The organism is Acidovorax delafieldii (genome assembly GCF_007993815.1).
Classification (GTDB): Bacteria; Pseudomonadota; Gammaproteobacteria; order Burkholderiales; family Burkholderiaceae_C; genus Acidovorax; species Acidovorax delafieldii.
The window spans coordinates 1068652-1180783 of record NZ_VJWE01000011.1 but is presented as its reverse complement, the minus strand read 5'-3'; the positions used below and the strand labels follow the sequence as shown (position 1 = coordinate 1180783).

Sequence of the window (112132 nt, the reverse complement as noted above, 5' to 3'; positions counted from 1 at the left end):
CGCCGGGGGCGGCAACGACGGCATGGCACGCGTGGTGGCCATCAAGCTCTCCACCCTGCTGGGCCAGCAGGTCATCGTGGAGAACAAGGCGGGGGCCAATGGCGCCATTGCGGCCGAATACGTGGCCCGTGCGGCACCCGACGGGCACACCATCTTGTTCGGCTACATCGGCACCCACGGCATGAGCCCCGCGCTGCAGAAGCTGCGCTACGACCCCATCACGCAGTTCGAGCCCATCGGTATGGTGAGCTATTCGCCCACGCTGATGGTGGTGAATCCCAAGGTGCCCGCCAAGACCGTGAGCGAGCTGGTGGCGCTGAGCAAGGCCAAGCCCCACGACTTCAACTACGCATCGGCCGGCAACGGCACGGCCCCACACTTCTCGGCGGAAATCTTCAAGCTCGAAAGTGGCGCCCAGATGGCCCATGTGCCCTACCGGGGCGCAGCACCCGCCATGAACGACACCATGGCCGGGCAGACGCAGGTGATGTTTCCCAGCCTGTTCTCAGCCTACCCGCACGTGAAGGGCGGCAAGCTGCGCGCCCTGGCGCTGGCCGGGCCCAAGCGCTCGTCGCTGCTGCCCGATGTGCCCACGCTGGAGGAGGCAGGCATCAAGGGTGTGGAGATCACCCAGTGGTACGCCCTGTTCGCGCCCGGCAAGACGCCCCGCCCGGTGATCGACCTGCTCAACAAGACCTTGAACACCGCACTGGCCGACAAGGACGTGGTGCGCCGCATCGAGGAGCAAGGCGCGGTGGTGGACACCAGCACGCCCGAGCAACTGGCCCTGACGGTGAAGCAGGAACTCGCCAAGTGGAAGGGTGTGGTGGTCAAGGCCCAGCTCACACCCGATTGAGCCCCTGCGAAGAAGGCTCTGGGAAATAGAGGGAGAGGGGCGCCACCGCCCCTCAGCGGCACACATGCCCGCATTTCAACAAGAGGAGACAACCATGAAAACGAAGATGGCAGCGGCATGCGCTGCATTGGTCGGCCACTGCGCGATGGCACAAGGCACTGATGTGACGCTGTACGGCGTGGTGGACCTGGGCCTGCGCAACGGCAGCGGCCTCACCGCATCCAACGCGCCCACGGCCGGCTCCAGTCGCAGCCTGGGCAGTGGCATCCACACCACCAGCCGATGGGGCCTGCGGGGCAGTGAAGACCTGGGCGGCGGCGCCAAGGCACTGTTCAACCTGGAGAGCGGCCTCAACGCCGACACGGGTGCCCCGGCCAACGCCACCAAATACTTCGACCGCGCATCCTGGGTGGGCCTGCAGGGCAGCTGGGGCACGCTGGCCCTGGGCCGCCAGACCACGACGCTGGCCGATGCCATCTCGCCCGTGGATCCGCTGGCCATGCGCTTTGCCAGCTTCAACCCCAACATCGGCGTGACGGCGCTGAGCCAGCATGGACTGGGCATCGAGTACGGCAGCGCAGGCGCCAATTCGGGCTCGTACCGGCTGGACAATTCACTGAAGTACACGGGCCGTTTCGGCGGCTTCACCGCACGTGCCATGTGGGGCATTGGCGAAGTCGCATCGCAGGCCTCGGCTCTGTCGTCACGCGGTGTGGGACTGGCGTGGGCTGCGGACGGCTTGGTGGTGTCCAGCGCTTATCAGAGCTTCAACGACACCAACAAGCGATCACTCGACGGCACCACCGTGGGCGCCGCGTACCAATGGGGCAGCGTGCGCCTGGCTGCCAACGCCGGCCGCAACAAGGCCGAGACAGCTGCAGGCCGCTTCACCGTGCAGCGCGTGTTGTCCGCCGGCGGCACCTGGGCGGCCACGCCGTGGGTGGACCTGACAGCGGCCTACTACAAGGTGGACCGCTCGCGCACCGCCGCCGCCGACGATGGCTACGGCCGCCTGGTGGCGTTTGCCGAATACAAGCTCTCGCGCCGCACCAAGGTGTATGCCGAGCTGGACAACACCCGCTGGCGCAACGGCTTCCAGGGTGCGGCGAACAAGGCCACGGCCACCGGCATCTCGGCCGGTGTGGTGCACACGTTCTGAGCCCTGTAGGCCGATACGGCGGGCGCTGGGCACAGGTCTCTCGGAGGCTTGTGCCCCGAAGCCCCCGGTGGCGCGGAGCACACCCGCCGCAGGGGGCGGGAAGGGAGACTCTGTCGACCCGCTATCGCACCACCATGGACGTGAAGGGCCACACATAAGCCTGCAGGCTCACCAACAGCCCCACCAGGCAGGCCAGCGCTATCGAGTGGAAGAAGACGAAGCGCAGGATGTCCCCTTCATGGTTGAACCAGCGGGTGGCGGTAGAGGCCACAACAATCGACTGCGCATCGATCATCTTGCCCATCACGCCGCCCGAGCTGTTGGCGGCGCCCATGAGGTTGGGCGAAAGGCCCAGCTGTTCGGCCGCCACCTTCTGCATGCCCCCGAACAGCACGTTGGAGGCCGTGTCCGAGCCGGTCAGCGCCACACCCAGCCACCCCATGAGGGTGCCAAAGAAGGGGTACAGCACACCGGTGTTGGCAAACGCCAGACCCAGGGTGGTGTCCGTGCCCGAGTAGCGGGTGAGCGTGCCCAGTGCCAGCATGAGCACGATGGTCAGCAGCGAATAGCGCACCAGCCAGACGGTGCGGAAGAACGTACCAACGATAGCGACGGGGCTGTAGCGCATGAGCAGGGCGCTGACCAGCGCAGACAGCAAGATGCCCGTGCCGGTGGCCGACAGCAGGTTCAGCGTGTAGACCGCGCCTTCCTTGGTGGGCTTGGGCACCACAGGCGGCATCTTCTCGATGAGGTTGTGCAGCCCGTCCATTGGGAAGGCTGGCGAGAAAATGCCATTGAGCCATGCCTTGACCGATGGCAGCCCCCAGACAAACACACACACCGACAGGATCACCCAGGGCATCCAGGCATTGATCAGCTGGGCGCGTGAATAGCGCACCGGGGCCTGGGCGGGCTTGGTTTCGCCGGCACTGGGGTCGTGGCCGCGCATCGAAGGCGAGGTCCAGATCTTCTTGGGCTGCCACACGCGCAGGAACGCGATCAGACTCGCCATGGAGATGATGGCTGCAATGATGTCCACCAGCTCAGGGCCGATGTAGTTGGAGACCAGGAACTGCGGAATGGCAAACGACACACCGGCCACCAGAATGGCAGGCCAGATCTCCCACATGGCCTTGCGCCCGGCAAACGCCCAGATCAGCCAGAACGGCACCAGCACCGAGAAGAAGGGCAGCTGGCGGCCGATCATGGCCGTCACCTCCATCAGGTCGTAGCCGTGCACCTTGGCCAGCGTGATCACTGGCGTGCCCAGTGCACCAAACGCCACGGGGGCGGTATTGGCGATCAACGACAGCCCCGAGGCAGCGAGTGGCGAGAACCCCAGCCCGATCAGGATCGCGGCAGTGACTGCCACGGGCGTGCCAAAACCGGCGGCCCCTTCAAAGAATGCGCCAAAGCAAAATGCGATCAGCAGCAGCTGGATGCGGCGGTCTTCCGTGATGTTGGACAGCGAGTCCTGCAGCACCTTGAAGCTACCGTTCTGCTCAGTCAGCTGGTGCAGGAAAATGATGTTCAGCACGATCCAGCCGATTGGCAGCAGCCCCACAAAACCGCCATACAAGGCAGCGCGACCCGCCATCTCGGCGGGCATGCCATAAGCGAATATGGCCACCACCAGCGCTGCGATGAGCCCCATGCCGGCAGCGATGTGGGCCTTGATGTGAAAGAACCCCAGGGCGGCCAGCATGATGATCACCGGGATCGCGGCCAGCGCGGTGGACGCAACCATATTGCCCGCCGGGTTGTAGATTTGTTGCCAGATCATGGCCTGTCTCCGTTCGGAAAGGGTTGAAGTGAAAAAATGCTGGCGCAGCAGTCGCCGGTGCCAGGTTCGCCAGCGGATTCTTCGGGAAAGCGCCTGTGTCTCTCTTGAAATGCGATCCACCGGCGGTGTAATTAATTTCAAGTCCCCAGCCTCCCTAGGGAATTGACGGGTCACCGGGGCTCGGACTGCGCGTTTACCCGGAGCAACGGCGTCAGCCTGTTGCAAGTGGCGCGTTGCGCGCTCCGCACGCAGTCGCCAACAAGTCAGGGCGGCGCGGCAGCACCGGTGTATTCGCGCCCCCGGGAGGGGCAATAGACGCTCCGGGGTACAGTTCCGCATGGCAAAAAGGGCGCTATGGAACTGAGACAACTGCGCTATTTCGTGCGCGTGGTGGAGCAAGGCTCCATGAGCCGCGCCGCGCTGGACCTCGACGTGGTGCAGTCCGCACTCAGCCAGCAGATCACGCGGCTGGAGAGCGAGCTGTCCACGCGCCTGCTGCAGCGCACGCCGCGCGGCGTGACCCCCACCGAGGCAGGGCTGGCGTTCTTTCGCGAGGCGCAGCTCACCCTGCGCCATGCCGACCAGGCTGTGCGCGCGGCGCAGCAGGCGCGGCTGTCGGGCACCGTCACCGTGGGCCTGGCGCCCACCACGTCGGGCGTGCTGGGCCTGCCGCTGATGCAGGCCATGCGCACGCGCTACCCCGACGTGCGGCTGCACATGGTGGAGAGCATGTCGGGCCACCTCACAGCCATGCTGCATGCGCGCGAGCTGGACCTGGCCGTGCTGTTCGACACCCGCCTGCACCAGGCGCAGCAGGCCACCGGCACGCGCCGCTGGGACATGGCGCCGCTGCTGGAGGAAGACCTGTTCCTCATCTGTGCCCGCAGCGGTCCCGGCAACCCCTGTGGCCGGCAGCTGCCGGAAACCATCACCGTCGCCGAGCTGGGGCAAGAGCCGCTGATCCTGCCCACCGGCCCACACGGCCTGCGCAGCACCCTGGACACGGCCTTTGCCCGCGACCGCGTGGTGCCGCATGTGGTGCTGGAGGTGGACTCGCTCGCCATGGTGATGGCCGCCGTGGATGCAGGTCTGGGCTCAACCGTGCAGCCCTGGGCCGCCATGGGCCGCTACCCCGATGCGGCCGAGCGCTTTCAGTGCGCACGCCTCACCGACGCGCCCGCGCGCCGCGTCAACCTGCTGTGCAGCCTGCCCGACGAGGAGCTCTCGCCCGCTGCACTGGCCGCGCGGGTGGTGCTGGCGGACTGCGTGCGCGAACTGGTGACGACTGGCCAGTGGTTCGGTACGACGTGGATCGGCGAACAAGGCACCAGCACCAACGCCTGAGCGGCCACCCCGCAGCCATCACGATCCGTGATACCCCCATGACCTGAACCCGCTGCACGGCGGGCCTGCGTCTCCCTACAGTCGCCATCACCCCGATGAACGACACGGCGACCACGCCAGGAGACACCCCATGGGCCCCACACCCCCTTCTTCTTTCCCCCGCTCGCAGCACACCGCCGGGAGCCACCAGCCATGAGCGGCGATGCTGTGGTCGATGTGCTGGTCATCGGTGGCGGCAACGCTGCACTGTGCGCCGCCCTGATGGCGCGCGAGGCCGGCGCCAGCGTGCTGTTGCTGGAATCCGCCCCGCGCGCCTGGCGCGGCGGCAACTCGGCCCACACGCGCAACCTGCGCTGCATGCACGATGCGCCGCAGGATGTGCTGGTCGATGCCTACCCCGAGGAAGAGTTCTGGCAAGACCTGCTCAAGGTGACAGGCGGGCTGACCAACGAACACCTGGCGCGCTTGGTGATCCGCGAGTCGAGCACCTGCCGGCCCTGGATGCGCCGCCACGGCGTGCACTTCCAGCCCGCGCTGGCGGGCACGCTGCATGTGGCGCGCACCAACGCGTTCTTCATGGGCGGCGGCAAGGCGCTGGTCAATGCCTACTACCGCAGCGCGGAGCAGCTGGGCGTGCAGATCCGCTACGAAGCGCCCGTGGAGCGCATCGAGATGGAGGGCCCCCGCTTCGTCGCAGCCCACCTGGCCAACGGCGAGCGCATTGCCGCCAAGAGCTGCGTGCTGGCCGCGGGCGGCTTTGAATCGAACCGCGAATGGCTGCGCGAAGCCTGGGGCCAGAACGAGCGCGGCGAGTGGCCGGCCGACAACTTCCTGATCCGCGGCACGGCCTACAACAAGGGCGTGCTGCTCAAGCACCTGCTCGACGACCACGGCGCCGACCGCATCGGCGACCCCACGCAGGCGCACATGGTGGCCATCGACGCGCGCGCGCCGCTGTACGACGGCGGCATCTGCACGCGCATCGACTGCGTGTCGCTGGGCGTGGTGGTCAACCGCGCGGGCGAACGCTTCTACGACGAGGGCGAGGACTTCTGGCCCAAGCGCTATGCCATCTGGGGCCGCCTGGTGGCGCAGCAGCCGGGGCAGATCGGCTACTCCATCATCGACAGCAAGGCCATTGGCCGCTTCATGCCGCCCGTGTTCCCGGGCGTAAAGGCCGACACGCTGCCCGAGCTGGCGCAAAAGCTCGGCCTGCCCGTGGACACCTTCACCCGCACGCTCGATACCTACAACGCCGCCTGCCGCGTGGGCCAGTTCGACCACACCACGCTGGACGACTGCCATACCGAAGGCGTGGCACCCGCCAAGACACACTGGGCCCGGCCCATCGACACCGGCCCGTTCTACGGCTATGCGCTCAAGCCTGGCGTCACCTTTACCTACCTGGGTCTGCACACCGACGACACGGCTGCGGTGCGCTTTAACAACCAGCCCAGCCCCAACCTGTTTGTGGCCGGCGAAATGATGGCCGGCAACGTGCTGGGCAAAGGCTACACCGCCGGCGTGGGCATGAGCATTGGCACTGCGTTTGGCCGCATTGCGGGCACGCAGGCAGCTTTGGCCTCCAAACGCCCGGTAGCGCTAGTCGAACATGCCTCAAACGCTACAAAACAAGGAGCAAACCATGCAAACGCTTGAGGCCCTGACGCGCGACGCCCGGGCGCTGGCAAATGGCGACATCGTGCTGTCTGCGCCCGAGACCGAGGTGGCGCGCCAGCTGCAGATCTGCAATGCCTGCCGCTACTGCGAAGGCTTTTGCGCGGTGTTTCCGGCCATGACGCGGCGGCTGGAGTTTGGCAAGGCCGACATCCACTTCCTTGCGAACCTGTGCCACAACTGCGGCGCCTGCCTGCACGCCTGCCAGTACGCGCCGCCGCACGAGTTTGCGGTGAACATTCCGCAGGCCATGGCCCAGGTGCGCGGCCAGACCTATGCCGACTACGCCTGGCCACCCGCGCTGGGCCAGCTGTACCAGCGCAACGGCCTGACCCTGGCCCTGGCACTGGTGGCCGGGCTCACGCTGTTCCTGCTGCTGGCCGTGGTGCTGCATGGCCAGGGCATCGCCGCGCTGTGGCAGGCCCCTGTGGGCGGCTTCTACGGCATCTTCCCGCACAACCTGCTGGTGGGCCTGTTTGCGCCCGTGTTCCTGTTCGCCGTGCTGGCGCTGGGCCTCGGCGTGCGCCGCTTCTGGCGCGACGTGACGCCCGCTACCAGCGGCGCGCCGCTGAGCGCGCCCGCCACGGCCGAGGCCACCGATGCCGTGCTGCGCCTCAAGTACCTGGACGGCGGCCATGGCGATGGCTGCCACAACGAGGACGATGCCTACACCCTGTCGCGCAGGCGGTTTCACCACCTCACGTTCTACGGCTTCATGCTGTGTTTTGCCGCCACCAGCGTGGCGACGCTGTACCACTACCTGCTGGGCGCACCCGCACCGTACGACCTGCCCAGCCTGCCCAAGCTGCTGGGCGGCATTGGCGGTGTCAGCCTGGCCGTTGGCACGGCCGGCCTGTGGCGGCTGAACCTGCGCCGCCACCCGCAACACGGCGATGCCGCACAAAAGCCCATGGACCGCGCCTTCATCGCCCTGCTGTTCCTCACCGCCACCAGCGGCCTGGCGCTGTGGGCGGTGCGTGGCACCGCAGGCCTGCCGCTGCTGCTGTGCCTGCACCTGGGCGCGGTGATGGCGCTGTTCGCCACCATGCCCTACGGCAAGTTTGCGCACGGCATCTTCCGCACCGCGTCGCTGCTGCGCCATGCCGTGGAGAAGCGACAGCCCAACCCCATCGGCCTGGGCGCCGACTGATCCCCAGCCCCCCAACAACCCACAATGAAGGAGACCCCCATGAACCCCAAAAGAACCCTGCTGCGTTGCGCCTTGGCGCTGGCCACCCTGCCTCTCGCCTTGGGCGCTGCGGCGCAAGACTTTCCGCCCAAGAAGCCCGTCACGCTGGTCGTGGGCTTTGCCGCAGGCGGCGCGGCCGATGCGGCGGCACGGCTCATCGCCAAGAAGCTGGGCGAGAACATCGGCCAGTCGGTGGTGGTGGACAACAAGGGTGGCGCAGGCGGCAACATCGCGCACCAGTTTGTGGTCAATGCGCCCGCCGATGGCTCGGTGCTGCTGCTCGGGTCGGTGGGACCGCTCACCATTGCGCCCCACCTGATGAAGGTGGCCTACGACCCCTTCAAGGACCTGGCCGCCGTGTCGGGCGGGGTGAACTTTCCGAACGTGCTGGTGGTGCACAAGGGCGCGGGCGTGAAGACGCTGGCCGAGTTTGTGCAGCTGTCCAAGAAGAAGCCCGGCAGCGTGGACTTTGCCTCCACCGGCGCGGGCTCGGCATCGCACCTGGCGGGTGAACTGTTCAACCAGCGAGCCGGCATCGACATGACCCATGTGCCCTACAAGGGCGGCGCCCCGGCGTTGCAAGACCTGCTGGGGGAGCGCGTCACCTCGTACTTTGCCGCGCCGCCCACCGCGCTGCCGCACATCGAGGCCGGCAAGCTCATCCCCCTGGCCACCACCGGGCTCACACGGCCCTCGTACATGCCCAACATCCCCACCGTGGCCGAGGCGGGCTACCCGGGGTTTGAAGCGCTCAACTGGTACGCCTTTGTGGCCCCCGGCAAAACGCCTGCGCCGCTGCTGGACCGCTGGAACCAGGAGATCGTGAAGGTGCTGAACGACCCGGGCGTGAAGGAGGCACTGAACAAACACGGCCTCACGCCACAACCCACCACACGCGCCGAGCTGACGGCCTTCATGAAGAAGGAATCGACCCAGTGGGCCACCATCATCAAGGAACGCAAGCTGACCGCGGACTGAGGTCACAAGACCTCGCGTCACCCAGCCCGCGCAGAGCTATTGCGCAGCGGGCTCGGTGACCGAAATATCGGTGTGCACCAGCGTCAGCGGAAAACGCTGGCCCGCCAGGTAGTCCTCCAGGCAGCGCAGCAGCAGCGGGCTGCGGTGGCGCTCGGGGCAGGCGCGGATCTCGTCGGGCGTGAGCCACAGCGTGCGCACGATGCCGGTGTCGAGCGTGCGCCAGTCGTGGTGCGTGCCCAGCGTGCCTGCAAATGCAAAACGCAGGTAGGTGGTGTCGTCGCCCGTGCGCGTCTTGGTGAAGCGGTTGAGGTACACGCCGATCAGCGCCGTGGGCTCGAAGTCGTGGGCGGTTTCTTCCAGCACCTCGCGCGCGCAGGCCTGGATGGGCGACTCGCCCGGGTCCAGGTGGCCGGCGGGGTTGTTGAGCTTGAGGCCGTCGGTGGTTTCTTCCTCGACCAGCAGAAAGCGGCCATCGCGCTCGATGAGGGCGGCCACGGTGACGTTGGGTTTCCAGCGGTGGGGCATGGCGGGCATTATGACGAGGGCCGGTGACAGCGCGCCTACAAGGTCTACAGCGCTCGCGCCATGTACACGGCGCCTTCGCCGTAGCTGGCCAGGCGGGCCTGCTGGGCGGCGTCCTGCAAGGGGTGCAGTGCATAGCCCTGCCGCTGCCAGTAGGCCTGCGAGCCCTGCACCGAGACCAGCGCACTGTGCCGCAGCCCTTCTGCGCGGGCCTGCGCCCACAGGGGCTGCAGCAATGCATGGGCCAGGCCTTGCCCTGCATGGGCGGGCAGCACGGCCATGTCGTGCAGGTACAGCGTGTCGGGCTGGGCTGTGGCTTCAAAATCGCCGTGCAGCGGGGTGACCTTGCCACGCACGCTGCGGTAAGCCGCCAGGTAGGCACACACCGCGCCGCCTTGCTCCAGCACCAGCGAGCAATTGGCGGGGCTGGCGAGGCGGCGGGCAAACACCTCACCACTCTCCACAAACCCTTCGCCATAACAGGCCAGTTGCACGGCCAGCAGGTCGGCCAGATCGCTCAGCGCCAGCGGGCGCACCACCACGGACATGGGAGAGCTTCGCTGGGTCAGTGCGGCAGGACGGGCGCCTGCACAAAGTCGTCCAGCGACAGGCCCTTTTCCTTCAACAACGCCTCCAGCACGGGCTGCAGGCGGCCCAGGCTCTCTTGCACCGCCTCGCGCACCGTGTCCACCACCACCTGCGTGCTGCGCTCGATCTCGATGTTCAGGCGGTCACCCACCTTCTTGTGCTCAAACACCGTGGCGCGGCGGGTCTCGGGGATCATCCAGATCTCGAACCAGCCCTCTTGCCGGTTCACCTCGGCCACCGTGAGGCTGGCGCCGTGGATGGCGATGTAGCCCTTGGCAAAGATGTAGCGGCGAAACGCCTCGGGCACGGCCACGCGCCAGACCAGGTTGTTGTCGAACTCGCGGCGCTCGATGAGCGTGCCAGTGAAGTCCACATGGCCCGACAGCGGGTGGCCGCCGATCTCGGCGCCGTCCTTGGCAGCGCGCTCCACGTTCACACGGTCGCCCTGCGCGTAGCTGCCCAGCGTGGTGATGTTCAGGCTCTGCAGCATCACGTCGAAGTTGGCCTGCGTGGGCGACAGGATCTCGGTCACCGTGAGGCACACGCCATCGGTGGCCACGCTGGCGCCAATGGCCAGGTCCTGGCAGAAGCCCTCGGGGAAATCGAGCGTGAAGGTGCGCAGCCCTGCGCGGTCGTGGATGGCGGCAATGCCTGCCGTGGCTTGGACGATGCCTGTGAACATGGTGGCGCGGCTTCCGGGTACGTTGGAACGGGAACCGGGAATTTTGCCACCCGGCCCCCACCGCGCGCTGGCGCCGGGTTACTTGGCTTGCAGTAGCCCGCCCACCTCCAGCAGCACCAGCTCGTTGTCATCCGCCTTGTTGGGGTCGCGGCTGCTGCTGAAGGGCAGGTTGTTGTCGTTGCCCACCACGATGTGCGTGCTGTCCACGATGTCCACGTTCTCGATGGTGAAGAACGGGAAGGTGAGCACGCCGCTGTTCAGCGGCTTGCGCGCCAGGCGCTGAGGGTCCTGGATGTTCATGAGATCGATGTAGCCCACCTTGCGGATCTCGCCGCCCACGTTGGCGTCGCTCATCTCCACCTTGTAGACGCGCTTGAACTTGGCGAGGTCGTGGAAGCAGTCCGTGCGCTTGGTGCCTTCGGGGCAGGCCTTGTCGGCCGTGCCTTCGCCGTTGTCGCGCTCGATGATCAAACCGGTGGTGCCGTCGATCATGTTGAAGTCGCCAATCGCGTGGTGGTTGGCCTCCAGCACGTACTTCCAGTGGCGACCCGTCCACTGCTCGGTCTTCACGTCAAATTCGAGCACACGCAGGTACTGCTTGCCGCCCACGTTTTCATAGGACTTGGTGCTGTCGTTCCACAGCGCGCCTTCGAGCAGCGCGTAGAGCTTGCTGCCGTCCTTGCTGGAGGCCATGCCTTCGTAGCCCTTGGAGCGCTTGACTTCAAAGGGCGTGGGCTTGGCATCGGGGGCGCCGGGCATGAGCACGCCGGGCGCATCGGGCGAGCGCACGACCTTGCCGTCCACCTGCGTCTCGAACACGGCCAGCACCTTGCCGTTCAGGTCGGCCTTGATGAGGAAGGGGCCGAATTCTTCGCCGATCCACAGCGCGCCACCGGCGAACTGGAAGCTCTCGGGGTCGAAGTCGGCGCCGGTCAGGTAGCGCTTGTCGGTGCCTTCGTGGGTGATGCGGAAGGGGATCTTCTTGTCGGGGTCGTGCAGGAAGATGGTCTTGAGGCGGTTGAACTGGCCCGACTTGAAGTCCACGGTGTAGTGGCTCAGGTGCAGCATGAAGTCGGGCGAGTTGGCTTTGGAACCGGCGCCGTTGTCGGTGAGGATCCAGAACGACCCGTCGGCCATGCGCTTGATGCCCGAGTGGCCCTGAAGGGGTTGGCCCTGGAAGGGCAGCGACACGCCTGTGTCACGGCCGCCCGACTGGCCCATCACGCTGCCCACGGCGTCCACACGGCGGGGGGTGGTGAACTTGCCGGCCACCTGCAGGTCTTGCGGCGCATCCTTGGGCGCGGCAACCACGGTGAGGGCGGGCAGCACGGCGTGGCCAGCCAGGGTGGCGGGGTAGGCCTGCTGGGCGATGGCGGGGGTGGCGCACAGCAGCGCGGCGCAGGCGGCAATCAGGGACAGTCGGGACATGGTGGTCAAGGTGAAAAGAGCCAAAACCGTGGACGATGCCGCCGCCCTGTGACACCGCCATGAAAGGCCGTTCTCCAACGCCCCCACCAGGCAACGCCGGATCGGGCACACACCAGGGACCTGGCCAGGGACCTTTTATCGCCGGCAGGAGTCACACCCACCTCACCCCACCCGCACAGCCTGCACACCCCGCCATGGAAACCCTCTCTGCACTGCAATCCCTCGGCCTGGAGCTGCCCAGCCCCGCCTACATCGTGGGGGCCATCCTGTTTGGCCTGATCGGCATGGCGGCGTACTGGCACGGCAAGCGTGCGCAGCAGCCGCGCACCCGCTGGTGGGGCGTGGCGTTGATGTTTTATCCCTACGTGGTCTCGGCCACCTGGCTGCTGTATGCCGTGGGCGTTGCGCTGTGCCTGGGGATGTGGTGGGACGGGCAGCGCGGTTAGTGGCCCTCTGAACCAATCGTCGCGGGCCTCAGCCGGCGGCGGCCACCAGCCCCGCACCGTGCCCGCGCGTGAAGGCCTCTTCAAACACCGAATACCCCGACCAGTCGGCATGCGCAAACGCCAGCCGTGCGGTGGTGGGCGTGGGCAGCCAGGCGGAACGCTCACCATTTGATAGCGCCTTGGGCATGAAAGACCTGCGCTCCAGGCCGATTTGACTCAAAAACTGCTGCAAACCCGGTGTGGGGATGGACATGGCGTGCCCGTAGCGGGTGATGTCCACGCGCGTGGCGCGCTGGCGCAGGTCGGGGTGGGGCACGGCCAAGGCGGCCAGGGCGGCGTCGGCCCAGTGCTGCCAGGGCTGGGTGGCCAGTTGCTGGCGGCCGTCCGCCCGGTCGCCCAGCGCCTGGTAGTAGGTGAGCACGGTGGGGCCGGCCAGCGTGGCGCGGGTGTCCAGGCGCTGGTGGCCGGCGTTCACATAGCCCAGGCCCCCCGCCGTGGGGTCGGCATACAGGACGTTGTCCCAGGCCGGCGCAGCGCCGGGGCGGTCGGTGAGAGGGCTGTGGATGTGGATGTTGGCCACCAGCCAGGGCGCCCACGACAGACGCTGGGCCGCCCCGGTGAGGAAGGCAGGCGGGTTCTGCACCACGCGCGCCGCCACGAAGACGGGCAGCGCCACGATGCAGCGTGGCGCCTGCCAGCGCTTCACGCTGTCGGTGGCGTGATTGAACGCATCCACCTCCACGCCGTGGCGGCCTTCGGTAATGCGCAGCACGCTGGTGCCGGTGCGCAGCTGGCCGCCGCCGTGGGACGTGTTGGCCAGCGGCTCGGCCAGGCGCCGGGTGATCCAGCCATTGCCCTCGGGCCAGGTGAGCACGCTTTCGCGGGCTTCGTCCACGGCCTCGCCGGGCGCATGAAAGCCATGGCGGCTGGCAAAGTAGTGGATGCCCGCCCAGGCCGAGACACGGTCGGCCCCGGCGCCGTAGTCGTCGCGGCAACAGTAGTCCAGGTACCAGCGCAGGTGGGCATCGTCCAGCCCTTCCTGCGCCAGCCAGGCGGCAAACGTCATGGCGTCCAGCGCCTGCTGGCTGGGCGCCAGCGGGCGCTTGGCGGTCCACAGCTTGAGTGCGGGCATGGCAAACCGCGCGGCCTTCGACTCACGCTCCACCGCCTGCGCAAAGCGGCGGTACTGCGCCAGCGTGGCCTCGCCCACGCCTTGCACGGGCAGCAGGCCCTCCTGCCACTCGCCCTCGAAGTACAGGCGCTCCTGCGGGCTGTGGCACAGGTGGCGTTCGTCGTACTGCCAGCGCCCGGCCACGCGCTGGCGCAGGCCCAGTTCTTCCAGCAGGTCCTGCACCTCGCGCGCGTCGTCGCCGGGCACGGGCAGGTAGTGCGCGCCCTGCGGGCAGGCCAGGCCGTTGACGGCGGTGCCTCGGCTGTTGCCGCCTGCAGTGTCTTCCAGCTCCAGCAGCGCAAAGTCCTGCACGCCCGCCAGGCGCAGCGCGCGCGCGGCGGCGAGCCCCGCCACACCACCGCCCGCGATGATGACTTGTGCGCGCCGCACCACGGCGGGCTCGGGCCAGGTACCGCGTGCCAGCCACTCGCGCAGCTGGTGGCCGCGCGCCATGTCGATGCCGGTGAAGCCGCCTTCCAGCGGCGGCACGGCGCGGTCGCATCCGCCCAGCGCGGCTGTGGCCAGGGCGGCGGCGCCCGCCACAAACTGGCGGCGCTGCAGGGTCCAGGGGGTCATGCGGTCACGCCTCAATCGGCCCAGCGTGCGCGGATCTCAAGCAGCTGCGGCACCAGCGGGGCAAACAGCGCCACCAGGGCGGGGTCAAAGTGTTTGCCCGCCTGCGCTGCAATGTGGTCCAGCGCATCCTGCACGGGCCAGGGTTCCTTGTAGGGGCGGCGGGTGGTGAGCGCATCGAACACATCGGCCACGGCCACGATGCGCGCCGACACCGGGATGGCCTCGCCCGCCAGGCCGCGCGGGTAGCCGCTGCCGTCCCACTTTTCGTGGTGGGCCAGCGCAATCTCACGGGCCAGCTGCAGCACGCCGGACGGGTGCTCGCCGATGATCTCCGCGCCAATCTCGGGGTGGCGGCGCATGGTGTCCCACTCAGCGGCGTCCAGCGGGCCGGGCTTGCGCAGCACGGCGTCGGGGATGCCGATCTTGCCCACGTCGTGCATGGGCGCGGCGTTGAGCAGGTCTTCGGCCCAGGCCGGGCTGTGGCCTGCGGCCAGCGCCAGCAGCTGGGCAAAGTGGCTCATGCGGATCACATGCATGCCGGTTTCGTTGTCCTTGTACTCGGCAGCACGGCCCAGGCGCTGCACGATCTGCAGGCGGGTTTCGCGCAGCTCGTCCATGCGCACCAGCGACAGGTGGGTGCGCACCCGCGCTCGCACCACGGGCGGGCTGACGGGCTTGGTGATGTAGTCCACCGCGCCCGCGTCAAACCCGGCAGTTTCGTCCTGGCTGTCGGTGAGGGCGGTGATGAAGATCACCGGGATGGAGGCCGTGGCGGCATCGGCCTTGAGCGCGCGGCACACGGCATAGCCGTCCAGGTTCGGCATCATGATGTCGAGCAGCACCAGGTCGGGCCGCTGCTCGCGCGCCACCTGCAGCGCACGTTCACCGTCGGTGGCAAACAGCAGGCGGTAGTCGGACTGCAGGATGTGGCGCAGCACCTGCAGGTTGGTGGGCTCGTCGTCCACCAGCAACAGGCGGGGCCGCTGGTCAGGGGCCGGTGTCATGCGGGGTTCTCCAGGGGTTCGTCCAGCCAGTGCGTGCGCAGCTGCTGCAACTGCACCCCGGCCTGGTCAAAGTCAAAGCGGTCGATGGCCTCTTGCAGGCGCTCGGTGGCATCTGCAGGCAGCATCTGCACCAGCAGGTCCAGCGGCGGCTGGGCCAGCTCGGACTGTGCCAGGGCCTGCTGCAGCGCCTGCGCGGCGTCCCGGGCCTGCTGGCGTTGGTCGGCGGTCAGCGGTGCGTGCTGGCCCACGCCGGGGGCGGGCGCTGCGGCGGCCACGGCCTCGTGGGCCAGGGCCTGCTCCACGGCCTGCAACGCGGCGGGCAGGGCGGCCACCAGCGGCTGCAGAGCCGTGCGGTCCAGGCTGTGGGCGGCTTCCTCGATGCGCTGCGCCAGCGTTTGCAGCGGCCCCAGCGCCAGGTTGCCTGCCGCACCACGCAGGCGGTGGGCCAGCGCACGGGCAGCGTCCATGTCGGGCTGCGCCACCAGGGCCTGCAAGGTGGCGGGGGTGGCGGCATGGTCGGTCAGCAGGCGCGCCACGGCATCGCGCAGCAGCGCACGCTGGCCCCAGAGGCGGGTGCCACGCTCCCAGTCCACCGCGGCGACGGTGGCGTGGGGGACCGGTGGCAAGTCGGTGGCGCGCGTCAAGGTCTGCAGACTGCTCCACCCCGATGTGGAGGTGTCGGGCTGCAGGTGCAGCACGCGGGCGATCTCGCGGAACAGGCGGGCGGGCTCCAGCGGCTTGCTTGCAAAACCGTCCATGCCCGCAGCGCGTGCGTTGCGCCGGTCCTGCTCCAGCACGCTGGCCGACAGGGCGATCACCGGCACCGGCTTGCGCCGTTGCGCCTGCTCGAACGCGCGGATGCGGCGCGTGGCCTCCAGGCCGTCCATGCCGGGCATCTGCAAGTCCATCAGCACCACATCGAAGCGCCCGGCCTCGTAGGCGGCGACAGCGCTTTCGCCATCCCGCGCCACGGTCACCTGGTGGCGCCCCCGGTCCAGGTGGATCTGCAGCAGCTCGATGTTGGCCGGCACATCGTCCACCACCAGCATGCGCAGCGGCGGCAACTGCACCGCATGGCTCACGGTGGCCACTGCCGCCGTCGCCTGGCCCACCGGCAAAGGTACACACACGGTGAACGTGGTGCCCACACCCAGGGTGCTGCGCACGCTGATGCTGCCACCCATCAGCTCCACCAGCTGGCGCGAGATGGTGGTGCCCAGGCCGGTGCCGCCGAACTGCCGGGTGGTGGATGCGTCGGCCTGCGCAAAGGGGTCGAAGATGCGCTCAAGGTGCTGCGCCGCGATGCCGATGCCCGTGTCCTCCACCTCCATCACCAGCGTGCCGTCGTGGTAGTCCAGCCGCAGCAGCACATGGCCGCGCTCGGTGAACTTGAGCGCGTTGCCCAGCAGGTTGAGCAGCACCTGCTGCAGGCGCAGCGCATCGCCCCGCAGGTAAGGCGGCACCCGGTCGTCCGTCAGGCACTGCAGCGCGAGCCCCTTCTTGCCCGCATGGATGCGCAGCGAGGCAAGGATCTGGTCGCACACCTCTTGCAGCGAGAAGTCCGCAATCTCCAGTTCCACCGCGCCTTTTTCCAGCTTGGCAGTGTCCAGGATGTCATTGAGCAAGCGCAGCATGGAGCGCGCCGCATGCTGCACCGTGCCCAGGTGGCGGCGCTGCTGCGCGTCCATGGGGGTGTCGAGCAGGGCCTCGGTGAAGCCGATGATGGCGTTCATGGGCGTGCGGATCTCGTGGCTCATGTTGGCCAGGAAGGTGCTGCGCGCGGCGGCGGCTTGCTCGGCACGCTCCTTGGCGGCGCGCAGCTCTTGCTCCATGGCACGGCGCTGGGTGAGGTCGGTCGCAAACTTGACGACCTTGAACGGCTGGCCTTGCGCGTCGAAGATGGGGTTGTAGGTGGCCTGGATCCAGATGCGCCGCCCGTCCTTGCCCAGTCGCTGATATTCACCGCCATCGAGCTGGCCAGCTCGCAGTTGCGCCCAGAACTGCGCGTACGCCTCGGTCTGCGCGTAGGCGGGCTCGCAGAACATGCGGTGGTGCTGGCCCACGATCTCTTCCAGCCGGTAGCCCATGAGTTCTCGAAAGTTGGCGTTGGCGTTGAGCACATGGCCCTGCATGTCGAACTCCACCACCGAGAGCGCACGGTTGATGGCACGCACCGTGCTCTCGAACTCGGCGTTGCGCTCGCGAAAGACGGTCATGTCCATGATGACGCCGTCGATCCACAGCACCTGGCCGTCATCGCCGACCACGGGGCGGCCGCTTTCCGACACCCAGCGCAGGCGCCCATCACGGTCCCGCAGGCCAAACTCCACGTGGTAGGGCCGGTGCTCCTGGATGGCCATGGAGACTTCCGCCCACAGGCGGTCCACCTCTTCGGGCAGCGTGAGCTGGGTGAAGTTGATACGGCCGTCCAGAAAGTCCTGCGGCAACCAGCCCGTGAGTGCGGTCACCGCATCGCTGATGAACAGCATGGTCCAGTCGGCATCGTGCCGGCATCGGAAAGTGACGCCCGGAATGTTGGCCATGAGCGAGCGCAGGCGCTGCTCGCTGGCCTGCAGCTCCTGCTCCATGGCGCGGCGCTGTGTCAGGTCGCTGATGAAGCCCACGAACACCGGCGCGCCATCCAGCGGCACGCGGCCTATGGAGATGCGAATGGGCACGGTACTGCCATCCGGCCGCAAAGCCAGCACCTCGCGGCTGTTGGCGCCGACCACGCCACCGCCCTGGCCTTGCAGGTAGCGCTGCAGGTAGGTGTCGTGGCGCGAGCGGTCGGGCTCGGGCATGAGCATGGACACGTTCTGGCCCACCACTTCGTCGGGACGCCAGCCCAGGATGCGCTCGGCCGCTGCGTTGAAGGACTGCACACGGCCCTGCGCATCGATCATCACCATGCCGTCCACGGCGGTGTCGGCAATGGCGCGCAAGCGGGACTCGCTCTGGCGCATCTGCAGGAACATCTGCCGGTAACGCAAGCCCGCGTTGATGGCGATCACCAGCAGCCCGATACCCGACGCCACTGCAGCAACGGCCAGTGCCAGGGGCGCGCCATCGGCCGCAGTCAGCAGTTCCAGCTCGTTGGGGGCGTCAATGAAACGCAAGGCCGCCATGCCGGTGTAGTGCATGCCCGCAATCGCCAGCCCCATGACCACACCGGCCACCGCATTGAGCCACCGGGCGCGCCAACGCACCACGCGCTCCAGCCCAAACCGCACCCACAGGGCCACGATGGCCAGCAACACGGCCACCAGCACCGAGGCGGCAAACCCCCAAGGGTCGTACCGCATGACAGGCGCCCACTGCGATGCTGCCATGCCGATGTAGTGCATGGCGCCAATGCCAGCGCCCACCAGCACCCCACCCACCACCAGGGCGGAGCGGCTGATCTCGCGGCGCATCAGCAAGCCCAGCGCCACCCACGACGCGCCCACGCTGGGCAGCAGGGACAGCACGGTGGTCCACGCATCAAACTGGCCCCGCGCGCACACCGTGAAAGCCAGCATGCCGATGAAGTGCATGGACCAGATGCCGCCGCCCAGCGCCATCGCCCCGGACCCCCGCGCCATCTGGCGCATGAACCGGGTGTCGGCGCGGCGGGCCAGACCCGCCATCTGCAGCGCCAGCACGGAGGCCAGCACCGCCATGCCCACCGACAGCGTCACCAGCCAGGGATCGTGCTGCGCCCAAAGCAGCGGATAGGGCTGTGCGTCAGAAAGGAAAAAAAGGTCCAGCATCGGGGGCGCCCACGGCGATCAGGTCTTGACAGCTTTGTAGCCGATTGTGCTGCCCATGCCAGCGGGCAGAACCCCTGCAAATTGCTCGGCGAATGCCTGTTGGGGCCCTGGCAAACGGCGACTCAATGCGCCACCACCTTGCCCCATTCGCGCTCGTAGCTGTGCACCAGCGCCTGGTTGGACAGGCGGTTCACGTCGGCCGGCACCCGCGCCATGTCGAGCGGAAAGTCGAACAGCAGGGGCAGCGACGGGGCGCTCAGGAACCGGAGCCCGGGTGGCAGGGCGTCGGGCAGGCGCCACGGCCTGCGGCTGGCGATGACATAGCCCCATTCGCCAAAGCTGGGCACATGGGCGTGGTACGGCGCTGTCGAGAGGCCCACGGATTCGATGGTCTGCACCACCGTCCAGAAGCTCTGGCGCGCCACCAGCGGCGAGGTGGTCTGCACCACGGCGTAGCCACTGGCCGCCAGCCGCTTGTCCAGCAACGCATAAAAGCTGTTGGTGTATAGCTTGCCGATGGAGAAGTTGGTGGGATCGGGGAAGTCCACCACGATCACGTCAAAAAGGTCCGTCCCCTGCTGCAGCCACCCAAAGGCATCGGTGTTGACGATGGTCACCTTGGGGTTTTGCAGCGCGTGGCCGTTGAGCTTTGCCAGCGTGGGGTTCTCGCTGAAGATGCGCGTCATGGCCGGGTCCAGCTCGACCAGGGTGACGGACTCGACCGAGGGGTACTTGAGGATCTCGCGCACCGCCATGCCGTCGCCGCCGCCCAGCACCGCCACCCGCTTGGGCGCCCCATGCGCGGCCATGGCGGGGTGCACCAGAGCCTCGTGGTAGCGGTATTCGTCGGACTCGGAGAACTGCAGGTTGCCGTTGAGGTACAGCCGGTGGCCATAGCGGCCCTGCGTGACCACAATGCGCTGGTAGGGCGTGGCCGTGGTGAAGATGATGCGGTCCTGGTAGAACTTGTCTTCGGCAAAGCTCGTGATCTGCTCAGACCCCGCCAGTCCCGCCAGCAGCAGGCCCACCACCATCAGGCAGGCGAACAAATGGGCTTGGAGGCGCCGCAGCTCATGCCGGAACAGCCACACCGCCCACAGCGCCACTGCGGCATTCATCAGCCCGAACAACAACCCCGTGCGGATGAGCCCCAGGTGCGGCACCAGCAGCAGCGGAAACGCCAGCGACACCGCCAGCGCGCCCAGGTAGTCGAACGTGAGCACCTGCGAGACAAGGTCCTTGAGCACCACGTTGCGTTTGAGGATGCGCATGACCAGCGGAATCTCCAACCCCACCAGCGTGCCCACCATCAGCACCATGCCGTACAGCAGGAACCGGAACGCACCCGGCGCATACGCATTGGCGAGGAACAGCGTGGCTGGCAGCGCGCCGCCGATCAGCGCCACCAGCAGCTCGATGCGCAGGAAGTGCGCGGGCAGCTGCCGCTCGAAGTAACGCGACAGCCACGACCCCAGGCCCATGGCAAACAGGTAGGTGCCGATGATGGTGCTGAACTGCAGCACCGAGTCGCCCAGCACATAGGAGGCCAGCGCCCCGGCGGCCAGCTCGTACAGCAGGCCGCAGGCTGCCACCACAAACACGCTGATGAGCAGCGCGATGTCGATGGGGCGGGGGCCAGAGGATGGGGGCGGCACCGCAGGCGCGGGCGCGACGGGAGACGGGGTGGGAGACGACAAGGCAGCGGTCAGCGCACCCTGCCGGGTGCGCCGCTTCGTTCATTCAGGCGGTAGGGGCTCGAAAACGCGTCAATGCGTCAATGGATGGCAGCCGCCACGATGATGCTGATGCCCAGGCACATCGCGGCCACCACCAGGCCCAGGGCCTGGTTCTGCTTTTCGACGATCTCGCGCCACAGGTCATAGGGCGTGATCTTGTCCACGATGACAAAGGCCAGCCAGAAGATGATGACGCCAATGATGGCGTAGAGGATGGACCCGAGAAATGCCGCGGGTTTGAGCCATTCGAATCCCATCATGGTGTGATCTCCTTGAAACGTGGTGTCGGTGAGTGTGGCTGGCGGATGAACAGAAGCAAGCGCCGCACTACTTGTGGCTGCCGCCCGACGAATATCCGCCGTACGAGCCCCCCGAGCTTCGGTAGCTGGAGGACGAGGAACAGTTTTCGACCCGGGGATCGCAGCTGGAGCAACGGCTGAGCAAGATGAGCAGGATCAGGATCACCACGGCGATGATGATGATGGTGCCGCAGCCCAGGCCGGATTTGGCCACGAACGGGCCAGGGTCGTCGCGCTGGAGCACATCTTTCTTGTCGTCCAGCTTGAACGCCTTGGCCACCGTGTCGCTGGACAGCTTGTCCCCCGCAGACCAGGTGATCTCGTTCGGGCTCTGCTCCATCGACAGCAGGCCCTTGGCGCTCGCAAAGTCGCGGTTGGTGGTCTTCTGGCCGCGCGTGACCTGCCAGTAGAACTCGCCCAGCACATAGGTGGTCTCGGCCTCGTAGGTGTACTTGAGGTCGTACTTGGTGCCCATGTACGTGGCGGAGCGACCCGTGGCTGCCATCTGCGGCGCGCCGGTGGTGGGGCGCACCATGCTCCAGCCTTCTTCGGAATCGACCAGGAACACGAAGCCACGCTTCTGGTTGTAGAGAAGGTATTCGCTCCAGCCAAAGTGCTCGTCATCGCCGGGCTCCACGCCCATCCGGTGCTGAAAGCCCACCACCTGCCAGTGCACGCCCTGCAGCTGCCCCTTGCTGCCCAGCGGGATCAGGGGCTGGACGGGTTCGTCCTGCTCCGCCGAGCGCAACTCTCCGCCCACGCCACTGTCCAGGCTGATGATGCTGGCGCACGAGCCGCAGGTGATGCTCTTGGAGGTGGACAGCTGTACCTGCACCGGCGCACCGCAGTGCGGGCAGTTGAACTGGCGGCCTTTTTCGTCCTTGGCCGATTCGTCCTTCAGACCCTGCAGCTGCAGGTCTTCCAGGAGCACTGCCTTGCCACGCTCCACATTGGGCGGGGTGTGGCCGTAGTCGATGCTGACCACTTCGCCGTCGGCACTGCGCAACTCGACCATGCCGAAGGGCTGGCCCAGCGGCGGTAGTTTGGGCAGCTCGCCCTGGGCCGAGATCAGCTGTGCCTGGCCGGTGTAGGCCACGCTGTAGGGTTTGCCGTTGATGGCCGTGGTGGTGCCGATGCGAAAGCGCTCGGGCGCAGGCATCTCGCGGCCGGGGTCGATGGGCCGGGTGAAGACATAGGCACCGTTGTCTTCGCCCAGCGTGGCCAGCGTGCCGTCATTCAGGAAGGCCGCCCATTCGGTCCACACGCCCGCGTCGCCCTTGTATTGCAGGCGGCCGATGAGGGTAAAGGGAACGTCCTTGCCGTCGAGCTGGATGCGCCCGCTGGCCATGAGCTGCAGCGGGCTGTGGTCGTCGAACAGCTCGGCCATCTTGCCCAGGCGCGTGAGCACATCGCCACTGCGCACGACGGTGCTCTGGCAGTAGCCGCAGACGGCATGGGTGGACTGCGCGCTCTTGAACTCCACCGGCGCGCCACAGCCGGGGCAGGGCGCGCGGTAATAGCGCTGGGTGGGGTCGGTGGCCATCGTGTGGAGTGTTCTGCCCGCGCCGCGCTAAACGGCTTTGAAGCCCTATTGGCCTCTAGCGCCTATCCCTCCAGCGCAAGCAGCTATCTTTATGATAGCAATCGATCCGATCGATCAGACGAGCTTCTTGAGCAGTTCGGCCTTCTTGGCGTCGAACTCTTCCTGCGTGAGGATGCCCTTGGACTTGAGCTCGCCCAGCTTCTCCAGCGTGGCCATCACGTCTTCAGGCTTGACGCCCACTGCAGCGGCCGCCGCTGCGGGCGCTGCCTGGGCAGCTGCGCCGCCGCCTTGCAGGCCCTGCTGCAGGTTCTGCGCGAGCACCTGGCCCAGCGCCACACCCGCGCCCAGACCCATGGCGTCCCCCGCCACTCCGCCACCGTTGCCCGCGCCCTCGGCAAATTTGGGTATGGCCTGCGCCGTCTGGTACTGCATGAATTTGGCCATGTCGTTGCCAACCATGCCCATGCCGATCTTCTGGTCGAGGATCTTCTGCAGCTCTTCGGGCAGCGAGACGTTCTGCACCGTGAGGGACTCGATCAAGATGCCCAGCTTGGCGAAGATGGGCGCCAGCTCCTTGGTCAGCGCATCGGCAAACATGACCTGGTTGGCCGCCAGGTCCAGGAACGGCAGGCCGCTACCGGCAATGGCGTTGCTGATGTTCTGCAACACCAGGCCACGCAGCTGGCCTTCAAGGTCGGCCACGGGGTAGGACTCGCGCGTGCCCGAGATTTCGGTGTGGAACAGCTTGGGGTCAGCGATACGGAAGGCGTAGTTGCCGAACGCGCGCAGGCGCACGGCGCCAAAGTCCTTGTCGCGGATCGTGATGGGCTGGGGCGTGCCCCACTTCTGGTCGATCTGCTGGCGTGTGCTGAAGAAGTACACATCGCTCTTGAAGGGGGACTCAAAGAGCTTGTCCCAGTTCTTCAGGTACGTGAGCACCGGCAGCGTCTGCGTGGTGAGCTTGTAGGTGCCGGGGCCAAACACGTCGGCCACCTGGCCTTCGTTCACGAAGATGGCCATCTGCGACTCGCGCACCACCAGCGTGCCGCCGTTCTGGATTTCCATGTCGCGCATGGGGAAGCGCCAGGCCAGCGTGCCGTCCCCCTCTTCGGTCCACTGAATGATGTCAATGAACTGTTTCTTGATGAAGTCCATGAGGGCCATGTGTGCTCCCAAAGCAAAAGAGGGGGTTGAAAAGAGCGGCCATCATAGCAACGGGGGCTTTGGTGGCAGCGGCTTTTTTCAGTGGCGGAACGTGAACTAGTTCACGCGCAGAACCAGTCTGTTTGGGATAGGCGCTGTGGCGCTTCGCAAGGCGTCATTGGATAGCGGCTATCTGCGCCTTAGCGATGATCAATTGGCTTTCGCTATTGCGAATCACTACCATTCAACCATCCCTGCTGCACCGCCGCAGGCTCTGTTGAACCAAGGAGTCCGCCATGTCCCTCATCCGCCGCGTTGCCCGCCAGAACCAAACCATGCTGATGAAGACGGGCAGCTACTACCTCATCCACATCTGCGTGGCCGCCCTGGTGGCCTATGCCGTCACCGGCAACCTGTGGGCCTCGCTCACACTGAGCCTGCTGGAGCCCACGGTGCAGGCGGTGGCCTTCTTCTTCCATGAAAAGGCGTGGGACCGGGCTGGCCGGCGCACCGCTCGCCAAAGCGCTACCCCATCGCCCCACAGCAATCCCGCCATCCAGGGCGCCTGAACAAACTCACGACAAGGAGCACCGCCATGTACGCCATTCCACTGCGCAGCCGCACCGCCACGGGCTTGGCGTTTCAACGCTGGCTGGTCCAGCGCCTGGCGGGGCTGGCCGATACCAACTGATAACGGGCAGTCCTCTCAATCTGCGCCAGAAACGAACATGCCCCGGCCAGCGGGGCATGAGGGTTAGAACACAAACAGGCGCGGAATGGGCAGCGCTCAGGCTTTCACATCCAGCAAGGAGCCCATCATTTCGTCCTGCGTCTTGATGGTCTGCAGATTCGCCTTGAACGCGTAAGTGGCCGACATCTGCTCCACCGCCTCTTGCTCCAGCGCCACGCCCTTGGCGTCCTGTTCGCGCTGCACGGTGGCTCGCACGCCGGCGCTTTCGGCCACTTCCTCTTGTGCAACCAACTCGCGGCGGTAGCCGGGGGTGTTCATGTTGGCCACGTTGTTGGCCGACGCGTCCAGCCGCAACTGGGCGGCCTGGAGGCCTGAACTGCCGATGGAGGAAATGCTGGCCATGGGCGCTGCTCCCGATGTCACACAATGTTGCAAAGAAGGCGAATTGTCCGCCGCGCCGCGGCAGCTGGCAAGCCGCAGCCCCGCAATACCCCTGTCAGCGACCGGGCCGGTGCGCATCCTCCAGGCATTGCGCAAACGCCTGCGCCGCGCGGGCGGGGGCGGGGGAGCGGCGCATCAGGCTCACAAACTGGCAGTGGTAGTGGAACAGCGACGGGTTCACCGCCTGCATGCGGCCCTGGCGCTCGAAGGCCTCGGCGTAGTGGTCGGGCAAGAACCCGAGAAAGCGGCCCGACAGGATCAGCGTGGCGATGGACTCCTGGTCAAACCCCGTGGCCGCACGCTGCAGCCGGGCCTGGTGGCTCAACTCCATATTGGGCGAGTGGTAGCCCAGCCCCGCAAACTGGTAGCCGCGCACGGCATGCCAGTCGGCCGGAGGCGATGACGCCCCAAACAGCGGGTGGCCCGCGCCGCAGTACAGCAGCATGGTCTCGCCAAACAGGTCGGCGTAGGCCAGGCTTTGCGAGCTGCGGTGCGCGGGGATGATGCCCACCTGGTAGCTGCCGTCGATCACACCGCGCTCGATGGCGTTGATGGAGCCCACATGCAGTTGCAGTTGCACATCGGGGGCTTGGGCGGTGAAGGCGGCAATCGCCTCGCCAATGCGGGCGGCCGGGTTGCTGGCGGTCTTGTCGAACACCGCCACGGCGAGCTGCCCGCCCATGCGCGAGTGGATGTCGTCCACGCTGTCGCGAAAGCTGCGCACCGAGGCCAGCAGGCGCAGGGTTTCGTCATACACCCGCTGCCCCTCGGCCGTCAGCGCAAACCCCGCCCGCCCCCGGCGGCACAGCGTGAGGCCCAGGCGGGCTTCCAGGTCCTTGATGTGGCGGCTCACAGTGCTGGTGCCGATGTTCAGCTCCAGCTCCGCGGCCGACATGCCGCCGCACTCCACCACGCTCTTGAAGACCTGCAAAAGGCGCAGGTCCATGTCGCTGAGCTGGCCCAGCACGGCGCGGTGTTTTCCAGGTCCGGCAGGCGCGGAGATTGGTGGGGGTGGAGCGGGGTCCTTTACTTGCATAAATCGTCAAGTAAACATTGATATTGGATTATTTGAGAGATTAACAGGCGGCGCAACAATGCCCTACGTCAAGCCCCAGCCCGCTGGGGTTGCCTGCATTTTTTTGCCGCCTTGCACTGGAGAACCCCATGAGCTTCGTCAACATCGAAAAACCCGCCGCCGGTGCCGAAGGCCCCCGCATGGACGCCGAATGGCTGGACGCGCACTGGATGCCCTACACCGGCAACCGCCAGTTCAAGGCCAACCCGCGCATGATCGTGGAGGGCAGCGGTGCCTACTACACCGACTCCGAGGGCCGCAAGATTTTTGACGGCCTCTCGGGCCTGTGGTGCGCGGGCCTGGGCCATGGCCGCCGCGAGATCGCCGAAGCCATCGGCAAGCAGGCGATGAAGCTGGACTACGCGCCCGCCTTCCAGTTTGGCCACCCGCTGTCGTTCGAGCTGGCCAACCGCGTGAAGGAACTGACGCCTGCAGGGCTGGACTATGTGTTCTTCACCGGTTCGGGCTCCGAGTCGGCCGACACGTCTCTGAAGATGGCCCGCGCCTACTGGCGCGCCAAGGGCCAGGGCACCAAGACGCGCCTGATCGGCCGCGAAAAGGGCTACCACGGCGTTAACTTTGGCGGCATCTCGGTGGGCGGCATCGTCGCCAACCGCAAGCTGTTTGGCCAGGGCGTGGAGGCCGACCACCTGCCCCACACCCAGCCACCCGCAGGCTCGTTCCACAAGGGCATGCCGCCTACGGGCAAGGAGCTGGCCGACCGCTTGCTGGAAGTGATTGCGCTGCACGATGCCAGCAACATCGCGGCCGTCATCGTCGAGCCCTTCTCGGGCTCGGCCGGTGTGGTGATCCCGCCCGTGGGCTACCTGCAGCGCCTGCGCGAGATCTGCACACAAAACAACATCTTGTTGATTTTTGACGAAGTGATCAGCGGTTTTGGCCGCAGCGGCGCCTGGACCGGTGCCGAGGCCTTTGGCGTGACGCCCGACATCCTGAATTTTGCCAAGCAGGTCACCAACGGCGCGCAGCCGCTGGGCGGCGTGGTGGCTACCAAGGAAATCTACGACACCTTCATGGCCGCGGGCGGTCCCGAGTACATGCTCGAATTCCCGCACGGCTACACCTACTCGGCCCACCCCGTGGCCTGCGCGGCGGGCATTGCGGCGCTCGACATCCTGCAAAACGAAGACATGATCGGCCGCGTGAAGGCGCTGGCCCCGTACTTCGAGCAGGCTGTGCACAGCCTCAAGGGCGCCAAGCATGTGGCCGACATCCGCAACTTTGGCCTGGCGGCCGGCTTCACCATTGCGGCGCTGCCCGGCGAGCCTGCCAAGCGCCCCTATGAGATCGCCATGAACTGCTGGAAGAAGGGCTTTTACGTGCGCTACGGTGGCGACACCATCCAGCTGGCACCGCCCTTCATCAGCACCCAGGCCGAAATCGACCGCCTGATCAGCGCCCTGGGCGACGCCCTGCAAGAAACCGCCTGAGCTTCCTTCGCCAGCCAGCCTGCCCCTCCATGCGCATCTCCATCCTCACCTTCGATGCCTTCAACGACCTGGATTCGCTGGTGGCGTTTGGCATGCTCAATCGCATCGCCCTGCTGGGCGTCAAGGACTGGCAGGTGCGCATTGCGAGCCCCACGCCCCGCATCACGTCCATGAACGGGCTGACCATCGATGCGCACGAAAACCTGAGCCAGCTGGCTGAGGCCGACGCGGTGCTGGTGGGCAGCGGCATGAAGACGCGTGAGGTGGCCAACACCCCTGCGCTGATGGAACAGCTAAGGGTGCTGAACCCCGCCCGCCAGTTGCTGGCGGCGCAGTGCTCTGGCACCTTCCTGCTCAGCCGCTTGGGCCTGCTGAGCGGCACGCCCGCCTGCACGGACCTGACCAGCAAGCCGTGGGTGGTGGAGTCGGGCGTGGAAGTGGTGCCGCGCGCGTTTGCGGCCCACGGCAACGTGGCCACGGCGGGCGGGTGCCTGGCCTCGCAGTACCTGGTGGCGTGGCTGATCGCCCGCCTCAAGGGACTGGACGCCGCGCGCGAAGTGCTGCACTACTTTGCCCCGGTGGGCGAGAAGCAGGAGTTCATCGACCGCGCCTTGGGGCATGTGCTGCCCGCGCTGGAGCCCCAGGCTGCTGCGGCTTGAATACTATAAATTTGATAGCTATCAGCGCATGTTTCACTAGCGCTTGTGGCACCTTTTACTTGAAATCACCATGAACCACGACAAAAACGTCACCACCACCATCGGCCACCTGATCGACGGCCAGATCGTCGCCGACACCGCCCGTACGCAGCCCGTGTTTGACCCCGCCACCGGCCTGTCCACCACCAGCGTGGCCCTGGCAAGCCAGGCCACGGTCGAGGCGGCCATTGCCTCGGCCGAGGCCGCGTTTCCGGCCTGGCGCAACACGCCGCCGCTCAAGCGTGCGCGCGTGATGAGCAAGCTGAAAGTCCTGCTCGAAGAAAACGCCGACAAGATCGCCGCCCTGATCACCGCCGAACACGGCAAGGTGCTGGCCGATGCACACGGTGAGCTGCAGCGTGGCATTGAAAACGTCGAATACGCGAGCTACGCGCCCGAGCTGCTCAAGGGCGAGCACAGCCGCAACGTGGGCCCCAGCATCGACTCATGGTCCGAGTTCCAGGCGCTGGGCGTCACCGCTGGCATCACGCCCTTCAACTTCCCGGCCATGGTGCCGCTGTGGATGTGGCCCATGGCCGTGGCCTGCGGCAACACCTTTGTGCTCAAGCCTTCGGAGCGCGATCCCTCCTCCACGCTGTTCATCGCCCAGCTGGCGCTGGAAGCGGGCCTGCCGCCCGGCGTGCTCAACGTGGTCAACGGCGACAAGCTGGCCGTAGACACCCTGCTGCAAGACCCCCGCGTCAAGGCCGTGAGCTTTGTGGGCTCCACCCCGATTGCCGAATACATCTACAGCGAAGGTTGCAAGCACGGCAAGCGCGTGCAGGCCCTGGGCGGCGCCAAGAACCACGCCGTGCTGATGCCCGACGCCGACGTAGGCAACGCCGTGAGCGCGCTGATGGGCGCGGCCTACGGCTCGTGTGGCGAGCGCTGCATGGCCATCCCGCTGCTGGTGGCCGTGGGCGACGAAGTGGGTGACGCCGTGATCGCGGGCCTCAAGACCGAGATCGCCAAGATGAAGGTCGGCCCCGGCACCGACAACAGCAACGACATGGGCCCGCTGGTCACCAAGCCGCACTTCGAGAAGGTGAAGGCCTATGTGGACAGCGGCGTGGCCGAAGGCGCCACGCTGGTGGTGGACGGCCGTGGCGTGAAGGTGGCGGCAGGCCACGAGAACGGCTATTTCCTGGGCGCCTGCCTGTTTGACAACGTCAAGCCCGGCATGAAGATCTACCAGGAAGAAATCTTCGGCCCCGTGCTCGGTGTGGTGCGCGTGAAGACGCTGCAGGAAGCCATGCAGCTCATCAACGACCACGAATACGGCAACGGCACCTGCATCTTCACCCGCGACGGCGAGGCCGCCCGCTACTTCACCGACCACATCCAGGTCGGCATGGTGGGCGTGAACGTGCCCCTGCCCGTGCCGGTTGCGTACCACTCGTTCGGCGGCTGGAAGCGAAGCCTGTTCGGCGACCTGCACGCCTACGGTCCCGACGCCGTGCGCTTCTACACCAAGCGCAAGACCATCACGCAGCGTTGGCCCTCGGCGGGCGTGCGCGAGGGGGCGGTGTTCAGCTTCCCGAGCAGCCGCTGACGCACCAGCATCCACTTTTCGACGAAAAGGCCCCACGTGGGGCCTTTTTTCGTTCTGTGCCGTGCCAGGGTGTTTGAAGGCGAGCCATGTAAATGCGCATGGCTGGCGTGGCATGCCGTCTTTTAGCGCAAGAAGAGCCCATGAAGCGACCCGTTTTCGGATGCCGAGGTCTTACCCCTCAAAAAGCAAAACACTTCATAGCTTTTGTGCATGGATACGGAGGTCTCAAAACCCTGCCCGCACGACACAATCAATGGGCAAACAGCCCCTCTGTAAGCAGATTCGCTTACTAGGGTTTTTACGCACATCCCCCTACAATCGCAGACCCTTACAAAGCTGACAGCCTGCTGCAGACCCGCTGGAGTACGGTTTTGGCCCCTCACCCCTGAGTTGGAGACACTGAATGCCCGAGAACACCACGGCCCAGAACAACAACGATTCCGACAAGCGTGCCCAGTTGCGCCGTGCCGCTCTCGAGTACCACGAGTTTCCCAAGCCCGGCAAGCTGGCGATTGCCGCGACCAAGCAGATGATCAACCAGCACGATCTCGCGCTGGCCTACTCGCCCGGCGTGGCCGCGCCCTGCGAAGAGATCGTCAAGGACCCGGCCAACGCCTTCCGCTACACCTCGCGCGGCAACCTAGTCGCCGTGATCAGCAACGGCACGGCCGTGCTGGGCCTGGGCGACATTGGTGCGCTGGCCTCCAAGCCAGTGATGGAAGGCAAGGCCGTCCTGTTCAAGAAGTTCGCAGGCGTGGACGTGTTCGACATCGAGATCGACGAGAAGGACCCCGCCAAGCTGGTGGAGGTGATTGCGGCACTGGAGCCGACCTTTGGCGCCGTGAACCTCGAAGACATCAAGGCCCCCGACTGCTTCTATGTGGAGCGCGAGCTGCGCAAGCGCATGAAGATCCCGGTCTTCCACGACGACCAGCACGGCACGGCGATCACGGTGGCGGCTGCCGTCGTGAATGCGCTCAAGGTCGCCAACAAGAAGATCGAAGACGTGAAGCTGGTCACCAGCGGCGCGGGTGCGGCGGCCCTGGCCTGCCTGAACCTGCTGCTCAAGGTGGGCGTGCAGCGCAAGAACGTGTTCGTCACCGACCTGGCTGGTGTGGTGTATGAAGGCCGCGAAGAGCTGATGGACGACGACAAGCGCCAGTTCATGCAGAAGACCGACGCGCGCAAGCTGGCCGAGGTGATGGTGGGGGCGGACGTGTTCCTGGGCCTGTCGGCCGGCAACGTGCTCAAGCCCGAGATGGTGGCCACCATGGCCGAACGCCCGGTGATCTTCGCGCTGGCCAACCCCAATCCCGAGATCACGCCCGAGCTCGCGCACAGCGTGCGCAACGACATCATCATGGCCACGGGCCGCTCGGACTATCCGAACCAGGTGAACAACGTCCTGTGCTTCCCATACATCTTCCGTGGAGCACTGGACTGCGGTGCCACCACCATCACCGATGAGATGGAGATTGCCGCGGTGCACGCGATTGCCGAGCTGGCACAGGCCGAACAAAGCGAGGTGGTGGCCGCCGCCTACGTGGGCGAGAAGCTGACCTTCGGCCCCGAATACCTGATCCCCAAGCCGTTCGACCCGCGCCTGATGATGAAGATCGCGCCCGCCGTGGCCCAGGCCGCCATGGACAGCGGCGTGGCACAGCGCCCCATCGCCGACATGGACGCGTACCGCGACCGGCTGCAGACCTTTGTGTATGCCTCGGGCACGACGATGAAGCCCATCTTCGACGCGGCCCGCAATGCCGCCAAGAAGCGGGTGGCCTATGCCGAGGGCGAAGAAGAACGCGTGCTGCGTGCTGCGCAGATCGTGGTGGACGAGAAGGTGGCGCGCCCCACGCTGATCGGCCGCCCCGCCATCATCGCCCAGCGCATCGAAAAGTTTGGCCTGCGCCTGAAGGAAGGCGTGGACTACGACGTGGTCAACACCGACTTCGACCACCGCTACCGCGACTTCTGGCAGACCTACCACCGCATGACCGAGCGCAAGGGCATCACCCAGCAGGTTGCCAAGATCGAGATGCGCCGCCGCCTCACGCTCATCGGTTCGATGATGCTGCACAAGGGCGAAGTGGACGGCCTGATCTGCGGTACTTGGGGCACCACCGCCAACCACCTGATGTACATCGACCAGGTCATCGGCAAGCATGCAGGCGGCGCCGACAGCACCGAGCAGGATGTGCCGGTGTACGCCTGCATGAACGGCCTGATGCTGCCAGGCCGCCAGGTGTTCCTGGTGGACACGCACGTCAACTACGACCCCACGCCACAGGAGCTGGCCGAGATCACCGCCCTGGCCGCCGAGGAAATGATGCGCTTTGGCATCAAGCCCAAGGCGGCGCTGCTGTCGCACTCCAACTTCGGCACCAGCAACAGCCCCAGCGCCGTAAAAATGCGCCGGACGCTGGAACTGCTGCGCCAGCAGGCCCCCTGGCTGGAAGTGGACGGTGAAATGCATGGCGACGTGGCGCTGGACGGCAAGGCCCGCTCGGCGCTCATGCCCAGCAGCGAGCTGACCGGCGACGCCAACTTGCTGGTGTTCCCCAACATCGACGCCGCCAACATTGCCTACAACCTGCTCAAGACCGCAGCAGGTGGCGGCATTGCCATCGGCCCCGTGCTGCTGGGCGCTGCCAAGCCGGTTCATATCCTGACACCCAGTGCCACCGTGCGTCGTATTGTGAACATGACAGCCCTCACCGTGGCCGATGCCAACGCCCTGCGGTAAGCCTTAAAAGAATAGCAAGCGCTAACTTAAATCCCTTGCAAAACCCTTCAGCGTCTGCCCAATCTTTGTGCAGACGCTTGCTTTTTGGGGACCGTTGAGCGACACTAGCGGGTCGAAATTTCGGGTTAACCCGTAGTTTCTGAAAGGTTCGTTGATGCTGAAGGCTGTAGCCACCCGGGCGCGCAAGGCAGGGTTATTGTGTGTTTTGGGTGTTGCTTTCGTGCTGTCTCCGGTCGCGGGACATGCCCGGAAATCCCCGTCCACCGACGGGTCCATCACCCCCATCGCACTGGCCGAGTTGCCGCCTCAAGGGCGGACAACGTATGCGCTGATCCGTGAGGGCGGGCCGTTTCCGTACGACAAGGACGGATCGGTTTTTGGCAATCGCGAGCGGCTGTTGCCCGCCCAAAAGCGGGGCTACTACCGTGAATACACCGTCAGAACACCAGGATCGCGCGACCGGGGAGCCCGGCGCATCGTGTGTGGCGGCAAGCCCCGGATGCCGGATGCCTGCTACTACACCAGCGACCACTACGCCAGTTTTCGCGAGATCGTCGAGTAACCCCAATGCGTCGTACGCCAGCCAGCCCATCCCTGAAAGCGTACGCCGCGCCCCATTGAATTCCCCATTCACAGGCCGCATCCTGCAGCCTGTGAGATGCCAGAAGTTTGTGGACTTTATAAAGAAAGAGTAGCGGAGATGCAGACGCCACTTCGTAAAGACCTGGAAACGCCACTGCGTGGCGTGCGCACCAACATCGTGCAGTCCATTCGCGCCTTCCGCGTGCAGGACCTGCAAGATGCGGCCACCTCCATGGGTCACCATTTCTTGTACGCCAATCTGGCTCACGCGCAGTCCAAGCAGGATGTGCTGGACCTGATTGCCGCCCAATTCACGTTCCCGTCGCACTTCGGCAAGAACTTCGATGCGTTGTACGACTGCATGACAGACCCCTTGCACAAATCAGGCCCGCAGCCTGGTTTCATCGTGGTGCTGGAGCAGATTCCTGCCACGGGCAAGTTCGACAAGGAAGCGCGCGAGCAGTTGCTCGACATCTTCCGCGATGCTGCCGACTACTGGGGTGATCGCAAGATCCCCTTCCGGTGTTTCTATTCTTTTCTGTAGCCCGTTCTGCATCCACCAGCCAAGCAGAACGGGCGAACGAGGCTAGCGACACCCAGGCCGTGGAAGGCATCGAGATCAACGGTGAACCCGCTGAAAAGATGCCCACCGACAAGCTTGTGGACGTGTCGCCCATGGCGCTGCGCATGAGCAGCCCTTTCAATGCCGGGTATTGGCTCAGCGCCGCATAACTCGGTACATCCCCCTGAGCGGCTACGCCGCTTCCCCCTTCTCTCGGCTTCGCCGGGAAGGGGGACGACACCAGCGCGGCGGGGCGGCCCTTGCGCGGTGTCTCTGGCATGGTATCTCGCCCATCGTCGAGGGCAGAGTTGAATCAAGCGCCTGCCATACCCGAGGCAGGCCTCTTTTCCTGCCATTGATGCGGATGATACGGGTGCACTGCACCCCATTTTTTGCCCCCATAGACCGCCAGCGCCTATTCAGCAAGCGCCGCCAGCTATCAATTCAAGAGCAATTCTGTGCCAGGGCCACGTATTCGGCCACGGGCACTTCCTCGGCGCGGCGCTGGGTGTCGAATTCACCAGCAAACTGGCGGGCTTCGAGCCAGCGGCCCAGCGTGTGGCGCAGCAGCTTGCGGCGCTGGCTGAAGGCGACCTGCACCAGCTCTTCCAGCAGCGGCACAGACAAGGCCGCAGGCTCTGCATGCGGCACCATGCGCACCACGGCGCTGTCCACGCGGGGCGGCGGGTCGAAGCTCTCGGGCGGCACGAACAGCACGTTTTCCATGGCGTAGCGCCATTGCAGCATCACCGACAGGCGACCGTAGTCGCCCGTGGCGGGGCTGGCCACCATGCGGTCGATCACTTCCTTTTGCAGCATGAAGTGCTGGTCTTCGATGACCTGCACATGGTCCAGCAGATGGAACAGGATGGGTGTGGAGATGTTGTAGGGCAGGTTGCCCACCACGCGCAACCGCAAACCGGGCTGTCCTGCCTTGTCACGCAGGGTCTGCGCCAATGCGGTGAAGTCCACTTTGAGCACATCCGACTCAATCACGTCGAGCTGGCCATGCAGGCGCAGGCGCAGCGCCAGGTCGCGGTCCAGTTCGATGACCGTGAGGCCCCCCAGGCGTTCCACCAGGGGCTGCGTCAGCGCGGCCAGACCGGGCCCGATCTCGACCATGGGTTGACCGGGCATCGGCGCAATGGCCTGCACGATGCCGTCGATGATGCCCTGGTCGGACAGGAAATGCTGTCCGAAGCGCTTGCGGGGAATGTGTTTCAACGCGGCCTTACCTGTTGTCGTGTCTGAGAGTGCTTGGAGCTCGTGTGCGCTGCACTCACTGGGGTGGCTCGCGGTACTCGACATACGCGCGCCCGCGCAACTCCTGCGCCCAGGTGGCATAGGCCTCGTCGAGTTTCTTCTCGCGCACCACGTTGCGTGCCATGTCGCGCTGCTCGCGCTGGGTGAGCTTGGCCTCGCGGCGTTCGAGCAGCTGGATCAGGTGCACGCCAAAACGCGAAACCAGGGGTTCGCTGATGTCACCGGGCTTGAGGGCGTCCAGCGCTTGCTCGAACTCGGGGACATACCGGCCCGGGTTGGCCCAGCCGAGGTCACCACCCTCCTTGGAACTGCCGTCCTGCGAATGCTCGCGCGCCAGGGCTGCAAAGTCGGCCTGCCCCGCCAGCACGCGGCGGCGGTAGTCGGCCAGGCGCGCGGCGGCAGCGGCTTCGGACAACTGGGGGCCCGTGCGCAGCAAAATGTGGCGCGCATGGTTTTGCACTACGGTGGTCGGCATACCCGCCGTCACACGTTCCACCACCTTGAGCACGTGAAAACCCGCTGGCGAGCGCACCGGGCCCACGATGGAGCCCACCGGCAGGCCGAGGGTGGAGTTCACAAACAATTCTGGATAACGATCCGCAGGCCGCAAGCCCAGCAATCCACCGGCCCGCTGGCCTTCGGGCGCATCGGAGAACTCGCGGGCCACCGCTGCAAAGTCTTCGCCCGCGCGCACCTTGTCGGCCGCTCGCTGTGCCCGTGCCTGCCGCTCGGCCACCTGCGTGGGGGTGGCGTTTTCAGGCACCAGCACCAGCACATGGCCGAGGTTGATCTCCATGGCGGCGACATCCGTGCCCTTTTGCTCTTCACGCAGGAACTGGTCCACGTCCAGATCGCTCACCTTCACCCGCGCTTCGACTTCGCGCTCGCGCAGGCGCTGCTGCAGCAACTGGTTGCGCAGCTCTTCGCGAAAACGGTCCTTGCTCATTCCATCGCGGGCCAGGCGCGCATACAGCTCGTCCACCGTCATGTCGTTCTGGCGGGCCACGCCCTGCTCGGCCTGCGACACGGCGTAGTCATCGACCTTGATGCCCGATTCGCGGGCCTGCTGCAGCTGCACCTTCTCCAGGATGATGCGTTCGAGGACTTCGCGCGCCAGCGCATCGCGCGGTGGCATGGCACCGCCCTGCTTGGCGATCTGCGCCTCGGCACGTGCCAGGCGCGAGCGCACCTCGTAGTTGGTCACGGGCTCGGAGTTGACCACCGCCACGATGAAATCGGCCGAGCGCGGGGCCGTGCTGGCGGAGGGCGCGGGCAGCGTGATGGAGGGCACGGCAGCAGGGCGCGCATTCAGCGAAGACGGCGAGGAAGACAACCCTGTCTTGCCCGAGGACGAGGTCCCCGAGGGGCGCAGGCCCTGGGCCGCAGCGCCTTGCGCCACGAGGGATGCCAACGCGGCCGTCAAGGCCAGTGCGAATACACGGTGGTTCATGGTCTAGTCGTAGTTGCTGAAGCGGCTGGGCGTGGAGACCTGCTCGCGCAGGTTCTGGTAACGCGGCACATTTTGCTTGAAGGAGTCGAGCGGGCTGGAGCCCAGGCTCAGGCGGGAGAAGCCCACGAATTCGATCTGGAACAGCAGGCGCGTGTTGGAGCTGGTCACGCTGCTTTGCAGGCGCTCCAGCACCACGCGGCCAATCCAGCAGCAGCTGTCGTACTCGAAGCCCACCACGGTGTCCACGAGTTTGCGGTCCTTCATGCTGTAGTTCAGGCGGCCCACGCTGTACCAGCGCCCGCCGCCCTGGCCGCGGCCGGGGCCCAGGTCCTTGCCCTTGTCGCCCCACAGGTCGTTCAGCGGCCACTGCCAGCCGATGTCGATCTGCTCGCTGGTGCCACGTTGCAGGCGGTAGGCCGCGCTCACGGTGCGGTAGTTGCTGGGGCTGTAGCGCGCACCGATGGTCGAACGGATGGACTGCCCGGTCTTGGGGTTGTACTGCACGGTGGAGTCAAAGCCCCACTGCGGTGTCCAGTTAATGCCCGCGCCCAGCAGCAGGTCCGACAGGCGCTCGCTCACCGGCGTGCCCCCGGGCAGGGTGACCTTCTGGTCCGAGAAACGCACCCGCTGGGCAATGCCGAAGCGCGCTGCCTGGGCACCGGTGTCGGGGTCCAGCAGGCGTGTGGTCACGCCCAAGGTCAGCAGGTTGTTGTCGGCCAGCCGGTCATTGCCGCCAAACGCGTTCTCTGTGTAGATGGTGGCGAAGTTGAAGTCATTGGCCGCTGTGTCATACACCGGCAGCATGCTCTGGTCGCGGTAGGGCGTGTAGGTGTAGAACGCCCGGGGCTCCAGTGTCTGCAGGAAGGCGCGACCAAAGTAGGCGGTGTCGCGCTCGAACACCAGGCCGCTGTCCAGGCTGAAGGTAGGCAGCGTGCGGCTGGCCGAGCGCTGGCCGTTGGACAGGGCCGAGTCAAACTGGTACTGCGTGGCGTGCAGCTGCAGGCGCGGGGTGATGAAGCCACCCGGCGACAGGAAGGGGCGGCTGATCTGCGCCATGGCGTAACTGCGATCGGCATTGGGCTGGCCCGTGAGCGCACGAGCCGCTTCAAAGCGCGTGGTGTCCAGCTCCACGCTGGCATCGAATCCACCGCCCAGCTGCGAGGGGTTGTAGCGCCATTGCACCTGCGGCATGCGGTCATACGGAGGCACGATAGGCGAGCTCACGTCTTGCAGCGTCTGCCACTTGAGCGTGCGCACGGTGGCCGACATGTCGTTGCGGCCCCAGGACAGGATCGCATCGTTGGGCAGCAGGCGCTGGCGCAGTTGATCCGTAGCACGGCTGAAGTCGCGCCAGTAGTTGTCATCACTCACGCGGTTGAGGTTGAGGTTCAGCCCCAGCCCGCCGATGCCGGTGTCGAACGCGCCTTCGTGTTTGCCGCTAAAGCTCCAGCGCACACGGTCGCGCAGACGGTCGGTGGGCATCACGTCGGCGCTGATCTGGCCTTTGTAGGTTGGCTCCAGGTAGCGGAACTCGCCGCCCACGTTGGCGCCTCGTTTGGTCATGAGCGCGGCGCGCAAGGTGGCATCGCGGTTGGGCGCGATGTTCCAGTAGTAAGGCTGCATGTAGGTCACGCCATCCCGACTGTCGAGCCCGACGGTGGGCGGCAGCAGGCCGGACTTGCGCTTTTCCGACAGCGGGAAGCTGATGTACGGAATGGGCAGCACCGAGATGCCCTTGAACTCCAGCACCGCATCTTCGGCGGTGCCCACCTCTTCCTCGTTGTCAATGCGGATGGTGGCGGCGCGCAGCACCCAGTCGGGCTGCCAGCTCTCCTCGTTGCCACGCTCGCAGGTGGTGTAGGTGCCGTTGTGCACCACGGCGCGGTAGCGGTCCACAAAGTCCACCCGCGTCGCATCTCCATGCGCCTGCGTGGCCAGGAAGCGGTAGCGCGCGTCGCTGAAAAAGCCCTCGAAGGCCTCCACCCGCAGCTCCAGCGCCGTGCCTTCGTAGACGTTGCCTGCGCGGTTGATGCGCACCTTGCCGTTGGCCTTGGCCAGGTCCTCGGGCACGTTGTAGTCGAGGCGGTCGGCGCGGATGACCGTGTCGCCCCGGCGCAGCTCGGCGTTGCCTTCAATCAGTGCGTTCAGGTCGGTCTGGCCGCTGATGTGGTCGCCCTTCACAAAGACGGGCAATTGCGAGCGCACGGCGTCGGGAATCTTTTCCTGCAGCAGGGGTGACGTGCGCAGCACCGGCGGCGCATCCCAGGCGCTGGGCGCGGCTCCGTCCTGGGCCAGAACCGCCAGCGGCAGGCCACACCAGGCCAGCGCAACGCCCAGGGCCAGCACGCGGGGCACGGGGGGCCGCAGCCGTGCAGACTTCGCCGTGGCGGGCCGGGCGCGAAGGGAGGTGAGGTTCTGCACGGTAAGGGGCTGGCAGCGTGGCACGTGGGGTGTTGAGGGGCGGTAGCGGACAAAGGGACCGGTCCTGGCCAGCGCGCACGGCGCCAGCCACGACCGGTTTGTAAAATCGGATTATCCATGAGCCACCCCATCCCCCCATCGCCCGCCGGCCAGCCCCTGGGCGCCACCGTAGCCGCACCTGCTGCGCCCGCCGCCTCCACCCCTGTCAGCTGGCCTGATGCAGCCCGCCGCGCCGCCTTCGAAGCCTGGTTGGCGCCTCTCGTGGGCCCCCACCAGCTGCTGCCTGCCACGCTGCGCCCCGCCTCGGCCGATGCCAGCTTCCGCCGCTACCTGCGCATCGACACAGCCACGGGCGCCAGCCGCATCGTCATGGACGCACCGCCCGACAAGGAAAACTGCCAGCCGTTTGTGCAGGTGCAAGGCCTGATGGCCGCCGCCGGGCTGAACGTGCCGCAGATCCTGGCGTTTGATGCGCCCACCGGCTTCATGCTGCTGTCCGATCTGGGCCACCAGACGGTGATCGAGCGGCTGAACCCCGAAAATCCCCGGGACGCCTACGCCTGGTACCAGCAGGCCACCGATGTGCTGCTGCAGTGGCAAAAGGCGTCCACCCCCGGCGTGCTGCCCGCATACGACGAGGCGTTGCTGCGCCGCGAGCTGGCGCTGTTCCCCGACTGGTACCTCGCCCAGCACCGCAGCGTCACGCTGGATGACAAGCAACAGGCCACCTTGAGCAGCGCCTTTGACGCCATCGTGGCGCACAACCTGGCCGCCCCGCAGGTGTATGTGCACCGCGACTTCATGACCCGCAACCTGATGGCACCTGCCGAACAGGGCGCCCCCTTGGGCGTGCTGGACTTCCAGGACGCGGTCTACGGCCCCATCACCTACGACATTGCCAGCCTGCTGCGCGATGCGTTCATCAGCTGGGAAGAAGAATTCGTCATCGACATTACCGTGCGTTACTGGGAAAAGGCGCGCAAGGCCGGACTGCTTGGAGCCACCAGCGCCAGCGGCTGGGGCGATGACTTTGGCGAGTTCTACCGCGCGGTGGAGTGGATGGGCCTGCAGCGGCACCTCAAGGTCGCGGGCATTTTTGCGCGCCTGACCTTGCGCGACGGCAAGCCCAAGTACCTGGCCGATGCGCCCCGCTTCATCGCCTACATCCGCGCCACCGCCAACCGCTACCGCCAGCTGGGGCCCCTGCTCAAGATGCTGGACCAGATCGAAGGCACCGAGCCCGTGGTGGGCTTTGCGTACGGCCGGATGTAGCCCTGGCCGCCTGCACGCACGGCACACCCCCATAAATCAAGCAAAAACCGGCTCAAGCGCACACAAATTATGCGCTAGCAGCTATTACAAAGATAGCAAATGCCCCGTTTCCATTGCCCGGCCCCCCTGGCCACCGGCGCCGAGCTGGACCTGCCCCCGGGCGCTGCACGCCATGTGCAGGTGCTGCGCCTGCAGCCTGGTGACGGCATCACGCTGTTCCACGGCGGCCAGAGCGCGGCCGACCCGGGCGGCGAGTTCGATGCCACCGTGGTCAAGATGGGCCGCAGCGATGTGCGCGTGCTGGTGGGGGCGCACCACGCCATCGAGCGCGAGGCGCCCCGCGCCGTGCACCTGCTGGCGGGTATCACCGCCAACGAGCGCATGGACTGGCTGGTCGAGAAAGCCACCGAACTGGGCGTGGCCAGCATCACCCCACTGGTGGCCGAGCGCAGCGTGCTCAAGCTCAAGGGCGAGCGCGCCGACAAGAAGATCGCCCACTGGCAGGCCGTGGCCGTGGCCGCCTGCGAGCAGTGCGGCCGCAACCGCGTGCCGGTGGTGCACGCCGCCATCGACCTGGCGGGCTGGCTGCGTTCACCAGGGCAGGGCCTGGCGTCTCCCGAGACACGGGACACCCCCCAGCGCCTGCTGCTGTCGCTGCGGGCCGGTACCGCGCCGCTGCGCGAGGCCACGGGCAGCGCGAATGGCCAGCGCCCCGTGCTGTTCCTCTCGGGCCCCGAGGGCGGGCTGAGCGCTGCGGAAGAGGACCTGGCGCTGCAACACGGCTTCGCCCCCGTCACGCTGGGTCCGCGTGTGCTGCGTGCCGAGACGGCCCCGCTGGCCGCCTTGGCCGCGCTCACGCTGTAGCGCAGCGCCCGCGCCGCAGAGCAGACTCGCCACCCGGGCTGCACACCCGGACGAAGCCCGGTCAAGGCATGGCACAGGCCTGGGGGCTATACGCCCAGCATTACCTCACCGTAAAATCGCTGACTGGCCGGTAACCCCCAATCCCAAGGGTTTCATGCCACCTCGCCCGCGCACCGCGCGGCCCTCCCTCCTGGCCGGAGCCCCCCCACCTTGCGCCCACCCGCCCGCTGGCAGCGCCTCAAGGATGTGATCCTCTCCACCGACCCCCGGCGGCGCACGCTGGTGGGCATGGCCTTGCTGGCGCTCACGCTGATGGCAGGCAGCGCCGGCGTGATGCTGCTGGTGGCGCATTCCAGCACCTCCGTGGACCAGACCGCCGTGCAATGGTGGGCCGCCCTGTCAGTGGGCGGCCTGGTGGTCATGACGGCCTTCATCCGCTCGGGCGAAACCGCCCGCCTGCGCGACCCCTCGCTCACCATCCCGCAAATGGTCTGGACCATCACCAGCGGTGCGGTGGCCTATGTGCTGGCGGGCGATGCGCGGGGGCTGGTGCCCAGCGTGCTGGCGATGATCCTGTTCTTCGGCACCTTCGGCCTCACGGTGGCTGAGGTGATCGGCATTGGCGTGTATGCGCTGCTGGCCTTTGCCAGCGCCATCGGCGTCAGCTCACGCTTCAACGCCAATGCCTCGGGCTACCTGGACACCGCCTACGCGCTGATGGTGCTCATCGTGCTCAGCGGCTGCATTGCGCTGAACCTGCGCATCCAGCGCATCCGCGCCAAACTGCAGCAGCAGCGCGAGGCACTGGCCCAGGCGCTCGAAGTCAACCGCGAACTGGCCACCCGCGACGAACTGACGGGCCTTATCAACCGCCGCGCCATGCTCGACCTGATGGCGCTGGAGCACCGCCGCAGCCTGCGCAGCGGCCGCCCGCTGCTGCTGGCGCAGCTGGACATCGACCACTTCAAGCCCATCAACGACCAGCACGGCCACGCTGCCGGCGACCGCGCGCTGCAGGCCTTTGCGGGCACGGTGCGCGCCAGCGTGCGCGACACCGACGTGCTGGCCCGCTGGGGTGGCGAGGAGTTTGTGCTGATGCTCACCGACACCTCGGCAGACCATGCGCGCGAACTGCTCGAACGCATCCGCCAGGCCGTGCAGGCGCTGGAGATTGCCCACAGCGCAGGCTCGCTGCAGCTCACCGTGTCCATCGGCCTGGCCCAGCACCTGCCGGGCGACACGGTGGAGCACACGCTGGAACGCGCCGACCAGGCGCTGTACCACGCCAAGGCCCTGGGCCGCAACCGCGTGGTGGTGGCGCCGGCCACCCACCGCCCCGTGGCCTCTGGGACTAGCGCACGGGCTTGATCGCGCCGCAGTCCGCGGCCAGCCACTTGCCGTTTTGCACCATGTCGATCTGCTCGGGCTTGCCGTTCGACGTGGTCTTGACCTTGAAATTGCCCGTGTAGGCGGTGGGCCCCTGGAAGGTCATCGCGCCCTCGCCCGTGGTGGGCGGCTGGCCTTGGGTGCCCTTGCAGCTGAACGTCATGGCCACCGCATTGGGGCCCGTGCGTTGCACGTTCTGTGTGCAGCCTTCCTGCGCCGGAATGCGGTCCAGGTCGGCCTGCTCGGGGCTGATGCAGACCTTCACGGTGTTGCCGCTGGGGCCCATGCTCACACCCTGCTGGGCCATGGCCTGTTCCATCTGCTTGCGCTGCGCAGGCGTCAGGCTGGCCATGGACTTCTGCATCTGCGCCATCGCGGCCTCCAGCTGGCCGCTCTGGCTTTTCATGGTCACGCTGTTCTCCCACAGGCCGGGCCGCAGCTTCTGCGTCTGGGCATGGGCCGTGGCCCAGAGCCCGGGTCCGAGCACGGTGGCGGAGAGGACAACGGCGAGAGCGCGGGGGATGGGGGTGTGCATGGTGGTCAGGCCTCGGTGCTGGCGGTGGAGCCAGCAGTATCGACACACCGGCCGTTGCTGCCAAGTACCAAGTGCACGGTGGAAGGTGAGAAGCAGCGGCTGCGGCCCGCGCGCACGGGCACGCGGTCTCCGTGGGTCTCCGTCCTCAGGCGCTCAGGTGCGGCGGCGCGCGCAGCTGCTCGGGGGTGGTGAAGTAGGCTGCCGATGCCCCCAGCCCCGCGCGCGCCTGCGCCAGCTCATGCCGCGCCACGGTGCGCAGGTGCACCTCGTCGGGCCCGTCCATCAGCCGCAGCGCGCGGCCCCAAGTCCAGAAAGCGGCCAGCGGCGTGTCGGGCGACATGCCCATGGCGCCAAAGACCTGCATGGCGCGGTCCACCACGCGCTGCTGCAGGCGCGCGGCCACGAGCTTGATGGCGGCGACCTGGGCACGCACGCTGCGCGCATCCACAGCGTCGCCCTGGTCCAGCAGCCACGCGGCGTGCAGCACCAGAAGGCGCGCCTGGTCGATCTCGATGCGCGACTCGGCCAGCCACTCCTGCACATTGGCCTGTTCGGCCAGCGGCTTGCCAAAGGCCGTGCGCTCCAGCGCGCGCTCGGTGGCCAGGCGCAGCGCCAGCTCGCACTGGCCGATGCTGCGCATGCAGTGGTGCACGCGGCCGGGCCCGAGGCGCGCCTGGGCCATGGCAAAGCCTGCGCCCCAGTCGCCCAGCAGGTGGTCCGCAGGCACGCGCACGCTGCGCAGCAAAATCTCGCAATGCCCCTCCGGCGCGTGGTGGTGCAGCACGGGGATGTTGCGCACGATCTGCACACCCGGTGTGTTCACCGGCACCAGCACCATGCTGTGGCGGTGGTGGCCGTCTTCACTGTCGGCGTCGGCATTGCGGCACAACACGATGAGCAGCTGGCAATGCGGGTGCGCCGCGCCGGTGATGAACCACTTGCGGCCGCTGAGCACCAGGTCATCGCCCTCGCGCCGCACCGTGGTCTGCAGATTGGTGGGGTCGGACGAGGCCACATCGGGCTCGCTCATCGCAAAGGCCGATCGCATCTGGCCGTGCAGCAGCGGCACCAGCCAGCGGGTGCGCTGGGCGGGCGTGGCAAAGCGGTGCAGCAGCTCGATGTTGCCGGTGTCTGGCGCCTGGCAGTTGAACACCTCGGCCGCCCAGGGCAGGCGGCCCATGGCCTCGGCCAGCGGCGCGTAGTCAAGGTTGTTCAGGCGCGTGCCCGGCTCGTCTTCGCGCAGCGTGGGTAGGAACAGGTTCCACAGGCCCTCTTCGCGCGCCAGCGCCTTGAGGTCTTCGACAAACGGCGGCGGATAGTCGCCCGCCGCCACGGCCGCGTGCCAGGCGGCGTTGTAGGGCAGCAGGTAGCGGTCCATGAAAGCCAGCAGGCGATCACGCAGTGCAAGGGCCAGGGGGGAGAGTGCGAAGTCCATGCGGCCATTGTGAAAACCGCGCCAGCACACGTCACAACGCAGGCGACAACGGGCTTGACGCACATCACGGCCTGCATGGGAGCCTTCGGTGACGGCATCCCATTTGCTACGCTATTGATAGCTAGTCAGGCATATTGCACTAGCGCTACCAACCCGTTTTGCTTCAAACATGGCCTGACACCCATCACCACGCAGGTACCATGGCTCCATGAGTACCCACTACGAAACCCTGCAACACGCCGACACCTACCGCGAGGCGTTTGCGGTCGAGCCCCCTGCGGCGCTGGGTGAACGCCACCTGTGGCCCCGCAAGCCGGGCTTTTTCATCGTGCATGCAGCAACGGCCACCGCCTTGGCCCAAGGGCCGGCCAGCACGGCTGGCGCGGTTGAAGAAGCTGCCCCCACAACGGCTTCAGACACCCCGAGCGACGCCGCCTCCACCCGGGTGCTGGTGCCCGCGCAATGGGGCCTGGTGCCGCACTGGGTCAAGTCGGCATCCGACGCCAAGCTGCGCGCGCCCAAGCTGGTAAACGCCAAGTCCGACCTGGCCTCCACAGGCACCGCGTTTCGCGACGCGTGGCTGAACGGCCAGCGCTGCATCGTGCCCATGGTGGCGTTCTATGAAGACGACCTGCGCAGCGGCAAGGCCGTGCCCACCCGCGTGGCACGTGTTGACGGCAAACCCATGGGCGTGGCGGGCCTGTGGGCGCGCTGGCAGGGCGCTGACGGCGAGGTGATCATCAGCTACTGCCTGCTCACGGTGAACGCCAACAACCACGCGCTGCTGCACCGCTACGGCCAGCCCGGCAGCGAAAAAAGCATGCCCGCCATCCTGAACGAAGGCGCCTACGACGCCTGGCTTACGGCCCGGCCCGACAAGGCCAAGGAGTTCATGCGCCAGTACGCGGCAGAAAAACTCACCGCCAATCCCGTGGAGAAAAGGGCCGACAAGGTGCCCAAGGGCTGGCTGGGTTGAAGCCCGCACCGCCGAAGCGGCGCTGCGGGGGCGCTCAGGACGGCCGCTTCATCTGGCACGACGTGGGCTGGGCGCTGATGTAGTTGTCCCACGCCACTTCAGAGCGGAAGCCGTAGCCGGTTTTCTCCGCGTCGTACTTCACGCCCTTGCTGCCCTGCTTGGCCCAGATGCCCAGGTACAGCGGGGCTTCAAGCTGGTGGTCGGTCTTGCGCATGCGCACCTCGCCCATGGGGCTCTTGTAGGTCATGCCTTCCAGCGCCAGGGCCACCTTCTTGGCGTCGGTGGACTGGGCCTTGCGCATGGCTTCTCGCAGCATGTGCACGCTGTTCCAGTGGGCGGCAAACACAAAGTCTTCACCAGTCTTCTTCTTGTAGTCCACGTAGATCTTTTCCAGCTCGGGGGTGGGGGCGTTGTGCACCCAGTTCCAGATCACCCCGACCTTACCCTCGCCCCAGGGCCCGATCTGCGCGGGCGTGCCGGGGTTGTTGGCATTGAGCGTGAAGTAGTTGATGTTCAGGCCATAGTCGCGCGAGGACTTGAACAGCAGCGTGAGGTCGCTGCCCCAGTTGGAGGTGATGACGGTGTCGGCCTTGGTGGCGGCAATCTTGGCCACGTACGAGGCGAAGTCGCGCGTCTGGGCGATGGGGATGAAGTCATCGCCCACAACCTCGATGTCAGGCCGCTTGCGGGCCAGGTATTCCTTGGCAGCCTTGGAGACCTGGCGGCCGTGGGTGTAGTCCTGGTTGAGCAGGTACACGCGCTTCACGTCCTTGCGGCCTTGCAGGTAGGTGGTCAGCGCCTCCATCTTCATCTCGCTCGACGGATAGAAGCGAAAGTGCCAGAAGCTGCAGCGCTCGTTGGTGAGCTGCGGGTCCATGGCGGCGTAGTTGAGGTACACGGTCGCGCGCTCGGGGTCGCGCTCGGCGAGCTTGTTCAGCGCATCCACCAGCGCCAGCGCCACGCCCGAGCCACCACCCTGGGTGATGTAGCGCACGCCCCGGTCAGTGGCAGCCTTGAGCGCGTTCAAGCTCTCCTGCGGCGTGCCCTTGTTGTCAAAGTCCATCACCTCGAACTTGGGCTCGTTCGGCCCGGCCTTGGCGTTGACCTGCGCCACCACCTCGCGCAGCTGGTTGAGCGAGCTTTGGCCGGTGAGCGCAAACGGGCCGGACAGCAGGTCGATGAAGCCGATCTTCACCGTCTCGGCAGCCCCGGCGTGCGCAGCCATCACCAGCGCTGCGGCGCATGCGCCGGCCTTGAGCCATTGATGAGGCCATTTCCTGGGAACCATGTTCATGTGAGTCTCCGTGGGGTGGGTGGGTAGGAACTGCGTCAATGCGGGGCGATGTCAGTCGCCGACGAACACCGAGCCATGGCGTTGCCGCAGCTCGTTTTTCTGGACCTTGCCGGTGCCGCCCAGCGGCAGGCTTTCGACAAACAGCACCTCGTCGGGCAGCCACCACTTGGCAACACGCTCTGCGAGGAAGTCCAGGATCTGCGCCTTGTCGAGCGACTGGCCGGGCTTGCGCACGATGAAGAGCAGCGGGCGTTCGTCCCACTTGGGGTGCTTGACGCCGATGACAGCGGCCATGGCCACCGCCGGATGCGCCACGGCGGCGTTCTCCAGGTCGATGGAGCTGATCCACTCGCCGCCCGACTTGATCACGTCCTTGGTGCGGTCGCGAATCTGCACCACGCCCTGCGGGCTGATGGTGGCGATGTCGCCGGTGGGGAACCAGCCATCGGCCAGCGCCGAACGCTCGGCCTTGTGGTACCGGTCCACGATCCACTGGCCGCGCACCATCAGCTCGCCCTGCGCCACGCCGTCGCGCGGCAGGCGGGCGCCGTTTTCATCCACCAGCTTGAGCTCGATGCCGAACACCGACTTGCCCTGCTTGGCGACCAGCGCGTGGCGCTCCTCGGGCGGCAGTTCGGCATCGGCCGCGCCCAGCACGCTCATGGTGGCGATGGCGGTGGTCTCGGTCATGCCCCAGCCGTGGCGCACCTCCACGTCGTACAGGTCGTTGAACTTGGCGATCAGCGCCTTGGGCATGGCCGAGCCGCCCACGCCCGTGCGGCGCATGGTGCTAAAGCGCAGCCCGTGCTGCTCCACATGCTGGATGAGGCCCATCCAGATGGTGGGCACGCCCGCGCTGACGGTGACGCGCTCGGTCTCCATCAGCTCGTACAGGCTGGCGGCGTCCAGGCGTGGGCCGGGCAGCACCAGCTTGGCCCCGCCAATCAGGGCCGCATAGGGCAGGCACCAGGCGTTGATGTGGAACATGGGCACCACGGGCAGGATGGTCTCCCGCGCGCTGATGCTGAGCACACCCGGCATGCAGGCCGACAGGGCACTGAGCGCCAGCGCCCGGTGCGAATACAGCACGCCCTTGGGGTTGCCGGTGGTGCCCGATGTGTAGCACAGCGCTGCGCCGGTCTTTTCATCACATTCGGGCCACTCAAAGCGGTCATGCTGGCCGGCCACCAGGGTCTCGTAGGCCTCGACCCCGGGCACCCCTTGCAGGTCGATGCTGCCCAGCGTGTCGGCATCACACAGCGCCACCCAGTGCCGTACGCGGGGGCACGACCCCGCAATGGCGCGCACCAGTGGTGCGAAGGTGGTGTCAAACAGCACCACCTCGTCGTCGGCGTGGTTGACGATGTAGGCCAGCTGCTCGGGGTGCAGGCGCGGGTTGCAGGTGTGCATGACCATGCCGCTGCCGGACAAGGCGTAGTACGCCTCCAGGTGGCGGTGGTTGTTCCAGGCCAGTGACCCCACCACGCTGCCAGGGCGCAGGCCCAGCGCCTGCAGTGCGTTGGCCAGCTGCCGGGCGCGCCGGGCCAGGTCGGCAAAGCGGTAGCGGTGCAGGCTGCCATTGGTGTCGCGCGAGACGATCTGCTGGTCGCCGTACTGGTTCTCACCGTGCTCGAGGATGGCCGAGACCAGTAACGGCCGATCCATCATGCTGCCGGGCTGCTGCATTGCTGTCGTCTCCTTGTGGTGTGCGCGGTGCTGCATCGCGGCATCCGTGGGATGCCGGTGCAGAGCCCTCTTTGCCGGGGCTGGCGCATCGTCGCAAACAACGCGGGGCGTGCTTGTCTTCTACGTGACTGGAGAGCGCAGCACCGCCGTGGTGCACGGACGGGTCACAGGCCCAGCGCTGTGAAAAGCCCGTCCACGCGCGCCTGCACGGCGGCGTCCATGGCCATGGGGCGGCCCCATTCGCGCTGGGTCTCCCCCGGCCACTTGTTGGTGGCGTCCATCCCCATCTTGCTGCCCAGGCCGCTGACAGGCGAGGCGAAGTCCAGGTAATCAATGGGGGTGTGCTCCACCAGCAGCGTGTCGCGCGCCGGGTCCATGCGGGTGGTGATGGCCCAGATCACGTCTTTCCAATCGCGCACGTCCACATCGGCATCCACCACCACGATGAACTTGGTGTACATGAACTGGCGCAAGTGGCTCCACACGCCCATCATCACGCGCCGTGCGTGGCCGGCGTAGGCCTTGCGGATGCTGACCACCGCCATCCGGTAGCTGCAGCCTTCCGGCGGCAGGTAGAAGTCCACGATCTCGGGGAACTGCTTTTGCAACAGCGGGATGAACAGCTCGTTCATCGCCAGGCCCAGCACGGCGGGTTCGTCGGGCGGCTTGCCGGTGTAGGTGCTGTGGTAGATCGGGTCCTTGCGCAGGGTGATGCGGTCCACGGTGAGCACGGGGAACTCGGCGCATTCGTTGTAGTAGCCGGTGTGGTCGCCGTACGGCCCTTCCAGCGCATGCTGCCAGCCGCTCGCGTGATGGGCATCGGGCTGGATGTGGCCTTCAAGCACGATCTCGGCGGTGGCGGGCACCTGCAGGGGCACGCCCAGAGCGGGCGTGACTTCGGTGCGCGCGCCGCGCAGCAGACCTGCGAACTGGTATTCGCTTAAAGAATCCGGCACGGGCGTGACGGCCCCCAGCAGCGTGGCCGGGTCCGCCCCCAGCGCCACGGCCACGGGGTAGGGCTGACCGGGGTGGGCAGCGCAGTGGTCGGCAAAGTCCAGCGCCCCGCCCCGGTGGGCCAGCCAGCGCACGATGACCTGGTTGCGTGAGAGCACCTGCTGGCGGTAGATGCCCAGGTTCTGCCGCGCCTTGCGCGGGCCACGCGTGATGGTCAGGCCCCAGGTGATGAGCGGGGCCACGTCGCCGGGCCAGCAGTGCTGCACGGGCAGGCGGGCCAGGTCTACGTCGGGCCCTTCCCACACCTCCTGCTGGCAGGGTGCGCCGCGCGCCACGGTGTGCGGCGCCATGTTCCACAGGGTCTTGAGCAGCTGGCCCATGCCCAGCATGTCCTTGAAGCCTTTCGGCGCCTCGGGCTCCTTGAGGGTGGCCAGCAGTTCGCCCAGGGCGCGCACGCCGTGCAGGTCGGCCACGCCCATGGCGCGGGCCACGCGGTCTGTGGTGCCAAACAGGTTGGTGAGCACCGGCATGCGGTGGCCCGTGGGCTGGGTGAACAACAGCGCCGGGCCGCCTGCGCGCAGCACGCGGTCGCTGAGCGCAGTCATCTCCAGGTGGGGCGACACGGGCTCCGCCACACGGCGCAGGTCGCCCGTGGCTTCGAGCTGGGCCATGAAGTCGCGCAGGTCGCTGTAGGCCATGTCAGGTTCAGGATTTGAATGAAATCGGCCGATAGCGCAGGTATTGATTGCGCTAACAGCTATAAATTAAGGAGCATTCAGCTCCAGGCCCTGCCACCGGGGCGCCAGGGCGTGCGGCACATCCATGAGGTCGAGCACGCGCGCCACGCTGTAGTCCACCACCTCGCCCACGGTCTGCGGGCGCAGGTAGAAGGCGGGCAGCGGCGGGCAGATGATGCCGCCCATCTCGGTCACGGCCACCATGTTGCGCAGGTGCGTGAGGTGCAGGGGCGACTCGCGCACCATCAGCACCAGGCGGCGGCGCTCCTTGAGGGCCACGTCGGCCGCACGCGTGAGCAGGTTGTCGGCCAGCCCATGCGCTATGGCAGCCAGCGTGCGCATGGAGCAGGGCGCGACCACCATGGCATGGCACTGGAACGAACCGCTGGCGATGGCCGCGCCCACGTTGGCCACGTCGTGCGCGCGGTGGGCCAGGGCCTCGACGGCGGGGCGGTCCATGTCCAGCTCGTGCTGCAGGTTGCGCCAGCCGGCGTCGGAGACGACCAGGTGGGTCTCGATGCCGCTTTGGCCTTGCAGCACCTGCAGCAGGCGCGCGCCGTACACGGCGCCGCTGGCGCCCGAGATCGCGACGATGATGCGGCGGGTGTGGGCAGCATCAGCCATGCGAGGGCTCCACCACAGAAGGGCGCCGCAGGGGCTGGGCCTGCTGGTCGACCTCCACCTGCTCCAACACCAGCGCGGCCTGCACGGGGTCAAAGTCTTCGTGGGTGCGCTTTTTCACGCCGTATTGCTGCAGCTGGTAATGCCGGTCGGCCACGATGCCATGGCGCGCCAGCGTGCTTTTCACGCAGACCAGCGGACAGCCGTCGAGCGCGATGATGGGCCGGCCCGAGCGCACGGTCTTCATCAGGTGCGGCACATCGCCCCCCACGCCCGCAATGCACGACATCTCGGCCACGCCGCGCCGGTCGAGCTGCAGCGCCACATGGTTGGCCAGCTGCGCGGCGCTGGAGCAGCCGGAGCAGGAATAGACCAAGGGGTGGTTCTGGGGATGGGTGTCGGTGGTCATGCTCACCCTCCGTTGCGTGGAGTGGGGTCGAGGCGGCGGCGCAGGTGGCCCAGCACCTGGCGCGGCGCCAGCTTGTGGACCCACTGGCGCGGGTCCAGCACGGGCAGCTCGATCGCATCAAGCGCGTTCTTCACCACCAGGCTTAGCTCGGTGTCGCCCTCCATCGACAGACGGCGGCTGAAGAACAGCGTGTCGGGGTCTTGCTGGCGCTGGGCCAGCAGCAAAAAATCATGGGCCGTAGCGCTCAGCGTGACATCGGCCACCTGCGGCGGCACCAGCGGTGCATGGGGGGCGAAGCGCTGGCCCGTCCAGGCAAAGTCGAACGCCACGCGCGCATCGCGCACCTGCACCCGCATCTTCTTGTGCAGCAGCACCTGGCCCACGTCCGCAGGCAAGTGCCGCGCGAGCGCCAGGTTGAGCGCGGTTACCAGCAGCTGCGAGCCAGGGTAGGCGGGCAGGCGCGCCAGCACAGCGCCCACGGGCGCAGGAACGACCAGGGGGAAAGGAAGGGGAGAAGCCGCCATGAGACAGAAGGGCCCTCAGGCCACGTAGAAAAACACGGTGAAAAAGTGGCAGACGCTGCCGCCCAGCACAAACAGGTGCCACAGCCCGTGGCCGTGGCGCACGCGGTGGTCCAGCGCATAGAAGACGATGCCCAGCGTGTAGCAGGCCCCACCCGCCAGCAGCCAGGCAAACCCGGCTGGCGTGAGCGCCTGCCACAGCGGCACCACGGCCACCAGCGCCAGCCAGCCCATGAGCACATAAATGACCAGCGACAGCACGCGTGCACCCCGTGCCCACCAGATCTCCTGCGCAATGCCCAGCAGGGCCAGCCCCCACACCACGCCCAGCAGCGACCAACCCCAGGCGCCGCGCAGCGACACCAGCGCAAACGGCGTGTAGCTGCCGGCGATCAGCAGGTAGATGCTGCAGTGGTCCAGCTTTTGCAGCACGGCCTTGATGGTGCGCCGACGCACGCTGTGGTACGCGGTGGAGGCCGCGTACAGCGCCACCAGCATGGCGCCGTAGATGCTGAACGCCACCACCTTCCACGGGTCGCCCAGGCGTGCCGCGAGGGTGATGAGCACGGCCGTGCCTGCCGTGGCGAGCAGGGCACCCACCAGGTGGCTGATGCTGTTGAAACGTTCTCCGGGGTACATGCGGTGATTCGCTTCGCGTTATGGGTGCATCGCAGGCCGCGCGGCAGCACCACGCGCTGCCCCTTGCAGCCCCTGCTCCAGGCCTGGGCGAGCGAACCAGTAACCGTTGCAGGGCAGATCGGGCATGAAGGGCTGCATGCGCTCCACAAAGTCGGGGGTCTCTTCAGCAGTCTCTTGCGCAAGCACTGCGTGGCGGGCTTCGTCAAACGCGGCGATCACCTGCGCCATGTGCTGCGCCTGCGGGCTCAGCCGCACCACGTCCACGCCCAGGGCCTGCATCGTCGCCAGTTCGTTGGCCAGGTTATAGACGCGCGCCGATTGCGTTTGTGTGCCGTTGAGCACCAGAAAACCCTCGCCCTCGCGCGTGCGCAGCGGCAGGCCGTCGGCGTGTTGCAGGCAGCGGAACTGGCAGTCGTCCTTGGGCAGGTTGCGGTGGCGGGCGGTGAAGCACCGCGCCGAATAGGCCAGGGGCATGCGGCCGTAGGCAAACACCTCGGTCTCGATGCCTGCGGGCCGCTGCGCCAGCACAGCAGCGAGCGCATCCTGCGACATCTCCAGCGGCATCACCCAGCGCGTGGCGCCCCGTTGCGCCATCCATTGCAACGAGGGCGCGTTGTACAGGTTCAGGTGCGGCCCGGCCACAAAGGCCTGCGGCCCGACGGGTGCACGCGCAAGGCAGCTCACGGCCCCCATGTCATTGGCCTCGACCAGAAATTCGCCGTTGCCTGTGATCTTGTGCATCACGCCCACGTCGGCGCTGGACTCGATGAGCACCTGGCTGGACAAGACCGCTTCCTTGCCCGCGTCCCGCAGCATGCGCGCCAGCGCCAGCCAATCGGCCAGGCGCAGCTCATGGCGGCGCGAGCACACCGTCTCGCCCAGGTACACCACGTCCACGGGCGTGGCGGCCATGGCTTCGTAGAACGCGAACACGGTGTCGCGGGGCCAGTAGTACAGCAGCGGGCCGAGAGAGAGTTTCATGGGGCGATCTCCGGGGTTTCATCGTGATATTTCGGATTCAAAGCGGCGCACCGACCTTCGATCTGGCGCGATCCAGGCCAGGGGAAGCCGCGCAGCGGCTCAGGGGGTTGTCGCCTGATCATTTCATTTCCAGGGGCGGTGGTAAGCACCCAGGGTGTGCTGCTGGCCTTCTGCCACCTGGTCCAGGCTGGCCATCCAGCGCGTCTTGGGCGCATAGCGGTGCGGGTAGGCCAGGCACTGGTCCATGGCCTCGCGCCAGACCTGGGTGACCTGCGCCACATAGGCGGGGCTGCGCTGGCGGCCTTCGATCTTGATGGCGCGCACACCCATCTTGAGCAGCTGGGGCAGCAGCTCCAGCGTGTTGAGGCTGGTGGGCTCTTCGATGGCGTAGTAGTTCTCATCGTCCCCCACGTCGAAACGCCCCTTGCACAGCGTGGGGTAGCCCGCGTTCTCGCCGGGCGCATAGCGGTCGATGAGCACGCCGTTCAGGCGCGACTCGCGGCCCTGCGGCGTCTCCACCCAGCGCACGGCCTTCGGCGGTGAACACACGCCGTGCGTGTTGGGCGATTCGCCCGTCGCGTACGACGACAGCGCACAGCGCCCCTCGACCATCACGCACAGGCTGCCAAAGCCGAAGACTTCGATCTCGACCGGCGTACGGTCGATGACCTGGCGCACCTGCTCCATCGACAGCACACGCGGGAGCACGGCGCGCACGATGCCGAACTGCTCGCGGTAGAAGTTGATGGCCTCGTAGTTGGTGGCCGAGCCCTGCACCGACAGGTGCAGCCGCAGCCGGGGATGGTGCTGCACCGCGTATTGCATGAGGCCCGGGTCGGCCAGGATGACCGCGTCCACGCCCAGGTCGACCGCCTTGTCCAGTGCGCTGCGCCACGGCCCCGGGTTGGCGGCCTGCGGGTAGGTGTTGAGCGCCATGAAGACCTTGCAGCCACGCGCATGGGCATGGCCAATGCCCTGCGCAATGGCCGCCTCGTCAAAGTTGAGGCCTGCAAAATTGCGCGCATTGGTGGCGTCGCGCAGGCCCAGGTAGACGCAGTTGGCGCCATGGTCCACGGCGGCCTTCAGGGCGGGCAGGCTGCCTGCGGGGCAGACAAGTTCCAGTCCGGGGGTTGCAGCTTCAGGCAGCACCGCCTCCATCGATTTCAGGGGTTCCATCACAAACATTCAAACGCGGGCCCCGGGCCGGGCCACAGCACTGGGCGCCACCATAATGAGGACACCCCACGCATCCGCTGATCTTCATCAACGGCGGTGCACAATTCCGGAGCAAACCAGTCGGGTTTTGATGTGGCCCGCCTCCGCAGCGCACCCCATAGCCGCCAGGCCTTGACTTGCGTCTACGCTGTCCCACTTTTCGTTCCTTCCTTTTGCCCAACCCGGGCGCTGCCCTGTCATGAACAAGAACCTGTGGCTGCTGGCGCTGTGCCAAGGCCTTTTCCTCACCAACAACGTTGTCTTCATTGCCATCAATGGCCTGGTGGGCCTGCAGCTGGCGCCCTTTGGCTGGATGGCCACGCTGCCGGTGATGGGCTACGTGGTAGGCGGGGCGCTGTCCACCCCGCTGGTGGCGCGCACGCAATCGCGCTGGGGGCGCAAGGTGTCGTTCCAGATCGGGCTGGCCGTGGCCGTGGCATCGGCCGCGCTGTGTGCCTGGGCGGCGTTCAGCGGCAGCTTCTGGCTGCTGTGCACCGCTACGCTGGTGGCGGGCTACTACAGCGCCAACGGTGGCCTGTACCGCTTTGCGGCCGCCGAGCTGGCCCCACCGGACTACCGCGAGAAGGCCGTGTCGCTGGTGCTGGCCGGTGGCTTGCTGGGTGCAGTGGCGGGCCCCAACCTGGCCAGCGCCACGCGCACGCTGTTCCCGGTGCCGTTTGCGGGCGCCTACATCGCGCTGATCGGCGTGGCGCTGTTGTCCATGCTGTGCATGGCAGCCATCCGGTTCGAAGCGCAACCCGTGGTGCTCAACGCTGCGGGCCAACGCGAGCAGGGGCGCCCCCTCTCTGTACTGATGCGCCAGCCTGCCTTCATCGTGGCCATTGTGGGCGCTGCGCTGGGCTATGGGGTGATGAACCTGCTGATGGCGGCCACGCCGCTGGCCATGCAGGTGTGTGGCTTTGACTTTGACGCCTCGGCGCTGGTGCTGGAGTGGCATGTGATTGGCATGTTCGCTCCCGGCTTTGTCACCGGCCACCTCATCAAGCGGTTTGGCGTGCTGCCCATCATGGGCACGGGGGTGTTGCTCAACTTCGCCTGCGTAGCCGTGGCGCTGATGGGCGTGGAGCTGTACCACTTCGGCATTGCGCTGTTCTTCCTGGGGGTGGGCTGGAACTTCCTGTTCACCGGCTCCACCACACTGGCCATGACGGCCTACCGCCCTGAAGAAAAAGACCGCGCCCAGGCGGCCATCAACTTCTGCGTGTACGCCACGCTGGCGCTGAGCGCGTTCTCGTCGGGTGTGCTGGTCACCACCCAGGGCTGGACGCTGCTCAACGCCGGGTCGCTGGTGCCCATTGTGGTGACGGGGCTGGCGCTGGCCTGGCTGGGTCTGCAGCGCAAGCGCGTTTCACGCGGCGTCTGAAGGCACCTCCGCCACAGCGCCTTCTGCGGCCACCGTGGTGCGCAGCCACTGCGCAAAGGCCGCCACCGCAGGGTCTTCCAGGCGCCGCGGCGCCACAAAGAGGCTGTAGCCCCGCGCACCGCTGTCGTGGTGCGGGTGGGCCAGCACCAACTCGCCCGATTGCAGTTCGCGCTCCACAAAATACCGGGGCACCAGGCCAATACCCAGATCGGCGCGCACCGCCTCCACCAGCATCGAGAACAGATCAAAGCGGTGGCCGCCCAGGGTGTGGGCCGGCACGCGCGTGATGCCAGCGCGGCCCAGCCAGTCGTCCCACGCCCCCAGGCGGGAGCTGAGCTGCAACAGCGGCACGGCCCGGAAGTCGCCGCGCTCTGTCGCACGCCGGTGGCGCGACTGCGGTGCACACACGGCCACGCAAACCTCGGGCATCAGGGGCGCTGGCACCACGCCGGGCCAGGCCGCGTCGTCGTACTGCACGGCCACGTCGAACGGGATCTCCGCCATGTAGATCTGCGTGGGATACACCTGCAGGTGCAGGCTGCAGCCTTTGTGCTGTGCAAGGAAGGCCGGCAGCCGGGGCAGCAGCCAGCGCTCGGCAAACACCGGCACGCAACCCACCAGCAGGCGCGCGCCATCGGGCCGCTGGGCCATGGCTTCGAGGGTGTGGTTTTGCAGCCGCAGCAGGTCGCCCACGATCTGCGCGTGGTAGCGGCGGCCCACGTCGGTGAGGGTGGAGCCCCGCGCGCCGCGCTGCACCAGTTGCAGGCCCAGCTGCCCCTCCAGCAGGCGCAGCTGCTGGCTCACGGCGCTGTGGGTGAGGCAGAGTTCTTCGGCGGCCTTGCTCACGCCGTGGTGGCGCGCCACAGCATCAAAAACAAGCAGGGCACGGGTGCTGGGGATGTGTTTGCGCATGTAAGAAAAACTGTCGGCTCGGCAGATTAAAGCAGAGCCCAGGGGCGGGGTTCGGTCCAACAATTGCATGGCAATGCATGCCGGCCCACGGCTCCATCCACGATGGCTGGACAGGCCGGTCACTCCTTCCGTTTGTGTTCGTGTTTCGCTGGATCACCATGACTCTCCCTCTCCATACCTTCCGTGCCACAGCCCTTGCGGGTGCCATGGCCCTCGCCTGCGCCGCCTTGCTGCCCGGTGCCGCCCATGCGCAGTTCGGCGCCGTGGCGCCCACGCCCACCGTGCTGCGCCCTGCCGTGGACAAGGCCTATGGCCAGCTGATGGCCGCACCCCAGATCCTGCAGCTGCTCGACGCCGTGAAGGCCGACCACGACCGCGCCACCGAAGACCTGCGCATGCTCACCGAGATCGAGGCGCCGCCGTTCAAGGAACAAAAGCGTGCCGAAGCCTTCCTGGCCCGGCTCCAGGCCCTGGGCCTGACCAATGCCGCCATCGATGCCGAAGGCAATGTGGTGGGGGTGCGCAAGGGCACGGGCAACGGGCCCAAGCTGGTCATCTCGGCCCACCTGGACACCGTGTTCCCCTCCGGCACCGACGTGAAGGTGAAGGAGCGCGACGGCAAGCTGTATGCGCCCGGCATCTCCGACAACACGCGCGGACTGGCCGTGCTGCTGTCGTGGCTCAAGGTGCTGAACGACCAGAAGATCGCCACCGTGGGCGACCTGGTGTTTGTGGGCAATGTGGGCGAGGAAGAGCTGGGCAACCTGCGCGGCATGAAGCACCTGTTCAAGGAACACCTCGACATCGACGGCATGGTGGCGCTGGAGCCAGCGCCCGATGGCACGGTGCTGGTGCTGGGCACGGGCAGCCACCGCCACGAGGTGACCTTCAAGGGCCCGGGCGGCCACAGCTACGCCGCGTTCGGCGAGGTGCCCAGCGCCATCCACGGCATGGGCCGCGCCATTGCCAAGATCGCCGAGATCCGCACGCCCAAGAGCCCCAAGACCACCTTCACCGTGGGCACGGTGGGCGGCGGCACGTCCGTCAACACCATCGCGCCGGATGCGCGCATGGCGGTGGACATCCGCTCCGACGAGATGGCCCCGCTGCTGGCCACCGAAAAGCAGGTGCTGGCCGCCGTGGACAGCGCCGTGACCGAAGAGAACGCACGCTGGGGCGTGAACACCCTGAGCGCATCGACCAAGCTCATCGGCGACCGGCCCGGTGGTCGCACCGCCGCCGACGCGTTGATCGTCGAGGCTGCCGTGCGCGCCAACACCGCCTTTGGCCGCAAGACGGTGCTGGCCGGTGCCAGCACCGATGCCAACGTGCCCATGGCGCTGGGCATCCCCGCCATCGTGATCGGGGGCGGCGGCAAGACGGGCGGGTTCCACGCGCTGTCGGAGTGGATCGACCTGACGGATGCCTGGAAAGGCGCCCAGACCTCGCTGGTCACGGTGCTGGGGCTGGTGGGGGTACAAGGTGTGAGTGCGCCGCTGCTCGACAAGCGCCCACCCCGCACCAAGTAGTGGCGTGGCACCCCAGCGGCGTCACCCCGTTCACGATTGTTGACACGAAGGCGCCGCCGAGGTGCGTACCATGGATGGTTCCGTCCGGGCTGGCGCACTGCCGCCCTTCATTCCTCTGCAGGAGAACACCATGGGTTTGCTCGATTCCGTTCTGGGTGCCGTCATCAACAACGCGTCGCAAGGCGGCAGTGGCGCCGCTGCGGCGGGTGGGGCCGGTGGTGGCCTGGGTGGCCTGCTGAGCCTGGCCGCACAAAACCCGCAGTTGGTGCAGGCCGTGATGTCCCTGATCAGCAACGATGGACCGGTGGGCGGCCTGCCGGGGCTGATGGCCAAGTTTCAGCAAGCCGGGCTGGGCAACGTGATTGCGTCGTGGCTGAGCGCCGGGCCCAACCAGGCGATCTCGGGTGAGCAGCTGTCGCAGGTGTTGGGCAGCGGCCCCCTGTCGCAGATGGCCGCGCAACTGGGTGTGGCCCCCGGTGCAGCCGCCGGGCAGCTGGCCCAGGTGTTGCCGGGCCTGGTCGACCACCTGAGCCCCCAGGGCCAGGCGCCCCATGGCGGGTTTGGCAATGCCAACGACCTGCTGGGGATGCTCGGCGGCCTACTTCAAAAATAATAGCAACCGGGTCATATTGCACTAGCGCAACCAGCCGTTTTCTCTGAAATCAGGCCACCCGGTGCCTGCCTACGGCCTTGCAGGCACCGCGCAGCGCCGCACCAGCCACTGCCGCAGCAGGTCGAACACCGGCTCAGCCAGCTCGGGGCTTTCGTTGAACAGCTCGTGGAACAGGGGTTCAAAGCAATGCGAATGCACCACGGCCTTGGGTGCGGCAGCCGCAAACGCACGGCTGCCGGCGGGGTTGACCAGCTTATCGCTGCCCGCCCACATCAGCAGCGTGGGCACGCTCCAGTGCGCAGCGCGGGCCACGGTGGCGGGGCCACCCTCGGCAATGAAGCGGGCCAGGCGGGCGCTGATGCGGTCGTGGCACAGCGGGTCGGCCAGGTAGGCCGCCACCACGGCGCTGTCGTGCGAGAGGTATTGCGCGTCCAGCCCGTTGCCCACGCGCAGGTTGGGCGCAATGCGCGGCAGCGTGGCCAGCAGCAGTTTTTGCACGGCGTCCAGGCCGGCATCAAGTGCGGGGGAGGACAACACCAGCGCATCCACCGGGCGCAGGTGCAGGGACACAAACCGCGAGGCCACCAAGCCGCCCATGCTGTGGCCCAGCAGCACCAGGGGCTGGCCCGCAGGCATGCGGGCGCGGGTGGCGTCCACCAGGTCTGCCAGATCGTCCAGCAGGCGCATGTCCGACGTGAGCCCGCCACGCGGCCCGGCCGATTCGCCGTGGCCGTATTGGTCATAGCCCCGCACCGCAAACCCCCAGTCGTTGAGGCGGCGGGCCAGCGCGTCATAGCGGCCCACATGCTCGCCCAGGCCGTGCACCAGCAGCACCGTCCCCCGGCAGGGCTCGCCCTGCGGCAGGGGCCAGTCCTGCACGGCGAGGTTCTCGCCATCGCTGGCGGTGAAGGTGGTCAGGGTCGAAGGAAGCAGTTCGTCAGAAGTCATGGAAAGCAGGGCATTCGAGACGCGATGGGACAGCATACCCGGCGCACCCAAATACCCGATGCACTAAATGGTCAGGCTTGTACTGCCGGCAAGACCCAGAGAGCGTGACCCCTGATCGGGCGAAGCTGCTCGGGGTTTTCAAGCCAGAGATACCCAGAGGTCATCCCAGTCGGTGGGCAGGAAATTGCCTTCGCGCCGCAGCACTTGCTGGTGCTTGCGGTTGAGCACGAAGTGCGTGGGACGTCGCGAAATGGCGCCAAAACTGTCCTTGTGCCCCTCGGCGTTTCGCCAGGCAATGGGAAAACGCTGCTCGGCGGGCACTGATACCTTGAGCAGCTCGATGTACTGCATGAAGTCAGAAGCCTTCTCATCCATGTTCACGCCCAGCAGCACAAAGTCGCGCTGGCGATTGGCGGTGTAAAACTCGCGCATGAGGCGCAACTCGTTGGTGCACAGAGCGCAGCCAGCGGTGAAAAAGCTCACCAGACACACCTTGCCCGCATAGTCCGTCAGCATGACCGGTTTGCCTTCGCTGTTGGTACCGGTCAGCGTGTGAAGCGGGCCCGGTGTGCTGCCGCCAGCCGGGGTCTGGGCCGTACCGGACGCCGGCGCGAGAGTGGCAAGGGCAGCTGCAGAGCAGGCGTGGAGAAATACGCGTTTTTCCATGGTGTGACCCGGTGATGGAAGCGTGAGGAAGAGCACCCAGGGCGCCTGGTGTGGCGCCCTCTGGTGTCAGGGGGCCGTGGCCGCAGCGGCTGCCTGCTGGGCCATGGCCGCCATCACGTGTGCCACGGAGGCGGTGAGGCGCTTGGCATAGGGCACGTGCAAAAACTCGTTGGGGCCATGCGCGTTGCTCTTGGGGCCCAGCACGCCACACACCATCATCTGCGCGGTGGGAAAGCCTTCGCTGAGCATGTTCATGAGCGGAATGGTGCCGCCCTGGCCAATGTAGCCGCAGGGCGCGCCAAAGTGCGCCTGCGAAGCCTCGTTGAGCGCCTGCTCGAACCAGGGTGTGGTGGCCGGGGCATTCCAGCCCGTGGCACCGCCGCCGCTCTGGAAGGTGACCTTGGCCTGGTAGGGCGCGTTGTCTTCCAGCAGCGCCTTCAGGTCCTGCACGGCTTGCGCTGCGTCCACCAGCGGGGGCAGGCGCAGGCTGAGCTTGAAGGCGGTGTAGGGTCGCAGCACGTTGCCAGCGTCCTGCAGCGCCGGAAAGCCTTCGGCCCCGGTGACGCTGAGCGTGGGCTCCCAGGTGCGCTTGAGCAATGCCTGCACCGGGTCGGTGGTGGTGGGCAGTGCAAACGTGGTGGAGCCGCCGCAGTCGTAGTGCGCCCAGGGGAAGCGGCGGTACACCTCTTCGCCCAGGATGGCCGCCGTGGCGCGGGCCTGGGCCAGCCGGTCGGCGGGCACTTCGCAATGGAAGCTGGCGGGCAGCAGGCGGCCAGTGGCGCTGTCTTCCAGCCGGTCCAGCACCTGCCGCATGATGCGGAACGACGAGGGCACCAGGCCCGAGGCGTCGCCCGAGTGGATGCCCTCGGTGAGGATCTCGACCTTCAGCGTGCCGCTGGCCATGCCGCGCAGGCTGGTGGTGAGCCACAGCTGGTCGTAGTTGCCGGCGCCCGAGTCCAGGCACACGACCAGCGCCACGTTGCCCATGCGGGGCTTCAGTGCATCGATGTAGGGCAGCAGGTCGCGCGAGCCGCTTTCCTCGCAGGTTTCAATCAGACCCACGATGCGCGGGTGCGGCACGTTCTGGCGCTTGAGTTCCTGCACCGCAGCGATGCTGGCGTACACCGCATAGCCGTCATCGGCGCCGCCCCGGCCGTAGAGCTTGCCGTCTTCGTACTTGGGCGTCCAAGGGCCCAGGTCGCTGCGCCAGCCAGAGAACTCGGGTTGCTTGTCCAGATGGCCGTACATGAGCACGGTGTCGGTGGCATTGGGCTGGGTGGCGGCGATCTCGAAGAACAGCACGGGGGTGCGGCCTTCCAGGCGCACGATTTCGAGCGTCAGGCCCTCGACCTTTTGCGACTCCACCCAGGCGGCGGCGTTGCGCACCACGGTGTCGAGCAGGCCCAACTCGGCCCAGTCGGCCGCGAACGTGGGGGACTTGGCAGGGATGGCGATGTAGTCGGTGAGCTGGCGAACAATGTCGCTGTCCCAGGCCTGGCTGACACGCTGCAGGGCAAGCTCAGGCTGAAGGACTTGGGAGGGCACTCGGGCGTTCATGGTGGGGCTCCTGAAGGCGGAAGGTGATCAATCCGCCATTCCAACACAACCCCCCGCCGGGCGCCATCGATCAATACAGAGACTCGGGCAGGGTCTCGGGATTGGCCTGGGCCGCCAGCTGGGCGCTGGGGCGGCGCAAGCCCGTGGCCACCTCGACGCGGTTGCGGCCGTTGTTCTTGGCCTGGTACAGCGCGCGGTCGGCGGCAGCAATCAGCATGTCCCAGCTGTCACCCGACTCCAGCCGCCCGCCAAACACGCCAATGCTCACCGTGACCGCAATGCCGGGGCCGGGCACGCCATCGGCGGGGCAGCGGGACTCCTCGACCGCCTTGCACAGCTCGCGCGCCAGCTGCTCGGCGCCCGTGAGGCCGGTGTCGGGCAGCAGCACCATGAACTCCTCGCCCCCGTAGCGGCCCACCAGGTCCTGCGCACGCACGCGCTGGCGCAGCACATTGACCACGCTGCACAACACGCGGTCACCGGCGGGGTGGCCGTACTGATCGTTCACGTCCTTGAAGTGATCGATGTCCACCATCATCAGCGCCATGGGCTCGCGCATGCGCTGCGCGCGGGCCACGTCGCGGTCCAGCGCCGCGATCAGCGAGCGGCGGTTGGCCACGCCGGTAAGCGGGTCCAGCGCGGCCAGCACGCGGTTGTTTTCGTCGGCCCGGTCGCGCGACATGAACACAAAACCCACCGAGCTGACGAGTACCACCGAGAAGGTGGCCAGAAAAGTCAGCGTCTGCAGCGCACTGCTTTGCAGGATGTTGGTGGCCTCGGAATGGGTGCTGATGGCCACCAGCGCACGCCCCCCCAGCACCACTGCCTCCAGCGACAGACCCGCCACCAGCAGCCACTGCCCGCGCCCCACGGTGGCGTGCCGGTGCGACAGTGCCGCCAGCAACGCCCACACGGCCTGCAGCCCGATGACCAGGCCCACAAAACTCACCCGCGCCGGAAAGTTGTCGATGAACACCGAGACAAAAACCAGCACCAGCAGCGGTGGTGCCAGCAGCAGGGGCCAGCGCACGGGGCGCCCCTGGAACTGATAGACCGCAGCAATCATCCCCACGAACACACTGGACAACATCAGGTTGCCGACCACGATGGACAACACATCGGGGATCAGGCCGCGCAGCATGATGAGCAAGTGGCCGATGGCGTTGACCAGCAGGGCCGCCGCCCAGCGGCCCAGGCCATCGCGCCGTCGGCCCCAGCCCACCACGGCCATGGAGGCCGCCATCATGAGGGAGCTGGCAATGATCATTGCCAGCATGGTGGGGACGTGGGCGGCCATGAATGCAGGTGGGCGGGGGAGTGGAAGGAATCAGACCAGCATAAACCAAGGGCCACAGACCGCAAACCGCCGGATGACCACCCCCACCGTTCGTGCGCCCTATTGCAGCTGGGCGGGCGCCCGGGCTCCGCTGCCGGGCGCGTGCTGTCCCTCGCCGTCGCCGGTCTGCGCCATGGGCGCAGCCAGGGCCTCGCGCGCCGAGTAACCCAGGCCACCGTGGGTCGCCGTGCCGTCGCCCCGCGAGAGTTTGAACACCTGTACCGCCCCGGCCAGCCGCGTGGCCTGCTCGCGCAGGCTTTGCGCAGCGGCGGCCGATTGCTCCACCAGCGCGGCGTTCTGCTGCGTCATCTGGTCGAGCTGGTTGACGGCGGTGTTGACCTGGCCGATGCCGTCGGACTGTTCGGTCGACGCTGCGGTGATCTCGCCAATGATGTCGCCCACCCGTTTGACCGAACCCACGATCTCGTCCATGGTGCTGCCCGCGTTCTGCACCAGGCGCGCGCCCGATTCCACCCGCTCTACGGACGCACCAATCAGCGCCTTGATCTCGCGCGCCGCCTCGGCGCTGCGCCCGGCCAGGTTGCGCACTTCGCTGGCCACCACGGCAAAACCCCGGCCCTGCTCACCCGCACGGGCGGCTTCCACCGCAGCGTTGAGCGCGAGGATGTTGGTCTGGAACGCGATCGAATCAATCACGCCGATGATGTCGGCGATCTTGCGCGAGCTCTGGTTGATGTCGCCCATGGTGGTGACCACCTCGCCCACCACCTGGCCGCCCCGCGCAGCCACTTCGGCGGCGGTGCTGGCCAGCTGGTTGGCCTGGCGGGCGGCGTCGGCCGACTGGCGCACGGTGGAGGTCAGATGCTCCATGCTTTGTGCGGTCTGCGCCAGGCTACTGGCCGTGGCCTCGGTGCGGGCCGACAGGTCCTGGTTGCCGCTGGCAATCTCGGCGCTGGCGGTGGTGATGCTGTCCACGGCATTGCGCACCTGCTGCAGCATTTGCGTATAGCGCTGGCGCATGCCCTCCACCTCCTGCACCAGCGCGCCGATCTCGTCGCGCCGCGTGGTGTGGAAGGCCTCGGTCAGGTCGCCCTGCGCGACCAGCGTGATGGCCTGGGTCAGGTCCTGCAGCGGGCGGCTCACGCCCCGGCGCAGCATGACGAACAGGCCGATGGCCAGCAGCACCACGGCCACGGCCATCAGGCCCCAGACTGCCAGCGTGACGCGCCGCTGGCTGGCCATGGCCTCACCGTCGGCCACCTCCGCCACCACCCACCAGCCGCCACCGGTCTTGCGCACCAGGGCCCAGGGGTTCTCGGCGCCGGTGCCCAGCACGTCCGCGGCCCCGCGCACAAAGCCGTCCTGCGATGCGGCCAGCGCTTCAAAGAAGGGGCGCGCCTGCGGGTAGGCCTCCAGCACGCGCTTGCCGCGCGCGGTGGGGTGGTACACAAACACGGCCTGGTCCAGCGAGGTGCCAGGGTTGATCACATAGGTGCCGCCGTGTTCGAAGAACTTCGTCTGCGCCACCTGTTTTTGCAGCATGGCGTGGAACACGCTGATGTCATTGCCGATGAACAGCAGCGCAATGACCTTGCCCGAGGCGTCCTTGGCGGGCAGGTAGTGGCCCATGAAGGGCTTGCCGTTCACCACCGTGACGCCCGTAAAGGGCTCGCCCTTGGACACCGTGGCGTAGGCCGGGTCGGTGCGGCCAAGCGGCGTGCCCATCTGGCGCTCGCCCTTGTCGTTCTTGACCGAGGTGGTGATGCGGATGAAATCGTCGCCCTTCTTGGCGAACACGGTGGCAATGCCGCCCGTTTCGCTGGCGAATTTGTCGACCGAGCCGTAGTCCTCGTTGACCAGCGCGCCGTAGCTGCGCAGCTCGCCCGAGGCTTCGTCGAGCTGCATGGCGGCCTCGAAGTAGCGCTGAAAGCCCTTCATGGTCAGCTGCACCAGCTCGCGGTTGGTGTTGTCGGCCGCGTCCAGCGACTGCGCCACGCTCTGCGCCGTGTCGCCCACGCTGGCCACCACCTGGGCGCGGGTGCTGCGCTCGGTCAGCACGGCAATCGCTAGCCCCACCAGCACCAGCACCAAGGCCACCAGCGCAATGGCGGTCAACGTGACCTGGCGCGCGACGGATCGGTTGTTGGCAAGGGATGCGGGCATGCGGGGTGTCTCCTGGAATGGAATGCGAAAAGCCGGCTGGGCCGCTCTGCATTCACTCTAAGCCCAGCACCTTGTTACATTTATTCACGCATTCCCTTACGCATTCGCGCGTACTGGAGCTGGCCCGCGAAACGATTTAGGCCGGGTGCTGGGGGCCGTTGCGCAGGGCAAGGTCCCGCCAGCCAAGCCCCTGCGATGTCCCTGCCGACGGGCTGTATTCGCAACCCACCCAGCCCGTGTAGCCCAGGGCGTCGAGGGTGTCGAGCAGGAACGGGTAGTGCAGCTCGCCCCGGTCGGGCTCGTTGCGCGCGGGCACACCCGCCACCTGGATGTGGGCCACGCGGCCCGTGGGCAGGTAACGCTGCAGCTTGCCGTGCAGGTCGCCCTCCACCAGCTGGCAGTGGTACAGGTCCATCAGCACCTTCAGGTGGGGCACCTGGGCCGCGTCGAGCAGCTCGTGCGCATGGTCCTGCCGGTTCAGAAAATAACGCGGCACGTCGCGCAGGTTGGTGGGCTCGATGAGGATGTCACACCCTGCACGCGCGGCCTGCTCTGCCGCCCAGCGCAGGTTGCCCACGCACAGGGCCTTGAGCGACTCGCGCTCCACCCCCGGCGGCACGGTGCCGCACAGCAGGTTGATGAACGGGCAGCGCAGTTGCTCGGCATACCGCAGGGCCTCCAGCACTCCGGCGCGAAACTCCGCCTCCCGACCCGGCTGCGCGGCGAGGCCCCGTGCGCCCTGGTCCCAGGCGTAGGCCATGTCGGTGGGCTTGAACCCGCCCGCCGGGGCGTTGAACAGCACCAGCTGCAGGCCGTTGTCCTGTAGCCGGGCAGCGATCTCGCGGGGATCGAAAGCGTAGGGGAAGTGCAGTTCCACCGCCCGGAACCCGTCGTGCGCCGCAGCCGCAAAACGGTCGAGCAAGGGCAGCTCTGTGTACATCAGGCTCAGGTGGGCGGCAAACTGGGGCATGGGGCAGTGCGAAGAGGCAACTTCAAAGCGCCGCAGCTTATCGTGTAGCCAACGAGCCCATTGCCCGCCCAGAGCGCCGTGGAGCCTGAATTTGTGCCAAATTCGCTTCTAGCGCTATTTTCATAAGCCTTTACAGCTATACATTTTATAGCAATCTCAGGATCACCCATGCGCATCGGAGAACTCGCCCAACGCACCGGCACCACGCCCAAGGCCATCCGGCTGTATGAGTCGCGGGGCCTGCTGGGCACGGTGGCGCGCGCGGGCAGCTACCGCCACTATGGCAAGGCCGATATGGCCCGCGTGTTGCTGATTCGCCGGGCCCAGGCGCTGGGTTTTCGGCTGTCAGAGCTGGATGGCCTGCCCCACATCGACACCGCTGCAGGCTGGGACCGCATGGCCCAACTGGTGGCCGGGCGGCGGGCCGCCGTGGCGCAGGAGCTGGCGCGCCTGGCAGCGCTGGACGCACAACTGGCCGCACTGGAAGCCGAGCTGCACACCTGCGACACGCTGGCCGTGCCCGTAGCACCCGAAGCCTGCGCTGCACCCTCCACACTGGCGGTGGCACCTCCAGCGCACAACCCCGCGCAATTTGGTGCAGCGACCACAGCGGGCGCTGCGAGATCCACCGCGACTTGACCTGACCGCTTGACTCTGCCCCGTGGGGCAAGGTGACCATGGCGCCATCAACAACACCGAGATGGAGCGTCTGTGGCAGAGCAGCACAACATTCTGGTCATCCTGGGCCACCCCGCCGCCGGGAGCCTGTGCGCGGGCATGGCACGTGCCTATGCCGAGGGCGCCCGGCACGCCGGGGCGCAGGTGCGCTTTCTGGACGTGGGCCAGCTGGCCTTCAACCCCCTGTTCCAGGGCTATGGCGCTGCCCAGCCGCTGGAACCCGACCTGCTGGCCGCACAGGCCGACATCAGCTGGGCGCACCACCTAGTGTGGGTGTACCCCATCTGGTGGGGCGCCATGCCCGCGCTGCTCAAGGGTTTTATCGACCGCGTGCTGCTGCCCGGCTATGCCTTCAAGTACCGCAAAGGCTCATCGCTGTGGGACAAGCTGCTGACCGGCCGATCGGCCGAGCTGCTGGTGACCATGGACTCGCCGCCCTGGTACTTCCGCTGGGTCACGCGCATGCCGGGGCACCACCAGATGAAGAAGGCCATCCTGGAGTTCTGCGGCATCCGGCCCGTGCAGGTGCACAGCTTTGGCCCCGTGCGCAGAGCCAGCGCCGACCGGTTGGCGCTGTGGGTGGAGAAGGCGCGGCAACTGGGGTTGCGCCAGGGGGCGCGTTCCGCACCGGGCAAGCCGCGCCCGGCATCTGTTACTTCGTCGCCTTCGCCGTGAAGGCCTGCACTGCAGCACGGCCCACCGCCGAGTCGTCGGTGAAGAAACCGTCGATGCCCGCGCGCAGATGGGCCGTGATCTCGGCCACGCTGTCGCCGCGCACGATGCCATCAGTGATCGGCGCCTTCTTCAGACCGGCGGGCAGGAAGGCGTTTTCGGGACGCAGCGTCCAGATATGCACTGCCAGCCCGGCGGCATGGGCCTGCGCGACCAGCGGCGTGGGCTCGCCGGGCACACCGTCCTTCACCGGCACCACCAGGGTCTTGAATGGCCCAACGGCGTTGGCGTAATTGGCCACCTGCTTCAGGCCCTCGGGCGTGATCAGGTCGGCATAAGCGCGCGTGTTGGCCGCGCCCTGGGCCAAAAAGTCATAGGGCCGGCCCGAAGGGGCGACCAGCTGCACCAGGCGCACGCTGCTGAGCTTGCGGATCGCCTGCAGGTTGCTGACCTCGAACGACTGCACGAACACGGGCGCGTCCTTGTGGTTCCAGCCGTTCTTCTCCAGCACGGCCAGCAGCGGCGCCTCCAGCGGCAGGCCGATGGACTGGAAATAGGTGGGGTGTTTGGTCTCGGGGTAGATGCCGATGGTGCGACCGGTCTTGGCCGTGGCCGCCTTGGCCAGGTCGATCACTTCCTGCAAGGTGGGCACCTCGAACTGGCCGTTATAGGCCACGTTGGCCGGGCGCTGTGCAGGGATGCGCTCGCGGGCGCGCAGGGTTTTGAGCTCGGCCAGCGTGAAGTCTTCGGTGAACCAGCCGGTGATGGCCTGGCCGTCGATGGTCTTGGTGGTTTTACGGCCCGCGAACTCGGGGCGGTCCACCACGTCGGTGGTGGCTTCCTTCACAGAGCCATCGGCGCCCAGGATGGCGATGGCGTTCTCGTGCCGCGCCACCAGCACGCCGTCCTTGGTGATGACCAAGTCGGGCTCGATGATGTCGGCACCGTCGTCAATGGCCTTTTGGTACGCGGCCAGCGTGTGCTCGGGCCGCAGCGCCGAGGCGCCCCGGTGGGCAATGACGGTGGGGGTGGGCGGCCAGGCCTGGGCGACGGCGCCCAGCGCCCAGGTGGTCAACAGCGCGGCAGCGGTCACTGCGCGCAGTGCAATGCGTTTCATGCGGGTCTCCTACAAACGGAGCCCGCACCTTAGCCGATGCGCTTGACAGCGGCGTGTCGCCGGGGCGTACACCCCGGTAAGCGCTACGCGTGTTCGAAGTGGAAGACGGCGGTGCCCGCGCGTGCGTTGGGCAGCCAGCGCACTTCCTGTCCATCCTGCAGGCCGAAGGCATCCAGGATGCGCAGGCTGTTCTTGGTGGCCAGCACTTCGAAGTCCTTGTAGGTGCCCACGCGGATGTTGGGCGTGTCGTACCACTGGTAGGGCAGGCGCCGCGTCACGGGCATGCGTCCGCGCAGGATGGACAGGCGGTTGGGCCAGTGGGCAAAGTTGGGAAACGCCACCACACCCGTGCGGCCTACGCGCGCCGTCTCGCGCAGCATGGTTTCGGCATTGCGCAGGTGCTGCAGCGTGTCGATCTGCAGCACCACGTCAAAGCTGTTGTCGTCGAACATGGCCAGCCCCTCGTCGAGGTTGAGCTGGATCACATCCACCCCGCGCTGCACGCAGGCCAGCACGTTGGCGTCGTCGATCTCCACACCATAGCCGCTGCAGCCGCGCTCGCGCTGCAGGTAGTCGAGCATGGCGCCGTTGCCACAGCCCAGGTCGAGCACGCGCGAGCCGGGGGGCACCAGGCGCGCCAGGGCTTGCATCGCCGCTTTTTCGGTCATGGTTGCAACTCCTTGGCAATGCTATCGAAGTAAGAGCGCATCACGCCCATGTACCGGGCATCATCGAGCAAAAAGGCATCGTGCCCGTGGGGCGCATCGATCTCGGCGTAGCTCACGCTGCGGCGGTTGTCGAGCAGGGCCTTCACGATCTCACGGCTGCGCTTGGGTGAGAAGCGCCAGTCGGTGGTGAAGCTCACCAGCAGAAACCTGGCCTGCGCCCGGGCCAGGGCCCGCGTGAGGTTGCCGGCATGGGTGCGCGCGGGGTCGAAGTAGTCCAGCGCCCGGGTGATGAGCAGGTAGGTGTTGGCGTCGAAGTAGTCGCTGAACTTGTCGCCCTGGTAGCGCAGGTAGCTTTCGATCTGGAACTCGATGTCCTGCGTGCTGTATTTCAGATCGATGCCTTCACGCAGCTGACGCCCGAACTTCTCGTTCATCACGTCGTCACTGAGGTACGTGATGTGGCCGATCATGCGGGCAATGCGCAGGCCACGCTTGGGGATCACGCCGTGGCGGTAAAAGTGGCCGCCGTGGAAGTCCGGGTCGGTCACGATGGCGCGGCGGGCGACTTCGTTGAAGGCGATGTTCTCGGCCGTGAGGTTGGGCGCACTGGCCACCACCACCGCGTGGCGCATGCGCTCGGGGTACTGCAGCGTCCAGCTGAGCGCCTGCATGCCGCCCAGGCTGCCGCCCAGCACGGCCGCCAGTTGCTGGATGCCCAGACGGTCCAGCAACCGCGCCTGGGCGTTGACCCAGTCTTCCACCGTGACCACAGGGAAGTCCGCTCCATAAACCTCGCCGGTGTCCGGGTGGTGGTGCATGGGCCCGGTGGAGCCAAAACACGAGCCCAGGTTGTTCACGCCGATGACGAAGAAGCGGTCGGTGTCCACGGGCTTGCCGGGGCCGATCATGTTGTCCCACCAGCCCTCGCTCTTGTCCTGCCCGGCGTACACGCCCGCCACATGGTGCGAGGCGTTGAGGGCGTGGCACACGAGCACGGCGTTCGAGCAGTCGGCATTGAGCGTGCCGTAGGTCTCAAAGGCCAGGTGGTAGTCGCGGATGGACGCGCCGCTTTGCAGCGGCAGCGCATCCGGGAAATGCATGGACTGGGGTGTGGCGATGAACGACATAGTTGGAACTGGTAAGCCCTCACGTTCCACCGCTTGCACACGCCGCAAGCCCCTCGAGGAGCCGCTGTCACCGAGGGCAAAACCTCGGCAAAAAAATACCCGGCGTCGCTAAAAACGAGGCCGGGCAGGTGTGTCGGACGGGTCTTTAGCAGAATTTATAAAGCGCCCGCAAGCTGTGGCAAATCGGCGCGTCTGGCAAATATACCAAAGCAGCGCCGCGTCGCCCAGCCCGTCGCACCGATCAGGTCAGCCTGCGGACGAAAAAATCGCCAGAAGCCCCAACACCAGAAAGATGGCGGCAGACACCAGATGCACCGCGCGAATCGGCACCTTGCGCGTGATGCGCTCGCCCAGCCAGACCACGGGCGCATTGGCCAGCATCATGCCCAACGTGGTGCCCGCCACCACCCAGAGGTAAGCGTTGTATTTGGCAGCAAGCATGACCGTCGCAATCTGGGTCTTGTCGCCCATCTCAGCCAGGAAGAATGCGACCACGGTGGTGCCAAACACACCCCAGCGTGGCGATCCGTCGGCTTCGCCTTCGTCCAGCTTGTCGGGGATCAGCATCCAGACCGCCATGGCGATGAACGAGGCGCCCAAAATCCAGCGCAGCACCTGGGGGCCCAGGAAGGTGGTCACCCAGGCACCGACAGCGCCGGCCAGGCCGTGGTTGACTAGCGTGGCCACCAGGATACCCAGCACGATGGGCCAGGGTTTGCGAAAGCGTGCCGCGAGCACCAGAGCGAGCAGCTGCGTCTTGTCGCCCATCTCGGCGAGCGCGACGATGTCGGTGGAAATGAAGAAGGCTTCCATGGGGGAGGGGGTCCTATCCGGCCGGATGGGTGGAAAACGCATTGACTGCACCCCGACTCCGGCCATGTGGATCGGTTTGCAGTCAATGGTCTCGCCCAGCTCAAAAGCCGCATACGCCATAGGTCTCAAAGAACCCAAGTGTGTTGACGCATGCCCCCGGCGCATTGCGCGGCCGGGCGGGCTACTCCCCAAAGACCCACGGATTTTACCCTATGGTTTGCCCTGAAATTCCCCGAAAAACCACGCTGCCCCGGGGTTTTGAGCCCATCTGCCCAGAAATAAAACCCCACGGGCCCCATAAAGTGATTAATAATGGATTCGCTTTTCTGCTTGCAGAAGGGCAGTTAGCTTAGCGGTGAATGGTCAGTTTCGCGTCTTTGAAGTCGTCACAGGTTTGTTGATTGCGTCGGGCTCCATCGCGTTTTTGTGTTTTTTCAGGAGTCCTTCATGGGCAACAAACTTTACGTGGGCAACCTGCCCTACTCTTTCCGCGACGAAGATCTGCAGCAGACCTTCAGCCAGTACGGCTCGGTTGGCAGCGCCAAGGTCATGATGGAACGTGACACCGGCCGCTCCAAGGGTTTCGGCTTTGTCGAAATGGGCAGCGATGCTGAAGCCCAAGCCGCCATCCAAGGCGTGCATGGTCAAAACTTCGGTGGCCGTGACCTCGTGGTCAACGAAGCCCGCCCTATGGAGCCCCGCGCTCCCCGTAGCGGTGGCTTCGGTGGCGGCAATGGCGGCGGCGGCGGTTACGGCGGTGGCCGTAGCGGTGGCGGCGGCTACGGCGGTGGCGGCGGTGGTGGTTACGGCGGTGGCCGTAGCAGCTACTAAAAAGTCCTTCTCGGCAGTCCTCAGGGCCTGCCGACGGCAAAAAAAGGAGCCTTCGGGCTCCTTTTTGCGTTCTGGCGCGGCACGGACACCACAGCGCGCAAAGCCCCTTGCTTTTTCCCCAAAAGTGTGGCGCATAATGGTCTGGCGGGTTTGGCCCGCATTTCAAGTTTGCGGTGATCCGTCAGTTTCGCGCTGAGAGCGTCATTGAGATTAGCTGGCTGCGTTTTGGGGACTCCATCGCTTTATCCATGTGTTTTTGAGGAGTCCCTCGATGGGCAACAAACTGTACGTCGGCAACCTGCCTTACTCGGTGCGCGACGGTGATCTGGAACAGGCCTTTGGCCAGTTCGGTGCCGTGACCAGCGCCAAGGTCATGATGGAGCGCGACACGGGTCGCTCCAAAGGCTTTGGCTTTGTGGAGATGGGCAGCGACGCAGAAGCCCAGGCCGCCATCAACGGCATGAACGGCCAGCCCCTCGGCGGTCGCAGCATTGTGGTGAACGAAGCCCGCCCCATGGAACCACGCCCACCCCGTAGCGGTGGTTTCGGCGGTGGCGGTGGTGGTGGTGGCTACGGCGGCGGCCGCAGCGGTGGTGGCGGATATGGCGGCGGCCGTGAAGGCGGCGGTGGCTATGGTGGTGGCCGCGAGGGCGGCGGCGGTGGATACGGCGGCGGCCGCGAAGGTGGTGGCGGGGGCTATGGCGGCGGTGGCCGCAGCGAAGGTGGCTTTCGCAGCCCGTACGGCTCGGGTTCGCGCAACGGTGGTGGCGGCGGCCGCAATGGCGGCGGTGGTGGCTACGGTGGCGGCGGCAACGGCGGCTACTGAACCACACCCGTTTTTGTGTCACAAGGGCCCTTCAGGGCCCTTTTTCATGGCAGCTGCACGTCGAGATAGCAATCTCATCGCCCCCGGCGCCTTGGAGCGCCTTGTGCAATCCCGCCCCTACTGCATTTCGCTCTGGCGGCGCTTGCGTGGGCGGCCCGCCAGCACTTTGTCAAACAATGGGTTCGGCAGCATGCGCAGCAGCTTGGCGACCACGCCCATTTGCCAGGGGATGACCCGGTAGCTCACGCCCGCCTGAATGGTGCGAAACGCCTGGTCGGCAAAATCGGCGGGCTGCATCAAAAACGGCATGCTGTAGCGGTTTTGCTGCGTGAGGGGGGTGTCGATGTAGCCCGGCGACACCGTCACCACGCGCACGCCGTGGGGGCGCAATTCACCGCGCAGGCTTTCGCAGTAGCTGATGACAGCCGCCTTGCTGGCGCAGTAGGCGCCATGGCCGGGCAGCCCCCGGATGCCGGCCACGCTGCCGATGCCCACCAGGGTGCCGCTGCCGCGCTGCACCATGGCGTCTACAAACGGCTGGAAGGTGGCCGCCATGCCGATGTTGTTGGTGGCAAAGGTGCGGGCCATGACGTCGATATCGTCCCGCACCGCTGTGTCCATGCCCACGCTGATGCCGGCATTGGCGATCACCACATCCGGCACACCCTGGCGTGCGATGCAATCGCGCCCTGCAGCCACGATGCTGTCAGTCACCGACACATCAGCACTATAAATTTCATAGCTTTCAGGGCTTATTCCTTGAGCGCTTGCCCATGTTTTGACTTCGGAAGTGCGCCGCGCCACCAGAGCCAGGCGAAACCCCGCTTGGTGATAGCGCTGGGCCAGGGCTTGGCCGATGCCACTGGATGCGCCGGTGATGAAGACAAGGGGAGTGGTCATGTGCATTCCGACAGGGGGCGGCTAGGCAGGATAAGTGGAGGCTACCGCGTGGTGCCCGGCAGGATCATGCCGCGCACGCGCCCGCGCAGTTGCAGCACCTGGTCGAGGTTGTCGTAATCCATGCTGTCGGCGGTGAAGCGGTCGTTGCCACGGGTGAGCGTGACCGGCTGATCAGAGCGCACCCGCTCGGTGTTGGTGAAGGCATGCAGAAACTCACCACGGAACTCCATGGGGGGCTGCGCTGCCGCCCCGGGCTTGGCGGGCAGCGGTTCACGCTTGACGATGGCGTTGCCGAACAACTGCACTTCGGAGCCATCGGCGTTGCTCAGGGCCCGGTTGGCCGTGGCCACGGTGACCCGGCCATCGAGGCTGACCGACCGCATGCGGACCTGATCGATCTCCAGCGTGTCGGTGTCGGGGTAATGGCGCGCCTCGTCACCTTGCACCTCGCTCTGCAGGCGGCCCGTGGCATCGAATGTCTTCACCGAAAAGGACTTCATGAAATAGTCCGGCTGGTGCTGCACTGGCCGGTCAATCGCAGGCAACTGGGGCATGGGCGCGTTACGCACCAGCCACCAGGTGCCCAGGGCCAGCAGGCCCATCAGCACCACGGGCAGGTAGATCGAGAGCTGGTCCCAGCCCTGACGGATCACGCGGATCATGCGGTGTAGTCCGCTAGCAGCGCCGCATAGCGGCCCGTGGCCACCAGCAGCAGGTCGCACAGCTCGCGCGCCGCACCGTCGCCCCCGCGCGCCTGGGTGACGAAGTGGGCCGCGTGGCGCACCTCGGTCTGGGCGTTTGCGGGCGCGCAGGCAAATGCGCTGCGGCGCATCACGGGCAGGTCGGGCCAGTCGTCGCCCATGGCAGCCGCCTGCGCCCAGGTCAGGCCCAGGGTGGCCAGAATCTGCTCCGCGGCGGGGCGCTTGTCTTCGGTGCCAAACACGGCGTGCTCCACGCCCAAGGCCTTGAGGCGCACGCGCAATGGGGCAGAGTCGCGACCGGTGATGACGGCGGGGGTGATGCCTGCCTTTTGCAGCAGCTTGAGGCCGTGGCCGTCCAGGGTGTTGAAGCGCTTGAGGGTCTCGCCCGTTTCGCTGAAGTACAGGCCGCCGTCGGTGAGCACACCGTCCACGTCGAAAAAGGCCACGCGCACGCCCTGGGCGCGCAGCAGCAGCTCAGGGTCAATCTGCAGGGCAGGAGAGGGAGAGGTCTGAGGAACCAGCGCCATCGTCAGATCACCTTCGCCCGCATCAGATCGCCGATGTGCACCACGCCCACCAGGGCGCCCGCAGCGTCCACCACCAGCACGCTGGTGATGGCGTGGGCTTCCATCATTTCGGCGGCGTCCACGGCCAGGGCGTCGGGGGCAATGCGGCGCGGGTTGGCGTGCATGACCTGGGCTGCGGTGGTGGACCGCAGGTCCGCCCCGGCCTCGATGCGGCGGCGCAGGTCGCCGTCGGTGAAGATGCCCAACAGCTGCCCGTCGGCATCGACGATGGCCGAGGCGCCCAGGCCCTTGGCGCTCATCTCGCGCATGAGGTCGCTGAACGAGGCATCGGGGGCCACGCGCGGCACCTCGGTGCCCGAGCGCATCACGTCGCCCACATGGGTGAGCAGCTTGCGGCCCAGCGCACCGCCGGGGTGCGAGCGGGCAAAGTCTTCGGGGCGGAAGCCCCGGGCGTCCAGCAGGGCCACGGCCAGCGCGTCGCCCATGGCCAGCTGGGCCGTGGTGCTGGCGGTGGGGGCAAGGTTCAGCGGGCAGGCTTCGCGCGCCACGCTGCAGTCGAGGACCAGGTCGGCATAACGCGCCAGGGTGGACTGCAGGCCGCCCGTCATGGCGATCATGGGCGCGCCCAGGCGCCGCAGCACCGGCAGGATGGCCGTGAGTTCGCCACTTTCGCCGCTGTTGGAGATGGCCAGCACCAGATCGTCGCCGGTGACCATGCCCAGGTCGCCGTGGCTGGCCTCGGCAGGGTGCACAAAAAACGCGGGGGTGCCGGTGGAGGCCAGTGTGGCGGCGATCTTGCGCCCCACGTGGCCACTTTTGCCCATGCCCATCACCACCACGCGGCCCCGGGCCTGCAGCACCATCAACACCGCTTGGGCAAACACACCATCCACGCGGGCCGCCAGGCCATTCAGGGCCTCCACCTCGATGTGGAAGGTCTCGCGGGCCAGGCGCAGGGCCTGGTCGGCATCAAAAGGGGGCAACGCGGCGGGGGCGGGAGTCATGCAAGGATTCTATCGACCGGGCATGCCTGCCGGGCCGCCGCATGGGCCAAGTCCACTGGCACGGTCCGTGCATCCGGGTAGAAAGGCCCTTGCCCGGCCCACAAGGCTTGCCAGACTTGCACAAACAGGGAGGCAGCAGCGGCCTGCAGCCCCGGCCAATGGCTTGCTTGAATCCTGTGTTACACAACGCAAGCCTCGGATAGCATCGAACCCATGTCTTCACTCGCCCTCACACTGCTTTACCTGCTGGCCGCGGTGCTGGGCGTGGTGACCTGCCGCAGCCTCAAGCTGCCGCCCATGCTGGGCTACCTGGCCGCCGGGGTGCTCATTGGCCCGCACGCGCTGGCACTGGCGCAAAACTCCGAAGGGGTGCGCCACCTGGGCGAGTTTGGCGTGGTGTTCCTGATGTTCGCCATCGGGCTGGAGTTCAGCCTGCCCAAGCTGCGTGCCATGCGCAAGCAGGTGTTTGGCCTGGGGCTGATGCAGGTGGTGCTGACAATGGCGGTCGTGTCCGGCATGGCACTGGCGTTGTCGCGCTGGGCGGGTGGGGCGTGGGACATGGGCTGGCAGACGGCGCTGGCGCTGTCGGGCGTGATGGCCATGAGCAGCACGGCGATTGTGGTCAAGCTGATGGCCGAGCGGGCCGAGCTGGAGAGTGAGCACGGCCGGCGGGTGATGGGCATCCTGCTGTTCCAGGACCTTGCAGTGGTGCCGCTGCTGGTGCTGATTCCGGCGCTGGGGTCGTCGCCCGACCAGCTGCTGACCTCGCTGGGCTGTGCGCTGATCAAGGCCACGGTGCTGGTGGGCCTGCTGCTCACGGGCGGCCAGCGGCTGATGCGCTGGTGGCTCACGCTGGTCGCGCGGCGCAAGAGCGACGAGCTTTTCATGCTGAACCTGCTGCTGATCACGCTGGGCCTGGCCTGGCTGACCGAGCTGGCGGGCCTGAGCCTGGCGCTGGGCGCCTTCATTGCGGGCGTGCTGGTGTCCGAGACCGAGTACCGCCACCAGGTGGGCACGGACATCCGGCCCTTTCACGATGTGCTGCTGGGCCTGTTCTTCATCACCATCGGCATGATGCTGGACTGGCACATCCTGGTGGACCGCTGGGCGCTGGTGTTGATGCTGCTCACGGTGCCGCTGGTGCTCAAGCTGGGGATCATCCTGGTGCTGGCGCGGGGCATGGGCGCGACCACTGGTGTGGCGCTGCGCACCGGGCTGTACCTGGCGCAGGCGGGCGAGTTCGGCTTTGTGCTGCTGTCGCTCACGCAGAACAACGGGCTGGTGCAGCCAGCGCTGATGAACCCCATCCTCGCGGCCATGGTGCTGTCGATGCTGGCCACGCCCTTCCTCATCATGTACAGCAACCGCATCGTGATGAAGCTGGTGGCCAGCGACTGGCTGCAGCAGTCGCTGCAGATGACATCGATTGCGCGCAAGTCCATCAACACCAGCAAGCACGTGATCATCTGCGGCTACGGCCGCTGCGGACAGAACCTGGCGCGCATGCTGGAGCACGAGGGCATCCCCTACATGGCGCTGGACCTGGACCCGGACCGCGTGCGCCAGGCCGCTGCGGCCGGCGACTCGGTGGTGTATGGCGACGCCACCCGTCTGCAGGCGCTGATGGCGGCGGGCCTGGTGCGCGCCAGCGCCGTGGCCGTGACCTACATCGACGTGCCCGCCGCGCTGAAGGTGCTGGCCAATGCTCGGTCGCACGCGCCGCAGGTGCCGGTGGTGGTGCGCACGCAGGACGACCTGTACCTGGACAAGCTGCAGGAGGCCGGTGCGACCGAGGTGGTGCCCGAGGCCATCGAAGGCTCGCTCATGCTCGCCAGCCACGCCCTGGCCCTGGTGGGCGTGCCCATGCGCCGCGTGCTGCGGCTGGTGCAGGACCAGCGCGATGCGCGCTACAACCTGCTGCGCGGCTACTTCCATGGCGCGGACGACGACACGGTGAACGAACGCGACCAGGAGCGCCTGTCCACCATCAACCTGCCCCCGGGCTCCACCGCCCTGGGCCGCAGCCTGGGCCAGCTGGCCCTGCCCGCCATGGGTGTGCGCGTGGTCAACCTGCGGCGCGGCAATGGCCATGTGAGCGCGGCAGTGGACGAGGCCCTGCTGGCCGAAGGCGACACGCTGGTGCTGTCGGGCCATCCGGCCGCGCTGGCGCTGGCGGAAGACAAGCTGCTGAAAGGCTGACCAGCCCCGGGGCCCGCCACTGGCAGCTCAGCGGGTGGTTGGGCACAACATTTGAATGCAATCGGCCTGTAGCGCTAGTGCAATATGCGCTGACAGCTACATAATTGATAGCAAACTACAGCAGCTCTTCAGGCCCAGGCCGCCCGAACAGGTAGCCCTGGAACTGGCGGCAGCCGTTGCGCAGCAGGAAGCTGCGCTGCCCTTCGGTTTCCACGCCCTCGGCCACCACGTCCAGGCCCAGGCTGCGGGCCAGCGTGATGATGGTGCAGGCAATGGTGGCGTCGTTAGGGTCGGTGAGCACGTCGCGCACAAAGCTCTGGTCGATCTTGAGCTGGTCCAGCGGCAGGCGCTTGAGGTAGCTGAGCGATGAGTAACCCGTACCAAAGTCGTCGAGCGAAAAGCCCACCCCCAGCGTGCGCAGCGCCTGCATCTTGAGGATGCTGTCCTCCACATCGTGCAGCAGCAGGCTTTCGGTGAGTTCGAGCTTGAGCAGGCGCGGGTTGGCGGCCGCATCACGCAGCGCTGCCAGCACCTGCTCCACAAAATCGGGCTGGCGGAACTCCTGGGCACTCACGTTCACGGCCAGCGTCCACGCGGCTTTCCCCGGGGCGGTGGCCCACTGGGCCAGCTGGCGGCAGGCCAGGGCCAGCACCTGGCGCCCCAGGGGCAGGATGAGCCCCGTCTGCTCGGCCAGCGGGATGAAATCGGCGGGCGAGACCATGCCGCGCTGCGGGTGTTGCCAGCGCACCAGCGCCTCGGCCCCCAGCAGGTGGCCGCTGGCGTCCACCACCGGCTGGTAGTGCAGCAGGAACTCGTTGCGCGCCAGGCCCTGGCGGATGTCGCCCTCCAGCGCCGAACGCGCCGACGCGGCAGCCTGCATGGCGGGGTCGAAAAAGCACAGGGTGTTGCGCCCCTGCGCCTTGGCCTGGTACATGGCCAGGTCGGCGCGCTTGAGCAGCTCTTGCACCGGCTGCTGCGCGTCCTGGAATAGCGCAATGCCGATGCTGGGGGTGCTGTGCATGTCGCAGCCATCCACCACATAGGGCTGGTTCAGCGCCAGCAGCACCTTCTGGGCCACGGCCTCGGCCTCGGCCGCGGCTTCGACCTCATGGCCGTGCAGGCCCTGCACCACGACCACAAACTCATCGCCACCCAGCCGCGCCACGGTGTCGGTGGCCCGCACGCTGGCCCCGATGCGCGCGGCCACCTGCACCAGCAGGCGGTCGCCCCACTCGTGGCCCATGGTGTCGTTGATGCCCTTGAAGTTGTCCAGGTCGAGGAACAGCAGGGCGCCATGGCGGCCGTCGCGCTGGGTGGTGGCCACCGCGCGCTCCAGCCGGTCCATCAGCAGCCGGCGGTTGGGCAGGCCGGTGAGTTCGTCGTAGAACGCCAGGCGCTGGATCTCGGCCTCGGCCAGCTTGCGCTCGGTGATGTCGCGCGCCACGCCCCGGTAGCCGGTAAAGCGGCCCTCTTCGTCAAAGATGGGCTCGCCACTGATCGACACCCACACGGGCTTGTCGTCCTGGGACAGGCGCTGCATCTCGAAGTCGTGAAAGACCTGGTGCGCCTCCAGCTGCTCGCGGTGCTCGCGCCATTGCCCTTCGTTGACGAAGGTGTCGGGCAACTCCCAGCGGGTCAGGCCGTAGTGCATCTCATCGGGCACGCCCTCCGTGTGGTACGGGTTGCCGTCCAGCCGCACAAAACGAAACTGGTCGTCCTGCTCCCAGTACCAGTCGGACGACAGGTCCGTCAGGCTGCGCCAGCGCGCCTCGCTCTGGCGCAGGGCCTCCAGCGTGCTCAGGTAGTCGGTGACATCGGTGAACGTGCGCACGCGCCCGCCGGGCTCCAGGGCACGGGTGCGCACCTCGATGTAGCGGCCCTGCCGGGTGCGCCGCACGTAGCTCTGCGGCATGTTCATGCGGCCGCCATGCGCCGCGTATTCCGACGCCACATAGTTGCGGGCCATGGGCTCGATGAGCTGGAACTCGGGCCCGAAGTCGCCCCGCTCGGTCTGAAAGCGCACCACCTCTTCCACAAGCGGCTGCGTGGCCAGCAGGGACTCGGGCAGGTCCAGCAGCTCCAGGTAGCGCTGGTTGTAGACGCGGATGCGGCCCTCGGCGTCCACGTTGGTGATGCCCTGCGAAATGTTGTCCAGGGTGCCTTCGAGGGCTCGGGTCTTCTCGGCCAGCAGGGCGCTGGTGCGGGCCAGTTCGGCCTCCACATGGCTGCGGGCCAGCTCGGCGCGGCGGGCGGTCTCCAGCTGGCCAATGGTGTTCAGCAAGGGCTGCAGAAACTGCACATCGGCGTTGGTGTAACCGCCGCTGCGGTTGGCCAGCCCCACCATGGCCACCAGCTCGCCCGCCGCATGAATGGGCAGGCCCAGGTAGGTGCGCAGCGTGGGGTGGCCGGGCGGCGTGCCCGCGCTGCGGGCATCGTGGTTGGCATCGTTGCTGAGGACCGGCTCGCCCGTCACCAGCGCAGCGCCCACCAGCGAGTGCAGGTTGTCGAACACCATGCCATCCTCGGCATGCTGGGCGTAGCGCTGGCGCGAGGCCTCGTCCCAGCTGATGTCGGTCATCGCGTGCACGCGCAGATAGGGGTGTCCATCGTCAGCACGCTGCACCTGGCCCACCAGGCCGAAGGCGCTCTGGGTCAGGGTCATCAGCTCGTTCAGCAGCGCCTCGAACGCTGCACGGGGACCTGAGCTGGCAATGAACATGCCCTGGGCCCTCGAGATGGCCTGCAGCAGCCGGTGCTGGCGCGCCAGCATGGCCTCGGCAGCGCGGCGGGCACGGGCGCTGGAGCTGCGCTCCAGCACCGCCTCGATCTGCGCGGGCAGGGTGAGCAGGTAATCGAGCCCCGGGTCTTGCACGGTGAAATCGTCAAACCCGTGGCGCATGGCCTGCGCCGCGTGGGTTTCTGCCCCCATGCGCACGATGATGATGGCCGGAACGCCGTCGAGCAGCTGCAGCAGGTCAAAGGCCGAACCGTCCAGGGTGCGCTGGGCGGCCAGCACGATGTCGGGGCGGTGGCGCAGCAGGTGGTCGCGCGCCTGGGCGATCGAATCCACCACGTCCACGCGCCAGCCCGACCAGGGGTCGGCCAGCGCCCCCGCCACGGCCTGTGCGTGGGGGTGATCACTCTCGATCAGCAGGACGGAGATGGGCATGGGCCGATCGTCGTGGGGGTTGGGGCACCGTCCGCCGCAGGCGGCGCGAGTTTGTAACGCCAGTGAAACACATTATGGCGTCTGGTGCAGGCGCGCGCGGGGACCGCCGGGCTGTTTACACTCTCGCACTTTCCGTGCCTCGCGCCACTGGTCAGCCCCTGGCGCACACCCAGGCATTGGCCCTGCCCGGGCCTCCCCCGCGTCATTACTCCCCACCCGCCCATGCAGCCCCTCAGCGTCAACCAGTACCTTCGCCAGCACATCCGCACCGTCCCCGACTGGCCCGCGCCTGGCGTGCAGTTCCGCGACATCACGCCACTGCTGCAGGACCCGAAAGTGTTCCGTGTGCTGATCGATGCCTTCGTGCACCGCTACATGGACAAGGCGCTGCGCCCCGATGTTGTGGCGGGCCTGGATGCGCGGGGCTTCATCCTGGGCGCCGTGGTGGCCTACGAGCTGAACGTGGGCTTCGTGCCCATCCGCAAGAAAGGCAAGTTGCCCTTCACCACGGTAGAGGAAACCTACGAACTCGAATACGGCAGCGCCACCGTGGAGCTGCACACCGACGCCGTGAAGGCCGGCGACCGCGTGCTGCTGATCGACGACCTGATCGCCACCGGCGGCACCATGATGGCCGGCAAGAAGCTGTTGGAAAAACTGGGGGCCACCGTCACCGAAGGCGCCGCCATTGTCGATTTGCCCGAGCTGGGCGGATCGCAGCGCCTGCGCGATGCCGGCCTGCCGCTGTACACCCTGGTGGACTTTGCAGGCCACTGACCCGAGGGCCATGGCATGGGTGCACAGCCCCCTGTGGGCGTGCACCACATGACCCCTGGATCAGTTGAGTTCGCCGTACTGGGTGCTGCTGAGGTCGGGAGCGGGACCGTCGGCACCGGGCATTTCGGTGTCCTCAAACCCTGTGGGCTGGGACGGTGGCAGCAGCGGACCGGAGCGCACCGGCACGCCTGGCTTGGCGGCCGCAGCCGTGGCAGCCGATGACCCTGCGGCGTTGGCCAGCGCGCGCTTGAACGCGGCCACCTCGTCGGCCTCGATGGGTTCGAAGCGGGCAGAAGAGGCAGGCCGCGTGGCAGCCAGCGGTGCGGGTGCAGACACAAGGGGTGCGGGGGCCGACACCGCACCGAGCGGGCGGCGCGCAGCCAGCGGGGCCGCAGCGGGCGCCAAAGGAGCAGGGGAAACAGGTGCCGCGGCAGCCGCGGCAGGGCGTGCGCCCACCTGCGGTGCAGGCGACGGGGCCAGGGGTGCCGGGGCAGTGGCCGCTGCTGCTGGCGGACGGCGCACTGCCGTAGAAGCCGCCTGCAACGGCAGCGCAGCGCCTTGGGGCGCCACGCCCTTTTGTGGAATACCCACCGCCACATGGTCGTTGATGCGCCAGTACACGGCCGTCACCAGGATGTCGTAACGGGTTTTGGCGGTCTGGGCGATGAGCGCCTCGATCTCGCTCAGGCGCACCGTCTCGCCGCCGTATTCCCGGGCCAGGTCCATCATCACCAGGAACTGGCGGCCGCGCTGGTCGAGCGACAGCACCTTGAACTTGTAGCTGGCCGACAGCACGCCAGCGCGCACCATGGCGTCGCGCACCACGGTATAGAGCAGCTCACGGCGCTCCATGCGCTCGTTCTTGCGATTGGCGGCGTGCTCTGGGGGCTGGGGCTCCACGAGCGGCTTGCCCTGGCGCCCGGGTTGCAGGGGCACGGTGGCGTCGGCGTTGAACAGGCCGGAGGGCTCGGCCGCTGCGCGGGGCTTGGCGGGAGCGGGTTTGCGGCTGAACCAACTGAACAGGGACATGGCTTGCTTTCTTCGGATGGTGCCTGGACAAAATCCAAATCGAGTGTAACGCGCCATCCCCCCGCAGAAGGCGGAAGAAGCCCGAGGGAAACCCCCGACAGGCCCCGCCTGTCAGGTGGCCGCAACGCGGCGGCGGCGGTTGCCCAGGCGCTTGGCCAGCACAGCCCCTGCCGCCATGGCCAGACCCAGGGCAATCGCGGGCTGGCGGTTGGTCAGCTCGGTGAAGCGGATGGCCGTGAGGCTCCACAGTTTGCACGGCGCGCTGGCCTGCACCGTGGCGCTGCGTGCGCGGTGCGAGAAGAAAGCGCCTTCACCCACCACCGACCCGGCGCCCACAATCGCCAGACGCAGGCGTTCCTTTTCGTCCTGGTAGTGCACGCTCAGGCTGCCACTTTCGACCAGGTACAGGGTGCGGTCCGTAGCACCCTGGCTGAAAAGCACTTGGCCCGCGGGCAACACCACCGGGAGCAGGTAGGACGACAGCACCTCCCACTGGGCGGCCGTCAGCGGGTTGGTCATGCTGTCCTCCGCCGTGGTCTGGGCAATGGCGTCGATCAGACCTTTGAGGTCCACCTTGGAGGCAACGGGCATGGGAACATTCATGGTCCGCCGAAAGTAACCCTGTTACAGATCGGACACAAGCGCTGTTTACGTCCGTTTACAAGATAGGGCGACCAACGGTCGCTATTTACCGATGCAGAAGCTGGAGAAGATCACGCCGAGCAGGTCGTCGGAGGTGAACTCGCCAGTGATGGCGCTCAGGGCGTTCTGCGCCAGCCGCAGCTCCTCGGCCAGCAGGTCCAGCGCCGGGCCCTGGGCCTGCAGTTGGTCGGCAGCTTCCTGCAGGTGCAACGACACGGCCTGCAGCGCCTGCACATGCCGCGCCCGGGCAATGTAGATGCCCTCGGGTGCCGACTGCCAGCCCGCCACGTCCAGTAGCAGCCGTCGCAGGCCGTCCAGCCCCTGACCGGTGCGGGCCGACAGATGCACCGCAGGGCGCCCGGGGTTGGCTGTAGGGGCAACACCGGCCGCGCAGTCCAGCTTGTTCCAGACATCGATCACGGGGATGTTTTTCGGCAATTTTTGCCCCAAGGCGCTTTCGATATCTGCGTCGGCAGCTACATATTCAGGAGCACTTTGCCGCGACAGGTCGTGCAGGAACAGCACGGCGTCTGCCCCGGCAATCTCGTCCCAGGCGCGGGCGATGCCGATGCGCTCGACCTCATCGCTGCTGTCGCGCAGGCCGGCGGTGTCGATGATGTGCAGCGGCACCCCTTCGATCTGGATGGTCTGCTGGACCTTGTCGCGCGTGGTGCCGGCAATGGGCGTGACGATGGCCAGCTCGGCCCCTGCCAGCGCATTGAGCAGCGAGCTTTTGCCGGCATTGGGCTGCCCGGCGATGACCACCTTGATGCCCTCGCGCAGCAAAGCGCCCTGGCGCGCGCGCTGCATCACCGAGGCCAACGTTTGCTGCAAGTTCGATAGCTGGCCATGCGCATCGGCCTTGCGCAAGAAGTCGATTTCTTCTTCAGGAAAGTCCAGCGTGGCCTCCACCAGCATGCGCAGATGGATGAGTGCGTCGCGCAGGCTGTGGATTTCTGCAGAAAACGCGCCGGTCAGCGAGCGGCTGGCGCTGCGGGCTGCGGCTTCCGTGCTGGCGTCGATCAGGTCGGCAATCGCCTCGGCCTGGGCCAGGTCGATCTTGTCGTTCAGGAAAGCCCGTTCGGTGAACTCCCCGGGTTGGGCCACGCGCAGGCCCGGCAGACAGGGCTGGCCGGTCGCCGGTTGGGTAGCAGCCCCCGCCTCCAGGCAGCGCGCCAGCAGCAGCTGCAGCACCACCGGGCCCCCATGCGCCTGCAGCTCCAGCACGTCTTCGCCGGTGTAGCTGTGCGGACCGGGGAAGTACAGCGCGAGCCCCTGGTCGATGGCCTGGCCCTGTGCATCCCGAAAGGGCAGGTACGTCGCCTCGCGGGGCTTGAGGGTGCGGCCGCACAGCGCCTGCACCAGGGCCTCCAGCCCTTTGCCCGACACCCGTACGATGCCGACGGCCCCGCGCCCGGGGGCAGTGGCGATGGCAACGATGGGGTCGTGGTGGCGTGCAAGCATGGGCAGGGACTTTACAAGGTGACAGAAAAAAGGCCGCTTGCGCGGCCTTTGGGGGTCAGTTCGTGGATGTCAGCGTTGCCGCTGCCGCATCACTTGAACTTGGGCAGATTGAACTGCGGTGGCACGCCCATGCGGGTGTTGATGATCCACTGCTGCGCAATCGACAGGATGTTGTTCGTCAGCCAGTACAGCACGAGGCCGGCTGGGAAGAAGAAGAACATCACGCTGAAGATCAGCGGCATGAACCACATCATCTTGGCCTGCATCGGGTCTGGTGGCGCGGGGTTCAGGGCGGTCTGCAGCAGCGAGCTGGCCGTCATCAGCAAGGGCAGGATGAAGAATGGGTCAGGCGCGGAGAGGTCGTGGATCCAGCCGATCCAGGGCGCATTGCGCATCTCGACGCTGGACAGCAGCACCCAGTACAGCGCAATGAACACAGGGATCTGGATCATGATGGGGAAGCAGCCGCCCATCGGGTTGACCTTTTCCTCGCGGTAGATGCGCATCATCTCCTGCTGCATCTGCTGCGGCTTGTCCTTCAGGCGTTCGCGCATCTCCATGATCTTGGGATTGATAGCCTTCATCTTGGCCATGCTGGCGTAGGCCTTGGCATTGAGCCAGTAGAACGCGATCTTGAGCAGCAGCACCAGCGCAACGATGGACCAGCCCCAGTTGTTCAGGAGCTTGTGCAGGTTGTCGAGCAGCCAGTACAGGGGCTTGGACAGGATGGTCAGCCAGCCGTAGTCCTTGACCAGTTCCAGGCCGGGGTACAGCTTTTCCATCATGGTCTCGACCTGCGGGCCGGCGAACAGGCGCGCGTCGATGGTCTTGGTCGCGCCCGGCTCGATGGTGCCGAGGGAGGTCAGCATGCCCACGGAGTACAGGTTGGTGTCCACCTTGCGGGTGAAGGGTTCGCGCTGCACGCCGTCGGCCAGCAGCCATGCAGTGGCGAAATAGTGCTGCACCATGGCGACGTAGCCATTGGCCGAGTCCTTGGGAATGTCGACCTTGCCGCTTTCGATGTCCTTGAACTCGATCTTCTGGTACTTCTTGGCTTCGGTGAAAACCGCCGGGCCGGTGAAGGTGGAGTAGAACGACGACTCGCCTGGCGGCTTGTTGCCGTCACGCACCAGTTGCAGGTACAGCTGGGGCGATACAGCGGCGCTGCCCGTGTTGACGATGTCGTGCTTGACGGCGATGTCATAAGCGCCGCGTTTGATGGTCCAGGTCTTGACCAGCTTCACGCCGCCCTGGTCGGGCGACTCGAAGCGGATGCTCATGGAGTCTTCACCGTCCTTGAGTTCGCGCGGGCCGGGAACGGCCGTCATCACCGTCTTGTGCGTGGGGAAAGTGCCGCCCACCAGGCCGGTCTGCGCCACGTAGACGCGCTGCGCGCTTTCATCCAGCAACAGGAAGTTGCGGGCCTTGTCGGTCATGTCGGCGTGCTTGAGCAGCTCGGCCTGCGTGAGCGAGCCGCCTTCGCTGTCGAACACCAGGCGATACAGGTCGGTCTTGACCTCAATGCGTTCGCGTTTGGCAGGCGCAGCCGCTGCGGCAGGCTGCCCGGGCACGGCTGCCGCGCCTTGCGCGGCCGTTGTGGCTGCGGGCACGCTGGTGGCGGGCACGCTGGCAGCCCCGGTCGCACCGGAGGCCGCGCCTGCGGCAGCAGCAGGGGCTGTCACTGCGGGCGTGGTCGGGAAAAAAGTGGCCTTGTTGCCATTGTGCAGCTGCCACTTGTCCCACAGCAGAACCATGGAAAAGCCAAAAATCACCCACAGGATGGTGCGGCGAATGTCGTTCATGAAGACTTCTTTGGTGAGGATGGGGGAGTGGTGGAAGGGGTGAGCCTGGAGAAAAGCCGCAGGCTGCGCGGCAGATCTTGCGGGACCGGATCATGGCCCCCGTCACACCAGGGGTGGCAGCGTACCAGCCTGCGCACCGTCAGATAACTGCCTGCCGCAGCGCCGTGCTGCTCCAGCGCCTGCAGCGAATAGACCGAGCAGGTCGGCTCAAAGCGGCAGGCCGAACCCAGCCAGGGGCTGAGAAACAGCCGATAGCCTTTGACCACGCCGATCAGCAGGCGCTGCATCATGGGGCAGTCACCGGCTCTGCCACCGGCGGCACAGGCGCAGCAACCGCTGCGCCCGAATGCCGGGTGGCGTATCCGAACAGCTGCAGCAGCTCCGCGCGTACCGCCTGCTTGAGCTGGTCGGACGTGGCGCTCACGAACTGCTTGCGATCAAACGCCGAGCGCAGGCGCACCACATGGGCGGCCTGCGGCAAACGCGCCTCAAACGTGGCGCCCACGGTGTAGATCTGCCGTTTGATGGTGTTGCGCGTCACGGCGCGGCGCGCCCAGCGCTTGGGTACCATGGCACCCATCCAGACGCCCTGAACGACAAACAGGGCCTGCGGCCCTTGCGTGTGCGGCAAGGAGCCGGGCCCTGTAGGTGCAACAGCGGCGGCTTGGCTGGCAACTGCGGTGCTGTTGGCGTCCAGTGCCAAACGGTGCAACGCAAAATGCGCCGTGCGGGAGACAGTGCCCCCCGCCATGGCAGCCTGGAACTGCGGCCGGGTTTTTAGCCTGTGCATGCAAGCGCCCCGTTTGGAACCTGGCGGTACAAACCGGGAACAGGCGGGGAGCAGGCCGTAGACCGTATCGGCCTTAGACGGCCAGGCGCTTGCGGCCCTTGGCGCGGCGTGCGTTGATAACGGCACGGCCGCCGCGGGTCTTCATGCGGACGAGGAAACCGTGGGTGCGCGCGCGGCGCGTCTTGGAGGGCTGGTAAGTACGTTTCATGGTGCTATTCCTTGAGGTTCAGTTCCGGACTGCTGCTCTTGAACCCCCTGCAATCTGCACACCCACACAATGTATGAAACATCGCCTGGAGGCAGACCCATGGGGCAGAAATAACGGCGCGCCGGGTCAAATCACCCTGAACACATTCAGGGAAACCCAAAATTATCGCAGGCTTGTGGCCGACTGGCAATGCCTTTCGATGGGCAGGCCTTTACCAGCGCGTCGCAGAGGCTGCAGCGCCCGACCCTTTCAGGACACTTCTTCCCCGCATGGCAACCCCGGATTCCCCCGGATGACAGCTGCCTTCAAATTGTGGATAACTCCTTGACAAGCTACAATCCACCGCCTTACCCCGTTCCTCCTATCCACAATAAGAATTCCCCAGAAATGACCGAGGAACCCACCCGCAGCCCTATCAATTCGCCCGGCTCAGATGCCGGTCAGGGCCTGTGGCAAGCCTGCGTTGAGCAACTGGCACAAGACCTGCCAGAACAACAATTCAACACCTGGATCAAGCCCCTGATTGCCCAAGTGGCCGAAGACTTCTCCAAAGTCACGCTGCTCGTGGGCAACCGCTTCAAGCTCGACTGGATCCGCGCCCAGTACGCCGGCCGCATTGCCGCGCTGCTCGAAGGCCTGTATGGCCAACCGGTCACACTGGAGTTAGCACTCGCTCAGCGTGAATCCGTTGCCAGGACTTATGTACGGCCCACATCGCAGGAGCCCTCCAGCCCCGCAGCGCCAGCCGAAACCCCCTCCAGCAGCAACGATGAGGCCTCAGCGGGCGCGTTCCGCAACCGCCTCAACGCCGCCCTCACCTTCGAGACCCTGGTGGAGGGCACGGCCAACCGCATGGCGCGCTCTGCGGCCATGCACGTGGCGGGCATGCCCGGCCATCTGTACAACCCGCTGTTCATCTACGGCGGTGTCGGCCTGGGCAAGACCCACCTGGTGCACGCTGTGGGCAACCGCCTGCTGCAGGACAAGCCCGACGCCAAAGTTCTCTACATCCATGCCGAGCAGTTTGTGTCGGATGTGGTTAAGGCCTACCAGCGCCGCACCTTCGATGAGTTCAAGGAGCGCTATCACTCGCTCGACCTGCTGCTGATCGACGATGTGCAGTTCTTCGCCAACAAGGACCGCACGCAGGAAGAGTTCTTCAATGCGTTCGAGGCCCTGCTGGCCAAGAAGTCGCACATCGTGATGACGTCGGACACCTACCCCAAGGGCCTGGCCAACATCCACGAGCGGCTGGTGTCGCGCTTCGACTCGGGCCTGACGGTGGCCATCGAGCCGCCCGAACTCGAAATGCGCGTGGCCATCCTGATCAACAAGGCCCGCGTCGAAGGCACCGAAATGCCCGAGGAAGTCGCCTTCTTCGTGGCCAAGAACGTGCGCTCCAACGTGCGCGAGCTCGAAGGCGCGCTGCGCAAGATCCTGGCGTACTCGCGTTTCAACCAGAAAGAGATTTCGATCCAGCTCGCCCGCGAGGCGCTGCGTGATCTGCTGTCCATCCAGAACCGGCAGATTTCTGTGGAAAACATCCAGAAGACGGTGGCCGACTACTACAAGATCAAGGTCGCCGACATGTACAGCAAGAAGCGCCCGGCCAGCATTGCCCGCCCGCGCCAGATTGCGATGTACCTGGCCAAGGAGCTGACGCAAAAGAGCCTTCCCGAGATCGGAGAATTGTTTGGCGGGCGCGACCACACCACGGTTTTGCATGCTGTGCGCAAGATTGCGGGCGAACGCCAGCAGCTGACCGAGTTGAACCAGCAGCTGCACGTGCTGGAGCAGACGCTCAAAGGGTAGCGCCAAGGGTAGATAACCAGCGGGAAACGCCCGTCGGGCAGCCCCACGAAGAAGCGACCCCGTTAAGGGGCAAAATGGCGGGTTATAGATAGCAGGGGGAGGCATGACCTGTGCCGCTGTCCACGCACCGTCCCAAAACCACAAGAGGTTGATGACATGATCGTCCTGAAGGCAACACAAGACAAGGTTCTCGCGGTTCTGCAGTCCGTGGCTGGCATCGTGGAGCGCCGCCACACGCTGCCCATCCTGGCCAATGTGCTGATCCGCAAGACGGGCAATGCCCTGCAGCTGACGACCAGCGACCTCGAAATCCAGATCCGCACCACGGCCGAACTGGGTGGCGACACCGGCGACTTCACCACCACCGTGGGGGCGCGCAAGCTCATCGACATCCTGCGCACCATGCCGGGCGACCAGACGGTCAGCCTCGAATCGGCCCAGTCCAAGCTCATCCTCAAGGGCGGCAAGAGCCGCTTCACGCTGCAAAGCCTGCCGGCCGAAGACTTCCCGCTGGTGCAGGAATCCGCCGCCTTTGGCCCCGTGTTCGCCGTGCCCCAAAAGACGCTGAAGGACCTGCTCGGCCAGGTGTCGTTCGCCATGGCGGTGCAGGACATCCGCTACTACCTCAACGGCATCCTGTTCGTGGCCGAGGGCAAGACCCTGAGCCTGGTCGCCACCGACGGCCACCGCCTGGCCTTTGCCAGCGCCACGCTGGACGTCGAAGTGCCCAAGCAGGAAGTCATCCTGCCGCGCAAGACCGTGATCGAGCTGCAGCGCCTGTTGTCTGATGCGGGTGGCGAGAACCAGCCGCACATCGAGATGCAGTTCGCCAACAACCAGGCCAAGTTCACCTTTGGCGGCATGGAGTTCGTGACCAAGCTGGTCGAGGGCAAGTTCCCCGACTACAACCGCGTGATCCCCAAGAACCACAAGAACAGCATCACCCTGGGTCGCGCCCCGCTGCTGGCCAGCCTGCAGCGCACGGCCATCATGACCAGCGACAAGTTCAAGGGCGTGCGCCTGAACCTGGAGCCCGGCACCCTGCGCGTGGCGTCCAACAACGCCGAGCAGGAAGAGGCCGTGGACGAGCTCGACATCGACTACGGTGGCGACACCATCGAGATCGGCTTCAACGTGACCTACCTCATCGACGCCCTGGCCAACATGGGCCAGGACATGGTGAAGGTGGAGCTTTCGGATGGCAACAGCTCTGCGCTGCTGACCATCCCCGACAACGACAGCTTCAAGTACGTCGTGATGCCCATGCGCATCTGAGGCTGCGTGACACCCGCCGTGCACCACAGTCGCAGCGCCACACCGCGAACGCTACTTTATTGATAGCTGCAAGCGCATATTCAATATGCGCTTGCGCCCAATTAGACCATTGAACATATTGGAAACCTCGGTTTCCACGGATCCCAAGGCCCACCATGACCGTTGACAACAACATTCCCTCCGAGCCCGAATCCTCCGGCGTCTCCGGCCATGTGGAGCCCACCGTCAACAAGATCGACACCAACCAGGCCGGCGCCAGCGAAAGCTATGGCGAAGGCGCCATCACCATCCTCGAAGGCCTGGAAGCCGTGCGCAAGCGCCCCGGCATGTACATCGGCGACACCAGTGACGGCACCGGCCTGCACCACCTGGTGTTCGAGGTGGTAGACAACTCCATCGACGAGGCCCTGGCCGGCCACTGCGACGACATCGTCGTCACCATCCACACCGACAACTCCATCAGCGTGACCGACAACGGCCGCGGCATTCCCACCGGCGTGAAGATGGACGACAAGCACGAGCCCAAGCGCAGTGCCGCAGAAATCGCCCTGACCGAACTGCACGCAGGCGGCAAGTTCAACCAGAACAGCTACAAGGTCTCGGGCGGCCTGCACGGCGTGGGCGTGAGCTGCGTGAACGCATTGAGCAAATGGCTGCGCCTAACCGTGCGCCGCGAAGGCAAGGTGCACCAGATCGAATTCGCACGTGGCTTTGTGCAAGACCGCCTGCTGTCCACCGTGGACGGCTTTGAAGTCAGCCCCATGAAGGTGACCGGCGAGACCGAAAAGCGCGGCACCGAAGTGCATTTCTTGCCCGACACCGAGATCTTCAAAGAGAACAACGACTTTCACTACGAGATCCTGGCCAAGCGCCTGCGCGAACTCTCGTTTTTGAACAACGGCGTGCGCATTCGTTTGAAGGACGAACGCAGCGGCAAGGAAGACGACTTCTCGGGCGCCGGTGGCGTGCGCGGCTTTGTCGAGTTCATCAACAAGGGCAAGACGGTGTTGCACCCCACCTCGTTCTACGCCGCAGGCGAGCGCCCGGCAGAAACGTATGGTGGCATCCCTGGCACGCACATTGGCGTGGAAGTGGCCATGCAGTGGAACAGCGCGTACACCGAGCAAGTGCTGTGCTTCACCAACAACATCCCCCAGCGTGACGGCGGCACCCACCTGACCGGCCTGCGCGCCGCGATGACCCGCGTCATCAACAAGTACATCGAAGAAAACGAGCTGGCCAAGAAGGCCAAGGTCGAAGTCACCGGCGACGACATGCGCGAAGGCCTGTGCTGCGTGCTCAGCGTGAAGGTGCCCGAGCCCAAGTTCAGCAGCCAGACCAAGGACAAGCTGGTGTCGAGCGAAGTGCGCGCGCCGGTGGAAGACATCGTGGGCAAGCTGCTCACCGACTACCTGCAAGAAAAGCCCAACGACGCCAAGATCATCTGCGGCAAGATCGTGGAGGCCGCCCGTGCCCGCGAAGCCGCCCGCAAGGCCCGCGAAATGACCCGCCGCAAGGGCGTGCTGGACGGCATGGGCCTGCCCGGCAAGCTGGCCGACTGCCAGGAAAAAGACCCCGCCCTGTGCGAGATCTACATCGTGGAGGGTGACTCCGCCGGCGGCTCTGCCAAACAGGGCCGCGACCGCAAGTTCCAGGCCATCCTGCCCCTGCGCGGCAAGATCCTGAACGTGGAAAAAGCCCGCTACGAAAAGCTGCTGACCAGCAACGAAATCCTCACGCTGATCACGGCCCTGGGCACCGGCATCGGCAAGGCCGGCGGCACCACCGGCGGCGACGACTTTGACGTAGCCAAGCTGCGCTACCACCGCATCATCATCATGACCGACGCCGACGTGGACGGCGCCCACATCCGCACCCTGCTGCTCACCTTCTTCTACCGCCAGATGCCCGAACTGGTGGAGCGCGGCCACATCTACATCGCGCAGCCGCCGCTGTACAAGGTCAAGGCCGGCAAGGAAGAGCTGTACCTGAAGGACGCCCCCGCGCTCGACGGCTTCCTGCTGCGCATTGCGCTGAACCACGCCAGCGTGACCACCGGCGGCGCCAACCCGCAAACCCTGACGGGCGAGACCCTGGCCGAACTGGCGCGCAAGCACCAGATCGCTGAAAGCGTGATCGCCCGCCTGGGCAACTTCATGGACGCCGAAGCCCTGCGCGCCATTGCCGACGGCGTGAGCCTGAAGCTGGACACCGTGGCCGAAGCCGAAGCCAGCGCCGTGGCCCTGCAGGCCAAGCTGCGCGAACTGAACACCACCGGCGCCCCCGCCGAAGTGGCCGGCGAATTCGACGCCCGCACCGACAAGCCCCTGCTGCGCATCAGCCGCCGCCACCACGGCAACATCAAGAGCAGCGTCATCACGCAAGACTTTGTGCACGGCGCCGACTACGCCGCCCTGGCCGAAGCCGCCGAAACCTTCCGCGGCCTGCTGGCCGAAGGCGCCAAAGCGATGCGCGGCGAGGGTGAGAAGCAAAAGGAAGAAAAGGTCAGCGACTTCCGCCAGGCCATGAAGTGGCTGATTGCCGAAGCCGAACGCACCACCAGCCGCCAGCGCTACAAGGGCCTGGGCGAAATGAACCCCGAGCAGCTGTGGGAAACGACGATGGACCCGAACGTGCGCCGCCTGCTGCGCGTGCAGATCGACGACGCGATCGAGGCGGATCGCGTGTTCACGATGCTGATGGGCGATGAGGTCGAGCCGCGCCGGGATTTCATTGAGACGAATGCGCTGCGGGCTGGAAATATCGACGTCTAAAGACATCGATTTTCTTGTCTAGATAGCGCCTCAAAAACGCGCTAGACAATATATAAATCAACAACTTAGGACAACAATCATGGTTAAACAACCGTGGTTGTTGTCTAGCTAGCTACGGGTCAACACAACCGCCAAACCGCAGCGGAGCGAGCCCCATGCGGCTGTATCAGCCCAGCCCGCTTCATGCTTTGCATCAAGTTTTTGACCTTGTTGGCCTTCTGCACGTCAGTCAAAACATCTGGCAGCTTGCGAAGCAACAAAGCGTCCAGGTCCGTTCTAGTGGCCTGGCCGTATTGCTGCAGATAGTCCAGCACCAATTTTTGGTAGTACCGGTCATCCAGACCCCGCTGGTGGATGTATTTCGCCTTCTGCCCCAAGGCATCCGCCATCTTGGCCGAGATGAAATAGCTGGGGGCTCGCCCTTCAATGAGACCAAGATCGCGCAAGCTCTTGGCCTCTGCAGCTGAGAGAGGCAGACTCTTCTGCACCCTGTCCAGCAGCAGAACCTGACCCAAGCCCAAATCAGAGCGCGTCATCAACACCCGCGCGAACTTGGAATCAAGCATCCGTCCCTGCAAAGTCAATTCCACGCGCGGAAACCCCTGTGGGGTCTGACCAAACTCGTAGTCGGGCAACGGAAACAGCCGCTGGCGCTGGGTGGTAAACATCCGCCGTATTCCGCTGCCCGCTTGCTCAATCATGCGCAGACGAATCATCGCGTCGACAAGCCACTGGTTGCGATAGTGCTCTGGCGGCGACTGGTGCTCCAGCATCCACGCCACGCTCTCCGGTATGAACTGCCCCAGATTACTGAACACCAGCCGATCCGGGTGTTCCACCACATTGATCTTGCCGCCCAGCACATAGTCCTGGTGCGCCACGCAGTTGTGCAGCGCCTCGCGCAGCACCCAGTTGTCGTACTGCGGCACGGGCGTGGGAAATAACGAACCATCGGGCATATGGTCCAGCGTCACATTGCGGATGCGGGCGCACAACTGCTCCGTCGCCAGCAGGAAGGGAATGCCAAACGGCTGTGACGTGACCGTATCGTTGCCCGCATTGCGCAGCACCCAGGTCATCTTCGCGTCCGCAGGAGCCAGGAAGTGCGATGACTCATCCTTGCCCAACAGCAGCAGGGCCGCCCGGGTCACCCGTCCCTGCTTGGTCACACGGGCCTTGTTCAACAAGGTGGGCACCGTCAATGCCGCCACTTCAGTACGGATCGCCTCGTGTTTCGAAGCGTCGGGCTCACCGCGCACCAAGTACTCGGCGTAGCGCACCCGTGCGGCAGCAACGGCCTGAGGGTCCAGATCATCCAGCGTTGCGTCAGGCACCACCACGCCCGTCCAGTCTTCTGACGTGCCCAGAGCATTCCACAAGCGCGCTTCATGACTGGGATAGTCCGCCAGTTTCACCAGGTGGCTGTCCACGCGGATGTAGCGTGTGTGTTGAAAGGCCATGGGCGCAGCACGTGCGGGATGAATTTCCAGCATCACCACACGCAGACCGTCACAGTTCAGCTCATGGAAGGCAAAGTCGGCACGGGGCTGCGTCATCACCTGCAGCCACATCTGCAAAGACTGATTGCCAATCTTCTGCCCGAACGGATCGAACACCGTACCCAGCACCCGATGGCTGCCATCTTCCACGCCCCACACCAGCCAGGCACGGTCGCGGCCTTGCAATGCAGCCGTGTTGGCCAACCCGGAAATGTAGGCACCGATCTTCTCGGGATCGGCCAAATTCGACTTGAACTCCACCACCGCCTGCTCGCGCGGCAGGCTCCGCAAGGACTCCAACATGGCTCGCAGGGCGGTGGGATTCATCAGCATTGCTCCGAAGAAAAGCTAGCGGTCTCCACCAGCGCCTCGGCCAGACGGGCCTGCACGGACTTGCGTTCGGCCAGGCGCTGGCGCAGGTCGGCGCACAGGCGGCGCAGGGCGGTGACGCGGGTGACGATGCGGGATTGTTCGGCGAGGGGTGGGAGCGCGACAACGATACTGTTGAGCTTTGCCTGATTCATCTTAGGCTGCGCTGTACCTGTGACATACGGCTCAAGAGAAATCGCGTTGATGAACAGCGCTAAATAGGTCATTAACTCTGGATGCGTCGTATCGATAACGTGCGCATGGTTGTTGACCCAGTACTTACCGTGTGCCAGAAACGCAATTGGAGTTGAGCGGTTAATAAGGTTTGCACCGTCTTCCCCAATCAACAGCAATGTCTTATCGAATAGGAATCCATCGATCTTGTCGATTACGCCAGAAGCACCGTAGTAGTCATAGACTTTTGCTCGGTTCTCGCGCTCAGATGATGAAACAGGGACGCGCTCACCGTCTCGGTTGATTGATGCATCGCCAAACCTCGCCCACTCCCACCCCACCGGCAACTCAAACGGCTTTTCCTCGTCGGTGATGGGCGGCAGGGGTTTGTCGCGTTTGATCTGGCCGGTGGCGATGAGGCGGTCTTTTTCGGCGCGGATCTTTTGCAGCAGGGCGCTGGCGGGTTCGTCGGTGGGGTCTTGGGGCACGAGCAGGCCGCGCACGGCCAGTTGCAGCAGGGTTTGCTCCAGGGCGTCGATGGCTTCGGGGCGGTCGAGCAGCAGGTCGAAGTGCTGGGCCACGCGCTGCCAGTGGGCGGCCAGCTCGTCGGGCGTGGTGCTGGCGGTGAGGGTGCCCAGCAGGGTGTTGACCAGTTGGGCGTGTTGCGTGGCCTCCAGCTGGCACTTGGCCTCCAGCGCATCGCACAGGCGCATGAGGGCTTCGACGCGGGTGACGATGCGGGATTGTTCGGCGAGGGGTGGGAGAGGCAGGATCAGGTTCCGGAGAACCGACAAAGGGACGGTTTTCTGCGCTGTCCCAGTTGCGCCTTTTTCAGCTTGGGCGAAAGCCAACGTAGTCCGCAATGCCAGAGCCAAGTAGCTTTGCAAGTCCACAACGGCTGGACGCAACAGTGCAATGTGTCGCTGAAAGCAGAACCGCTGTTGTTGAACTACTGGAACAGGAATTCCGAAACTGCCGACGGTGGTATACAGCACATCACCAGGAAAAGGCTTTTTGCCCCAATCAAGCTCGTCAAAATAGCTATCAGGAACAAAGCGAGAAGCACCTTGGAGAAGTACTGCCCCAGTACGTACGTCTCCGATAACAAGAAACGGCACGCCGGTATCGGCTTTGGGCGGAGGCTGATGATCTCCATCGGTAATCAACGCACAAATATCAAGGGCACGCACCCACTCCCACCCCTGCGGCAACTCAAACGGCTTTTCCTCCTCCGCAATCTCCGCCAGCGCCTTGTCCCGCTTGATCTTGCCTTCCGCAATCAAGCGATCCTTCTCCGCCCGAATCTTCTGCAGCAGCACACCCGCCGGTTCATCGGCGGTGTCTTGCGGCACCAGCTTGCCTTGCACGGCCAGGGTGAGGATGAGTTCGCGCAACTTGGCGACGCCACCGGGGGCGGTGGCAAGAAGCTCCATATTTGATAGCAGCATGCGCTTATTCCTCAAGCGCTAGCGGCTGTTTTGGCCAAAGACTGGGCAAGGATGCCCTTGAGCTCATCGCGCAGGGCCTGGGCTTCGGCCTGCAGGCGGGCGTAGTCGGCCAGCAGCTCGTCGGGGTCGTGGCTGTGCTGTTCGCCGATGTGGGGGTTCTTCTGGTCCAGGTTGTAGCCTGCGGCCTTGATCTGGTCGATGCCAACCTTCCAGGCCCGTTCGTTTTCCACGCGGGCGGCAAAGCCATCGGCCTCGGTGCCCCACCAGGCTTTCTCAAGGTCGAACTCTTCGATGCGGATGGGCTTGGTCTTGTTGTAGTTCTTCACGCCCGGTGGGTAGGGGTGTTCGTAGTACCAGATGTGCTGGGTGGGCTGGCCTTTGGTGAAGAACAGCAGGTTGGTCTTGATGCCGGTGTAGGGCGCAAACACGCCGTTGGGCAGGCGCACGATGGTGTGCAGGTTGCAGTGCTGCAGCAGCTGTTCTTTGATGCGGGCCTTGACGCCTTCGCCAAACAAAAAGCCATCGGGCAGCACCACGGCGGCGCGGCCGCCGGGTTTGAGCAGGTGCTGGATGAGCACGAGGAAGAGGTCGGCGGTTTCCTTGGTGCGCACGTCGGCCGGAAAGCCCGCCTCGATGCCCGGCTCTTCAATGCCGCCAAAGGGCGGGTTGGTGAGGATGACGTTGACGCGGTCTGCCGCCGTGTAGTCGCGCAGGGGGCGGGCCAGGGTGTTGTCGTGCACGATCTGGCTGGGCACTTCGATGCCGTGCAGCAGCAGGTTGGTGACGCACAGCATGTGCGGCAGCTGTTTTTTCTCTACGCCCCGAATGCTGTTTTGCAGCACGGCCTCTTGCTCTGCGTTGTGCACCTGTTTGCGCAGGTGCTCGATGGCGCAGACGAGGAAGCCGCCGGTGCCGGTGGCCGGGTCCATGACGCTTTCGCCCAACTGGGGGTTGGTCACGTCCACCATGAACTGGGTGACGGCGCGGGGGGTGTAGAACTCGCCCGCGTTGCCTGCGCTTTGCAGGTCGCGCAGGATTTTTTCGTACAGGTCGTTGAACTGGTGGCGCTCGGCCTGGCGGTTGAAGTCGATGGCGTTGAGTTTGTTGACCACCTGGCGCAGCAGGTGGCCGCTTTTCATGTAGTTGTAGGCGTCTTCAAACACGCCGCGCACCACATAGCCGCGCGGGTTGCGCTGCGGGTCGGCGCTCAGGCCCTTGAGGGCGGGGAAGAGTTGCTTGTCCACAAAGTCGAGCAGGGCGTCGCCGGTCATGCCCTCGGCATCGGCCGCCCAGTGGCGCCAGCGCAGGTGCTCGGCGATGGGGCTTTTGTAGTCGTCGCGGGTGAGTTCGAGTTCTTCTTCCAGCGCGTCAAACACCTTGAGGAACAGCAGCCAGGTGAGCTGGCTGATGCGCTGGGCGTCGCCATCCACGCCGGAGTCCTGGCGCATGATGTCTTGGATGGATTTGATGACGGGGGTGAGGTTGGACATGGGGTGAAAACTCAGAACAAAAACAGGCCCTTGCGCCTGATAGGTAAGCGCTAGCAGCTATCAAAACAGGAGTATTTGGCGGCACACAGCTAGTGGGCCGGGTGCGTAGCGTACAGCGCTTGCTCCAGCGCCTGCAGTGCGCTGAGGTATTGGGGGCGGCCGCCAAAGCTGCGCACCAGTTCCACGGGGCTGCCCAGGTCGGTGAAGGGCTGGAGCTTGAAGACTTCGTTGCTCTCGATGGTGGCAATGCCTTCGTCGGCGTATTTGTCGAGCAGGGCGTCGAGAACCTTGCGGGCCACGGAGCCGTATTGGGTGAAGACGTTGCGCTTTTTGACGCGCTGGGCGCGCTCGCGGCGGGTGAGCGGTGGCTGGTCGTAGGCGACGTGCAGCAGCAGGTCGAACGGGTCGAGGTCTTTGCCAACTTCAGCGGCCAGGGCGTCCAGCAGAACCCCCTCGGACTCCAGCTCGGCCAGCAGGGCGGCCTTGCGGTCGGCCTGCTGCCAGGTTTGCAGAAACTGGTCGAGCGAGTCGTACTTTTTGAGCAGGTTGATGCGGGTGTAGTCGCGCAGGCTTTCGGTGATGAGCTTGCCGTCTGCATTGAGGTACTGCACCCGCTCGCGCGCCACGGCCACAGTGACGTTGTTGCCGAGGGTGTATTTGCGGGGTTCGTCGGTGCCTGCGCGGCCCTCGCCAGGGCCTGCGGTGGTGGGCGGCCAGGCGTCAGGGCCCGCACCACCGGGCTGGGCGGTGGGGGGTAAGTCCACCGGCGGGGGCGGGGCCATGGGCTCGCCGGGCTGGGGTTCGTACACCTGCACGGGTTCGCCATCGAAGTCTTTGTCGGCAAAGAGTTCGGTGGCGCGCTTGAAGTCGAGGATGGTGAACCAGCTCTTGCCCAGGTCTTCGCGCAGGCGGGTGCCCCGGCCAATGATCTGCTTGAACAGCGTCATGGACTTGATGGTCTGGTCCAGCACGATGAGCTTGCAGGTTTGGGCATCCACCCCAGTGCTCATGAGCTTGGAGGTGACGGCGATGACGGGATAGGTCTTTTCGGGGTCGATGAAGTTGTCTAGCTCGCGCTTGCCTTCGGTGTTGTCGCCGGTGATCTGCACCACGTATTTGGGCTGGGTTGCGCACAGGTCGGCATTGGCGTTGCTGAGTGCCTTGCGCATGCGCTCAGCGTGCTCAATGTCTTCGCAAAAGACGATCGTCTTGGCGTAGCGGTCGGTGGCCTTCAGGTATTCGGTGACCTTGGCGGCCACCACGGCGTCGCGCTGCTCCATGACGAGCTTGCGGTTCATGTCGGCGCCGGTGTAGATGCGGTCTTCGATGAGGTGGCCGAACTTGTCGCGCTGGCCTTCGGTGGGGCGCCAGCCGAAGGTGTCTTTGTCCAGGTCCACGCGCACCACTTTGTAGGGCGCGAGGTAGCCGTCTTCAATGCCTTGCTTCAAGCTGTAGATGTAGAGCGGCTTACCAAAGTAGTCGATGTTGGAGACGTCTTCCGTCTCCTTGGGCGTGGCCGTGAGGCCGATCTGTGTGGCGCTGGCAAAGTAGGTCAGGATGTCGCGCCAGGCGGAGTCTTCTGCCGCGCTGCCCCGGTGGCATTCGTCCACGACGATGAGGTCAAAAAAGTCGGGGCTGAACTGCTTGTAGATATTGCGCTCTTCTTGCGTGCCGGTGACAGCCTGGTAGAGCGAGAGGTAAATCTCGTAGCTTTTGTCGACCACCTTGGTGGTTTTGTTCACGGCCAGGTCGAGGTCTTCGACGGTTACCTGGCCCTGGGCGTCCACCCGTTCCACGCCCTTGGCGTGGGGGCTGAGCTTGGCCATCGCGCCCTTGAAGGGACGGAAGTCGTTGACCATGGTCTGGTCGATGAGGATGTTGCGGTCGGCCAGAAAGAGGATGCGTTTTTGGCCGCTAGGCTTGTCTGAACGCCAAGGCGACTTCCAGAGCCGGTGGATGATTTGGAATGCAGTGTAGGTTTTGCCGGTGCCCGTGGCCATGACGAGCAGCACGCGGTTCTGGCCTGCGGCAATGGCCTCGACGGTGCGGTTGATGGCCCCGAGCTGGTAGTAGCGAGGGGTTTTGCTAGGGGCGTAGTCGGTGGCGGCAATGTGCTCAACCGCTGGCGTCCAGCCCTTCCAGGCGCAGTACTTGGCCCACAGCTCGGCGGGGGTGGGGAATTGGTCTAGCGTGAGGTCGCGCTCCAGCACGCCATCGGACAAAGTGGCATCGCGGAACACAAAGCCATCGCCATTGCTGGCAAAGCTGAAGGGCACGCCCAGCAGCTCGGCGTATTGAAAGGCCTGGGGCATGCCCGCGCCAACGGAGTGCTTGGCGTCTTTGGCCTCCACCACTGCCAGCGGCACGTTGGGCTTGTGGAACAGCACGTAGTCGGCCCGCAGCATCGAGGCCTTGTCGCGGTGCGATGCCTGGCCGCGCACCACCACGCGGCCGGGGCGCAGGGTGTATTCGCGCAGGATGTGTTGTTCCAGCGTCCAGCCCGCTTGCTCCAGTGCGGGTGTGATGAAACGGTCGCAGATGTCGGTTTCGCTGAGATGGCTTTTGGGCGATGCGCTCACTCGTCGGACCTTGTGGTGGGATGGGTGGACAGCAGGGTGTTGGCTGCCTTGCGAGTATGGCCCAAGTGTTACCAAGTGCAGCGCCCTGTATTGCACGCAGGCACAATCCCACCCCATGCGCTCCCCCATTGCCATCGTTGACGTAGACCGCCTGGACACCTGGACCCGCTACCGCGCTGGCCTGTGCGACACCTGCGCGGCCAACTGCTGCACCATGCCGCTGGAAGTGCAGCTCTCGGACCTGGTGCGGCTTGAACTGGTGGACCCGTTCGAGGCCGAGCATGAAGAAATCCGCCACATTGCCAAGCGGCTGCAAAAGGCGCGGCTGATTGACCACTTCAACCACAAGAACGCGATCTTCACGATGGCGCGGCGGGCGAGTGGGGACTGCAATTTTCTGGACCCCAAGACGCGGCTGTGCACGGTGTATGACAAGCGGCCCGAGACCTGCCGCCTGCACCCGCAGAAGAAGAGCCCCAAGCCGGGCTACTGTGCTTACGGGGCGCGGGATCTGCAGCGGCGGGGCTGACAAGCGCAGAGGCGTCAGCGCGCCATGTCTGCGCAAGCCCGCCGTCTTCTGAAACCGCCACCCCGCACACTCACGCCATGTCGCGCAGCTCGCGGCGCAGGATCTTGCCGACGCTGGACTTGGGCAAGGCCTCCACAAACACGATCTGCCGGGGCACCTTGTAAGCAGTGAGCGCTGCGCGGCAATGGGCGGCGATGTGGTCTGCATCCACCTGCGGCGCAGTGCCCGCCGCGCGCACCACATACAGCCGCAGCGCCTCGCCCGTCTTCTCGTCTGGCACGCCGATGCAGGCGCACTCCAGCACGCCGGGGCAGGCGGTGGCCACGGCTTCGACTTCGTTGGGAAAGACGTTGAAGCCTGAGACGATGACCATGTCCTTCTTGCGGTCCACGATCTTGAGAAAACCACGCTCGTCCAGCTGGCCGATGTCGCCGGTGCGGAAGTAGCCGTCGGGGGTGAAGGCGGCAGCGTTGGCCTCGGGCTGCTGCCAGTAGCCGCCCATGACCTGGGGGCCTTTCACGCAGACCTCGCCGGGCTGGCCCAGGGGCACGGGGTGGCCCTGGTCGTCCAGCAGCAGCACGTCGGTGGAAGGCAGGGGCAGGCCGGTGCTGCCGCTGAAAGCCGTGACCGATGCGGGGTTGAAGGCCACCACAGGGCTGGTCTCGCTCAGGCCGTAGCCTTCGCGGATGAACTGGCCGGTGATGGCCTGCCAGCGGGCAGAGACCGAGGGCAGGATGGCTGCGCCGCCGCCGCCCGCCAGCCGCAGGTTGGAGAAGTCCACCCCTTGCGTGCCTGGGTGCGCTGCCAGCCCCGCATACAACGTGTTGACACCCATGAACACGCTGGGGCGCGCGGCATTCAGCACGTCGATCAACCCGTCCAGGTCACGCGGATTGGGCACCAGCCAGTTGCGCGCACCCACCGCAAAGTAGCTGATCAGGTTCACCATGAGCGCGAAGATGTGATGCAGCGGAATGGCCGTGACGACGACCTCCTGTGCGGGGCGCAGGGCATCGGGCACGAAGGCCTTGAACTGCTCCACGTTGGCTACCAGGTTGCGGTGCGTGAGCATGGCGCCCTTGGACAGGCCTGTGGTACCCCCGGTGTACTGCAGGAACAGCAGGTCGCCCCCCTCCAGCACAGGTGGCGCAAAAGGCAGGGTGGCGCCCTCGGCCAGGGCGCGCGCAAACGAGGTGGTGGTGTGCAGGTGGGCATCCACCGGCGGCCCAGGCAGGTCGGCTGCGGTGCCGTCGCCGGGCGCCACGGTGATGATGCTGTGCAGTTCCACACGATCCTGGATGGCAGCCAGGGTCGCAGTAGACCCTGCATAGATCACCATCACCCTGGCTCCCGCGTCCTGTAGCTGGTGCTCCAGCTCCCGCGGGGTGTACAGCGGATTCACGTTCACCTGCACACAGCCCGCGCGCGCAATGCCGAGCATGGCGATAGGAAACGCCATCAGGTTCGGGCACATCACGGCAATGCGGTCGCCCTTGCGCACGCGCAGCACGTTCTGCAGGTAGGCCGCAAACGCGCGGGATTGCTGGTCCACATGCGCATAGGTCAGCGTCTGGCCCAGGCAGGTGAATGCGGGCCGGTGCGCGTACCGCTGCATGGCGGCACACAGCAGGTGCACGATGCTGGGATGGCTGTCGGGATCGATGTGGGCAGGGATAGCGCCATAGCTGGCCAGCCAGGGTTGGGGGGACATGGTGAATCGGTCCTCGATGAGGGTGGAGCAACAATGTGCGGGCAGGCTCAGCGCACGGCCTTGGCCAGTGCGGCGAAGGCTTGCCGGTCCAGCGCGTGGGTGAAGGCGGTGTTGGGCACGGGGTGCGTGGAGAACTTCACCACCACCAGCTCGGCTGCCGGGTTGATGTGGATGTGCTGGCCCATCAGGCCCTTGGCTTCAAAGGTGCCATCGGCATCGTGGGGTATCCACCACTGGTTGTGGTACGAGTAGCCCGCGCGCATGGCCGTGCCCGGGGCCTTGCTGAACTGGGCGGGGTCGGCCCCTTTGCGCAGCTCGGCAATGGTGGCGGGCGAGACGATCTGCTGGCCGTTGAAGCGGCCGTTGGATCGCAGCATCTCGCCCAGACGGCCCAGGTCACGCAAAGTGGCGTTCACGCCCACGCTGGTGGCCTGGCCGCCGTTGGCATCGGCAAACACATACGCGTCCTCCTGCGTGCCCAGCTTGGACCAGATGCGCTCGGACAACAGCGTGGCGTAGCTCTTGCCAGTCACGCGCTGCAGCAGCCAGCCCAACACTTCCGTGTCCACCGACTTGTAGGCAAACGCGGTGCCGTGCTCGCCGTCCTTCTGCACGGTGGGCAGGTGCTCGGCCATGCTCTTGGCCCCATTGCTGCCGGGGCGCGCAGGCTGCAGGCCCGCAGCGGCCAGGTACTGAAAGACACCGGAGGTGGGGTCCGCAAAGTCTTCGGCGTATTTGACGCCGGTGGTCATGTCCAGGGTCTGCTGCACGGTGGCATCGGCCCAGGCGCTGTTGGCCAGCTCGGGCAGGTAACGCACGATGCGCGCACTGGGGTCGATGGCGCCTTCCTGGATGAGTTCGGTCACCAGCAGCCCCACCAGCGATTTGCTCATGGACCACAGCACATGCGGTTGCTGCGGCTGCATGCCGATGTGATAACGCTCATACACCACACGGCCCCGGTGCAGCACCAACAGGGCGTCGGTGTAGGTGGCCTTCTGCCAGTCGGCCAGCGTGGTGGACGCACCCTTGTCGTCGGCAAACGCCAGGGTATCGGGCAACGCGCGCGGCGCTGCGGGCAGTGCGCTGGGCGCAGCGGCGCCCCGCCAGATGGTGGCCGTGGGCCCCAGTTCGCGCAGGTGCTGCGCGGCCCAGCGCACGTTGGGGTACTTGAGGATGTTGGCCAAACGCACCACCTTGTCGGGCGCCGGGGGGAAGCCCTGCATCAGCTGCAGGGTCACAGGGTTGGTGGCGTCTGGCGGCGGCAGCTGCGGAGCCTGGGCCTGGCTGTCAGGAGCGGCCACCAGCAGGGTGCAGGCCAAGGCGACGGCGGTGAAGGAAGGGGTGAGGTGGCGATGAAAAGAGCGCATGGTGAGAAGGCCTCGGTCAAGAAACATGGGATGGGGAAGAACAAAAAAGGACACGGAATCGGTCGGGCCGATCAGCCCCGCGCGGCCAGCAAGGTGCGGATCACGCCCTCGGTGCGCTCGTACTCGCCTTCGCCAAAGTGCTTGTAGCGAATGCGGCCTTGCGCATCGATGAGGTAGGTGGCGGGCCAGTACTGGTTGCTGTAGGCCTTCCAGGTGCCGTAGCGGTTGTCCTGTGCCACGGGGTGCTTCACGCCATGGCGGCGCATGGCGGCTTCCACGTTGGCGGTCGGGCGCTCAAACGGAAACTCTGGCGTGTGCACGCCCACCACGGTGAGCCCCTGGGGCGTGTACCGTTCGGCCCAGCGGTTCACATGGGGCAGGGTGCGGATGCAGTTGATGCAGGCGTACGTCCAGAAATCCACCAGCACCACGCGGCCGCGCAACTGCGCCAGGCTCAGCGGTTCGGAGTTGAGCCAGCGCTCGATGCCGGTGAACTCGGGCGCAGCGCCCAAGTCGGGCAACGCTGCGGCGGGGCTGGCGGGGCCCGCTGCATACGCCAAGCCAGGGGCCGCCAGTGCAGCGGCCATCGACGCCAGGAAAGCGCGGCGCTCGGAAAAGCGCGATGAAGAGGGGTGCAATGTCATGGTGAAAGCTCCTTGCAATCGGTGAGGCGTCGCCCCTTACAGGCCGCCCCAGCCCGAGGGATAAAACTGCGTGAGCCAGGCGGTGATCTGCCCATCCACCTCCCACAGCATGGCCAGCGCGATGGCAATGACCACCGCCCCAAACACCTGCTGCACGCGGTGCGCGTGGCGGGCAATGCGGCGCACATGGGTGGCGGCAGCCTGACCGCCGTAGGCAATCGCCAGCATGGGCAGCGCGGCACCGGTGGAATACGCGAGCAGCAAAACGGCGGTGCCTACGCCCGCAGGCTCCGTGGCGATGAGGGTGAGGATGGAGGCGAGCACGGGCCCGGCGCAGGGTGTCCAGACCGCGCCGAGGCTCAGGCCCAGCAGCAGTCCGCCCCAGTTGCCGCCCCCGCTGCCCATCCCCAGGCTGGCCATGCGGTTGAGCACGCCGCCCGCATGTTGGCTGAGCCACTGGAACGGCCGGGGCCACACCGTGAGCACGCCAAACACCAGCAGCATCACAGCGGCAAACCGGCGCAGGCCTTCCTGAGACACACCCAGCACCTGCGTGAAGCTGCTGAACAACAGCGCCACGGCCGCGAACGACAGCGCAAAGCCCAGGGCAATGAACAGTGGGCGTGTGCGCTGCGCTGAGTCGGCACCGCTCACCGAGGCGCCCAGCACCACGGGCAGCATGGGCAACACGCAGGGCGCGCCCACCGTGAGCATGCCGGCGGCCACGGCCAGCCAGGGCGAGGTGGTGGCCATGGTCATTGCCCGCTCCCCTGCTCGGCCGCTGGGCGGCGCCACACCTGGGTCTTGCCGAACAGCGGAATGCCCACATACGCGTGCACCAGCAGTTGCTCCGGCTCGGCTGGCGTCAGGTTGACGCGGTAGGTCTTGGCGTTCTCGCGGTTGTAGATTTCTCCCTGGTACTCGCTGCTGCCGCCCTCCGCCGGGCGCAGGCCCGACAGCAGGGTCATGCCCAGCGCAGGCCGCGCGTCGGCCGCCGCCATGTCGGCGCCCGGCGCGCTCATGGAGCGGTTGGCCAGCACGCGCACCACCTTGCCGCACAGGGCGTTGCCGCCAGCGGGGTTGCAGGGGGCGATGTTCACTTCCAGATTGCCGCTCTCGGTGATCCAGCGGCCCAAGGGGGCTTTGGGGTGGGTTGCACCCGGTGCATGCGCCGCAGCGGCTGGCGGCGCTGCGGCGGCCTCTTGCGCGCTGGCTGCCTGCGCCAGGCCCAGGGTCAGCAGGGCGGTCACGGCGATGGATGGTTTCATGGCAAGGTCCTCGTGAAGTTCAGGAAGACCTCATTGAAGCCAGCGCAGGTATCGGCGATTTGTCTGGCCAGGGGCTTTTGGTATGCGCGCTTGTCGATGCACCAGGCAGACAAGTTGAGATACATATCTGCCCACCCAGCCCGCACCGCTGCACCACCAAAGCCCGGACAATGGCCGCCATGACGACGCCCGCTCCCGACCACATCCTGATCGTCGATGACGACGCCGGCATCCGCGAACTGGCTGCCGAGTACCTGCAGCGCCAGGGCCTGCAGGTGAGCGTGGCCGCCGACGGGCGGCAAATGCGCGAGGTGATGGCCACGCAGCGCATCGACCTGCTGGTGCTGGACCTGATGCTGCCAGGCACCGACGGCATCGCACTGTGCCGCGAGCTGCGCAGCCCGGGCGCGCCGCCGCTGCCCATCATCATGCTCACCGCACGCAGCGACGAAGCGGACCGCATCCTGGGCCTGGAGCTGGGTGCGGACGACTACCTGACCAAACCCTTCGCCGCGCGCGAGCTGCTGGCACGCATCCACGCGGTGCTGCGGCGCACGCGCATGCTGCCGCCCAATCTGGCCAAGGCCGAGCCCGCGCGCCACCTCACGTTTGGCGACTGGCGGCTGGACACCACCGCACGCCACCTGCTCGATGCCACGGGCGCAGTGGCGGCGCTGTCGGGCGCCGAATACCGTCTGCTGCGTGTGCTGCTGGACCACCCGCAGCGCATCCTCACACGCGACCAGCTGCTGCAGCTCACACAGGGGCGCGATGCCGACGTGTTCGACCGCTCCATCGACCTGCTGGTGAGCCGTGTGCGCCAGCGGCTGGGCGATGGCGCGCGCGGCTCGCGCTACATCAAGACGGTGCGCAACGAGGGCTATGTGTTCTGCGCCGATGTGCAAACTGCGGCAGCTGCCGCAGGAGCTGCACCATGACGTCGCGCTGGTGGCCACGCTCTTTGTTCGGGCGCATTCTGCTGGTGATGGCACTGGGCCTGGCGTTGGCGCATGCGCTGACGTTTGTGCTGGCGTTCACCGAGCGCAGCATGACCATGCGGCGGGCCATGGTGTCGTATTTCGCCAGCGACGTGGCCAGCTCGGTCGCCATGCTGGAACGCCTGCCTGCCACCGAGCGCGCACAGTGGGTGGACCGGCTGGCGCGCCGCAACTACCGCTTTGCACTGGCCGAACCCCTGGACGCACCTGCCGACCCGTCCCAGCTGGCCCGCCTCGTTGCCAGCGCTGTGGCGGCCACTCTGCCCCCTGACCGCCCGGTGCAGGTGATCGACCCCCATGTGCCGGGCATCGAGCTGCGGCTGCAACTGCGCCTGGCCGACGGTACGCCCCTGGCCGTGGACATGGACGAGCCCCGGCTGCAGATATCGCCCTGGGTGCTGGGCGCGCTGGCACTGCAGCTGGCGCTGCTGGTGGGCCTGTGCGCGTGGGCCGTGCGTGCAGCCACGCGGCCCCTGAGCACGCTGGCCGATGCGGCCGATGCGCTGGGCGCCGACCGCCCCACCGTGCCGCTGGCTGAAGACGGCCCGCGCGAAGTGGTGCGCGCCGCCGTTGCCTTCAACCATATGCAGCAGCGCATCCAGGCGCATCTTCAGGAACGCATGCAAATCCTGGCCGCCGTCTCGCACGACCTGCAAACACCCATCACCCGGCTGCGCCTGCGCGCGGATCTGCTGGACGACACCACGCTGCGCGACAAGCTGCACGTCGACCTGGCCGAGATGCAGTCGCTGGTGGAAGAGGGCATTGCCTACGCGCGCTCATCGCAGGCCGTGCGCGAGCCCCCGCAGCGTGTGGACCTGCGCGCGCTGGTGGAGAGCATTGCGCGCGACTACGCCGATGCCGGCCTGCCGGTACAAGTGCTGCAGGCAGTGGATGTGACCTGCGACACCCGCCCCCAGGCCCTGCGCCGCCTGCTGTGCAACCTGGTGGACAACGCGCTCAAGTTTGCAGGCGCCGCCGAGCTGACGCTGGAGGCAGAAAGGCCAGGCCAGTGGCTGGTGCGCGTGCTGGATCACGGGCCCGGCATCCCTCCAGCGGACCTCGCCGCCGTGCTGCAGCCCTATGTGCGGCTGGAAGATTCGCGCAACCGGGGCACCGGTGGCACCGGTCTGGGCCTGGCCATTGCCAGCGAGCTGGCCAAGGCCCTGGGCGGCCGCCTGGTGCTGGGGCCACGCGCGGACGGCGCGCAGGGGCTGGAGGCGCGGGTAGAGCTGCCAGAAGCGCTACCGGCATAGGCATGCGCACCAGCGCCGCTGCTACAGTGGCCGCTCCGTGGACTCTCAAAAGGGCAACGCCGTGGACACACCTGTCAGCACCCCGCAGAGCGAGATCAGCGCCAGCAACCCACGCATCCGCGTCGGCATCGGCGGCTGGACCTTCGAGCCCTGGCGCGGCAGCTTCTACCCCGCTGGGCTGGCGCACAGCAAGGAGCTGCAATACGCCAGCCGACAGCTCACGGCGATCGAGGTCAACGGCACCTACTACAGCACCTTCAAACCACCCACCTTTGCCAAATGGCGCGATGAAACGCCCGAAGGCTTTGTGTTCTCACTCAAGGCCAACCGCTTTGCCACGCACCGGCGCGTGCTGGCCGAGGCGGGCGATTCGATCGCGCGGTTTGTCGACAGTGGCATCTCGGAACTGAAGGGCAAGCTCGGGCCCATCGTGTGGCAGTTCATGCCGACCAAGGCGTTTGAGCCGGGCGACTTCGAGGCCTTTCTGGCCCTGCTGCCGCAGCAGGTGGATGGCCTGCAGCTGCGCCACGCGCTGGATGTGCGCCACCCGAGTTTTGCGACGCCAGCGTTTGTGGCGCTGGCGCGCCGGTATGGCTGCGTGCCTGTGTACACCGACTCCGACCGATTTCCGGCCATCGCGGATGCAGAGGCCGACTTTGCCTACCTGCGGCTGATGCGTGGCCAGGCCGATGTGCCCACGGGCTACACCGCCGATGCCATTGCGCAGTGGGCACAGGGCGTGCGCACCTGGACCAGCGGCGACCGGCCACGCGATGTGTTTGTGTACTTCATCAACGGCGCCAAAGAGCGGGCGCCGGCAGGGGCGATGGAGTTGCTCAGGCAGCTGGGCGCTACACCGTCTCGCGCTGCGTGAAGCCCTGCGGGGCCTCGCCGCCATCGGGCACATTGCCTACCACCACGCGGTCCACCCGCGCATGTGCTGGCCCCTGGTGCGCCCAGTCGATCAGCGCCAGCACGGCGGGTTCCGGGCCCCAGGCGCAGGCCTCCACGCGGCCATCCTCGCGGTTGCGCACCCAGCCCGTCACGCCCAGTCGATTGGCGGCCTGCACCATGGACCAGCGGTAGCCCACGCCCTGCACCTGGCCGGTGATCAACAGATGGCGGGTGATGGTGGAGTGGGGTTCTGCGTTCATGGGGGGCACTGTAGCGCGCTCCTTGTGGGGAGCCCGCTCCAGGGGCACACTGCCAGCACCACCGCACCCCATGACCACCACCACCCCCAAGGCCCTGCCCACCATCGACCCCCAGCGCTGCACCGGCTGCGGCTGGTGCATTGCGGTGTGCCCACCGCATGTGCTGTCACTGCAGGTGTTGGGCGCGGGGCCCTGGGGCCCCAAGTGCTCCACCCTGCACGACGCGCCCGGCTGCACCGGGTGCGCGCTGTGTGCGGTGCGCTGCCCATTCGATGCGATCCGCATGGTGCGGGTGGCGGCCACCCAGGCCCGGTGAGGCCGTTGCCCACAGGCGCACACAGGTGCGCATAGGCGCGTACAGGCGGGTTGACAGGCCCCGGCCTGCATCCGGTACACTGCGCCCTTCATGTCGTTCACCTCTCTCCCCATCACCACCGCACGCGCCGCTGCCTTCCAAGGCATGGGCATGATGCCGCCCGCACTCACGCGGGCCAGTGGTGAACAGCGGGCACTGGGTGCACGAATGATTACCACCATTACCACCGCGGCCACCTGAGCACGCGCAGGTGGCCGTTTCGGCAGCCACCTGGTGATCGCTCTCTTCTCCCCCAAGACGAATGCACGAAACCCAGCTCTGGCAGCTGGGTTTTTTTGTTTGTTCGTTAGCCGGAGAAGTCCATGTACCGCGATCCCGTCCAGTCCCTCGAAGCCCCGTTGTTGCCGTCGTCCGCCACGGCCATGCGCCCCCTGCGCGTGGGCATGATTGGCATTGGCACTGTGGGCGCAGGCACCTTCCGCGTGCTGGCGCGCAACCAGGCGCTGATTGCGGGCCGTGCGGGCCGCGGCATCAAGCTGGTGGTGGTCTGCGCCCGCAGCCTGGCCCGCGCCATGAGCGTGGTGGGCAAGGACGTGGCGCTGACCAACGACCCCATGCAGGTCGCCACCCACCCCGACGTGGATGTGCTGGTGGAGGCCGCTGGCGGCACCGGCCCCGCTCGCGACTGGGTGCTGGCCGCCATCCGTGCGGGCAAACATGTGGTCACGGCCAATAAGGCGCTGCTGGCCGAGCATGGCAACGAGATCTTTGCAGCAGCACGCCAGCACGGCGTGGCCGTGGCCTACGAAGGCGCGGTGGCCGTGAGCATCCCCATCGTGAAGGCGCTGCGCGAGGGCCTCACGGCCAACCGCATCGAATGGGTGGCGGGCATCATCAACGGCACTACCAACTTCATCCTGACCAAGATGCGCGACGAGGGTGTGGGCTTTGCCGAAGCGCTGGCCCAGGCCCAGGCGCTGGGCTACGCCGAAGCCGATCCGACGTTTGACATCGAAGGCACGGACGCCGCGCACAAGATCTCGCTGCTGGCGGCCAATGCGTTTGGCATGCCGGTGCGGTTTGCCGATGCGCAGGTGGAGGGCATCACCGCACTGCAGGGGCTGGACGTGGCCTGTGCCGAGCAACTGGGCTT

99 protein-coding genes and 1 riboswitch (2 of these 100 running past the window's edge) are annotated in these 112132 nt (G+C 66.4%); of the genes, 38 read left to right on the top strand and 61 right to left on the bottom strand.

Annotated features, from left to right (window positions below; genetic code table 11):
* Together ATF69_RS23235 and ATF69_RS08120 are read left to right on the top strand one after the other, a co-directional pair.
* Positions 1–856: the 3' portion of a Bug family tripartite tricarboxylate transporter substrate binding protein gene (locus ATF69_RS23235; RefSeq protein ID WP_146870534.1), read on the top strand. Its footprint begins 143 nt before the window's first position; only the last 856 of its 999 coding nucleotides appear in the window; its start codon lies off the left edge, out of view; it ends in the stop codon at positions 854–856.
* A gap of 94 nt (positions 857–950) precedes the next feature.
* Positions 951–2015, top strand: a complete 1065-nt coding sequence (locus ATF69_RS08120) for a porin (protein ID WP_244303676.1) — start codon at positions 951–953, stop codon at positions 2013–2015.
* Positions 2016–2136: 121 nt separating this feature from the next.
* On the opposite strand, the gene ATF69_RS08115 is transcribed toward ATF69_RS08120, so the two are convergent.
* Positions 2137–3798, bottom strand: a complete 1662-nt coding sequence (locus ATF69_RS08115) for an L-lactate permease (RefSeq protein WP_146870533.1) — start codon at positions 3796–3798, stop codon at positions 2137–2139.
* Between the two features lie 354 nt (positions 3799–4152).
* Between ATF69_RS08115 and ATF69_RS08110 the strand changes: the two genes are divergently transcribed.
* The 4 genes from ATF69_RS08110 to ATF69_RS08095 all read left to right on the top strand — a co-directional run bounded on the left by ATF69_RS08110 (position 4153) and on the right by ATF69_RS08095 (position 8986).
* Positions 4153–5142, top strand: coding sequence for a LysR family transcriptional regulator (locus tag ATF69_RS08110; RefSeq protein WP_146870532.1), 990 nt, complete (start codon positions 4153–4155; stop codon positions 5140–5142).
* A gap of 192 nt (positions 5143–5334) precedes the next feature.
* Positions 5335–6801: an FAD-dependent tricarballylate dehydrogenase TcuA gene (tcuA, locus tag ATF69_RS08105; protein ID WP_056056697.1), complete on the top strand. Its 1467-nt coding sequence runs from the start codon at positions 5335–5337 to the stop codon at positions 6799–6801.
* Positions 6788–7969, top strand: a complete 1182-nt coding sequence (gene tcuB, locus ATF69_RS08100; RefSeq protein WP_146870531.1) for a tricarballylate utilization 4Fe-4S protein TcuB — start codon at positions 6788–6790, stop codon at positions 7967–7969. Before tcuA ends, tcuB begins: the two co-directional genes overlap by 14 nt.
* 39 nt (positions 7970–8008) lie before the next feature.
* Positions 8009–8986, top strand: a complete 978-nt coding sequence (locus tag ATF69_RS08095) for a Bug family tripartite tricarboxylate transporter substrate binding protein (RefSeq protein ID WP_146870530.1) — start codon at positions 8009–8011, stop codon at positions 8984–8986.
* 36 nt (positions 8987–9022) lie between these two features.
* On the opposite strand, the gene ATF69_RS08090 is transcribed toward ATF69_RS08095, so the two are convergent.
* The 4 genes from ATF69_RS08090 to ATF69_RS08075 all read right to left on the bottom strand — a co-directional run bounded on the left by ATF69_RS08090 (position 9023) and on the right by ATF69_RS08075 (position 12206).
* Positions 9023–9511, bottom strand: a complete 489-nt coding sequence (locus ATF69_RS08090) for an NUDIX hydrolase (protein WP_116750205.1) — start codon at positions 9509–9511, stop codon at positions 9023–9025.
* A gap of 44 nt (positions 9512–9555) precedes the next feature.
* Positions 9556–10056 carry a GNAT family N-acetyltransferase gene (locus ATF69_RS08085; protein ID WP_146870529.1) on the bottom strand — a complete coding sequence of 167 codons (501 nt, stop codon included), beginning with the start codon at positions 10054–10056 and terminating at the stop codon, positions 9556–9558.
* A gap of 17 nt (positions 10057–10073) precedes the next feature.
* Positions 10074–10778, bottom strand: a complete 705-nt coding sequence (locus tag ATF69_RS08080) for a riboflavin synthase subunit alpha (RefSeq protein WP_116748371.1) — start codon at positions 10776–10778, stop codon at positions 10074–10076.
* A gap of 78 nt (positions 10779–10856) precedes the next feature.
* Positions 10857–12206 carry an esterase-like activity of phytase family protein gene (locus ATF69_RS08075; RefSeq protein WP_208758702.1) on the bottom strand — a complete coding sequence of 450 codons (1350 nt, stop codon included), beginning with the start codon at positions 12204–12206 and terminating at the stop codon, positions 10857–10859.
* Positions 12207–12400: 194 nt separating this feature from the next.
* Between ATF69_RS08075 and ATF69_RS08070 the strand changes: the two genes are divergently transcribed.
* On the top strand, positions 12401–12652 hold the full coding sequence (locus ATF69_RS08070; RefSeq protein ID WP_056056709.1) for a hypothetical protein: 252 nt from the start codon (positions 12401–12403) through the stop codon (positions 12650–12652).
* Positions 12653–12680: 28 nt separating this feature from the next.
* On the opposite strand, the gene ATF69_RS08065 is transcribed toward ATF69_RS08070, so the two are convergent.
* The 7 genes from ATF69_RS08065 to ATF69_RS08035 form a co-directional block, all read right to left on the bottom strand.
* On the bottom strand, positions 12681–14399 hold the full coding sequence (locus ATF69_RS08065) for an NAD(P)-binding protein (RefSeq protein ID WP_208758701.1): 1719 nt from the start codon (positions 14397–14399) through the stop codon (positions 12681–12683).
* Between the two features lie 11 nt (positions 14400–14410).
* Complete coding sequence (locus ATF69_RS08060; RefSeq protein WP_116748373.1) at positions 14411–15403, bottom strand: response regulator; 993 nt, start codon at positions 15401–15403, stop codon at positions 14411–14413.
* Positions 15400–19152: a PAS domain S-box protein gene (locus ATF69_RS08055; RefSeq protein WP_146870527.1), complete on the bottom strand. Its 3753-nt coding sequence runs from the start codon at positions 19150–19152 to the stop codon at positions 15400–15402. Before ATF69_RS08055 ends, ATF69_RS08060 begins: the two co-directional genes overlap by 4 nt.
* Positions 19153–19274: 122 nt before the next feature.
* On the bottom strand, positions 19275–20849 hold the full coding sequence (locus ATF69_RS08050; RefSeq protein ID WP_056742696.1) for a polyamine aminopropyltransferase: 1575 nt from the start codon (positions 20847–20849) through the stop codon (positions 19275–19277).
* 77 nt (positions 20850–20926) lie between these two features.
* Complete coding sequence (locus ATF69_RS08045) at positions 20927–21145, bottom strand: DUF350 domain-containing protein (protein ID WP_015016355.1); 219 nt, start codon at positions 21143–21145, stop codon at positions 20927–20929.
* Between the two features lie 70 nt (positions 21146–21215).
* The gene (locus tag ATF69_RS08040; protein ID WP_146870526.1) at positions 21216–22730 is read right to left on the bottom strand and encodes a DUF4178 domain-containing protein; all 1515 of its coding nucleotides are present in this window, start codon (positions 22728–22730) and stop codon (positions 21216–21218) included.
* A 114-nt stretch (positions 22731–22844) separates the two neighbouring features.
* The gene (locus ATF69_RS08035; protein ID WP_056056717.1) at positions 22845–23894 is read right to left on the bottom strand and encodes an SPFH domain-containing protein; all 1050 of its coding nucleotides are present in this window, start codon (positions 23892–23894) and stop codon (positions 22845–22847) included.
* A gap of 275 nt (positions 23895–24169) precedes the next feature.
* Between ATF69_RS08035 and ATF69_RS08030 the strand changes: the two genes are divergently transcribed.
* A complete protein-coding gene (locus ATF69_RS08030; protein ID WP_146870525.1) occupies positions 24170–24442 on the top strand; it encodes a DUF2061 domain-containing protein in 273 nt (90 codons plus the stop codon).
* A 218-nt stretch (positions 24443–24660) separates the two neighbouring features.
* Here ATF69_RS08030 and ATF69_RS08025 read toward each other — a convergent pair whose 3' ends face one another.
* Positions 24661–24966, bottom strand: a complete 306-nt coding sequence (locus ATF69_RS08025; RefSeq protein WP_146870524.1) for a flagellar basal body protein — start codon at positions 24964–24966, stop codon at positions 24661–24663.
* A 94-nt stretch (positions 24967–25060) separates the two neighbouring features.
* Complete coding sequence (locus ATF69_RS08020) at positions 25061–26041, bottom strand: LysR family transcriptional regulator (protein ID WP_083871641.1); 981 nt, start codon at positions 26039–26041, stop codon at positions 25061–25063.
* Positions 26042–26169: 128 nt separating this feature from the next.
* Here ATF69_RS08020 and aptA point away from each other — a divergent pair, with 128 nt between their 5' ends.
* From aptA to ATF69_RS07985, 7 genes are all read left to right on the top strand, one after another.
* Positions 26170–27531: an omega-aminotransferase AptA gene (gene aptA / locus ATF69_RS08015; RefSeq protein ID WP_146870523.1), complete on the top strand. Its 1362-nt coding sequence runs from the start codon at positions 26170–26172 to the stop codon at positions 27529–27531.
* 29 nt (positions 27532–27560) lie between these two features.
* Positions 27561–28190, top strand: coding sequence for a DJ-1/PfpI family protein (locus ATF69_RS08010; protein ID WP_146870522.1), 630 nt, complete (start codon positions 27561–27563; stop codon positions 28188–28190).
* Positions 28191–28260: 70 nt separating this feature from the next.
* Complete coding sequence (locus ATF69_RS08005; RefSeq protein WP_146870521.1) at positions 28261–29781, top strand: CoA-acylating methylmalonate-semialdehyde dehydrogenase; 1521 nt, start codon at positions 28261–28263, stop codon at positions 29779–29781.
* 403 nt (positions 29782–30184) lie between these two features.
* Positions 30185–32527: an NADP-dependent malic enzyme gene (locus ATF69_RS08000; RefSeq protein WP_056742688.1), complete on the top strand. Its 2343-nt coding sequence runs from the start codon at positions 30185–30187 to the stop codon at positions 32525–32527.
* Positions 32528–32681: 154 nt separating this feature from the next.
* Positions 32682–33089 carry a guanyl-specific ribonuclease gene (locus ATF69_RS07995; RefSeq protein WP_056056729.1) on the top strand — a complete coding sequence of 136 codons (408 nt, stop codon included), beginning with the start codon at positions 32682–32684 and terminating at the stop codon, positions 33087–33089.
* A 138-nt stretch (positions 33090–33227) separates the two neighbouring features.
* The gene (locus tag ATF69_RS07990) at positions 33228–33653 is read left to right on the top strand and encodes a barstar family protein (RefSeq protein ID WP_015016366.1); all 426 of its coding nucleotides are present in this window, start codon (positions 33228–33230) and stop codon (positions 33651–33653) included.
* Positions 33632–33841 (top strand): hypothetical protein, encoded by a 210-nt coding sequence (locus ATF69_RS07985; RefSeq protein WP_015016367.1) that lies wholly within the window; start codon positions 33632–33634, stop codon positions 33839–33841. The genes ATF69_RS07990 and ATF69_RS07985 overlap by 22 nt, the downstream gene beginning before the upstream one ends.
* A gap of 274 nt (positions 33842–34115) precedes the next feature.
* Here the strand turns inward: ATF69_RS07985 and rsmA are convergent, their stop codons facing one another.
* The 3 genes from rsmA to ATF69_RS07970 are packed head-to-tail and all read right to left on the bottom strand — an operon-like array spanning position 34116 to position 38751.
* Positions 34116–34895: a 16S rRNA (adenine(1518)-N(6)/adenine(1519)-N(6))-dimethyltransferase RsmA gene (gene rsmA / locus ATF69_RS07980; protein WP_146870520.1), complete on the bottom strand. Its 780-nt coding sequence runs from the start codon at positions 34893–34895 to the stop codon at positions 34116–34118.
* Between the two features lie 55 nt (positions 34896–34950).
* The gene (locus ATF69_RS07975; protein ID WP_146870519.1) at positions 34951–36384 is read right to left on the bottom strand and encodes a peptidylprolyl isomerase; all 1434 of its coding nucleotides are present in this window, start codon (positions 36382–36384) and stop codon (positions 34951–34953) included.
* A gap of 3 nt (positions 36385–36387) precedes the next feature.
* Positions 36388–38751, bottom strand: coding sequence for an LPS-assembly protein LptD (locus ATF69_RS07970; protein ID WP_146870746.1), 2364 nt, complete (start codon positions 38749–38751; stop codon positions 36388–36390).
* 171 nt (positions 38752–38922) lie between these two features.
* Between ATF69_RS07970 and ATF69_RS07965 the strand changes: the two genes are divergently transcribed.
* The 3 genes from ATF69_RS07965 to ATF69_RS07955 all read left to right on the top strand — a co-directional run bounded on the left by ATF69_RS07965 (position 38923) and on the right by ATF69_RS07955 (position 42309).
* A complete protein-coding gene (locus ATF69_RS07965) occupies positions 38923–40077 on the top strand; it encodes an aminoglycoside phosphotransferase family protein (protein WP_225580981.1) in 1155 nt (384 codons plus the stop codon).
* A 99-nt stretch (positions 40078–40176) separates the two neighbouring features.
* Positions 40177–40941, top strand: a complete 765-nt coding sequence (locus tag ATF69_RS07960; protein ID WP_146870518.1) for a 16S rRNA (uracil(1498)-N(3))-methyltransferase — start codon at positions 40177–40179, stop codon at positions 40939–40941.
* A 210-nt stretch (positions 40942–41151) separates the two neighbouring features.
* Positions 41152–42309, top strand: coding sequence for a GGDEF domain-containing protein (locus ATF69_RS07955; RefSeq protein WP_015016373.1), 1158 nt, complete (start codon positions 41152–41154; stop codon positions 42307–42309).
* Here ATF69_RS07955 and ATF69_RS07950 read toward each other — a convergent pair.
* Entirely contained in the window at positions 42293–42862 is a 570-nt protein-coding gene (locus ATF69_RS07950) for a DUF3617 domain-containing protein (RefSeq protein WP_146870517.1), read from the bottom strand. The two genes, ATF69_RS07955 and ATF69_RS07950, sit on opposite strands and share 17 nt — an antisense overlap.
* Positions 42863–43007: 145 nt before the next feature.
* Positions 43008–44297, bottom strand: a complete 1290-nt coding sequence (locus tag ATF69_RS07945; RefSeq protein WP_146870516.1) for an acyl-CoA dehydrogenase family protein — start codon at positions 44295–44297, stop codon at positions 43008–43010.
* Between the two features lie 208 nt (positions 44298–44505).
* Here ATF69_RS07945 and ATF69_RS07940 point away from each other — a divergent pair, with 208 nt between their 5' ends.
* Positions 44506–45273 (top strand): SOS response-associated peptidase, encoded by a 768-nt coding sequence (locus ATF69_RS07940; protein ID WP_146870515.1) that lies wholly within the window; start codon positions 44506–44508, stop codon positions 45271–45273.
* Between the two features lie 34 nt (positions 45274–45307).
* Here ATF69_RS07940 and ATF69_RS07935 read toward each other — a convergent pair whose 3' ends face one another.
* The 9 genes from ATF69_RS07935 to ubiU all read right to left on the bottom strand — a co-directional run bounded on the left by ATF69_RS07935 (position 45308) and on the right by ubiU (position 54273).
* A complete protein-coding gene (locus ATF69_RS07935; RefSeq protein ID WP_082564848.1) occupies positions 45308–46567 on the bottom strand; it encodes a branched-chain amino acid ABC transporter substrate-binding protein in 1260 nt (419 codons plus the stop codon).
* 51 nt (positions 46568–46618) lie between these two features.
* The gene (locus tag ATF69_RS07930) at positions 46619–48253 is read right to left on the bottom strand and encodes a long-chain-fatty-acid--CoA ligase (protein WP_146870514.1); all 1635 of its coding nucleotides are present in this window, start codon (positions 48251–48253) and stop codon (positions 46619–46621) included.
* Between the two features lie 164 nt (positions 48254–48417).
* The gene (ubiD, locus tag ATF69_RS07925) at positions 48418–49905 is read right to left on the bottom strand and encodes a 4-hydroxy-3-polyprenylbenzoate decarboxylase (RefSeq protein WP_146870513.1); all 1488 of its coding nucleotides are present in this window, start codon (positions 49903–49905) and stop codon (positions 48418–48420) included.
* A 66-nt stretch (positions 49906–49971) separates the two neighbouring features.
* Entirely contained in the window at positions 49972–50568 is a 597-nt protein-coding gene (locus ATF69_RS07920) for a UbiX family flavin prenyltransferase (RefSeq protein ID WP_146870512.1), read from the bottom strand.
* Positions 50561–50974: a putative zinc-binding protein gene (locus ATF69_RS07915; protein ID WP_146870511.1), complete on the bottom strand. Its 414-nt coding sequence runs from the start codon at positions 50972–50974 to the stop codon at positions 50561–50563. The genes ATF69_RS07920 and ATF69_RS07915 overlap by 8 nt, the downstream gene beginning before the upstream one ends.
* A 2-nt stretch (positions 50975–50976) precedes the next feature.
* Positions 50977–51498 (bottom strand): ubiquinone anaerobic biosynthesis accessory factor UbiT, encoded by a 522-nt coding sequence (ubiT, locus tag ATF69_RS07910; protein ID WP_146870510.1) that lies wholly within the window; start codon positions 51496–51498, stop codon positions 50977–50979.
* A 15-nt stretch (positions 51499–51513) separates the two neighbouring features.
* Positions 51514–52134 (bottom strand): PAQR family membrane homeostasis protein TrhA, encoded by a 621-nt coding sequence (gene trhA, locus ATF69_RS07905; protein ID WP_056056758.1) that lies wholly within the window; start codon positions 52132–52134, stop codon positions 51514–51516.
* Between the two features lie 18 nt (positions 52135–52152).
* Complete coding sequence (locus ATF69_RS07900; RefSeq protein WP_146870509.1) at positions 52153–53115, bottom strand: U32 family peptidase; 963 nt, start codon at positions 53113–53115, stop codon at positions 52153–52155.
* Between the two features lie 123 nt (positions 53116–53238).
* Positions 53239–54273 carry a ubiquinone anaerobic biosynthesis protein UbiU gene (gene ubiU, locus ATF69_RS07895; protein ID WP_146870744.1) on the bottom strand — a complete coding sequence of 345 codons (1035 nt, stop codon included), beginning with the start codon at positions 54271–54273 and terminating at the stop codon, positions 53239–53241.
* Between the two features lie 256 nt (positions 54274–54529).
* Here ubiU and ATF69_RS07890 point away from each other — a divergent pair, with 256 nt between their 5' ends.
* On the top strand, positions 54530–55714 hold the full coding sequence (locus tag ATF69_RS07890) for an MFS transporter (protein ID WP_146870508.1): 1185 nt from the start codon (positions 54530–54532) through the stop codon (positions 55712–55714).
* Here ATF69_RS07890 and ATF69_RS07885 read toward each other — a convergent pair.
* Positions 55700–56626, bottom strand: a complete 927-nt coding sequence (locus ATF69_RS07885; protein WP_146870507.1) for a LysR family transcriptional regulator — start codon at positions 56624–56626, stop codon at positions 55700–55702. The two genes, ATF69_RS07890 and ATF69_RS07885, sit on opposite strands and share 15 nt — an antisense overlap.
* Before the next feature lie 158 nt (positions 56627–56784).
* Between ATF69_RS07885 and ATF69_RS07880 the strand changes: the two genes are divergently transcribed.
* Both ATF69_RS07880 and ATF69_RS07875 read left to right on the top strand, forming a co-directional pair.
* Positions 56785–58155, top strand: a complete 1371-nt coding sequence (locus tag ATF69_RS07880; RefSeq protein WP_146870506.1) for a M20/M25/M40 family metallo-hydrolase — start codon at positions 56785–56787, stop codon at positions 58153–58155.
* A gap of 130 nt (positions 58156–58285) precedes the next feature.
* The gene (locus ATF69_RS07875) at positions 58286–58768 is read left to right on the top strand and encodes a YidB family protein (RefSeq protein ID WP_146870505.1); all 483 of its coding nucleotides are present in this window, start codon (positions 58286–58288) and stop codon (positions 58766–58768) included.
* Between the two features lie 69 nt (positions 58769–58837).
* Here the strand turns inward: ATF69_RS07875 and ATF69_RS07870 are convergent, their stop codons facing one another.
* The 6 genes from ATF69_RS07870 to ATF69_RS07845 all read right to left on the bottom strand — a co-directional run bounded on the left by ATF69_RS07870 (position 58838) and on the right by ATF69_RS07845 (position 66369).
* A complete protein-coding gene (locus ATF69_RS07870; protein ID WP_146870504.1) occupies positions 58838–59716 on the bottom strand; it encodes an alpha/beta hydrolase in 879 nt (292 codons plus the stop codon).
* Positions 59717–59854: 138 nt separating this feature from the next.
* Entirely contained in the window at positions 59855–60382 is a 528-nt protein-coding gene (locus tag ATF69_RS07865; protein ID WP_082564846.1) for a peroxiredoxin family protein, read from the bottom strand.
* A gap of 66 nt (positions 60383–60448) precedes the next feature.
* Entirely contained in the window at positions 60449–61939 is a 1491-nt protein-coding gene (locus tag ATF69_RS07860) for a M20 family metallopeptidase (RefSeq protein ID WP_056742633.1), read from the bottom strand.
* 70 nt (positions 61940–62009) lie between these two features.
* Positions 62010–63236: a GGDEF domain-containing protein gene (locus ATF69_RS07855; protein ID WP_146870503.1), complete on the bottom strand. Its 1227-nt coding sequence runs from the start codon at positions 63234–63236 to the stop codon at positions 62010–62012.
* Positions 63237–63335: 99 nt separating this feature from the next.
* Positions 63336–65399: a methyl-accepting chemotaxis protein gene (locus ATF69_RS07850; RefSeq protein WP_146870502.1), complete on the bottom strand. Its 2064-nt coding sequence runs from the start codon at positions 65397–65399 to the stop codon at positions 63336–63338.
* A 136-nt stretch (positions 65400–65535) separates the two neighbouring features.
* The gene (locus tag ATF69_RS07845) at positions 65536–66369 is read right to left on the bottom strand and encodes a hydroxypyruvate isomerase family protein (protein ID WP_146870501.1); all 834 of its coding nucleotides are present in this window, start codon (positions 66367–66369) and stop codon (positions 65536–65538) included.
* 168 nt (positions 66370–66537) lie between these two features.
* On the opposite strand from ATF69_RS07845, the gene ATF69_RS07840 reads away from it, so the two are divergent.
* Together ATF69_RS07840 and ATF69_RS07835 are read left to right on the top strand one after the other, a co-directional pair.
* Positions 66538–67008 (top strand): MerR family transcriptional regulator, encoded by a 471-nt coding sequence (locus tag ATF69_RS07840; protein WP_146870500.1) that lies wholly within the window; start codon positions 66538–66540, stop codon positions 67006–67008.
* A gap of 72 nt (positions 67009–67080) precedes the next feature.
* Positions 67081–67722, top strand: a complete 642-nt coding sequence (locus ATF69_RS07835) for an NAD(P)H-dependent oxidoreductase (protein ID WP_146870499.1) — start codon at positions 67081–67083, stop codon at positions 67720–67722.
* On the opposite strand, the gene ATF69_RS07830 is transcribed toward ATF69_RS07835, so the two are convergent.
* The 4 genes from ATF69_RS07830 to ATF69_RS07815 all read right to left on the bottom strand — a co-directional run bounded on the left by ATF69_RS07830 (position 67700) and on the right by ATF69_RS07815 (position 71444).
* Positions 67700–68836 (bottom strand): glycerophosphodiester phosphodiesterase, encoded by a 1137-nt coding sequence (locus ATF69_RS07830; protein WP_146870498.1) that lies wholly within the window; start codon positions 68834–68836, stop codon positions 67700–67702. The genes ATF69_RS07835 and ATF69_RS07830 overlap by 23 nt on opposite strands.
* Positions 68837–68919: 83 nt before the next feature.
* Positions 68920–69504, bottom strand: a complete 585-nt coding sequence (gene metW / locus ATF69_RS07825; RefSeq protein WP_055402134.1) for a methionine biosynthesis protein MetW — start codon at positions 69502–69504, stop codon at positions 68920–68922.
* Complete coding sequence (gene metX, locus ATF69_RS07820; RefSeq protein ID WP_146870497.1) at positions 69501–70631, bottom strand: homoserine O-succinyltransferase MetX; 1131 nt, start codon at positions 70629–70631, stop codon at positions 69501–69503. The genes metW and metX overlap by 4 nt, the downstream gene beginning before the upstream one ends.
* A gap of 246 nt (positions 70632–70877) precedes the next feature.
* Complete coding sequence (locus tag ATF69_RS07815) at positions 70878–71444, bottom strand: TMEM165/GDT1 family protein (protein ID WP_146870496.1); 567 nt, start codon at positions 71442–71444, stop codon at positions 70878–70880.
* Between the two features lie 9 nt (positions 71445–71453).
* Positions 71454–71646, bottom strand: a riboswitch (yybP-ykoY riboswitch).
* A gap of 245 nt (positions 71647–71891) precedes the next feature.
* Here ATF69_RS07815 and ATF69_RS07810 point away from each other — a divergent pair.
* Together ATF69_RS07810 and ATF69_RS07805 are read left to right on the top strand one after the other, a co-directional pair.
* Complete coding sequence (locus tag ATF69_RS07810) at positions 71892–72275, top strand: RNA recognition motif domain-containing protein (protein ID WP_056056787.1); 384 nt, start codon at positions 71892–71894, stop codon at positions 72273–72275.
* Positions 72276–72546: 271 nt separating this feature from the next.
* Complete coding sequence (locus tag ATF69_RS07805; RefSeq protein ID WP_056742615.1) at positions 72547–73101, top strand: RNA recognition motif domain-containing protein; 555 nt, start codon at positions 72547–72549, stop codon at positions 73099–73101.
* Positions 73102–73218: 117 nt separating this feature from the next.
* On the opposite strand, the gene ATF69_RS07800 is transcribed toward ATF69_RS07805, so the two are convergent.
* From ATF69_RS07800 to ATF69_RS07785, 4 genes are read right to left on the bottom strand one after another with little or no spacing between them, the layout of a single operon-like run.
* Positions 73219–74001 (bottom strand): SDR family oxidoreductase, encoded by a 783-nt coding sequence (locus tag ATF69_RS07800; RefSeq protein ID WP_199170858.1) that lies wholly within the window; start codon positions 73999–74001, stop codon positions 73219–73221.
* Between the two features lie 41 nt (positions 74002–74042).
* Positions 74043–74663: an LPS export ABC transporter periplasmic protein LptC gene (gene lptC / locus ATF69_RS07795; protein WP_056056794.1), complete on the bottom strand. Its 621-nt coding sequence runs from the start codon at positions 74661–74663 to the stop codon at positions 74043–74045.
* Entirely contained in the window at positions 74660–75229 is a 570-nt protein-coding gene (locus ATF69_RS07790; RefSeq protein WP_108499540.1) for a KdsC family phosphatase, read from the bottom strand. Before ATF69_RS07790 ends, lptC begins: the two co-directional genes overlap by 4 nt.
* A 2-nt stretch (positions 75230–75231) precedes the next feature.
* Complete coding sequence (locus ATF69_RS07785; RefSeq protein WP_056742612.1) at positions 75232–76233, bottom strand: KpsF/GutQ family sugar-phosphate isomerase; 1002 nt, start codon at positions 76231–76233, stop codon at positions 75232–75234.
* A gap of 213 nt (positions 76234–76446) precedes the next feature.
* On the opposite strand from ATF69_RS07785, the gene ATF69_RS07780 reads away from it, so the two are divergent.
* Positions 76447–78432, top strand: a complete 1986-nt coding sequence (locus ATF69_RS07780) for a monovalent cation:proton antiporter family protein (RefSeq protein WP_146870495.1) — start codon at positions 76447–76449, stop codon at positions 78430–78432.
* Between the two features lie 115 nt (positions 78433–78547).
* Here ATF69_RS07780 and ATF69_RS07775 read toward each other — a convergent pair whose 3' ends face one another.
* Positions 78548–81601: an EAL domain-containing protein gene (locus tag ATF69_RS07775; protein WP_146870494.1), complete on the bottom strand. Its 3054-nt coding sequence runs from the start codon at positions 81599–81601 to the stop codon at positions 78548–78550.
* Between the two features lie 222 nt (positions 81602–81823).
* On the opposite strand from ATF69_RS07775, the gene ATF69_RS07770 reads away from it, so the two are divergent.
* The gene (locus ATF69_RS07770; protein WP_043565825.1) at positions 81824–82378 is read left to right on the top strand and encodes an adenine phosphoribosyltransferase; all 555 of its coding nucleotides are present in this window, start codon (positions 81824–81826) and stop codon (positions 82376–82378) included.
* A 60-nt stretch (positions 82379–82438) separates the two neighbouring features.
* Here ATF69_RS07770 and ATF69_RS07765 read toward each other — a convergent pair whose 3' ends face one another.
* From ATF69_RS07765 to rpmH, 7 genes are all read right to left on the bottom strand, one after another.
* Entirely contained in the window at positions 82439–83407 is a 969-nt protein-coding gene (locus ATF69_RS07765) for a hypothetical protein (protein WP_056742609.1), read from the bottom strand.
* Positions 83408–83518: 111 nt separating this feature from the next.
* Positions 83519–84010, bottom strand: coding sequence for a Crp/Fnr family transcriptional regulator (locus tag ATF69_RS07760; RefSeq protein ID WP_043565827.1), 492 nt, complete (start codon positions 84008–84010; stop codon positions 83519–83521).
* 81 nt (positions 84011–84091) lie between these two features.
* Positions 84092–85513 (bottom strand): tRNA uridine-5-carboxymethylaminomethyl(34) synthesis GTPase MnmE, encoded by a 1422-nt coding sequence (mnmE, locus tag ATF69_RS07755; protein ID WP_056742608.1) that lies wholly within the window; start codon positions 85511–85513, stop codon positions 84092–84094.
* Between the two features lie 89 nt (positions 85514–85602).
* A complete protein-coding gene (yidC, locus tag ATF69_RS07750) occupies positions 85603–87315 on the bottom strand; it encodes a membrane protein insertase YidC (protein ID WP_099731684.1) in 1713 nt (570 codons plus the stop codon).
* Entirely contained in the window at positions 87312–87605 is a 294-nt protein-coding gene (gene yidD, locus ATF69_RS07745; protein WP_082522278.1) for a membrane protein insertion efficiency factor YidD, read from the bottom strand. The genes yidC and yidD overlap by 4 nt, the downstream gene beginning before the upstream one ends.
* Positions 87602–88105: a ribonuclease P protein component gene (locus ATF69_RS07740; RefSeq protein WP_146870493.1), complete on the bottom strand. Its 504-nt coding sequence runs from the start codon at positions 88103–88105 to the stop codon at positions 87602–87604. Before ATF69_RS07740 ends, yidD begins: the two co-directional genes overlap by 4 nt.
* 73 nt (positions 88106–88178) lie before the next feature.
* The gene (gene rpmH / locus ATF69_RS07735) at positions 88179–88313 is read right to left on the bottom strand and encodes a 50S ribosomal protein L34 (RefSeq protein WP_005798102.1); all 135 of its coding nucleotides are present in this window, start codon (positions 88311–88313) and stop codon (positions 88179–88181) included.
* A gap of 387 nt (positions 88314–88700) precedes the next feature.
* Here rpmH and dnaA point away from each other — a divergent pair, with 387 nt between their 5' ends.
* The 3 genes from dnaA (at position 88701) to gyrB (ending at position 94174) form a co-directional block, all read left to right on the top strand.
* Positions 88701–90125 (top strand): chromosomal replication initiator protein DnaA, encoded by a 1425-nt coding sequence (gene dnaA, locus ATF69_RS07730; protein WP_082522279.1) that lies wholly within the window; start codon positions 88701–88703, stop codon positions 90123–90125.
* 156 nt (positions 90126–90281) lie between these two features.
* Complete coding sequence (gene dnaN, locus ATF69_RS07725; protein ID WP_056056813.1) at positions 90282–91400, top strand: DNA polymerase III subunit beta; 1119 nt, start codon at positions 90282–90284, stop codon at positions 91398–91400.
* Positions 91401–91555: 155 nt separating this feature from the next.
* The gene (gene gyrB / locus ATF69_RS07720) at positions 91556–94174 is read left to right on the top strand and encodes a DNA topoisomerase (ATP-hydrolyzing) subunit B (RefSeq protein ID WP_056742601.1); all 2619 of its coding nucleotides are present in this window, start codon (positions 91556–91558) and stop codon (positions 94172–94174) included.
* Between the two features lie 119 nt (positions 94175–94293).
* Here gyrB and ATF69_RS07715 read toward each other — a convergent pair whose 3' ends face one another.
* From ATF69_RS07715 to hsdR, 4 genes are all read right to left on the bottom strand, one after another.
* Positions 94294–96000 carry an RNA-binding domain-containing protein gene (locus tag ATF69_RS07715; RefSeq protein WP_146870492.1) on the bottom strand — a complete coding sequence of 569 codons (1707 nt, stop codon included), beginning with the start codon at positions 95998–96000 and terminating at the stop codon, positions 94294–94296.
* Positions 96000–97664, bottom strand: coding sequence for a restriction endonuclease subunit S (locus ATF69_RS07710; protein ID WP_146870491.1), 1665 nt, complete (start codon positions 97662–97664; stop codon positions 96000–96002). Before ATF69_RS07710 ends, ATF69_RS07715 begins: the two co-directional genes overlap by 1 nt.
* Before the next feature lie 11 nt (positions 97665–97675).
* A complete protein-coding gene (locus ATF69_RS07705; protein WP_146870490.1) occupies positions 97676–99154 on the bottom strand; it encodes a type I restriction-modification system subunit M in 1479 nt (492 codons plus the stop codon).
* Positions 99155–99243: 89 nt separating this feature from the next.
* A complete protein-coding gene (gene hsdR / locus ATF69_RS07700) occupies positions 99244–101733 on the bottom strand; it encodes an EcoAI/FtnUII family type I restriction enzme subunit R (RefSeq protein WP_146870489.1) in 2490 nt (829 codons plus the stop codon).
* Positions 101734–101848: 115 nt separating this feature from the next.
* On the opposite strand from hsdR, the gene ATF69_RS07695 reads away from it, so the two are divergent.
* Complete coding sequence (locus ATF69_RS07695; protein WP_015011832.1) at positions 101849–102262, top strand: YkgJ family cysteine cluster protein; 414 nt, start codon at positions 101849–101851, stop codon at positions 102260–102262.
* Positions 102263–102332: 70 nt separating this feature from the next.
* Here ATF69_RS07695 and ATF69_RS07690 read toward each other — a convergent pair whose 3' ends face one another.
* The 5 genes from ATF69_RS07690 to ATF69_RS07670 form a co-directional block, all read right to left on the bottom strand.
* Positions 102333–103973 (bottom strand): AMP-binding protein, encoded by a 1641-nt coding sequence (locus ATF69_RS07690; protein ID WP_146870488.1) that lies wholly within the window; start codon positions 103971–103973, stop codon positions 102333–102335.
* A 47-nt stretch (positions 103974–104020) separates the two neighbouring features.
* Positions 104021–105343, bottom strand: coding sequence for a serine hydrolase domain-containing protein (locus tag ATF69_RS07685; protein WP_146870487.1), 1323 nt, complete (start codon positions 105341–105343; stop codon positions 104021–104023).
* 71 nt (positions 105344–105414) lie between these two features.
* Positions 105415–105987, bottom strand: a complete 573-nt coding sequence (locus ATF69_RS07680; RefSeq protein ID WP_146870486.1) for a thioredoxin family protein — start codon at positions 105985–105987, stop codon at positions 105415–105417.
* A gap of 36 nt (positions 105988–106023) precedes the next feature.
* Positions 106024–106746: a cytochrome c biogenesis CcdA family protein gene (locus ATF69_RS07675; protein WP_146870485.1), complete on the bottom strand. Its 723-nt coding sequence runs from the start codon at positions 106744–106746 to the stop codon at positions 106024–106026.
* The gene (locus ATF69_RS07670; RefSeq protein ID WP_146870484.1) at positions 106743–107255 is read right to left on the bottom strand and encodes a DUF2147 domain-containing protein; all 513 of its coding nucleotides are present in this window, start codon (positions 107253–107255) and stop codon (positions 106743–106745) included. The genes ATF69_RS07675 and ATF69_RS07670 overlap by 4 nt, the downstream gene beginning before the upstream one ends.
* A 179-nt stretch (positions 107256–107434) precedes the next feature.
* Between ATF69_RS07670 and ATF69_RS07665 the strand changes: the two genes are divergently transcribed.
* From ATF69_RS07665 to ATF69_RS07655, 3 genes are all read left to right on the top strand, one after another.
* Positions 107435–108193: a response regulator gene (locus ATF69_RS07665; RefSeq protein WP_146870483.1), complete on the top strand. Its 759-nt coding sequence runs from the start codon at positions 107435–107437 to the stop codon at positions 108191–108193.
* A complete protein-coding gene (locus tag ATF69_RS07660) occupies positions 108190–109509 on the top strand; it encodes a sensor histidine kinase (RefSeq protein WP_146870482.1) in 1320 nt (439 codons plus the stop codon). The genes ATF69_RS07665 and ATF69_RS07660 overlap by 4 nt, the downstream gene beginning before the upstream one ends.
* A gap of 61 nt (positions 109510–109570) precedes the next feature.
* A complete protein-coding gene (locus ATF69_RS07655; protein ID WP_425291769.1) occupies positions 109571–110383 on the top strand; it encodes a DUF72 domain-containing protein in 813 nt (270 codons plus the stop codon).
* Here the strand turns inward: ATF69_RS07655 and ATF69_RS07650 are convergent.
* Positions 110361–110663 (bottom strand): acylphosphatase, encoded by a 303-nt coding sequence (locus tag ATF69_RS07650; RefSeq protein ID WP_146870480.1) that lies wholly within the window; start codon positions 110661–110663, stop codon positions 110361–110363. The two genes, ATF69_RS07655 and ATF69_RS07650, sit on opposite strands and share 23 nt — an antisense overlap.
* Before the next feature lie 70 nt (positions 110664–110733).
* Between ATF69_RS07650 and ATF69_RS07645 the strand changes: the two genes are divergently transcribed.
* From ATF69_RS07645 to ATF69_RS07640, 3 genes are all read left to right on the top strand, one after another.
* A complete protein-coding gene (locus ATF69_RS07645) occupies positions 110734–110979 on the top strand; it encodes an ATP-binding protein (RefSeq protein WP_056056843.1) in 246 nt (81 codons plus the stop codon).
* Positions 110980–111069: 90 nt separating this feature from the next.
* Positions 111070–111219 carry a hypothetical protein gene (locus tag ATF69_RS23095; RefSeq protein WP_158641480.1) on the top strand — a complete coding sequence of 50 codons (150 nt, stop codon included), beginning with the start codon at positions 111070–111072 and terminating at the stop codon, positions 111217–111219.
* Positions 111220–111341: 122 nt separating this feature from the next.
* Positions 111342–112132 carry the 5' portion of a homoserine dehydrogenase gene (locus ATF69_RS07640; RefSeq protein WP_146870478.1) on the top strand. Its footprint extends 613 nt past the window's final position, so the window shows 791 of its 1404 coding nt (coding positions 1–791); its start codon is at positions 111342–111344; its stop codon lies off the right edge, out of view.

What these genes read in the sequence shown, in the direction of transcription:
- ATF69_RS08120 (WP_244303676.1), top strand. Translation starts at nt 951, where the DNA reads ATGAAAACGAAGATGGCAGCGGCATGCGCTGCATTGGTCGGCCACTGC.
- ATF69_RS08115 (WP_146870533.1), bottom strand. Translation starts at nt 3,798, where the DNA reads ATGATCTGGCAACAAATCTACAACCCGGCGGGCAATATGGTTGCGTCC.
- ATF69_RS08110 (WP_146870532.1), top strand. Translation starts at nt 4,153, where the DNA reads ATGGAACTGAGACAACTGCGCTATTTCGTGCGCGTGGTGGAGCAAGGC.
- tcuA (WP_056056697.1), top strand. Translation starts at nt 5,335, where the DNA reads ATGAGCGGCGATGCTGTGGTCGATGTGCTGGTCATCGGTGGCGGCAAC.
- tcuB (WP_146870531.1), top strand. Translation starts at nt 6,788, where the DNA reads ATGCAAACGCTTGAGGCCCTGACGCGCGACGCCCGGGCGCTGGCAAAT.
- ATF69_RS08095 (WP_146870530.1), top strand. Translation starts at nt 8,009, where the DNA reads ATGAACCCCAAAAGAACCCTGCTGCGTTGCGCCTTGGCGCTGGCCACC.
- ATF69_RS08090 (WP_116750205.1), bottom strand. Translation starts at nt 9,511, where the DNA reads ATGCCCCACCGCTGGAAACCCAACGTCACCGTGGCCGCCCTCATCGAG.
- ATF69_RS08085 (WP_146870529.1), bottom strand. Translation starts at nt 10,056, where the DNA reads ATGTCCGTGGTGGTGCGCCCGCTGGCGCTGAGCGATCTGGCCGACCTG.
- ATF69_RS08080 (WP_116748371.1), bottom strand. Translation starts at nt 10,778, where the DNA reads ATGTTCACAGGCATCGTCCAAGCCACGGCAGGCATTGCCGCCATCCAC.
- ATF69_RS08075 (WP_208758702.1), bottom strand. Translation starts at nt 12,206, where the DNA reads ATGTCCCGACTGTCCCTGATTGCCGCCTGCGCCGCGCTGCTGTGCGCC.
- ATF69_RS08070 (WP_056056709.1), top strand. Translation starts at nt 12,401, where the DNA reads ATGGAAACCCTCTCTGCACTGCAATCCCTCGGCCTGGAGCTGCCCAGC.
- ATF69_RS08065 (WP_208758701.1), bottom strand. Translation starts at nt 14,399, where the DNA reads ATGACCCCCTGGACCCTGCAGCGCCGCCAGTTTGTGGCGGGCGCCGCC.
- ATF69_RS08060 (WP_116748373.1), bottom strand. Translation starts at nt 15,403, where the DNA reads ATGACACCGGCCCCTGACCAGCGGCCCCGCCTGTTGCTGGTGGACGAC.
- ATF69_RS08055 (WP_146870527.1), bottom strand. Translation starts at nt 19,152, where the DNA reads ATGCTGGACCTTTTTTTCCTTTCTGACGCACAGCCCTATCCGCTGCTT.
- ATF69_RS08045 (WP_015016355.1), bottom strand. Translation starts at nt 21,145, where the DNA reads ATGGGATTCGAATGGCTCAAACCCGCGGCATTTCTCGGGTCCATCCTC.
- ATF69_RS08040 (WP_146870526.1), bottom strand. Translation starts at nt 22,730, where the DNA reads ATGGCCACCGACCCCACCCAGCGCTATTACCGCGCGCCCTGCCCCGGC.
- ATF69_RS08035 (WP_056056717.1), bottom strand. Translation starts at nt 23,894, where the DNA reads ATGGCCCTCATGGACTTCATCAAGAAACAGTTCATTGACATCATTCAG.
- ATF69_RS08030 (WP_146870525.1), top strand. Translation starts at nt 24,170, where the DNA reads ATGTCCCTCATCCGCCGCGTTGCCCGCCAGAACCAAACCATGCTGATG.
- ATF69_RS08025 (WP_146870524.1), bottom strand. Translation starts at nt 24,966, where the DNA reads ATGGCCAGCATTTCCTCCATCGGCAGTTCAGGCCTCCAGGCCGCCCAG.
- ATF69_RS08020 (WP_083871641.1), bottom strand. Translation starts at nt 26,041, where the DNA reads ATGCAAGTAAAGGACCCCGCTCCACCCCCACCAATCTCCGCGCCTGCC.
- aptA (WP_146870523.1), top strand. Translation starts at nt 26,170, where the DNA reads ATGAGCTTCGTCAACATCGAAAAACCCGCCGCCGGTGCCGAAGGCCCC.
- ATF69_RS08010 (WP_146870522.1), top strand. Translation starts at nt 27,561, where the DNA reads ATGCGCATCTCCATCCTCACCTTCGATGCCTTCAACGACCTGGATTCG.
- ATF69_RS08005 (WP_146870521.1), top strand. Translation starts at nt 28,261, where the DNA reads ATGAACCACGACAAAAACGTCACCACCACCATCGGCCACCTGATCGAC.
- ATF69_RS08000 (WP_056742688.1), top strand. Translation starts at nt 30,185, where the DNA reads ATGCCCGAGAACACCACGGCCCAGAACAACAACGATTCCGACAAGCGT.
- ATF69_RS07995 (WP_056056729.1), top strand. Translation starts at nt 32,682, where the DNA reads ATGCTGAAGGCTGTAGCCACCCGGGCGCGCAAGGCAGGGTTATTGTGT.
- ATF69_RS07990 (WP_015016366.1), top strand. Translation starts at nt 33,228, where the DNA reads ATGCAGACGCCACTTCGTAAAGACCTGGAAACGCCACTGCGTGGCGTG.
- ATF69_RS07975 (WP_146870519.1), bottom strand. Translation starts at nt 36,384, where the DNA reads ATGAACCACCGTGTATTCGCACTGGCCTTGACGGCCGCGTTGGCATCC.
- ATF69_RS07965 (WP_225580981.1), top strand. Translation starts at nt 38,923, where the DNA reads ATGAGCCACCCCATCCCCCCATCGCCCGCCGGCCAGCCCCTGGGCGCC.
- ATF69_RS07960 (WP_146870518.1), top strand. Translation starts at nt 40,177, where the DNA reads ATGCCCCGTTTCCATTGCCCGGCCCCCCTGGCCACCGGCGCCGAGCTG.
- ATF69_RS07950 (WP_146870517.1), bottom strand. Translation starts at nt 42,862, where the DNA reads ATGCACACCCCCATCCCCCGCGCTCTCGCCGTTGTCCTCTCCGCCACC.
- ATF69_RS07945 (WP_146870516.1), bottom strand. Translation starts at nt 44,297, where the DNA reads ATGGACTTCGCACTCTCCCCCCTGGCCCTTGCACTGCGTGATCGCCTG.
- ATF69_RS07940 (WP_146870515.1), top strand. Translation starts at nt 44,506, where the DNA reads ATGAGTACCCACTACGAAACCCTGCAACACGCCGACACCTACCGCGAG.
- ATF69_RS07935 (WP_082564848.1), bottom strand. Translation starts at nt 46,567, where the DNA reads ATGAACATGGTTCCCAGGAAATGGCCTCATCAATGGCTCAAGGCCGGC.
- ATF69_RS07930 (WP_146870514.1), bottom strand. Translation starts at nt 48,253, where the DNA reads ATGCAGCAGCCCGGCAGCATGATGGATCGGCCGTTACTGGTCTCGGCC.
- ubiD (WP_146870513.1), bottom strand. Translation starts at nt 49,905, where the DNA reads ATGGCCTACAGCGACCTGCGCGACTTCATGGCCCAGCTCGAAGCCACG.
- ATF69_RS07920 (WP_146870512.1), bottom strand. Translation starts at nt 50,568, where the DNA reads ATGGCTGATGCTGCCCACACCCGCCGCATCATCGTCGCGATCTCGGGC.
- ATF69_RS07915 (WP_146870511.1), bottom strand. Translation starts at nt 50,974, where the DNA reads ATGACCACCGACACCCATCCCCAGAACCACCCCTTGGTCTATTCCTGC.
- ubiT (WP_146870510.1), bottom strand. Translation starts at nt 51,498, where the DNA reads ATGGCGGCTTCTCCCCTTCCTTTCCCCCTGGTCGTTCCTGCGCCCGTG.
- trhA (WP_056056758.1), bottom strand. Translation starts at nt 52,134, where the DNA reads ATGTACCCCGGAGAACGTTTCAACAGCATCAGCCACCTGGTGGGTGCC.
- ATF69_RS07900 (WP_146870509.1), bottom strand. Translation starts at nt 53,115, where the DNA reads ATGAAACTCTCTCTCGGCCCGCTGCTGTACTACTGGCCCCGCGACACC.
- ubiU (WP_146870744.1), bottom strand. Translation starts at nt 54,273, where the DNA reads ATGGAGGCGGTGCTGCCTGAAGCTGCAACCCCCGGACTGGAACTTGTC.
- ATF69_RS07890 (WP_146870508.1), top strand. Translation starts at nt 54,530, where the DNA reads ATGAACAAGAACCTGTGGCTGCTGGCGCTGTGCCAAGGCCTTTTCCTC.
- ATF69_RS07885 (WP_146870507.1), bottom strand. Translation starts at nt 56,626, where the DNA reads ATGCGCAAACACATCCCCAGCACCCGTGCCCTGCTTGTTTTTGATGCT.
- ATF69_RS07880 (WP_146870506.1), top strand. Translation starts at nt 56,785, where the DNA reads ATGACTCTCCCTCTCCATACCTTCCGTGCCACAGCCCTTGCGGGTGCC.
- ATF69_RS07875 (WP_146870505.1), top strand. Translation starts at nt 58,286, where the DNA reads ATGGGTTTGCTCGATTCCGTTCTGGGTGCCGTCATCAACAACGCGTCG.
- ATF69_RS07870 (WP_146870504.1), bottom strand. Translation starts at nt 59,716, where the DNA reads ATGACTTCTGACGAACTGCTTCCTTCGACCCTGACCACCTTCACCGCC.
- ATF69_RS07865 (WP_082564846.1), bottom strand. Translation starts at nt 60,382, where the DNA reads ATGGAAAAACGCGTATTTCTCCACGCCTGCTCTGCAGCTGCCCTTGCC.
- ATF69_RS07860 (WP_056742633.1), bottom strand. Translation starts at nt 61,939, where the DNA reads ATGAACGCCCGAGTGCCCTCCCAAGTCCTTCAGCCTGAGCTTGCCCTG.
- ATF69_RS07855 (WP_146870503.1), bottom strand. Translation starts at nt 63,236, where the DNA reads ATGGCCGCCCACGTCCCCACCATGCTGGCAATGATCATTGCCAGCTCC.
- ATF69_RS07850 (WP_146870502.1), bottom strand. Translation starts at nt 65,399, where the DNA reads ATGCCCGCATCCCTTGCCAACAACCGATCCGTCGCGCGCCAGGTCACG.
- ATF69_RS07845 (WP_146870501.1), bottom strand. Translation starts at nt 66,369, where the DNA reads ATGCCCCAGTTTGCCGCCCACCTGAGCCTGATGTACACAGAGCTGCCC.
- ATF69_RS07840 (WP_146870500.1), top strand. Translation starts at nt 66,538, where the DNA reads ATGCGCATCGGAGAACTCGCCCAACGCACCGGCACCACGCCCAAGGCC.
- ATF69_RS07830 (WP_146870498.1), bottom strand. Translation starts at nt 68,836, where the DNA reads ATGAAACGCATTGCACTGCGCGCAGTGACCGCTGCCGCGCTGTTGACC.
- metW (WP_055402134.1), bottom strand. Translation starts at nt 69,504, where the DNA reads ATGACCGAAAAAGCGGCGATGCAAGCCCTGGCGCGCCTGGTGCCCCCC.
- metX (WP_146870497.1), bottom strand. Translation starts at nt 70,631, where the DNA reads ATGTCGTTCATCGCCACACCCCAGTCCATGCATTTCCCGGATGCGCTG.
- ATF69_RS07815 (WP_146870496.1), bottom strand. Translation starts at nt 71,444, where the DNA reads ATGGAAGCCTTCTTCATTTCCACCGACATCGTCGCGCTCGCCGAGATG.
- ATF69_RS07810 (WP_056056787.1), top strand. Translation starts at nt 71,892, where the DNA reads ATGGGCAACAAACTTTACGTGGGCAACCTGCCCTACTCTTTCCGCGAC.
- ATF69_RS07805 (WP_056742615.1), top strand. Translation starts at nt 72,547, where the DNA reads ATGGGCAACAAACTGTACGTCGGCAACCTGCCTTACTCGGTGCGCGAC.
- ATF69_RS07800 (WP_199170858.1), bottom strand. Translation starts at nt 74,001, where the DNA reads ATGACCACTCCCCTTGTCTTCATCACCGGCGCATCCAGTGGCATCGGC.
- lptC (WP_056056794.1), bottom strand. Translation starts at nt 74,663, where the DNA reads ATGATCCGCGTGATCCGTCAGGGCTGGGACCAGCTCTCGATCTACCTG.
- ATF69_RS07790 (WP_108499540.1), bottom strand. Translation starts at nt 75,229, where the DNA reads ATGGCGCTGGTTCCTCAGACCTCTCCCTCTCCTGCCCTGCAGATTGAC.
- ATF69_RS07785 (WP_056742612.1), bottom strand. Translation starts at nt 76,233, where the DNA reads ATGACTCCCGCCCCCGCCGCGTTGCCCCCTTTTGATGCCGACCAGGCC.
- ATF69_RS07780 (WP_146870495.1), top strand. Translation starts at nt 76,447, where the DNA reads ATGTCTTCACTCGCCCTCACACTGCTTTACCTGCTGGCCGCGGTGCTG.
- ATF69_RS07775 (WP_146870494.1), bottom strand. Translation starts at nt 81,601, where the DNA reads ATGCCCATCTCCGTCCTGCTGATCGAGAGTGATCACCCCCACGCACAG.
- ATF69_RS07770 (WP_043565825.1), top strand. Translation starts at nt 81,824, where the DNA reads ATGCAGCCCCTCAGCGTCAACCAGTACCTTCGCCAGCACATCCGCACC.
- ATF69_RS07765 (WP_056742609.1), bottom strand. Translation starts at nt 83,407, where the DNA reads ATGTCCCTGTTCAGTTGGTTCAGCCGCAAACCCGCTCCCGCCAAGCCC.
- ATF69_RS07760 (WP_043565827.1), bottom strand. Translation starts at nt 84,010, where the DNA reads ATGAATGTTCCCATGCCCGTTGCCTCCAAGGTGGACCTCAAAGGTCTG.
- mnmE (WP_056742608.1), bottom strand. Translation starts at nt 85,513, where the DNA reads ATGCTTGCACGCCACCACGACCCCATCGTTGCCATCGCCACTGCCCCC.
- yidC (WP_099731684.1), bottom strand. Translation starts at nt 87,315, where the DNA reads ATGAACGACATTCGCCGCACCATCCTGTGGGTGATTTTTGGCTTTTCC.
- yidD (WP_082522278.1), bottom strand. Translation starts at nt 87,605, where the DNA reads ATGATGCAGCGCCTGCTGATCGGCGTGGTCAAAGGCTATCGGCTGTTT.
- ATF69_RS07740 (WP_146870493.1), bottom strand. Translation starts at nt 88,105, where the DNA reads ATGCACAGGCTAAAAACCCGGCCGCAGTTCCAGGCTGCCATGGCGGGG.
- rpmH (WP_005798102.1), bottom strand. Translation starts at nt 88,313, where the DNA reads ATGAAACGTACTTACCAGCCCTCCAAGACGCGCCGCGCGCGCACCCAC.
- dnaA (WP_082522279.1), top strand. Translation starts at nt 88,701, where the DNA reads ATGACCGAGGAACCCACCCGCAGCCCTATCAATTCGCCCGGCTCAGAT.
- dnaN (WP_056056813.1), top strand. Translation starts at nt 90,282, where the DNA reads ATGATCGTCCTGAAGGCAACACAAGACAAGGTTCTCGCGGTTCTGCAG.
- gyrB (WP_056742601.1), top strand. Translation starts at nt 91,556, where the DNA reads ATGACCGTTGACAACAACATTCCCTCCGAGCCCGAATCCTCCGGCGTC.
- ATF69_RS07715 (WP_146870492.1), bottom strand. Translation starts at nt 96,000, where the DNA reads ATGAATCCCACCGCCCTGCGAGCCATGTTGGAGTCCTTGCGGAGCCTG.
- ATF69_RS07710 (WP_146870491.1), bottom strand. Translation starts at nt 97,664, where the DNA reads ATGCTGCTATCAAATATGGAGCTTCTTGCCACCGCCCCCGGTGGCGTC.
- ATF69_RS07705 (WP_146870490.1), bottom strand. Translation starts at nt 99,154, where the DNA reads ATGTCCAACCTCACCCCCGTCATCAAATCCATCCAAGACATCATGCGC.
- ATF69_RS07695 (WP_015011832.1), top strand. Translation starts at nt 101,849, where the DNA reads ATGCGCTCCCCCATTGCCATCGTTGACGTAGACCGCCTGGACACCTGG.
- ATF69_RS07690 (WP_146870488.1), bottom strand. Translation starts at nt 103,973, where the DNA reads ATGTCCCCCCAACCCTGGCTGGCCAGCTATGGCGCTATCCCTGCCCAC.
- ATF69_RS07685 (WP_146870487.1), bottom strand. Translation starts at nt 105,343, where the DNA reads ATGCGCTCTTTTCATCGCCACCTCACCCCTTCCTTCACCGCCGTCGCC.
- ATF69_RS07680 (WP_146870486.1), bottom strand. Translation starts at nt 105,987, where the DNA reads ATGACATTGCACCCCTCTTCATCGCGCTTTTCCGAGCGCCGCGCTTTC.
- ATF69_RS07675 (WP_146870485.1), bottom strand. Translation starts at nt 106,746, where the DNA reads ATGACCATGGCCACCACCTCGCCCTGGCTGGCCGTGGCCGCCGGCATG.
- ATF69_RS07670 (WP_146870484.1), bottom strand. Translation starts at nt 107,255, where the DNA reads ATGAAACCATCCATCGCCGTGACCGCCCTGCTGACCCTGGGCCTGGCG.
- ATF69_RS07665 (WP_146870483.1), top strand. Translation starts at nt 107,435, where the DNA reads ATGACGACGCCCGCTCCCGACCACATCCTGATCGTCGATGACGACGCC.
- ATF69_RS07660 (WP_146870482.1), top strand. Translation starts at nt 108,190, where the DNA reads ATGACGTCGCGCTGGTGGCCACGCTCTTTGTTCGGGCGCATTCTGCTG.
- ATF69_RS07650 (WP_146870480.1), bottom strand. Translation starts at nt 110,663, where the DNA reads ATGAACGCAGAACCCCACTCCACCATCACCCGCCATCTGTTGATCACC.
- ATF69_RS07645 (WP_056056843.1), top strand. Translation starts at nt 110,734, where the DNA reads ATGACCACCACCACCCCCAAGGCCCTGCCCACCATCGACCCCCAGCGC.
- ATF69_RS23095 (WP_158641480.1), top strand. Translation starts at nt 111,070, where the DNA reads ATGTCGTTCACCTCTCTCCCCATCACCACCGCACGCGCCGCTGCCTTC.